The following is a 114,916-nucleotide window of genomic DNA, read 5'->3' on the forward strand; positions in this document are numbered from 1 at the left end:
AAAGTATAATCTCGTTGACTACGCTTTTCCCTTGTGTTTTCTGTCTCTTTCATAAATAAGTCTATTTTGTGTAAACCTATTTTAGGACGGGACACCATCATAAAAAAAGTCTTTGTTTCTAAAAACAATAGGCGGAAGCTTAGCTTTTTTGATTGTTAAATTAGAAGCTTCATAGTTTATAGAATTGTTAATTGCTGCATATCCAGGTCCAGATGCATGCATTCCAACTGAATATTCACCTACTTCACTTTGTGAGTTTTTTATAAAATCTACTTGGACAGTCTCTGGTAAGTTATCAATCAGTGGAAGAGAGTATGGTGTACTTTTTTTAGTTATACTATCAAATTTATATTCAAAGGTTTCATTAGGAAATGTGATTTCTGGAAGTTTTATTGATTCTATTTTTAAAGTAGTTTCCTTTATATCTATAATTTCTTCTTTGTATTTAATTATAGCTAATGGATTAATACTTCCTGGATATTGAAGTTCATTATTGATATATTCTACAGTAACATCTTTAGGTAATTCTCCTGTAATTTCTATTTTTTTTATAGGCTGTGGATCATTAGGTACAAAAATAAATTCTTGTGCTTTAAATTCTAACTTACTTGTATCAGGAGTAGTTGGAATAGTAGAAGTAGGTTTACCTGTGATTTGTAAAGTTCTTTCTACTATAGTTGATATATAATTCCTACCTCCATATAAATAAGCTTTGACTTTATAAGTACCAACTTCGGTATGCGCGTTATTAATTTGAAAAATTTGAATTTCAGAGGGTAAAGTGCTTTTTAGTTCAAGTTTTTTTACTGTACCGTCATAGGGAGTTTGTAATGAATTAAAAATTATTTTTTGGCGATCAATAGGAATTTTTAGAATTTCTAAATAATTAGAAAATACTGTTGATTTATAATTTTTATTAAACATAAAAGCGTGTACGAAGTACACACCAACATTAGTATGTTTTTCGTTGAAATAGACTATCTCAGTATTTGGAGGAATGGGGCCCATCACTTCAAGAAATATTTCTTTGCCTGTATAAGCAATACGTGGCTTTCTTAGTCGAACTTGATGATCATAAGTCTTTTTCTTAATTACTTGCGTTAGTAATTGTACATCTATAATTTTATTTTTGTAATATATAGTGACTGTAATATCATAAGTTCCAGCTTCTACATTGCTATTAGGGCTATATGAAAGTGTAACACCATTTGGAACATCATAAGCACTAATTATTTTAGGTCTTCCATTGTAAGTTGTTGATAGGTTGAGATATTTGATGTTTGAAATGTTAATTTTGTGAGGAGAAGTAATAGAGTCATTGTTTAGTATTGACGCTGTATTTTCAATAGCAAAACATTTAAAGCTTGATAATAAAATAAGTATTACAAAAAAGTAATAATGTAAATAAGACTTAGGCATAGTAAATAGAATTAATTCAACATTTTTCAACTCAAATTCTTTAAAATGAGAATAGTGTGAATTTAGTTTTATTAACTAATTCTATTTCTAATTTCAGTGTTACCAAAATATTATAGTTTACATAGAAAAATCTACTTATAGTTTGATTTTGCACTTATTCTTACGCTTAATATTTGAAATTTATAGAATAGTAGAAAATAAAAAAGCGAGTACAATACTTGTACTCGCTTTTTCTTATTGTTTAGTATTTATTACATCTTCTTTTTTATATCGTTATTTGAAGATCTTTTTGTAGCTTCATTTGCTAATTTCAACGCAGCTTCATTAGTTGTAATTTCACTTGCATTTTTAGACCATTTGGTAACATCTTCTCTGATGTCCATATAATAGTCGTATAGCATTCTTGTTAAGCTAATTTCAACACGTTGGCCTATAAATTTATTCAATGTAAAGTAGCCATATTTTTTTCCATCTTTTTTAATGATTGGCGGTTTCTCAGCATGAGGATTCCAAGGGGATAAATTACTTGTATTATCACCATAAATGCCATATTTATTCCAAATAGATTTTTTGTTGTACAAATTGCCATACGCCCCCATATTATTCCATATAGATTTAGCGTCTTTTGCATCACAATTTAAGCAACCAAGATATTCTTCTTTATCGTCGTTAGTATATATTTCAAGCTTTTGAGCATAACTATAACTACCTACAAATAATGTAAAAAATAGAATGTGGATAAAATAGTTTTTCATAAGGGACATGTGTTATTTATATAGAGCACAAAGTACAAATTTTTTCATTTCAAACGCAATATGTTGAGAAAAATATATAAAAACACAGATGAAGACAAAAAAAGTCGCAATAAATTATTGCGACTTTATTGTTAATGTATGTTAAAGTTTTATTCTTCGTGAAAAGCTAATACAGGCACGTAGTTATGGTAACTTAATTTCTTAGTCATACTGCTTGTAAATAATTTTTCAAAGAAGCTTCTGTTTCTTTTTACAGATACTAATAAGTCGATATTTTCAGTATCTAAGAATTCGAATACTGATTTTTCAACATCATTACTATCTACGATGTAAAACTTAATATTTTCATCTTTATAGTTAGCTTTCCAGCTTTCGATAATACTTGCTTCAACTCTGTCTTTAGCCGTAGCTACGTGAACACATTTGACAGTAGCATCAAAACCTTTAGCTATTTTTAATATTTTTTCAAGTGTTACTTTATCTTGAGCTGTAAATAATGTAGTGAATGCAATAGAGTCAATTCCGTCAAAAATAGCATCGTGAGGAATACTCAAAACAGGCACATCTAATGTACTAATAGCATTAGCCGTATTAGAACCTAATAATTTTTTGTCCAATCCAGAGTTACCATTGGTTCCCATAACTACAAGATCAATATCTTCTTCTTTTACACGTTTTTTCAAAATAGTGTTTAAGAAACCTTCTTCTAAAATAAAGTGCATTGGAACGTGGTCAAGGTTGTGTTTTTTAGCAATATCTCTAATTTGAGGCACTTGATCTTTAAAGTTTTCAAAGTTACTCAATTCGATTGTTTTATATACATCCTGAACCATAACTGGATTAGCAGTAGCAGAAATTACAGGCATTTCATAAGCGTGAAGAACAAAAAGAGTTGCCTTTTGATTTTCAGCCATTCTCAATGCATAAATTAACGCGTTGTTTGCTGTTTCAGAGAAGTCCGTTGGAAATAATATTTTTTTCATAGTACGTGATTGTTATGTTTTGTATAAAGGTAAGAATAAACTTTATTTTATGATAGTATTTTTTGTTTAAAAACTCGTAATTGGATTAATATTTCAATAACAGGCGGAGTTTTACGTCATAAATATAGTGATCTATACTCGATACAATATTGATAGCAAATCTAATAATAATAGGTGTTTTGGTTAAAAAAAATTGTTTTGATTAAAAAATTATGTATTTTTGGTTGAAAAATAATAAAATGAAGGATTGTTTGTTTATACTGTTAACTTTTTTAAGTTTTAATTTTAATTATTCTCAAACAGGTATAGGTGTTTTGTTGCCAGAAGCATCATTAGATGTAGAAGGGAATGTTAAGTTTCGTTCAATTCCTAAAATAAATATTGAAGAAGAAAAGTTTTATAATAAGCAGCTTTTAATAAATGATAAAGGAGATGTAGGTTATTATCAAATAAATAAAAGTTCTGATTCTTATAATTTTAGAGAAACTAATTCTGTTATTATGACTAGATATATTGAGTCAAAAATAGAAACTGTTACTAATCTTGATTTAAATTTAAAAAAAGATATTAATATATATCCCAATCAAGAAACGTTAATGATAATTGATTATAATATTCCAATAATTAAAATTACTCCTGGATTAATATATTATTCAGGAATTAAATTAGTAAAACGTGAAAATAACATAGAAGAAGAATTAATAGACGGGTCTAGGAAATTTACTTATTCCGAAAAATACTCTAGTGAAGCAGCAGCAGGACAGCCTGTTACAGGGAGATCTATACTTGTAATTCAAAATAAAACTAATCAAATTAAAACAATAACAATAGAAGCTCTTGGATATATTGAATTAAATAAAGGAAATTCTATTATTCGTTTTGGAATGTATAGTAATAATAACTCTAATTATAATTGGGGAAGAGGTAATATGATTATTCAAGTTTTTGATAAAAACATATAAAGAATAAATTAGTTACACTTAGAATAAACTCTTTTGAGAGAGAAGTTTAAAAACAATAAAAGTTATACTAAAATAAAAAGAATTAGAGCGAAGTATAAGTGTTAATTCCTTTTATAGCATCCATTCTTCAAAATCATTTTTATTAGTATAGAAATTGCTATTCGTTTTTTTATTTAAAACTCTATCAATTTTAGCTCCTGTTCTGTGGTCATATTCTCAAAAAAAAGCCTTTTTTAATCATTATCATAATAGGTTATACTAAAGTCATTTTTTATCTTTCATTTGCGTCAAATTCTTCTATTTGGTTTATTACATTCATTTTGAATTAAGTCTTATAAATTGGTCTTCATCTACTTCTATCTGCCTAATGAATAGGGTGTATTCTAATACTTCGCTACTATTAGGGTCGTAAACTTGAAATATAGCTTTTTTATACTTGTTTTACAGCTCAATTAAAAAAAGAATTTTATTTATTTAATTGAAATTCAGTTAAGTCTGTTTTATTTATTTGTTTCTTTTCCTTCATAAGTTAGTTTATTACAATTAATAAATAGGTGAAATACTTTATTCCTTATAACATCAAATTGCTAAAAATATTGGTTTAGTGATTAACGCATTACCCAAAATGTTGACATTTAAAAACTTTAGTTTTGATTTAAGGTCTATTGATTATTAAGTACTTAATCCTAAGTATTTATAATGCTCGAATACAATGCAAAAGGATACACAATATGCTTGCGAATATATCTATGGTTTTATAATAAATTAAGAGGTGTCAAATACTAAATTAAATGAACTGTTATTGTGATTATTCGCAGAATAAGAATAGTTTAATTTATTGATAATAAGTGTACTAATGCTGTTTTGGATATTAAAGGAAAGCTGACGTTTTTTTGCAGTATAGCCGTGTTTTTATTAAGAAAAGGGTGTAAATACTGAGGTATTAAGTATAGACATTCAGTGATAAATAGTGCATAAAAATGGAGAGATAAAGCAAGAAAACGTCGAAATACAAACTTTTCGGTCTAAGTCAAAGCCGAATAATTCCATTTGGATGAATAAATATTATCTTTGCGCTATAATTTCGAATATATATGATATTACAAGATACGATTGTTGCTTTAGCAACGCCTTCAGGAGCTGGTGCAATCGCCATTATACGTGTATCGGGAAAAGACGCTATTACCTTGGTAAACGGCATTTTTCGCTCGATTAAAAATAAAGACTTGACCACACAAAAAACGCATACCCTTCACTTAGGACATATAGTGGATGGTGATCGTGTATTGGATCAAGTGTTGGTTTCGTTGTTTAAGGGACCAAACTCTTATACGGGTGAAAACACGGTTGAAATCTCTTGTCACGGTTCAACGTTCATTCAACAGCAGATCATTCAACTGTGTTTGCGAAAAGGTGCTAAAATGGCACAAGCAGGAGAGTTTACTATGCGTGCTTTCTTAAACGGAAAGTTAGACTTATCACAAGCAGAAGCTGTAGCAGATTTGATCGCATCAGACAACGAAGCAAGTCACCAAATCGCTATGCAACAAATGCGTGGTGGTTTTTCAAGTGAAATCGCCTTGTTGAGAGAGCAGTTGTTAAACTTCGCTTCGTTGATTGAGTTAGAACTTGACTTTTCAGAGGAAGATGTGGAGTTTGCAGATCGTACGCAGTTTAAGGAATTGATAAACCGTATTGAGTTTGTATTGAAACGCTTGATTGATTCATTTGCTGTGGGGAACGTTATTAAAAACGGTATTCCAGTAGCAATTGTAGGGGAGCCAAACGTAGGTAAATCAACGTTGTTAAACGCTTTGTTAAACGAAGAACGCGCTATTGTTTCAGACATTGCTGGAACTACACGTGATACAATTGAAGACGAATTAGTGATAGACGGAATAGGTTTCCGTTTTATTGATACAGCGGGAATCCGTGAAACGAAAGACGTTGTAGAGAGCATCGGAATTCAAAAGACATTTGAGAAGATAGAAGCTGCTCAGGTAGTGATTTATTTGATTGATGGAGCTAAGCTGAATACAGAGTCGTTAGACAGTATTAAAGTGGAATTAGAGAAGTTGAAAAACAAGTACCCTCTAAAACCGTTGTTAGTTGTGTGTAATAAGAAAGACTTATTGACAGACGAACAAATTGGGCTTTACAATGAGAATATTGAGAATTTGATGTTGATGTCAGCTAAGGCAAATGAAGGAGTAGAGGAGTTGAAGCAAGCACTTTTAGGGTTTGTGAATACAGGTGCATTGCGCAATAATGAAACGATTGTTACCAATACGCGCCACTACGATTCATTGCTTAAAGCATTGGAAGAAATCGAGAAAGTGAAATGGGGATTACAAACGAATTTATCTGCTGACTTAATGGCAATAGATATTCGCCAAGCCCTTTATTTCTTTGGAGAGATTACAGGACAAGTAACTAACGATGAACTACTTGGGAACATCTTTGCGAATTTTTGTATCGGTAAATAAAGCACTAAAAAACAAAATACCAAAGCGTTGTAATCCAAACTACAACGCTTTTTTTGTATAATGTCATGAAAGTGTGCTATACAATACTTACAGTTAAAACTTAATAGATTACACCCTATAGGGTATAGTTTAGGGCGTATGTAGAGATATTATACCCGATAAGGGTATTTTTCGATATCTAAATCTACAATCTAAATTGGTGAGCCATATTTTATAAATAGAGTTTTCAAAATAATGAAATACTGACTTTACAGTACAAGATAATTACAAGAACATTTTAAACTATTTTGAAATAGAATTGTATTACTTTTACAAACGAAATATATACCTTTTAAATAAAAAAAATGAGATCTGAAATTTGTTCTTGTCAAGGCTTAAATAGTAATTGTAAAAAATGTTTTGGAAGTGGATTTGTTTCTACCGAAACTATAACTAAGTCTGCGGACTACAAAAAAGGAAATAAACAACAATTGAAATCGTTGGTACCTAAAAATTTAGATCTATTATCAAAAAATGAAGTAGAGGCAATTGCAGTTAAAATCATTGGAGGTTTAGACCAAAAATCAAAAAAACAAATGCAAATTTTAAATTCAATTCCTTTTAATACCACAACTTTTAGAAGAGATTTTGGTGATAAATTCGAATTACTTAGTTCCTTAGAAGTTGAAAAACAACATTTAAGAAATGAACTTTTAATTATTGATCAAGAAATTATTCTGAAAAACTACAAAAGTAATTTCAAGTTTAAGCATTTTTTATCTGATAAGGATCTCGACGTTACATCAAATCGTCAGCTAAAAGAATTAATTCGTGCTTATAAAAAATTGAAAAATATCTAAAGTAATCGAGTATAGAAAGATCGTTAGATAATTTTAATCACACGTTTTAAAAAGTTATCGCGGCAATAGTATAGTTTAGAATATTAGTTTTTTTGTATAATTATACTTTTGTAATAGTAATTGTTTTTGATAAAAACGTTTAAGTACCACGACAATGTTGCTTATATAAAATACTAAAAATAAAAATACCCAAAGCGTTGTAGTACATACTATAACGCTTTTTTTATACACTAATGCGCCCCTCTCCATTTTCAATGCTCACAAGCCTTACAATGGTTTTGATTACACCATGTTCCACATATCTCCCACACAAGTCCCACATTTACTCGAAAATAGGGGGGTATTTCCGAAGGAGTGTAGAACCAATGTGGTACCAGTCTCGAATCAGTTGTAAACAAGACTAAGCACAGAGCAGTCTTTTTTATCAATCATCATCATTTCTTTCAACTTTTGGCTTCCACAAATAAGAGAGAAGTACTTTCATATAATCAGCAGATTTAACCAGCGTATCTTTCATAATCAGCAAGTATTTATTGTTTAAGTCGGAATTAGATATTCCCAATGTTAGTTTTAGTTTATAAGGCAAAATTAGACATCCCTACAAGACAGTAATTCCAAAGCGGTAATTTTGACATCATTTGCTATCATTTGCTATCATATGCTATCAAATGCACTATAAACTCTGTCCCACTTTTTTCTCATATCGCTGCTATCCCTTATAAACACTGAGGTTGAAAGGGTTTTGTATAACATTTAGTCGCAAATAGGCCGTAAATAAGTCGTAATTGCCTCACCTAAAGGCCTTTTTCGCGAACTAAATACGACTTATTTACGACTCAATTACGAGTTAATGTCGTTTAAAACTATAGGAAGTACTGTAAATACAGAGGATGATCTATAATAATCTTGTGCAGAAGCACCTTTGTTAGGTTTTCAGTTCACTCCAATAACTGTATGAGTAGAGGAAGTATTTTATGACATTAAATAACCTCTTCTAAAGCACTTAATACACTTTATCTAACTCGAACATCTCTTTCATTTGTTTGTCTTTTAAAAACGCTGGTAGTACCTTAAATGCAGTATTACGTGCGGCAACTAACACTGGATTGCTAAGTTGGGCTATTTGCCCCAATTGCCAACTGTTGCGTACAATACTATGTGCTTTTTTACGGCGGATAACTGGAAACTTTTGAAGGGCTTCATCTAAAGTGAATTGTTCTAACAATCGACTAAAAACGTACACATCTTCAATAGCCTGACAAGCACCTTGCCCTAAGTTAGGGGTTGTAGCGTGTGCGGCATCGCCAATTAAACAGACCTTGTCTTTATACCATTGTTGCATTAATTGTAAGTCGTATATCTTGTCGATATGTAGTTCAGAAGGGGGTGTTTGCGTAATCATCTGTGCTACCAGAGGTGCGCAATCGGCTAAGTGATCTTTTAATTCGGGTTGCTTTATGTATTTATCTTCATCTACTAAAAAGTACCAATACACCTGTTTACTGTCCAATTTTACAAAGCCAAAGCGCTTGCCTTTTCCCCAACCTTCAAGGGCAACGTGGTTATGCGTAGGAGGTAGGTCAAAATCGAGAACCCCACGCCAGCATACTTGTTTAGCATCGCGCAAGGGATGATCTCCAAAAACGAACTGCCTGACCTGTGAGCGTATACCGTCTGCTCCAATCACATATTCGTGAGTTGCCTTGCTGTTGTCTGTAAACGTCAGTTCATACAGTCCGTCAGCTCGCTTTTCAATGTTTTGTATGCGCTTGCCAAGTACCACGTTCTCTCTATCAATTGCGTTGAGCAATACTTGGTGTAATTCACTTCGATGTATGGCAATATTTGCCAGTTTATACTGCTGTTCATAAGGCGTTAAATCGGTACTATTTAATAAATTCAACTTAAAATCAGTGAGCTTCACTGTGGAAATACGTACACCTCTTTCGTTCAATTGATCAGCTACCCCAAGATAACGGTATACCTGCATAGCGTTGTTGGCAATGGCAATTCCCGCACCAACAGGTTTGATTTCTTTGGTGGCTTCGTAAATGACAAAGGGAATATTGGCTCTTTTTAGCGCAATAGCCATTGTTAATCCTGCAATTCCTGCTCCTATGATAGCTACTTTCATCTTGATTTGTTGAGGTTATTAAAGAGGTGAGTGTTTTACAATACAAAACGATAGCAGTAAAACTAACGCAATTATTGGCAGTAGTCAAATTGTTTGTGCTAATTGATTCTTAACAACTTTGAGGAGGCTTTCCTGTATATGCTACTTTGTTTAGTGGAATATTAAAATTCAACAAGTGTTAAGTGTATTAGCCTATGCCTTTCTTATTCAATTGAACAAAGTGATAAAATAGCCTGTGTACTCAGCTTATGCAAGTATTACACAGATGATTTGGTGAAAAAAGGATTAACAAGTGGGACTATATTTTCATGTTATTTTAGACGGAGGAAACAATTAGGTGGCATTTTGTCAATTGTAAAGGCTATTACATTAGAAGAAATGTAAGGAGATTATTTAAAAAGTAAAAAAGGGAGCCAATAGCTCCCTTTTCTTGTTTATTATGAATAATTAGTGCTTTTATAGTAATTGTGATGACCCTAATAGCTAAGATATTTGTACTACGCAACATAGAAAATAAGTGTTTTCAACATAAGTGCAACCGTCGTTAATAGTAATTAAACTACTGACAACCAGATATTGTAACATTTAAAAGCTTCATTGGTTTTACAAATGAGTTTAGTACATCCAAGAGATCATATACATATTACGCTATTGCTATCCATAGCAAATACCTAAAATAGGAATGTAGGGTTATACAACTTCAAAAGTTCCAAAACTTCTATAACCAATCTTTCGATTATAAAAAACCTTTGTGTTGTTCTTTACAAATGGTTCAACCTCAGAAGGGTTAGGGTGTGTTTTTCCATTCAATGTCATATATACAAACACCTGATTAGGCTTTAAATCAGCTAATTGCTGAGGTGTAATTACTGTTATATTTGTATCTGACATAAATGTTTGCTCTCTAATATGGTCAAACGTTATAAGCTCCATTTCCTGCAATAAAGGGTGTTTTTTTAGGAACTCCATTGCTGGATATAAGGTGCTTTTGTAAAAATAACCTACTTGAGATGGTCCTTGAATATTCTTTTCAAAAATAGTCTTGTCGTGGATAACAAGCTGTCCATCTGTTTTAAAGATAGGGGCAGCATCAGGAGTACTCTCGTGGTTTGTAATGATACAAGAGTAGTCAAGTTCCCGTCTTTTAAATTCGGCGAGTAGTTCAAGATCAGTAAATACCGAAGAATGTTTAATGTTGATAAATAGGTTGTCTGGTAAATGAGACCACTCTGTCTCTGCGAAATGATAATTGCTCATAATACAATATTTTATGTTATTAAATAAACTATTGTACTTCGATAAAAATAGAGGAAAATGTGTACGTTAATTTTGGACAGTCATCCCGTATTATTTGACCACCGTGGAGACTACTCTCGGTTGGTATCACTTAATGTGATTCGAAATACAGGACAAATGTATAATCAAAACCAATTGAAAGCAAATGTTTTGTGGGATATTTTTTATTGAAGGTAAATATGAGTATTAAAAAGCAATCGGTAAGTAAGGAGAAAGTATAAAAAAAATCCTCGTCGGGGTGGCGAGGATTTCTATTAATGAATCGGTATATTAATAAAGGGGATTATTAATCTTAGTATTGTGCGATCAGATAGTTAATCAAATCAGTAGTAGTTACAATTCCCTCTAATTTATTGTCTTTTCCTACGATAGGAAGTGAGTGGAAGTGTTGCTTAGCAAATAACTCAGCTACTTCTTTAATATTTGTATCATCGCTTACAACGATTGGATTTTTAGTCATGATATCTTCTAATTTGTAAGCATCATAAATAGCATTTAATGCATCTTTATCCATATCGGTATGGCTATATCCTATTTTCAAAATATCTTTGCTACTAATAATACCAACGATTTTTTCACCTTCTACAACAGGAATGTGTCTAATGTTGTAATCTGCGAATAATTGGTTCACTTCGCTTAGTTTTTTCGTTGTAGGAACAGCGATTAAAACTTTAGCCATAATTTGAGAAATTGGAACTCTTTGTTTCATAGTGTTTATTATTGGTTATTATGTTTTTGTATTACAAAGTTGCACGTATTATATCGTTGAAAACATGATAAATAACATCTTTTTTTAAAAAAGATTATTGTAATTTACATTTTTAAAAAATTCAATAGTAAAACTGAGTCTTGTAATTTGTTATCGTTAAATTGAAAAGCATTTCGTTGTAGAAATGCTTTTTTTTATAGTGTTAATTATCACTATTCTGTATTGTTTTTTCTTACAATAAGTGATATGTCTATGCGTTGTTTGTATAAATGTACAATTACCAAGATTGTTTATGTACATTTCCTATTTCTCTAATATATTTAAAAAAGTTTGTATGAATAAATTGAAGATATGGGTGTGTGGTATATTCCTTAGCGGACTTTCATTAACTATGCACGCGCAGAATATTAATAAACTAATTAACAAGACGACTATTGATCAAAAGGACTTTAAAATAACCTTTCCAATTGAAGTAAATGGGGCTTCGATATTTGTAAAGCCTACTATAAAAGGAAAGGAATATAAAATGTTGTTTGACACTGGAGCAGTCACCACTATTTCTTCTGAGATGAAAGAGAGTTTACGTCTTAAATCAATAAAAGAAAGTAAGGTGTACGATATAGACGATAAGAGTAATAAGATGATGTATGTCAAAATAGACACACTTTCTTTAGAAGGGATCAATTTTTATAATGTAGCAGCAATAGATATGGATCATAAAGCTGTAGTTGCGTTTAAGTGCAAGGGGTTTGATGGTATTTTAGGTGCTAATGTTTTGAGAAAAGTAGTTTGGCAAATAGATATGAAAGCAAAGACAATTACGTTTTCAAATGCACTTAATTCTTTAAAAATCTCCCCTAATATTCCACAAATTAAGCTATATATAGGTGTTGGTGGTGTGCCGAGTATCACAACGTATATCGGGAAAGAGAAAGTATATAATACAGTCTTAGATTACGGATTTGATGGTGGGATAAGTATGAATAGTAGTTTGTTTATTAAATTACTCAAGAATAAAAAGGATGTGAAATATATTGAAGGAATAGGTAGTACTTTAACTGGTCTATATGGAGATGTAATTGTTCCAAGATACTACACTGCTGTGATAGATGATTTAAAAATAGGAGATGTCATAGTGCCAAAAGATTACGTTTTCTTCAATACTAATTACTCAAGAAGTATAGGTGCTTCTTTTTTGAGAAACTATAAGGTAACGTTAAGCTGGAAAGAAAAGACGATGTGGCTTGAACCACACGAGAGAGTAAATAAGGAAGTTTATAAAGGTTTTGGATATCGCTATGCTTTAAGAGGAAATAATGTCTATATCAACTCTATTTATAAGAATAGTGAAGCTGCAAAGAAAGGATTACAGCTTGGAGATCAAATCGTAGCGATAAATGGGGTTAGTTATACTGATTTAAACAGTGAAGAACAGTGTAAAGTTTTATATTCAGAAAGAGGATTTACGCAAGATATTACAATTAAAAGAGGGGAGGTTATTATAAATAAAAAACTTGAAATGAGAGAGATGCTAACTTTGTGATAAAGGTTGAGTTATCGTTTTTAATAGAAAAAGTATTGTAAATTGCTTTTATAAGAGGAATACAATTTGTATAAATGACCGTATTATATTTACTTAAAATTGCTTGTATCCTTTGTGAAATATGAAAAAAATGTCCTATCTTAGAGTATGAAATTTACTTCATTTTTAGTAAAAAATAGAAAATAAAAAAATAATATAAACATTTATAACAAACTGTCGAAAAAAGTGTAATAATACGAATTATTTTTACTTTTTTAGGTGGGGATACAAAACAAGTTTGAGATAAAATATGAAACAAATTATTAAAAACATCTACAAAAATTTACTTACTTATTACTACTATAATAAATATGAAAATAATTTAGAAAAGTCAAGAGATAAAGCATTCGAATTAACGCGTATTATCTGTTTTTCTGCAGTGACTATTCCAATTTGTTTGTTATTAGTTTTAGGTTATGATAGTTATCATACGTATATCTTGAATAAAGGAATAATGTTTAAATTATTTCAGTATAGTTTGGGAGTATTATTGTTTTTTTTAGCCACTTTGTTTTTTCGAAAGAAAATGGAGGTTGATTTTGATAGCATAACAGTAGGAGGGTGTGATGAATCTAAATCAGTATTTAAGTGTTTGACTTTTGGAGGAATGGGATTTATTGCGTTAAATATCACTCTTGTTTTTGTTGTGCAATACTTATTATAAGATAGTATATAATCTGAACTAATTTTTAAATAAATTATCTAATTAGTATAATCTTCTTCAGAAGTAATCTGACCTTGATTTAAACTATATTTATCTATTTTAAGTGAAACATTTACTTTGTAAGAAGAAAAAAAATAAAAGATATTAAATAAAGTTGCTAAAGAGGAGTCTAAATAGTATTGTTTGATGTATTTTTGGATTGTAATTTGTTGATTTTCATTATTTTGATTATTTTTTAAAAAACCTAAAAAAAAGTCTAAAAAAAATATTTTGATATTAAAAAAGTTATATATTTGCCCCGAATTAATAATCAACTTTTATAGTTTAGTAAAATGAAAAAAATCGTATTAAGTATTGCTTTAGTAGCAATGATGGGAGTATCTTTCGTATCTTGTAAAGAAACTGCAAAAGAACCAGCTCAAGAAGAAGTAACTACAGAAACTGTTGCAGAAGAAGCTCCAGTAACTGAAGAAGTTGCTACAGAAGAAGTAACTGAAGAAGTTGCTACTGAAGAAGCTCCAGCTACAGAAGAAGTAAAAGCAGAAGAAGTTAAGTAATTAACGCTCTGTTATATAAAATAGACCTCGTTTTTTAAAACGGGGTTTTTTTATGTCTTGTTGTAATCGTGAGTAGAAACGTAAAGTCACGAGTAAGTAATTGAATACTTACAAGTATCCCTTAAAACTTCCTATACGTAAGTAAAGCTTAGTCATTCCTGATATTCTTTATACTTCAAACGTGAAAAACAAAGCGCGTCAGATCTTTGTGTATTTGTTTTTATTAATCTTATAGCTATTTATCTGTAACTCCTCCAGTTTTAGAATAGTTTAATTCGTTTATTTTACCACTTTTTTCATATAAATAAAAGAAAATATTATGCTTATATAGCGTGTAATACGCCAAATACGTACTCTATAAAACTCCTATGAAATAGAAAAAGTACGTTTCACGTTATAAATAGTATTGATACTAATGAAATGTAATAAATCTTTTTTTTGCTTTTAGTTACATTATAGGATGAAATAACATTTTTGCCTAATAGAAATGGTTGTTTCGCCCAATATTCTTTTTATAATGAATGTTGTTGTTTTAAATTTAATACGTCATCATTTGGCTGAGTGACTGGTTAAGTTTGGCAGAAAATATTAGATATGGCAAAAGGAGAATATACAAAACGACAAATACTTATTGTAGAGTTGTTGAGAAAAAAGGGGTGTACATTAAAAGAGATTCAGGAGTACTTAATTAAAGAAAGTGCCTTTTCTGATAAGAATTTAGAAATAAGTTCACGTACTTTTCAACGTGATGTACAGGATATTTTATCGCTTATGGGAATAGAAATAATATATGATAGAAAGGAGAAAGTGTATAAAATCAGTGAGGAACATAAAGAGGAGTACATTGAACGTGTAATAGAATCATACGACATAATAACAGCTTTAAAAGTAAGTGAAACTCTGGGTGAACATATTTATTTTGAAAAGCGAAAGACAAGAGGAACCGAACATTTTAGCGGTATACTATATGCTATTCAAGATAAGTTAGTTGTTACTTTTACTTTAGAAAGTTATTGGCAAGATCCCACAGAACGAAGATGTGTTCCTAAAGCAATTAAAGAGTCGCAAAATCGCTATTATATGATAGCGTATGATCTGGATAAGAAGGAATTACGCAATTACGGATTAGACAGAATCAGCAATGTAGTTGTTACAACTCAGACAGCAGTAAGTCCTGTGATTAATCTAAAAAAACATTATGAAAATGCCTTTGGTATTGAATGTTATGATGCCCCTCAAAAAGTAGTATTAGAAATAGATCAGAGTCAACGCAAGTATGTTGAGTCTTTGCCCTTTCATCATTCACAGAAAATTACCTCTACAAGTGATTACACATTTACGGTTGAATTATTTGTACATCCAACAACTGACTTTGTTATGGAAATAATGAGGCATGGCAGTAATATTGAAATTATTTCACCTCCTGTTTTAAGAGATTGGGTAATAGATACTATTAAAGAAATGTGCGAATTGTATGGATTGTCTTCAACTACGTCATAGTTTGGCTGAGTGTCAGGGTATTTTTGTCTTATCAATTAAAAGCAACACCAATGTCAAAAGTATTTAAAGTAACTCCTAAGCGAGTAAAGAGAACAAATGGAACTCTATTAACGCCAGAAATGTCAGTTGTAGTTACAACTGTTCAGCACACTTCTTCTCCATTTTATAATGGAGCAAAAGAATTGCAACAAGCCTATGTACGTTTATATGATTTTGATTATAAACAAGCTTATTGTACAATGGCGGATTTTGATGTAGAAAAATTAGATTAACGAGTTATAAAATAAAAACAAAATGGCAAAATTAGTTTTCAAACCTTGGATAGGTAAACACTATATTAAAGGCATTAATGGAAAACGTGTCTTAGTATTAGGAGAAAGTCACTATTGTGATGATCCAAAAGATGCAGTGCTTACTATGACGTCAGATATTATTACAGATCTGTTTGATGATGATAGTGAACATGAACCATATAAAAATACGTATACAAAATTTGAAAGGGCTTTGAAAGGAAGAGTTGTTCCTTTTGAAGAAAAACAAGAGTTGTGGAATTCAGTGGCATTTTATAATTATGTACAACATCCGATAGATGAAGCACGTAAAGCACCAACAGCAGAGGAGTTTAGAACTTCAGAGCTTTTATTCTTTGAAACATTAGAAGAGCTACAACCGGACTGCACTATTGTATGGGGCAAAAGGTTGTACGGACAATTACCAAACACTGGTGAGCAACAAGCAGATGTTGTTTTGGACAATGGGGATAAAATTGAAACGTGGGGATACAAACTTTCAAATGGGAAAGTAGTTAAGTTATTACCAATTTATCATCCTTCAGCTGCATTTGAATGGACTTATTGGCATCAGGCTATAGATAAGTTGATTAAAGAATAATTGAAATGTATACTGTATCATTTTAAATAGAAATAAGCCTTATAAGTCCTATTTTTTACTTAAAAACATATTAAACCACCTTACTAATGAAAAATAATCAGATTTACGATAAAATATACGAAATAGCGAAGAGCTTAAGTAGCAAATCAACAACATTTACGCGTTCTGACCTATCTTATGAATTGAAGAGTTTAGGCGTTAAGAATGATTCTTTTGATGTAAACACCTTAGTGTGGGATACTTATTTACACTTTAACAAAGATATTCGTGTTAAGAAGGCCTTTGTCAATAATGAACAAAATAATACAATTATTGATGAACATGAGTTATATATCCAATTACAAGAGGGTGATTCGCAAGCGGTTTTTGCAGTAATGCAAGATAGTATAGACAATATTCAACGCAGTGTTTACTTGTTAGAACAACAATTCGGAGTTGATATTAATGCTTTTGTAGCAGAAAAGGGTACTGCAATGATAGCGAGGATTGTAGGTACAAGTGGAACAATGAAAGTTCAACAAGAAGCCTCTGCATTGTTTAACAATTACAACATAATGATTAACAATTATGAAGAATCTAAAGACTCAATAATTGAATTAATAGAAGACTTTTTAGTTCTGAGAGAAAATGTCTTGGCTATTTATCGCGAGTATTCACAAGCATTAATAGATGTATTTGGTGACTCAATTAAGTTGATTGCTCCAGAGTTGTTTGACTTTAATCACATTAAGTGGTTAGATACAAAAGGAATGCTTGAATCGGTTTCTTTAGAATATGATAAACTAGCTACTTCATGTGGGGTTTTAGTAGGAGAAATAGGGGAAGGGTTTAAAAAATCATTAAACACAGCTGCCAAGTATTCAAAAGTTAGTAAAAATGGAAAAGTAGCTTTAGGATTAGCCGTAGTTGGTATGCTTACACATTATGTTGAAGCAGAGCAGAAAACAACAATGATGAAACAAGAATTGTTGAAATTAAAGGGCAAAATTAAAGAAGATGTTACAACTGTAAAAGCTGATATGGGCCGCTTAATGGAAATTTATAAGACTTTAAATGAGTTGTATATTCCTAAAGCACAAGTTTTTTATGGTTCAAGTAGAGAAGTGTTATCTCAAGAGTTAAAAGGTTTGATTACATCTATCTATAATACAGCAGAGTTACAAGCTTTAAAAGCTGAACGTGATCAAGTTTTAAAAGAGTATAACTTGTTAGGTAATAGGATATTAGATGAAAATAGAAGTATCGAATATTACAAGTCTAATATTCAGGAGTTAAAACAGCTTTTAGAAGATGGAAAAGATGAGTATGAGATGGTACTTCAAGTAAAGCCTCAAAAGCCAATGATGCTTGTAAATGCTTTGTCATTTGGAGCTAAAAATAAGACATATAACAGAGAATTGTACGATTGGAGTATAAAAGGAGCGCCTGTAGTAAGTGCTTATGAAGAAGCTAAGGTTAGTTTAAAATTGGATATGGAGGAGTTGTCTGGGCAACAAGAAAATTTTAAACTAGATACAGCGAATTATAATCAATTGAAAGGTAAGTTAGATCGTGTAAATCGAGTAATTGCGGATAAACTGGAAGTATCAGATGATGTAAAAATAGGAGTAGGAAGTCAGCTAGGACCTTACATTAGTTTATTGCGAATTGCCAAAGACATTGTTAATAGTAAATTAGATCAGAGATTGGTAAATACGATTAGTATTAACAAGCATGAGGAAGTAAAGTTGCCTGCTGAGATAGAACAAAATGTAAATAATTTTATTCAGGGAATGCGTCAAAACTTAGTTGTCAATGATTTTGTCTCAAAAGAAGTTACAGAAGAGTTTTTTGATGCTACGTTTATGAAAGAGGAAGACCAGAAAAAAATAGATAAAGAAAAACTCGATGAAAATTCTGTGTATGGAGCACAAGATTTAAAGCTAATGATTAATTCTCAAAATAAAGCTGTACAAGCAGGTATAGGGTATTTTGAAAGTTGGTTGCAATTACAGAATGAAGTAAAGTTGTCTGTTGAAGCAAGTAGATATTATGATCAACAAATGGAGCAAATGGAAGAGGAATTTAGAAAAAATATAGCTTCAATTGACAATAAAGCAGAGCTATTACGTGCGATTATATCGAGAATAAATAAAGCAGGAAGTCCTGAAACACTAAAAGAAGGAATGTTGATGTTAGCTGAAATTAGTGGCGATAAGTTGAGCAAAAATGATGTAATTCAATTATTAAAAGGAGATAAAATTATAAAGATTTAAGATGCAAAGTAGTAGAAGAGTTCAAGCACAAGAGTCGTTGGGAATTGCTAATGTGCAACAAGTTAGAAAGGATCAGACGGCAATAGAACAGGAAATCAAGAGGAAGGAAGCTAAGATTAATAAAAAGATAGCGATTGAACAATCTCAATCTTATAGACAGTTGAAAAGAATAGCAACTATAATGGATAAGTATTTTTTAGATCCGTTATTAGGTTTTATTCCAGGGATAGGAGATATAGCAACTCCAATTATATCGGCACCTTTTGTTTATGTAAGTTTATTTAAAGTAAAATCTATATCTCTTACATTGGCTGTTATTTATAATTCGTTAAGAGATATGCTTTTAGGGATGATACCATTCTTTATAGGCGATCTTATTGATGTATTCCATAGATGCCATTTGCAGAATTTAAGATTAATTGTTGGCTTTGTAGAAGATGATAAAGAAATTATTAAAGAAGTAAATCAAAAGGCAATTAAAAGTGCTATAGGTATTGTCATTTTGATTGGATTAATTTATTTAATGTTTAAAATGGTAGCTTCTATTGTAAGCTGGATTGGAGGATTATTTGGATAATAATGAAAAGTTTAGATATTTATTTTTTTGGTATTTTATGAGCTTATTAAAGTGGAATTCTATTTTGTGCTTATCCCTTATAAATAAAAGGCTTGAGTGTTTTTTTTGCATAAAAAAGTAGCCTATAAAATATGCTTGCTTTGATGCAGAAAAAGTAATAATTATTGTATTAATTTTATTTTTATACAAAAATAGTGTAGGTATTGTGAATTTAATTTATACATTTGTCTCACACAAGAAAACAAGAAAATGAAAAATACAGTTATTATCCCAGTTATTATTATTGCAGTTGTGATTATCACAAGTGTTTAGGGATGCTATAACTTTATTTTAAAATAATATAAAGCCTCCCGAGTTATCAGGAGGCTTTTTTTATTTCAACTATTTTCTATCAAAAACATAAAATAACAAATCATGAACACATATATCAACTCTATTATTGTCATTATTATTGTGAACTCGTATTGATGAGGTAGGTTGCTATTGTATAAACAGAAAGCCCTTCTCATTAATTGTGAAGGGCTTTTTTATTCTATATTTTCCGCTTCTAAGATAGATATAGAATATCAGACGATAGAGGTGTCTTGTAGTAAAAACCTCAATTTTAATGATTAAAAATATAAGAAGATTTAAAAATAAAACACAAATTAAGAACTATAAAACACAAATTATGAACACATTTATCAACTCTATTATTGTCATTATTATCGTGAACTCGCATTGATGAGGTAGGTTGTTATTGTCTAAACTGAAAGCCCTTCTCATCAATTGCGAAGGGCTTTTTTTATTCATTGAATTAGTATTAAAAAAAATAAATTATGTATTACAATCAAGAAACAGTAGTATTTGTAGACGGGAAATTCGTCAAAGCAACAGAATCAACAACAGATTTATATGGACAAACTCTTCACTATGGCTATGGAGTTTTTGAGGGAATTCGATCTTATAAAACAGATAAAGGGACACGTGTTTTCAAAGCAAAAGAGCACTATGATCGCCTGCGAAAATCGTGTGAGTTAGTTAATATTCCGTTTAATTATACCACAGAGGAATTAGAGGAATTGACTTATGAATTGTTAGAAAAAAATAATCTAACAGATGCGTATATCCGTCCTTTAGTGTACTGTGATCCTAATATGAGCTTGACTAAGCCTAACAATGTGTCTTTGATGATCTGTGCTTGGGAATGGGGTGCTTATTTAGGTGATCAGCAGTTGAGATTACACCTTTCTTCTTATTGTCGCCCTCATCCACGTTCAATTAAGATTGAAGCAAAAGTTTGTGGTCATTACGTGAATTCGGTGTTGGCAACAAGTGAAGCAAAAGAGAAAGGATATGATGAGGCCTTATTATTAGATAGTGATGGATATTTGGCAGAAGGACCAGGAGCCAATTTATTCTTTGAAAAAGACGGTGTATTATTTACCCCACAAACAGGTAATATTTTGCCTGGTATCACACGAGAAACAGTGTTGGAATTAGCTAAGGAACTTGGTGTTGAAGTAAAAGTTGGCTTATTCACTTTAGAAGATTTATTGCAAGCAGACAAAGCTTTTTACTGTGGTACAGCTGCTGAAGTTATTCCAATTGAGTCGCTTGATGAACACGTATTTCCTTTGAAATGGAATGATTCATTAGGTAAGAAACTACAAGAAAGATATGGACAGTTAGTTCGAGAACAAAAACTACAAAAAGCAGCTTAAGATGTTGGAATTAAATAAATACAGTAAGACTGTTACCCAAGATAGCACGCAACCAGCAGCACAGGCAATGTTACACGGAATTGGGTTAACAACAGAAGATTTGGCTAAAGCCCAAGTAGGAATTGTTAGTATGGGGTACGAGGGTAACACTTGTAATATGCATTTAAATGGATTAGCAAAAGAAGTGAAAACAGGTGTACAACAGGTTGATATGGTAGGTTTGATATTCAATACTATAGGAGTGAGTGATGGAATATCAAATGGAACAGAAGGAATGAAGTACTCCTTAGTATCCCGTGATATCATTGCAGATTCTATTGAAACTGTTGTCTGTGCACAATGGTATGATGGAGTAATTGCATTACCTGGTTGCGATAAAAATATGCCTGGTTCTATCATTGCAATGGGGAGGTTAAACCGTCCGTCTCTTATGGTTTATGGCGGAACAATTCACTCTGGAAAGTACAAAGGAGAATCGCTAAACATTGTTTCTGCATTTGAGGCATTAGGTAAAAAGTTTAGCAATGAAATATCAGACGAGGATTTCAAGGGGGTTATTAAACACGCTTGTCCAGGAGCAGGTGCTTGTGGAGGAATGTACACTGCAAATACTATGGCATCAGCCATTGAAGCATTAGGGATGAGTTTGCCGTATAGTTCTTCTAATCCAGCTTTGAGTAGAGAAAAGCAATTAGAATGTTTAGAAGCAGGCAAGGCAGTAAGAAAGTTGTTGGAGTTAGATATAAAACCTCGTGATATTATGACTTTTAAAGCATTTGAGAATGCAATGACGATGGTCAGTGTATTAGGAGGGTCAACGAATGCTATTCTACATTTAATTGCAATGGCTTATTCTGTTGATATAACTCTAACACTTGCCGATTTTCAGCGTATTAGCGATTGCGTTCCTGTGTTAGCAGATTTAAAACCAAGTGGTAAGTATCTGATGGAGGATTTACATAAAGCAGGAGGAGTGCCAGCTGTGATGAAGTATTTGTTAGACTGCGGTTTATTACATGGCGATTGTTTAACTGTTACAGGAAAAACAGTGGCCGAAAATCTGCATAATTTACCTGGATTAGCAGAAGGGCAACAAGTGATTAAAACATTAGCGGAACCAGTAAAAGCAAATGGACATCTACAAGTACTTTATGGCAATTTGGCAGAGAAGGGGAGTGTAGCTAAGATTAGTGGAAAAGAAGGTAGTTATTTCAAAGGAACAGCAAGAGTATTTGACGATGAGTATGCCGTTATGACGAGTGTCCGTCAAGGAGAAGTAAAAGAAGGAGAAGTAATTGTTATTCGCTATTGTGGACCAAAAGGAGGACCAGGAATGCCTGAAATGTTAAAACCCACATCAGCCATTATGGGAGCTGGTTTAGGAAAGAGTGTGGCCTTGATTACAGACGGTCGCTTTTCAGGAGGAACACATGGTTTTGTAGTAGGACATATTACTCCGGAGGCTTATGAAGGAGGGGCAATAGCTTTAGTTGAAAATGGAGATGTTATTACGATTGATGCAGAGAACAATACACTGACATTAGGTGTAAGTGAAGAAGTGTTAGCAAAGCGAAAAGCAAAGTGGGCTAAGCCTAAATTAAAACATACAAAAGGTGTACTATTTAAGTATGCACAACAAGTGTCAAATGCCTCCAGAGGTTGCGTAACTGATGCTATAAACGAATAAGAAATGGAACAAACAAAACTAACAGGAGCACAGGCGGTAATACAATCGCTTTTACAGGAAGAGGTAGATACCATTTTCGGTTATCCCGGGGGAGCTATTATGCCTATTTACGATGCATTGTATGATTTTACAGAAAGCTTAAAACATATATTGGTTAGGCACGAACAAGGGGCAATTCACGCAGCACAAGGATATGCGCGTACATCAGGTAAGACAGGAGTCGTTTTTGCTACTTCAGGACCAGGAGCGACTAATTTAATTACAGGATTGGCAGATGCGCATATTGACTCAACTCCTTTAGTCTGCATTACAGGGCAAGTTGCCTCTCCTTTATTAGGAACAGACGCATTTCAGGAAACAGATATTATTGGTATTTCATTGCCAGTTACAAAGTGGAATTACCAAATAACTAAAGCAGAGGAAATAACTAAGGTATTAGCTAAAGCATTTTACATTGCTCAAAGTGGTAGACCAGGTCCAGTGTTGATTGATATTACTAAAGATGCACAGTTTAGTTTAGTTGATTTCATATATGAAAAGTGTACTTCTGTCAGAAGTTATACTCCTTGTCCTAAAGTAGATGAGACAACGGTTAATGAAGCGGCTAAGTTGATTAACCAAGCACGAAAGCCTTTGTTGCTTGTAGGGCAAGGGGTGATATTATCGGAAGCAGAAGAAGCTTTATTAAGTTTTGTAGAGAAAACAGGAATACCAGTTGCCTGTACTTTACTTGGCTTAGGAGCTCTACCTACTACACATTCTAATTACGTGGGGTTGTTAGGAATGCATGGAGATTATGCTCCTAATATTAAGACAAATGAATGTGATGTGTTAATTGCGGTAGGGATGCGTTTTGACGATAGAGTAACAGGAGATGTAAGTCGATATGCTAAACAAGCAAAGGTAGTACACGTGGATATTGACGCAGCTGAACTTAATAAGATTATTAAAGCAGATGTTGGTGTTCATGGGGATGCTAAAGAAGTGTTAGGGCAGCTATTGCCATTGGTTGATAAAAATAAGCATACAAACTGGTTATCTGAATTTGCGCAAGCAAAGAAAGTAGAAGTAGCAGGGTTAGCAAAGCATGTAAAGGCAACCGAAACAAGAGAAGTGAAGATGGAAGAGGTGGTTAAACTCTTGTCAGAAATGACTGATGGAAAAGCGATTGTGGTAACTGATGTAGGTCAGCACCAAATGATAGCTGCTCGTCACTATCAATTTGCAAATACCCGAAGCAACGTAACTTCAGGTGGATTAGGAACAATGGGATTTGCACTACCAGCGGCTATTGGAGCAAAGTTAGGAGAACAGTCAAAAACAGTAATTGCAGTAATTGGCGATGGTGGTTTTCAAATGACGTTACAAGAGTTAGGTACTATTATGCAAAGCGAGGTTGATGTTAAGATAGTTATTCTAAATAATCATTATTTAGGTATGGTACGTCAATGGCAACAGTTATTTTTTGAAAAGCGCTATTCTTTTACTGAAATGGTAAGTCCTGATTTTGTTGCCTTAGCTAAAGCTTACCATATTGAAGGGGAAAGTGTGGCTACAAGAGAAGCTATTAAAGAAGCCTTGTCTAAAATGTTATCTCATCAAGGTTCTTATTTGTTAGAAATAGTAGTAGAGAAAGAAGATAATGTATTTCCAATGATTCCAACAGGAGCATCTGTGTCAGAAGTAAGATTGAGTTAACAAAAAGAGAAAATATGAAACAGGAATTTACCATGTCGATTTTTACTGAAAATAGTGTAGGTATGCTGAGTAGAATTACAAATATATTCACTCGTAGACATTTGAATATCAATAGCATTACTGCTTCAGAATCAGAAGTGAAAAATGTGTTTAGATATACCATAGTACTAAAAACTACTCGTGAACAGATTGATAAAGTAGTAGGGCAAGTAGAGAAACTAATTGACGTACTAAAAGCCTTTGTTTATGAAAACAAAGACATCGTGCATCAAGAGTTGGCACTTTATAAAATCAAGACTGATCAATTAACGCATAGTTTAGTAGAACAAGTCATCCGTGAAAATCACGCAAGAATACTGTCCGTAGATAAGGAGTTTATGGTTATCGAAAAAACAGGATATGTTGAAGAAACACAAGCTTTATTTGAGCGATTATCTCCTTTTGGTCTTTTAGAATTTACAAGATCTGGGAGGGTAGCAGTTACCAAACCGATGTGTGCAATTAGCACATTTTTAAAAGAATTAAATTAAAAAATATAGAAAGCATGGCACAAATTAATTTTGGAGGAGTAGTAGAAAATGTGGTAATGCGTGAAGAGTTTACGCTTACGCGAGCAAAAGAGGTTTTAAAAAACGAAAAGATTGCTGTAATCGGTTACGGAGTACAAGGACCTGGACAAGCGTTAAACTTGAGAGACAATGGGTTTGATGTAATTGTAGGACAACGCAAAGGAACCCCTACTTGGGATAAAGCACTGTCTGATGGATGGAAAGAAGGAGAGAGTTTATTTGACTTAGAAACAGCCTGTGAAAAAGGTACTGTACTGATGAATTTATTATCTGATGCAGGTCAAATTCACACTTGGGAGATGGTGAAAAAACACTTAACACCAGGAAAAGCATTGTATTTTTCTCATGGTTTTGGAATTGCTTTTAGTGATAAAACAGGAATTGTTCCTCCTACTGATGTAGATGTGTTTTTAGTAGCACCAAAAGGATCTGGAACATCACTGAGAAGTTTGTTTTTAGAGGGATGTGGACTTAATTCAAGTTTTGCCGTAGAACAAGATGCAACGGGCAATGCCAGAGAAAGAGCCTTAGCTATTGGTATTGCTATTGGTTCAGGTTATTTATTTGAGACTACTTTTCAAAAAGAGGCTTATAGCGATTTAACAGGTGAGAGAGGTGTATTAATGGGAGCTATTGCGGGTATTTTTGAAGCTCAATATAATGTATTAAGACAACGAGGGCATTCGCCAAGTGAGGCATTTAACGAAACAGTAGAAGAGTTAACACAAAGCTTAATGCCGTTAATAGCAGATAAAGGTATGGACTGGATGTATGCTAATTGTTCAACTACAGCACAACGTGGAGCTTTAGATTGGAAAGATAAATTCAGAGATGCTACTACTCCTGTATTAAATGATTTATATGATAGTGTAGCATCAGGTAAGGAAGCAGAGATTGTTATTGAAGCAAATAGTAAACCAGATTACAGAGTAAAATTAGAAGTAGAATTAGAAACTTTACGTCAAAGTGAGTTATGGCAAACAGGCGTAGAAGTTCGAAAATTAAGACCATCAAAAGCATGAGTTTATTAACTAAAGTTTATCAAGCCCAAAAAAATATATTAGGCGTAGCGGTACATACACCTCTTGTCAAGAATGAAAATCTAAGTGTTGCCTTTGAAGCTAATGTTTATTTAAAAAGAGAAGATTTACAACCCGTTCGTTCTTATAAGTTAAGAGGAGCATTTAATAAAATAGTATCCTTGTCTGCCGCAGAGCAGGCAAGGGGGGTAGTCTGTGCCAGTGCTGGAAACCACGCGCAAGGTGTAGCTTATGCTTGTCATCAGTTGAATATTCAAGCAACAATCTATATGCCAGTAACGACACCACAGCAAAAAGTAAAACAAGTCAAATTATTTGGTAAAGATAAAGTTGAGGTGATTTTAAGTGGAGATACATTTGACGACGCTTTTTATCAAGCAAGTGAGCATTGTACGGCCAATCAAGCTGTGTTTATTCATCCCTTTGACGATGAATATGTAATAGCAGGACAAGGTACAGTCGGCTTAGAAATGTTACAAGATACAACTCTACCGATAGACTATGTGTTTGTACCTATTGGAGGAGGAGGCTTAGCATCAGGTATTTGTACCGTATTTGAAGAGTTAAGTCCTACTACAAAAATTATAGGTGTAGAGCCAATGGGCGCAACATCAATGAAAACTTCTATTGAGAATAAGGAAAATACAACATTGCTATCAATAGATAAATTTGTAGATGGGGCAGCAGTTAAACGCGTGGGGGATTTACCTTTTGAAATCTGTAGCAACAAATTGTCTGATGTACTTGCCATTCCAGAAGGAAAAGTGTGTACTGAAATATTGCGATTATATAATGAAGATGCTCTTGTAGTAGAGCCTGCAGGTGCGTTGTCTATTGCAGCTTTGGAACAATATAAAGAAGTGATTAAAGGTAAAAATGTAGTCTGTGTAGTAAGCGGAAGTAATAACGACATCACCCGTACAGAAGAAATTAAAGAAAGATCCTTATTGTATGAGGGATTAAAACATTATTTCATCATAAATTTCCCACAACGTCCAGGGGCTTTAAAGAAATTTGTAAACTGTGTTTTAGGAGAAAACGACGATATTACTTATTTTCAATTTACGAAGAAAAATAGCAGAGAAAGTGGTCCTGCTGTGGTTGGCGTAGAGCTTAAAAATTCGGAAGATTTTTTAATGTTAGAACAGCAATTAAAAACCCATAATTTTAGCTACAGATATCTGAATGGCAATGAAGATTTGTTTACACAGTTAATAGGGTAGAAGAGTTACGTTGCTCTAAGCTTTAACTTGTTGTTAGTTAGAAAAAATAGTATGATTACTGATTAGTATTATAGAAGTTAAGAATGAATTACGGGGAGGTAGATTAATTAGAAGAGGAAATTTTTTTTATAAATAGGTTGAAATAAAAGAGTATATATTGAGGTTTTAATTACTTAAAGTGTACTATGCTATAAAATGGATGAGAATATGAAAGAATAGCATTAAAAAAGTGTAGTCTATAGAAAGTGTATTGATAAAACAAAGAAGTTTGAATGTGGAACAAAATCAAATAGGTTTTTTCTATAAAAACACTCTTCCTTCCGTTTGTATTAATTATGTTTGTGTTTGAAAATCAACAAAGAATTATGGTATCAGATAGGTTAACTTCTAAAACAAAAGAGTACTTAAGTAAAAACTTTACAAGTGATTTTATAAAAGCATCACTCCAAACAGCATATGATATTTTAAAACAATATTATAAAGTATTCTCGATTGAAGAAGTAGGTGAAGAGCAAAGTAAACCAACATCGGAATTTGTTCAAGTTAATAATGAACAAGGAAATCTAACTCCTCAAGTTAGAACATTGATTATATCTTATTTAAGTACGTTTAAGTTTACTGAAAATGATATACTGTCTTTAACGATTGCCTATGTGAATTCGATGAGCTATGATAAAGCAGCAGTCTGTTTAATTGACAATAATGATGAGGGGAACATACAAGAGTTATATGAAGTGCTAATTGAAAAGCGTGTAAGTGCAGAGTTGCCTACTTATTTGAAAGTGGTATTGGTTGAATCAATGGCGATGTTCTGTGCAGAGTTTGATATTTCAAGGGGGCTATTAGATAATGAATATTTTATAGACTTATTGCCTGTGTATTGTACATTTAATAACTGTAATTAGTGTTCATATAGAGAATACATTTGTTTTAAAAAACAAACTATATGCAAGAAGCTGGCATTGAGGTAATAAAAGAATTTAAGAAAGGCGATTTTAGGATAGAGAATTCGCCGTTATATACTTTATTGTTTCTTAAAGGAGATATTTGTTTTAGCATTGATGGAATACCTTATACTTCAAATTATTATACGATTATTTTTTTAACGCCTTTTCAGGTTTTTGAAATTGTCAAGGGACATCTACATCAACTGATTTTATTTCATGGAGATTTTTATTGTATAGAATACCATAAAAAAGAAGTTGCGTGTAATGGTTTGTTGTTTAATAATATTTATTTAACGCCTTTTATAAGAGTAGATGTTAGTTTATTTGAAGAATTAGAAATGATTAGCGAGAAGATGCAAAAATTATTAGTTAAGCCTTCAAATTATGACGAACCTATTTTAAAAAGTTATCTTCAATTGGTATTAGCATTATGTAGTAAGGAAAAACTAAATGAAATTGCGTTAATTGAAAATAATGAGCTTCTTTTGTTAGAAGACCTTACATTTCAGAATGAGTTAGAACAGTTTTTTATTGAACAACGCGAAGTTTCTTTTTATGCAGAAAGATTGGGTATATCTGTTAATTCACTTAGTAAGAAAGTGAAGAAACAATATGGAAAGAGTCCATCTTCTATGATTCGAGAACGTGTTATACTAGAAGCAAAAAAACTATTACATTTGACAACTAAGCCAATTAAAGAAATTGCGTCAATTCTCAATTTTGAAGATGAGTATTATTTTAGTCGCTACTTTAAAAAAGCTGTAGGCTCATCGCCTAAGAACTATCGGGAGAGTGTAGGAATTTCAAGAGTAGCACAATAGTCCATTTTTATTCCCTTTTCATCCATTTTATGACAATACATCATACTATATTTTTGCTTAAAAATAAGAAATATGAAAAATATAGTAGATCAACTTGTTAAACTGCAAGGTCAGTTTTTTAATGTTATGCGTATTGCAATTTTTGTTGTAATGGCTTGGATTGGTGGATTAAAAGCTTTTCAATATGAGGCAGATGGTATTGTTCCGTTTGTCACAAACAGTCCTTTTATGAGTTTTTTTTATCACAATAGCAATAAGGTTGAACAAGACCACTATGGAAAAGAAGTTGCTTCTTACACCTTGCATAAAAATCCAGAAGGTAAGACTGTACAAGCTAATATAGAATGGCATAAAGAAAATGGAACTTATGTGTTTTCTTATGTATTGGGAGTTGTAATAGTTAGTATTGGTACTCTTGTTTTACTAGGTATTTGGTTTCCAAAAATAGGATTGTTAGGAGGTTTTTTGACAGTAGGAATGTCTTTTGTGACATTATCTTTTTTAATAACTACTCCAGAAGTCTATGTTCCAAATTTAGGAGGAGATTTTCCAACGCCTCAATATGGGTTTCCATATTTATCAGGAGCAGGGCGATTAGTTTTAAAAGATATTATTATGCTAGCTGGTGGTTTGTTGCTTATGGGAGAAAGTGCCAGACAAATTAAACAATAATATATAATAAGGTATTCAAGTATAAATTAAATTACTTTTAAGCATAACAAAAAAGTCGGTTAAATTATCTATTTAACCGACTTTTTTTGTTTTTTCGTTATACTATAAACGAGTAATTAATTCTTCTTGAGGAATACGTGATTTTTTTAGAGAAACATTCCAATCGTTTGCTTCATCTCTATATCCAATATACATCATCAACGTACTTTTTAGTCCTTTTTCTCTTAGTTCTAGAACTTCATCAATCATTTTATTATTAAACCCTTCAGCAGGCGTACTATCAATTTTAAGTTCAGCTGCTTGTGCTAAGGCAATTCCTAATGCAATATAAGTTTGTTTTGCTGTATGATTAAAATTAGCTTCTTCAGAGATGTCTTTGAAAGATTGTTTTAGTTGATCTGTATAACTGTTGAAACGACCTCTAGGTAGTCCTTTCACATCAGTCATTAAGTTGTACACATTATCAATTTTCTCATCGGAGTATTTGTCCCAAGCTGCAAATACAATAATATGAGAGCAATCGCGTACACATTCAGGATTTAATGCATAAGGTACTAACTTATCTTTAATATCTTGATTTTCTATTACAAATATTCTAAATGGTTGTAAACCAGAAGAAGAAGGAGCCAATGTAATTGCTTCTAATATCTTTTGTAAATCTTCTTCTGATACTTTTTTTGTAGGGTCGTATGCTTTAGTTGCATATCTCCATTTTAAATTATCTATCAATGTCATTATAATAAAGTTTGATTACTCAAAATGAGTGATTTTTATTTGTTAGCAATTTACAAAATATGTAAGTAATGAGACTAATAATTTAGTTTACTTTAAGATTAGAACTCTGATTTATAAATAATCTATTATTGATTAAATTTTAAAAGAGGCTTTTTATCTAAAAAAAATGAAATGTCATTGTTTTGAATGATAAGTGATATTAATATTTTTGGTTTAAATAAAATATTATGTATTATGATTTGTTTTTTTAGATTTTTTATTGTTTATAATTATATTTTAAGTTAATTTGTGCTATATAATAACTATTGCTTTAGAGATGACAATATTACGAGACAGAAAATAGTATTTATAGTTTGATGTAGTAAAGTTTGTCTTTATGGATTTACTTAATATTTATAATAGGAATGAAAAAGTTAGATGTAATATGTAATAACCGAATTGTTCTAAATGGAATGTATTTTTTTAGAACAGATGCAATTACAAGTGGACAACCTGTACAGATAAATAGAGTGAAAGATTTTGTGCAGTATAATGTTTTATGTGAAAAAGGAGTAGATAATTTATCTACTGAAGAAAGACATCTGTTAAGACAAGTGCTTTCAGATAATGAAGAAGTTTTTTTAAAGGAAGGTAGTTATCTCGTAGATACGCTTACAAACTATTGGGAGTTTAATGTAGATAGCAAGAATAGAATAGTAGGTAACTCATATTTTAATGATATTGTTGATGATATGAAGTATTGGTTGATTTTTGAAGAGGGGATTGCTGTTAAGGGAAAATTAACGATTAAGAATGTAGTTGTATCAACATTTCATTATAATAATGAAATATTGTGTCTTCGTTATTTTGGTGAAAATGATTTATTACTTTCCCAAACAGAGATATTTGTGAATTTATTGAATCAAGACAATATTACATGCACATCTTATTATAAAAATGGTGAAGTTATGCGCATTGAGAACAGTATTGATCAAAGTATTATTACCTATTATGAAACTGGAAATTTAGAAAGTGAGCAAAATCTGAGTGAACAATGGTCGAAATTTTATAATGAAAATGGATTGATTTGCAGTGAGATGTATTATTTAGAGGAAGTTAAAACTATAATAACTTATTCAAAAGGTATAATAACAAAAAAAATAGAAGTTTCAGAAGAAGAAAATAAGAATTATTACTTTAAAAATGGAGTGTTAAGTTCGTTTGAAGTCTGTAATAATGCAACAAATGAAGTAACTATTTATTGAGCTGAAGGTATTTTAGTAAGAAATAATTTGGTAAAAAAAGAATTCGTTTAATTTTTTAAAATAATTTTATTAGTACTTTAAAAGTATTTGGTTTTAAACCATTGGTTTGTAGGTTATTAAATGATATAGCTGTAAGTTTATAAAAAAACACACAAAATAGTGTGGAATAATAAAATTATTCTGTAATATTGCACTGTTAACAAAATCTGTTATTTGTTAACCTACTCCCTCTGCAGGCTTCCAATTCTGCTTAGGGAGATTTTTTTTATACCATTTTTTAAAAAAGCTCTTGTTGTTTATCTCTTTTACTTTCAAAGTGTTTTTGTCTTAAAAAGATACTGTCATATTCATTTTTTTATATAGTATTATAGTTATATACAATTAGAGAAGATATAATACGATTATATTAAATTATGAATTTAAATAAATTTCTAAATACGAATTTATTAAGGGTAAATTATTAGTTTTGTTAAATGACTTACCCTGTTTTTAGAATTAGCAAACTTTTTATATACTTAAGTCTTTTAAGTGTAATATTTTTATTGGTAAATTGTTCAAATCCAAAAATCAAGACAGAAACTGATTTAGAACAATTATATGCGTATAAATATAGTAATCATCATAGAGATAGTTTAGCAGCGGTAATACAACCAGATTTTAAACGTGTTATGAATCTTTCAAATACGGAGAGTAATCGTATGGCTATGGATACTGTTTTAATGAAGTTGCGATGGACACGAGATTCGGTGTCTTTTAGAGCACTTGCCACTCGATCTAAAAAGTATGCACTTGCGCGTAGAGATGATTATGCTTTAGCTAAGGTTTATAATAATATTGGTATGTATTATCATAATATGGAAATGTTGGATAGTACATTTTATTATTATTTATTAGCAGAAAACATATACAAAAACTTAAATGATAGCGTGCGTATTGGTGAAAATCAATTTTATCAAGCAAGATTATTATTTGAAATGGGCTTGTATTTGGAAAGCGAAGTTAAAGTTTCCAATTCGTTATCACTATTAAGAAATTCTATAAATAACCCGGTTCCTTTCGAAGCAAATCAGTTAATGGCATTGTGTCTTATGGAACATAATGACTATAAAGAAGGAGAACGCTATTTTCTTCAGGCCTTAGATTTGATGGAGAAAGATTACAAGAAAAAGCAAGTACTTGATGAAGGTAATTTAAAAGTAGCTTTAGCAGCTGTTTACGGAAATTTAGCAGCTGTTTATTTAAAACAAGAAAAGTTTCAAAATTCATATGAATATGCGGAGAAAGGATTGAGCTATTTATCAGTAAATGATTATCCAATTTTAATATCTTTTCTTGAAACAACAAAGGCGATTGCATCATTTGAACTTACAGGAGATAAGAATAATTTTAAAATTATTGAAAATAACTTTAAAATAGATTCAACATTAGGACATATTCATAGAATGTTTATAACAGGTAATGATCTTGCTCACTTATATCTTGAATCAGGGGATCGTGAACGTGCGCTTGTGTGGGGAAGAAAAATATATAATTTAGTAAAAGAACAGGATTTGAAAGTGTTAGAGCGTCAAGCTCTTGAGTTCATTCTTCTTAATGAGGATCATAAGTTTAAAAATGAAGTGGATCACTTGATACACTTAAATAGAGAAATTCAAGAGCAAGATAATAATACACGTAACAGATTTGCTCGTATAGCTTATGAAACAGAGTTGATAATAGCTGAAAATGATCATTTAAAAGGTGTTATTTACCTAATAACTATTACAGGGATATCTGTAGTGATTGTGTTAATTCTATTTTTTTATGTTGCACGTTTAAGAAGTAAAAACAGGGCATTAAAGTTAATTGAAGGACAAAAGAAAGCTAATGAGAGTATTTATCAATTGATTATTGATAAAAATAATATAGCTACTGAAGTGAAAAGAGCAGAAAGAAATCGTATAGCTAAAGATCTACATGATGGTATTGTCAATGGAATTTTTACAATACGGTTTAATTTACAACAGATAGAATGTAATAATGAAGATTTAAAAAATGTATTAGTTGAAGAGTTGAAAAAGCTGGAAATTGGTACACGTGATTTATCACATTCTTTGCGAAATGTTGATTTGTTTAAAGACAATAAATTTATAGAGATAATAAAGGAGTTAGTAAACTTGCAGAAGAATGAATGGAATACATGTTTTTGTGTGTATGAAAAAAATGATGTTGATTTAGAAGTTTTCTCTTCTTCTCAAAAGGTAAATATTTATTATATTATAAAAGAAGCACTTCAAAATGTTAATAAACATTCACAGGCATCAAAATGTATTGTGAACTTTGTTAATATTGATGATGGTGTATTGTGTAGTATTAGTGATAATGGCGTCGGATTCTTAATAGGGAATAGTAATGGTATTGGGTTGAATAATATGAAAGAAAGGGCTTCTTTCTTAAAAACAAATTTAAAGGTAGAGTCTTTTGAAGGTAAAGGAACTACGATAAGCTTTTTAATAAAGACTACTGAAGAATTTAAAAAGGATATATAAGCAATTAAATTAATTAATGAATTTAAAACAAGAGTATATTAGATATTTTCCTGCTTATGAGGATGTATTTGCAAGTGATATTGAAAAATGTAGAATGCATTTTTTACCGATTTGTTCAATAAATTTAAAGTGTGTTGATCCTGATAATGATCAGTGGTTACATTTTGTCTCAGCGAAAGAAATTTACGATGGATGTGTTGGTCAAGAAACGGAACATTGGCATACTGCGTATTGTAAAATGGATATGTTAGGCTTTGATGTGGTGGATAATAAATATGTGTTTGAAGCAGATTGGAATTATTTTGCAATTGAAAAAACAAAGCAGAGTGAGGTATCCAACTTAGAGGTAGTACAGGTATATCGAAATAAACGTAAGGATTTTCAAAACATTGAAGAATTAAAAGAATGGTTGTCTTTTTATAAAGAGATTATTAGAGATAGTGTATCGTCAACTATTTTACAAAAACATCTATTCTATACTAATACTTCATCAGATCAAGGGTTAGTAGAAAGTTTGTTAGACAGATTAGAGAAGCAAGCAATTGAAGCAGATCAAGATTGTTTAATGGGAGCGTATCAAATAAATGAAGATACATATCAATTGGCAAAGAGCTTTTATAAAAAGCATAAACATATTTACCCAAGTACGATTGGGAATTATAGTTCTAAAATATATACGTTAGAACAATTGGAAAACAATTATACTAAGGATAGAGAGTATATGGAAAATCCTGAAATAGGAGGTATTTTAGATGATATACAATTCTTAAGTAAAAGTGAGCAAGATTACCTAATGAAGTATAATGTTAGTTTAAAAGAGGCAAAAAAATTTGAAGGAACAAATCTGATTGAGAAACCATTTGATAAAGATGGTAATATATTTGATTATATAGGTCGTCTTACGGGATATTTATTTCAAGGTTATGGAGCGGATTGTGTTTACTTGTTTTATGATAAAGAGCTTAAGAAAGCAGTTATTTGTTTTGAATATACATAAAAAAAGGATATAGTGTAAAAGAAGAAAATTTGTGTATTCTATTTGTTTAGAATATGAGTAAAAAATAAAAGAGGATGATCTTTTGGAACACCCTCTTTTTAAGATTTTCAATAAGTCAGATTTTTTCAAATCGTCTATTACTGGAATGGAAATTACGCTTTTCTTACGTTAACTGCGTTTAATCCTTTTTTACCTTTTTCAACTTCGAAAACAACTTCGTCATTCTCACGGATGTTGTCGTATAAACCTGTAGTATGTACGAAAATGTCTTGTCCTCCGTCTTTTGGTGTAATAAATCCGAAACCTTTAGTTTCATTGAAGAATTTTACTGTTCCTTCTTGCATAATATTAAGTATTTAATTTTGTATTATTTTATTATTTTGGCAACTTCTATAGCTCTAAGACCTTTAGGAGTTCTTTCTTTTTTAAAGGTAACGCGGTCACCTTGGTTTATTGGTTCTGTTAATTGACTGCTGTGTACAAAAATGTTCTCCTTAGTTTCGTCTTCTGTTATAAAACCGAATCCTTTACTACTGAAATAAGTAACTTGTCCAACACACTCATCATTTGGTCCTGTTGCAGACATTCTTAATTCGTGTTCTCTTAATGCAGCTTCAACATCTTGCTCTTCTGGTGGAACTTCAGTTAAATTACCATTAATATCAACATAGACAAGCATATCTTCAAGATCCTTTCCTTTGTTATTGTTGGTTTTTCTATCTTCTCTTCTCAGTGCTTTTTCTTGTTTTTTCTGTGCTTTCTTTTTGTTTTTTTCTTTTTTTGAAAAAGAATCAGCCATATTTACTTTGTTTTTTAGTTTATATAATGTTTTACTTTGATATCTGCTTTCTTACTTTCATTTTTATTCCAGTAAATCGTTGGATATCATTAAGCTCTTTCTGTTGTTCTGGTGTGCAGATAGATAGAGCAGTGCCTTTTATTCCAGCTCTACCAGTTCTACCAATACGATGTACGTAGGTTTCGGGTTTATCTGGAATATCATAATTAATGACAAATGGTAATTTGTCAATATCTATGCCTCTTGCAGCTATATCAGTAGCGATTAAAATCTTAATGCGTTTACTTTTAAAGTCTTCAAGTGCCTTAATTCTTGCGCTTTGAGATTTATTACCATGAATAGCCATAGCTTCAAGTCCTCCTTTGTCTAAATGTTTTACAAGTTTATTAGCTTCGTGTTTTGTACGCGTAAATACTAATGTTGGTGCTTGTTGTTCACTTAAAAGAGATTGTAATAAGCTTCTCTTGTCTTTTTTCTCTATATAATATACTTCTTGCGTAATAGTCTCTGCAGTGATTACTTCTGCTGCAATTTCTACTTTAACAGGATTTTTCACTATTGTGTTAGCAAACTTAGCAATACTTGCAGGCATTGTAGCAGATAAAAATAGCGATTGTCTTTTAGAAGGTATGTGTGATAATATCTTTTTTAAATCATGAATGAATCCCATATCAAGCATTTGGTCTGCTTCATCTAATACCAAAACTTGTAATTTTGATAAGTCTACATACTTTTGGTTGATTAAATCTAACAATCGACCAGGTGTAGCTACAACAATATCAGCTCTTTGTTTAAGTGCTTTAATTTGTGGCAGTAATGAAACCCCTCCAAATAATGCGATAGTTTTTAGAGGTAAATGTTTGCTGTAATCTAAAAAGCTTTTCTCAACTTGTAAAGCCAGTTCACGTGTAGGGACTAATACTAATGTTTTGATTCCTCCTTGTGAATTAGCATTTTGACTAAGTCTTTCTAAGATAGGGATTGCAAAAGCAGCAGTTTTACCTGTTCCAGTTTGTGCAGTTCCGATTAAATCTCTACCCTGTAGGATTAGTGGAATTGCTTTCTGCTGAATTTCCGTCGCTTCAGAATATCCAATCTCGTTTAACGCTTGCTTGATTTGTGGTATTAAAGGTAATTCTTTAAAATTCATCTTTTCTTTAAAAACTATTTAAAGATATAAAATATCTTTAGAATAGTTTGTTTAATTGTTTAATAACTATTTGTATTAGTGATCTCTTCGTATTTATTCTTTTACAAAAGATTGTTTTGACTACGGGATAGTTCAATACTCAGAGTATAGGTAAATCACATAGGTTATTAATATTAAACTTAAAGACAGGTAGATTACATCATTTCTCTTGGAAAGAAACTTAGTAATCACTTTGTTTGATGTTGTAATGATTAACTAAAAACTTCTGCTTTGTTGTTACAATGTAATGACAAGACAGTTTACTAAATATAAGAATCAAGAGCTAATTTGAATGTGATTATTGTTACATTCTTTCTTTTAAGAATGACCCCTACACTGGTTAGAGCATCAAACGAAAAGAAACTTATTAACTATTAATACGTTGCAAATGTATGATTATAAATTGAGATAAATAGTATATATTTTTTATTTTTTCTAAAAGCAATGTATTTTTTTTAATCTAAAGCTTTTTTGGACTAATATTTTTTAGTGTTTTTAAAGATATATCTAAATATTTTAAATTGGGATACTTGCGAATTTTTGACTTTTATATCTTATTTTCTAATTAGAATTACGTATTTAGTTTATGTATTTGATACATATAGCATCTTTTTGTGATGGATGTTAATCTACCGTTTTCATATGATAACTATTTTTTTAGTAAATTATCGTTCGTAAGTCTCTTTTTTCGTATATCAATAGAAAGGTTTACTTTTGAATATTGTTGCAAATTAAATTGTTTATACATTTTTGATTAACCCTTTCTTATATGCTTGATTCTTTAAAAAAACGCGTAAATCAGTTTATAATTAAATTTCCTATTTTTATTATACTATTTACTTTGATATGTTCTACTTCTGGTTTTGCTCAAGAGAAGGAAGGGGAGGATGAAACTGATACAGCAAGTATTATTAAGTTGTGGTTAGATGACAATGGAGATAATAAGTTGTATATAAATGTTGGTGCAACGTGTAATAATTATGATAGTAAAGGATTGTTTCCTAAGCGTGGATATCCTTCTGTAATATCTGTAGAGTTAGAGAATGATGAGCACCATATTTTTGCAGAATTTGCCGATAGACATTACGACAGGGAAATGTTGATGTTTTATGATGAGGCAATTTGGTTTTCGGAGTTAAACGAAAAGCAAGCTGTGTTTATTCCTGTTTTCTATTGTACTGTTTTTCACGGTAATACAATGCCTTTGACTTATGTTGTTTTATATGATGGAAAACGATATTTATATCATTTTGACTATCAATGTGAACCTTCTGTTTTGGGGAAATGTAAGTTGCCTTATACGAACAAAGAATTAAGCAAGCGATTGAGTAATTTACCTAAAGCATTAGAAAGCAGGTTTACAGATTATCTACGTAAAGTTTACACTACTCGTGAAGACTTATTTCCAAATCACATAACCTTTGATTTAGAAAAGTATCATCACACGAAGAAACCTTTTGACTTGGCAACTGCTTATAATTCAAGCTATCCTTATGTGTTATTAGATAAGGTAAATACTTATTTAGCCGGCCGACGTTATTCTTTGGCTTTAACGTATTTAGAGGAGTTTGAATACTTATATGTTCGCGACCCAAATATTGTTGATGTTGCTGGGTTTTATGTGCAAGACAGAAAAATTAGCGGTAAGGCCGAAGAATACAAGCCTTTGGTCTTAGATAATCCTCAAGAGTTATTGGATAAAGCAAAGGTTTTTACGGAGTATAGTTTATACCAAGAAGCTTATTTGATTTATAAAACTTTCATTGAAGAAATTGTTATGTTGATGGCAGAAGAGGCATAGTAACTAAGTGATATTTTAAAAATAACGTATAAAAAGCTTATTTGTGCTATTCTTTTTATAGTTGTATCTTGATAACAAATTGTTAAACAGTGTTTTAATTGGCATTAAGTGTCATTTTGAACAGTATAAAATTAAATAGTATGAAAAAGGTAGTTGCTTTATTAAGTTTAGCACTATTAACATTAGGAGCTTGTTCTTCTGATGACAATAAGGGAAATGATAAGGTTTCGATTGAAGTAGGGGAAAGTCATTCTACAGATATTAAAACACCAGTATGGTTACAGGGTACTTGGGCGCCAGAGAATGATTCAGAAGTAGAATTTGATGTCGTTAAATTTAGAATTACTAAAGATGATGTATGTATGCTTACTGGAATTACACAATGTTTTAAAGGTATTGTAAAAGAGTTACTTCGTGTTTCTAAGGACAATGTAAATGTTTATCAAAAATATGAAGAAGACTATTATCAGTTAGATATTGATTTTCCTGCAGGTACAGTTGTAGAAATGGAATTTTATCGTTTAGATGATAATCGAATGAGACTTGTTCAAAGTGGTGCTTCAGCTGTTTTTGTAAGAAAATAGTTTAAAGGTATTATATAGAAAAAACCTCAACTAAATAGTTTGTTTAGTTGAGGTTTTTTTATGCCATATTTGATAGCTTTTTCTATAGTTAAATATTAAATTTTTATACCTCATAAGTGCTATATCAATTTTTTTGCTATTTTTAGTTCTCTTAAATTCAAATGTTATGATACGTTCTATTGAGAAGATGTACTATCCTTTAGCGATTTTTATGATTTTAGTTGTATTGATTGCGGTGATCAATGAGCTAATGTATTTGTTGTTATTTATACCCGTATTTGCTTTTTTAGCCTTACTGAAATTGTATATCATTGACCAACGATTGCATTACTATGGTGAGGAAGCATTGGCAACTATAGTGAAGTATAAATCATACGTGAATTTTGATGCTAATGTAGCAAGTAGTAGAAGAGGAGATGTGAAAACTGAAGTGGTATTGATGGAATTTACTACGAAAGAAGGGGAAACTGTGAAAGGACAACCAAAAGAATATGATATCCATACTCCGTCTATTGATGAAAGCCAATTCGGAACGCCATATTTGGATTTACACGAAGAGCTTAAGAACTTCAATCCGGTTGGACAAAAATATGAGATTATCTATGATCGAGAGCGCCCTGATATTTTCATTTTTAAAGAGTTACTCTTAGATGAGATTGGAATTAGTGTGAGGTTAATGCAACTATTAGGTTTATTTATTGCGCTGTGTTTTGGCTATATATTTTATACTTATAGCGTCGTTGGTACTGTTATGTATCTGTTTGGTAAGTAATTATTTTTAGTATATAAGGGCTTTTAAAGCCCCTTTTTTTTGCTCTTTTTTAAGGTAAAGTGAAGAAGGAGTAAGTGAGTAATACTAATAATTACGTAGGATATGCGTGTTTTGTTTAGACTATGTACCACACATCTACCACACAAGTACCAGATTTGCTCGGAAAAAGGCTCTTTTACCGAAGGTGTGTGGGAGGTGTGTCGAACTAGTGTGGTATAAGATACGATTGAGGTTCGCACTAATTTTATAGCAAGGATAACCGATATTGTTATCTAAAAAAAGAGGTGCAATATATTGCACCTCTTTCGTATAGAATTTCTATTTTAAATAGTATTACTATCTACTATATAATATTAAATATTTGATAATAAGCTTTATGCTGTTTAGCTTGCTTATGATCCTGGTGTAAGTTTGTTATTTGTAACACCACATTTAAGCATTGCTGCTCCGTAAAGCGGGTTGAATAAATCCTCAGCATCACTTAACCAAGCACCACCTTCTCCGTTATCGTACATTGGACAGTATTGTTCAAATACAACACGGTCAGATCCTACAATGCTGATTAACTCTACCATATCTTCTGTAAGGTCTTCAAATGCTTCTCTTTGTGCTTTAATATCACCTTTTTCAATTTTAGCAGCTTCTTCAGTTAATTCTTTCACCAACTCTTTAACGTTAGCGTCAGTAGAAGCAGTACCTACTTCATTTAAACTTTTTACAAAAGCAAGAGAAGCCGTTGCTGCGTCAGCTTGCTTGTCTTCTTGAAGTGCTTTTTTCATTGAAAAATACCCGTCTAATGAAGCTTTTAATACATCAGAAGACTTAACTGTTGTTGATTTCTCTACTGTTTCATTTGTTGCATGTCCATGGTCGTGGTTGTGTTCATGCGTTTCTGTAGTAGGTACAGTCTCATTTGTCTTTTTGTCATTACAAGCTGTAAATGCAATCGCTAATACAGCAATACTTAAGATTACTTTTTTCATATAATTGTTTGTTATTTATTATTAGTGTACTATTAACGGTTCAATATTGTGGTTGCGAAATGTAATATTTAACTCTGTGTAGGGTAGAATTTTTATTCTGCCAAACTACATAGGATACTATGTGTATTCATAAAGCTGTTCTTTACATTACGCTTCACATCTCACGCAGCAAACTATAAGCTGTTTACCTCCAAAACCTATCTTGTATATTGGCAACAGCTATGTAAACCTACATAGGCGTCGTGGGATGCTTTGTGGATCTCTGTATCGTGTCCAACACCTGCAACGGCTTTACTAACTTTCGTTTTATTTGTTTTTGAACTATCAAAAGTCAAATGTAATAATTTTGTGTTTACATCCCACGATGCAATGTGAACTCCTGCTACTGATTTTGCAGCGGTTTCAATGCGTTCTTGACAAAGTGTACAATTTCCTAAGACTTTAAACATTACTTCTTCACTGTGCTTATTAGTAGTACTATGATCTATGTGACCAGCGGTTGCATTGCTGTCCTCCTTGTTCATCATGCTTCGTTTTCCCTCTAATTGCGCACTCGCATCAATGGTAAAAACGCCATTGGTTACGATTTCCTCTCCATCTTGTAAGCCAGACATAACCACGTAGTTTTCACCTAATGATGGTCCAAGCTCTATCTCACGCATCATAAATGCTGGGATAGTTGTATTGGGTTGTTTTACATAGATGATCGAACGCTTACCTGTCCATAGTACAGCTGATTTTGGAATTACCATTTCATTGTTGTACGCCTTCATCGGAGCTTTAATACGCGCACTCGCATACATCTCTGGTTTTAGGTTTTGATCGCTATTGTCTGTTTCTACACGCACTTTAGCTGTTCTTGATGTTGCATCAATTATTGGATTGATAAACGCTATTTTTCCTTTGTAAACCTTGCCAGGGATACTCTGTAAGGTATATTCTAAATCAGCTCCTTCTTTCAAGAAAGGCAAGTCATTTTCATAAGCATCAAATACGGCCCATATTTTAGATAGATTAGAAATGCTAAATAACACAGTACCTTGATTGATGTAGTCGCCTTGGTTGACATTTTTAGCTACAACAATTCCACTTGTATTAGCGTGAATGCTCACATAAGGAGAAACATTTCCTGACGTAAGGACTTTGTTGATTTGTCCTTCAGACATTTTCCACAAGCGCAGTTTTTGTTTTGCCGCATCTACTAATAAGGGTTGGAAGTCTTTCAACTTCTCAGCTTCTAATAATTCTTGTTGCGCTGTCAATAGGTCAGGGGAGTAAATAGTGGCAATCAATTGGCCTTGTTTTACAGCTTCCCCTGTAAAGTTGATATATAACTTCTCAATACGTCCGTTTACGTGAGAGGTTTGCGATTGTTGTAATCGTTCGTCAACTTGAATTGTTCCGTATAGTTCAATATCCTTTATAGGGTCTTTTCTACCTACTATGGTGGTTTGAATATTTGCTAATGCCATAGCTTGTTTTGACATTTGTATTGCATTGTCATCGACTGTTTCATCTCCACTATCACCAGATTTAAGAGGAATTAAATCCATTGCACAAAGAGGACATTTACCGGGTTTGTCCATCTTGATTTGTGGATGCATAGAACAGGTCCACAGAGTTGCTTTTTCTTCAGTAGGAGCAGGCTCTCCATTGTGTTCGTGTGTTCCGGAACCGCCAAATATCAACCATCCTAATAATAGTCCGATTAGTAAAATAGCACCGTACTTTACAGCGTTATTTTGAAATATGTTTTTCAACTTATCCATTGTTTTCTGTATCTGTAATTGCAATTAATTTATTGATAGAAGCTACCATCGTATTGTAATTGGCAATAGCCTCTGCTTTTTTCAATTGGTAATCCAATAATTGTCGCTGTACTTGAATTACGTTGGTTAGGTCATTTTTACCAGCTACAAATTCTTTAACAATCAAGTTAAACGTTGTTTCAGCTAATGTACTTTGCTTGTCATACAGTTTTACGATGCGTTCAGTATCTTCAAGCTGACTTTTATAATCGTAATAGGCTGCTTTTAGGGTGTTTAGTGTATTGTTGTAATTTTGCTCACTTGACTTCCACCACAGTTTGCTTTCTTCTTGTTGGGCATTGTATTTTTTTCGAAAAATAGGTAGCGAGACCGTTAGCATAGGCATAACCATATCTTTTCCGTTCATATCTCCCATACCCAACATAGCATCGTTTGTTTTACCAATAATCATATATTGTAAACCTACGCCAATCATAGGGTAACTCATCTTCTTGTCCATTTCTGCTTTTGCTTGATACGCTAATCCTTGTTCCGTAAGCATACCTAACATTGGGTTGTTGGTTTCAATCATAGCCATCACATCATCTTCTGTCAGCATAAATGGTGTTTTTTCAATGTGTTTAGCAACGACTACCTCAGCAGTTGCTTCTCGATTTAAGAGTACATTAAACTTTGCTTTTTCTACTTTTATTTGAGATTGTAAAGTTTCAATGGTATTTTCAACTTCAATAATTTCAAGGCGAATTCGCAATACATCAGACATTCCGGATGCTTGACTACTTCCCATTTCACTCATACCACTGTTTGACGCCATAGTTGAAGTAGAAGAAGCTGTATTTGATGCTCCCATTCCCATACTACTCATACCATTAGCTGATGAGTTGGTCGTCGTTGGTGCAGGTCTATTGACAACAGGAGTAGGTGCTTTAGCCGAACTTGTAGGAGAAGAAAACTTCTTTAAAGCCAGTTGTTCTAATTGTTCCAATAACTTTTTATTGTCTTCTGCATTGGCTAATTGCTGTTGTTGCTTTTGCAATATATACCATTGTGTGTTTACTTGTAAGGCCAGGTTCTCTTTTGCCTCTTTGTATTCTTGGTATTGCATTTGCGCCATGTGGTTCGCCTCGTTACGCGCACTTTTACGTGTGCCAAACCAAGGCAGTATCTGCATTACAGTAATATCGCCAATTTGACGACCACCAACTATATCCATTGGTTTGGTATAAAACCCCATAGACAGTTCAGGGTCGGCAAACGCACCGGCTTGGGGTACCTTTTGTAAGGTAGCCTCATAAGCTAATTGTTGTGATTTCACTAACGGATTGTGTTCAATAGCCACTTTTATGTAGTGAGCTAAGGAATCCTTAGGTTGTTCTTGTGCTACTATTGGTGCTGTTATAGAAAACATCAATAGGGTAGTTGCTATATATAAATAAGATTTACGCTTCATTGTTTACGGTATTTTCAGTTGGTTTCTGTTCTTTTTTAATCGCCCATTCTCTCCACATGCATTGGAATACAGGGACTACAAACATGGTCATAGATTGAATAAACATTCCCCCGAAAGTTGGAATAGCCATTGGCAACATAATTTCTGCTCCTTTTCCTGTTGAGGTCATCACAGGAAGTAAGGCAATTAATGCGGTAGCTGTGGTCATTACAGCTGGGCGTACACGTTTTAATCCGGCATATATTACAGCTTCTCTAATCTCTTCTTTCGTTTTCGGGTCTCTATCCACAAAGGTGTCGTGAATATACGTTCCCATTAACACCCCATCGTTGGTCGCTAAACCGAATAAGGCGATGAACCCTACCCATACGGCAATACTCAGGTTGATGCTGTGCATTTGAAATAAGTCGCGCATATTCATATCTCCGATGGAGAAGTTCATAAACCAAGGTTGACCATATAACCACAATAAGATAAATCCACCCGCAAAGGCTACAAACACTCCTGAGAAGTGAATTAACGAAGCAGTGATTGTTCTAAATTGAAAATATAGAATTAATAAAATAGCCAATAAACTAAGGGGAACAACAATCATTAAGCGTTGTGAGGCACGTTCTTGTTGCTCGTAATTACCTGCAAATTTGTAAGTAACACCTTTCGGCAAGGTTAACTCGCCTGATGCTATTTTGTCTTGCAACAGTTTATCTGCCTCACGGACAACATCAACTTCTGCTTTACCAGCTATTTTGTCAAAAATCACGTAGCCTAACAAGAAGGTGTTTTCACTCTGAATCATTTGAGCACCTTTGGCGTATTCAATGTCTGCAACCTCTTTTAGTGGAATCTGAACGCCAGTTGCAGTTGGAATAATTAGTTTTCCTAATGCTTCTGGGTTATCTCTCAACTCACGAGGATAGCGCAGTCTAACAGGAAAACGCTCACGACCTTCAACAGTTGTAGTCAAGGTCATTCCACCCACAGCTGCACCAATTACTTCTTGTAAGTCGGCAACGGTAATTCCGTATCTCGCCATATTGTTTCTATTCAGGTGAATCTCGATGTACGGAGCACCCACTGCACGGTCGTAAAATACCGTTGATGGCATAATAGAAGGAATGTCTTTTAAAGCCGTTTCCAATGCTTTACCACCCGTTTCAATAGATTCTAAATCTGGTCCTGAAATCTTTAGTCCCATTGGAGCACGCATACCTGTTGACAGCATCACTAAACGGGCTTCAATAGGTTGTAATTTTGGAGCAGATGTTAGCCCTGGCAAGTGTGATACATTCACAATTTCTTGCCAGATATCATCTGCTTTCTTGATATGAGGACGCCATTGACGGAAGTACTTACCACCTTCATCTACAAGTAAACTATCTTTTGGAATCAACCTAAATCCGTTATCAGGTGTATAAGTGTCGCCATTGATAAGTTCGAACTCTCCTTTTCTATTGACTTTAAAACGTTCTCTATGCCCTTGTTCATTGAGCATATATTCTGGTCTATAGTTAATTGTATTCTCAAACATCTGAGCAGGAGCTGGGTCAAGGGCAGAGTTTACACGTCCCCATTTACCTACTGCTATTTCTACTTCAGGAATATTAGTAATACGTTTATCTAATGTTTCGATGAATTGCAAGTTTTGCTCAATTCCCGTGTGAGGCATACTCGTTGGCATAAGTAAATATGACCCCTCGTTTAAGCTTGGCATAAACTCCTCACCAATACCAGGAAATCGCTCACTTGGTTTTTGCCACATTGCTGTTTGGCGGATACTTTTCCAACCTATGGCTTCAAAACCGTTAGCAATTACTCCAAACGTCTTGTCAAACCCCAGCCATACTAAAACTCCGAATAGTACAGTGATAATTGGAATACACATAAACTTCCAACGATTGTCTAATGCCCATCTTAAGATGTTTTCATAGTAGATAACTAATAACCACAAAGCCCCTAAAATAAGTCCAATTGCAAAAAATACAAAGGCGAAGTTAAGACCAGTGCTTTGTTGTGTACCTAAAGGCAACCATTCCACCGTTAAGTAGTATAGAGCTACGATTAAGGCAATAGCTACATTGGCGTAATTAGCGATTTGTTCTCCTTTCCACTTCGGAGTAAATAGGTTGTTTAGTCCTACTAAAGACAAGGCAATTGCAGGTAATTCACCTGTGAATATAACTAAAGTAAGCCCCAATACAACTAAGGCGTAATTGGCATATTTGCGCAGCTTTTTACTGTCTAAACGAATAGAATAGATATAGTATGCAAGGGTAGGTAGTACCACAATTCCCAATAAGAAAGCTGAGGTTAAAGCAAAGGTTTTAGTATAGGCCAATGGTTTAAACAGTTTACCTTCTTGTGCCTCCATAGCAAAAACAGGAAGGAAACTGATGATTGTTGTAAGCATAGCAGTTGATAAAGCTCCTGATACCTCAGACACCGCATTTGTAATCAGGTTTACAAATGCTTGTCCTTTGCTTTCAATGCCTTGTTTTCGTTCTTCTTCTATATGTCGAATAATACTTTCTACAAAGACGACTCCCACATCAACCATAACTCCAATAGCAATAGCAATACCCGATAAGGCAACAATATTTGCATCAATCCCCATATATTTCATAATGATGAAGGTTGCTAATACACCAATAGGAAGAATGCTTGATATAATAATAGAAGCACGTAGGTTGATAACCAATACAATAACAACAATAATACAGATTAATATTTCGTGTGCTAATGCACTTTCTAACGTACCTATTGTTTCTTTGATTAAGCCAGAACGGTCGTAAAAAGGAACAACAGTTACTTTGGATACTGTACCATCAGCTAATGTTTTCTGAGGTAATCCAGCCTCCATCTCTTTGATTTTTGCCTTTACATTGGTGATTACCTCCATTGGGTTAGCACCATATCGAGCAACTACAACCCCTCCAACAGCCTCAATACCCTCTTTGTCCAATCCACCACGACGGGTAGCAGGACCAAGGTTTACAAAGGCTACATCTTTAACTTTTACAGGAACGTTATTTCTCACCGTTACTACGGCATTTTCAAGATCGCTTACGTTCTTGATATACCCTAATCCACGTACAAGATACTCCGCTTTGTTAATCTCAACAGTTTCTGCACCTATGTCTAAGTTGCTTTTTTGAATAGCAGTCATAACATCCATAACAGATACGTTATAAGCACGCATTGCATCTGGATTAACTTCAACTTGATATTCTTTGATATACCCTCCAATAGAGGCAACTTCAGACACACCAGATGCCGCTGCTAAACTATATTTAGCGTAAAAGTCTTGTACAGTGCGCAACTCATCAGGGTCCCAACCACCCGTAGGTTCACTTGTTTGTGGATTGCGCCCCTCTAATGTGTACCAAAATACTTGTCCCAATGCAGTAGCATCAGGTCCTAAGGTAGGAATAACACCTTCAGGTAATGTTCCTGCTGGTAGAGAGTTTAGTTTTTCTAAAATGCGTGAACGGCTCCAGTAGAATTCAACATCTTCATCAAAAATGATGTAGATAAATGACATTCCAAACATAGAGCTACTGCGCACAGTTTTTACCCCTGGTATTCCTAAAAGTGATGTGGTAAGAGGATATGTAATTTGCTCTTGTATATCTTTAGGAGAACGCCCCATCCATTCTGTAGCAACGATCTGTTGGTTTTCACCAAGGTCAGGAATAGCATCTACGGGTACAGGATTACTTGGCAATATATTTTGATGCCAATTAAAGGGTGCGGTTACTAATCCCCAAATAATAACTACACAAAGGAGTAATAAGGTGATTAATCTATTGTTTACAAAGTACTTAATGATTTTATTAAGCATAGTATTTGATTTTTTATAAAAAGACGATTGTTTTTTTAGTGAACAGTTAGTACGTAATCGAAATACGTCGTTAACGGTTGTCGGGTAACAGTTTACAGCTCGTAATACACCACTGTGGGTATACTATACAATGTAGATTACCCTTGTCGTTCATTGATTGTGAAAGACATTAATATTGGCGCAAAACGAAATACGTTGTTGTGGATAGACTGTGTAAATGAATAGTAATTCGCCTCTAAATCAAGTAGAATGCGCTATTCAGTAACCACAATAAGTGTAGTGGTAAACGGTTATTTGTTTACTGTAAACTAAATCAAATACGATAGGTACAGATGTAATCGAGGCGATTGTCATCTTTAAATTTGAAGCCATCAGAGGCTATAGAGGTAGGAGTAACAGAAGTAAGGTCAACAGTTCTCCAATCTGACAAGTAGTTTGAGTTAAACCACTTAGCTTTGATATTTGCCTTTTTCTCTTTCGCAATATCAACAGTTTGTGTTACTTCAATAGTAAGGTCAATGGTTGGTGAAACAACGCGCATTGGAGCGGGACAACACATCATGTTTGTCATGTCGTTGCTTGCTTTTTCCATATCCATAGCACAGCAAGACATATCGCTATCTCCACTCATATCCATTCCACAAGTCATCACCTTCTCAGTACAGCTCCAGTCAATAACCGGATTAGCCATAACAAGTACGGATAGGAATAAGAATAATATGGAAGCGTATTTCTTCATTGAACTTAATAGACTGATAAATAAAACGTCAGTGTTGCAAATGTACATTGTTTTGAATTGCAATGAAATATTTTTTTGAAAATATTAGGGATTAACATAAGGAGAGTACAGTTGAAAGACGGATAAGTAGCTTTACTAAACTTTTGGTTAAGCAAGGGAAATTAAGTTGAGGTTTTTGCTCTAAAATAAGTAGTGTAGTTGATTTGGGAAAGTAAAATAAAGTGTACTTGAGTGTTATTAATTACTTGTTCGTTTTGCGATGTTTTTATTACCTTAAGTTAAGGCAAAAAGACGGAGGAAAGCTAAGTTGTTGATTGATAGAAAGTCAGTGTTTATAAAGGGTTTTGTTATGATAAAGCATTAAATTTTTTTAGAAAACTTTATGCTTTATGTTCCTTTTCTTTTGTGACAGAACATGATTTTTTTCGGTAACTTATTTTATAAATTTGCATACTTTATTTGCAAATCTGATTGGTTTCCCCAAGTGATCAATCATTTACTACAAGTGCAGTATCCGTTTTATGTAGTCAAAGAGCAACGTCTTTATCACTATTATAGTTAGGTTTTACTTTTTTGCCTTTATAGCAATAGTAAAAGGTAGTTTTCCGCCCCCAGGAATACGGTCTTTTGTTTTTGTTAGGCGAAGTGGGTCCTATATTTGAATAGTAAGGTGGTAAATAAAAGCTACTCCCCAGTAGTATCTCTTGTGTAGTACTATGTCTAATAGGTCTGTATGCGTGTTTTGTATTTAAAGTAAAACTCCTTTAGTTGAGAAACAGCTAATAGGATGTGAAACATAGGAAACATAAACTAACAATGAAGAAAAAGTACTTATTAGGTGCAATGTTAATTAGCACTATGATGCTGCATGCACAAGAAACTCCTAAAAGTGGAGAAGCGCAAAAAAGCGTTGAAACATTAAAAGTGGAAGAAGCTCCAAAAGCAGATGCAACACTTTTTGATGTGATTTTACCAACTCAAAAGGTAGAAAAAGAAGAGAAACCAAACGATATCAATGTATTTTTGGACTCTAAATTTGAAAACAAAACAATTATCAACAGTAAAGAACCGAATGAGAGTGGTTTCCAAATTGCTCAAGCAAGGGTTTACTTAGAAGGTAATTACAAAAACAAACTAAGATATTATTTGCGTTATAGATTAAACGAATCTGTAGCTAAGAATGCGTTGGAATTGGCGTATTTTGATTATGATATCAATGACAAATGGACAGTTACTGTAGGTAAGCAATTCACAGCATGGGGGTCTTGGGATTTGTTATACAATGCGTCTGAATATTATATGTTTAGTAATGAGTTTAGCTCTTTAGAGTTATTTAGCTTAGGGGCAGCAGCAACATATAAAACAGCAGGACAAGCATTCAAATTACAAGTTATTTCTCAAGGGGAGCAGTTTACTGCTGAGAACTATAGAAACAAAGCTTATGCAGGACTATTCTTATGGGAAGGTGCTTTGTTTAATGACCACTTCAAAACGAGATATGGTTATGAGATTTTTCAACACGATTCTAAAAGATACTACAGCTGGGTAACTTTAGGTAACCAAGTTAATTTTGACAAAGTTGTTTTAGAATTAGACTGGATGTACGGTTTCCATAATTTAGCTGATAAGGAATTAACACCGTTTAGTGCTGATACAAAGGTTGCTTACGTAAAAGACAATGCAACTGTATTCTCTGCTAAATATCACTTCAAAAAGTTTACTCCTTATGTGAAAGCAATGTATAACTACCGCGAGGACTTAGATAACAATGTAGCTTACTCTTTAACGGGTATTTCTACTGCTTTGGAATACTACCCATTTGAGAAAGCTCCGTTTAAAACAATCCGTTTATACGCGGCTTATAACTACTTAAACTACAATTACCAAAAACACGAAGTTCGTCCATCTGACAAACATGAACACCAAATTGCAGTTGGTATGCGTTGGAATGTTCCGTTCTTTTAGATCATAACTCGCAGTAATACTAAATGTTATATAAATGCTAAATATCAATCACCTCGTTTTTTTAATGTGTACTTTAGATGTATTAAATTTTAAACATAGATGATATGGCAACGTTTAGTGAATTAGTTTTTGATGAAAAACTAAAAACGATGGAATTGCTTACTGATTTATCCAAAGAAGCAGATCAAGTGTTGACAGCCAACATCGGTAAAATGATTGAGGCAGGCATGGATGTTCGATGCCAAGTAATGGCTCCAACAACTACTGCAGAGGATTTGTACGTAGAAGGGTACAAAAAACAAGCTGGAGTGTATAAAGGATTATTGCAATCTTACACTGAGCTAACAGCTACTCAATCTAATCACAATTAGGTAAATAATTATTATCGTAATTCTATAATTCTTTAGGAGATGACTCGTTTGAGCATCTCCTTTTTTTGTATACTTTTCTGAATCTTTTAATCTAAAAATAATAAATAGAAAGAGAAGTCATATGCTCTTTTTTTGTTTATTGTATGGGCATTTTATGCTGAACTCGACGTTTTTTATTTTTTTCTGCTTGTTTTTCTTTGAATTTACGAGCTGAAAACAGCGTTTTTTGGTGTGTTTTTGATTGTTTTTGTTTTCTTTTTTATCATTTTTGACTTCTTGTGTTCTATGACTGTAAATATGAGTATTTACAAGTGTTAGCAGTGATTTTAGTAGAGTAATTTTTTGTTTTTTTAGTGTCTGTTTTTAAGTCGTTATTTAGAAAAGGTTTAAATAATGTTTGGAATAGTTCTAAATAGATTTAAATTTGAAGAAATAAAAATAATGTAATGACACTTAGAAAAACGTTTTTAATCTGTTTTATTTTTTCCTTTTTAACATCAATGGCACAGAATGGTAAGGTTAGGGGATTTATAATTGGAGAAAGTGGTAATAAAGTTAATGGTGTTAATCTATCTTTAATTAGTCTTAACAATCAATTAGAAGATAGAGCTGTCTCTAAAGAAAATGGAAGCTTTAGTTTTGGAGAAGTACCTTATGGTTTTTATACTTTACTTTTTGGTAATGGAGATATTGAAGATTTTATGACGATTGAAGTCAATAAAGCAAGTGTAGACTTAAATGTTTATTTAAAAGAACATAAAGTAGTGCTTGATAATATAGAGATTTTCTCTCAAAGTAAAAAAGAACAGATAGAGACGAGTGGTTTCGCAGTTAGTGTTGTGAATCTTGATAAAATGGCTGTACAGTCTATTCAAACAAATGATTTATTAGATAGAACAGCAGGTGTTAAAATTAGGCAGGATGGAGGTCTGGGGTCTCGTATTAACTATAATATTAATGGACTTTCAGGGCGTTCTATTAAGATATTTATAGATGGTATTCCTGCCAATAACTTTGGAGGTTCTTTTTCTTTAAATAGTATACCTCCTTCATCTATAGAACGTATTGAGGTGTATAAGGGTGTCGTTCCTGCTGGTTTATCTCAAGATGCTTTAGGGGGTGCAATTAATATAATCTTAAAACAAAAGAGAACTAACACATTAAATGTTTCTGGTTCTTATGGATCTTTTAATACTTCACAATTTAATACTAACGGAAGTTATCGAGCGGACAATGGTTTTACAGTGAATGGTACTGCTTTTTATAACAATAGTGATAATAATTACCGCGTTTATGGTCCTCATATCAAGTTTAAAGATAAGGATGGAAAGATTTCTTATCCAGAGAATGGAGCAAAGCGTTTTCACGATGGTTACTGGTCTTATGGAGCAAAGGTTGATGTAGGCTTTACAGATGTGAAGTGGGCTGATAAATTCTTTATTGGAGGAATTCTTTCTAAGAATGAAAAAGAGATTCAACATGGTAGTACTATGGAGAATGTGTATGGTGATCGTTTTACAAAACAGAAATCTAATGTTTTGACTATGAACTATGCTAAGAAAGATTTGTTAATTGAGGGATTAGAGTTTAAACTGGACCTTAGTTATAGTGATTTAAGTAGACAAGTGATCGATACTGTTGGAAATCAATATGATTGGAGTGGTAAACCTATTCGCGATGCTAAAGGTAATATCATAAAATATACTAAAGGTGCTGAGGTTGCAAGTCAAAAGACTTTGGAAATTAATGAAGACCAAACTTATGGTGTACGTGCTAATATTGCTTATGAGTTTATAGATAATAACACTTTCATAATGAATTATTTCTATAATAAGTTCGTTCGTGATGTTAGTGATGAATTACAACCTAAAGGGATAGAGTTGTTAAGGAATAATAGAGATTTAGAGAAGAATATTTTAGCTCTTGCGTATGAAAACCTTTCGTTTGATGGTCGCTTGCGAACTAATGTGTTTTTTAAGAGATATGATCAAAAGGCAGTTTCAAGAGAACCTTATCGCGATCAAAACCTTCCATTACAGGGCAGTTTATATAAAGAGCGAAAGTTTACACAGAATATAAATCACAATGGATATGGTATGGCTCTTTCATATAGAGTAGTTCCTAAGGTATTTGTCTTAGCTTCTGGAGAAAAGGCAATCAGAATGCCTTCAGAGTATGAACTATTTGGTAATAATTCTGAAAATCTACAAGCTGCTTTTTCTCTTGAGCCAGAAAAGAGCACCAATTTTAACATTGGTTTTAATGTTGGTCCTTATGTGTTTAATGACCATTCTATAAGTTTGAATGCTACTTTCTTTTATAGAGATACAAAAGGAATGATTAGAGAATCAATTGATTCAAGAGGTATTTATACTCAATATGAGAACTTAGATGATGTATTAAGTAAAGGAGTTGATGCTGAATTGACTTATAGTTTTAGAAATAAACTAATGTTTAATTTTTCAGTTTCAAAGTTTGATGTGTTGTTTAATACAAAGTATGATAAGAAGGGTGCACCATACTTATACTATAAAATGCAAATCAGAAATGAACCTTCATTTAAGTTCAATGCTAATTTGAGTTATGCTTTTACCGATTTATTTGTAAAAGGGTCTTCTCTTAATGTGTATTATAATATTTATTACGTGAAAAAGTTTTTGCGCAATTGGTCTAATATAGGCGGAACGAATTTAGATGAAATACCAACACAATATCCTAATGATCTTGGTTTTGCTTATCAACTACCTAATAAAAAGACAACAATTAGTTTTGATGCAAAGAATATTTTTAATCAACGACTTTATGACAATTTTGGTTTACAAAAACCAGGTAAAGCGTTCTATGCTAAAGTAACACATTCATTTTTTTAATATAAACTAATACTATGAAATCTAATTTTTTAAATTTAAAGGGACTGTTTTTAGCAGTATCAGGGGTTTTATTAACAGTAGGTTGTTCGTCTGATGATAATTCTACTAAAGTTGATCCAGTTAATCCACCAGTAGAACAAACAAAAGACTATCAATTAGCTTTCGCTAATGGAACGGGATCTCAATCAGGTACTGTTCTTCAAGGGGTAAAAGGACTTTCTGAAGGAGTAATTTCATTTGATAAATTTGGTTATCAATTGTCTTCTTCACGTACTGCCCGTATTTTTACATCAAGTGATGGAAAGTTTATCTATAGCTTGAATTATACTGTAGGAGATATTCAAAAATTGGAATATTTAGGAGGACAATCTTATAAGAAAGTGGGAGAGATAGATACTTCTGTTCCTTTAGGAACAAAGTATGTTCGCTTTACAAAAATTGACGATAAGATTGCTTCTGTACACTATATAAATGCGGAAGCAGTGTATGCTGGAAAAGACAAGACTGATTATCAGGGACATAAAATGGTAGCAAGTATTGGTTTGTTGGATTTAGAAACAATGACGTTTAAACCAGGCTTTAATAATGCAATTGATATTAAGTTAGACGCAGAGTTAACTAAAAAAGGGTATTATATCTCTCGCATTGATGCACCAGTTGTATCTAATGGGAAGCTATATTATGGTGCGGCTGTTTCTATTTTTAATGCAAGTACTGGAAAAGGAACACCAACTGATAAAACATTTACTCTTGTTGTAGATTATAATGACTTAGCTAAAACAGCTGTTATTACTACAGAGCATGTGATTGGTTCTACAAACGGTTATAGAACACCTACAATCCACAAAAATGAAAAAGGAGAAGTGTTGCAACTAGTTGTTGGAAACGACAAAACATATATTGCTAAAATTGTTAATGGTAAATATGATACGTCATTTAAGTTTGATTTAGGTGAAGCTTTAGGAGGTAAAAAAACATCAAGTAATGGATGGTTTTATGCAGGAGACGGAATAGCATATTTTCCTTATGAAAAAAGAGATTTAAATAAGATACAAATTGGAGTAAATCCACAGGGAGAGCCAACTTATTCGGCTGCTTGGGGAGTTGCAAGAGTTGATTTGAATACTAAAACAGCTGTTGATTTAGAGGTTCCTGAAGGATTATGGTTAACTCAATACCAAACTTCTGTTGTTAGAAATGGCGTGTTTTATATTGCGTTGGCACCAGTATCAGGAAAAGGAAATATCTATATGTTTGATGTGAAGTCAACTTCAGCTACAGGTAAAAAAGGTGCTGAGATTACTTCAGGTGCTGACCAGTACTATATCGGAATTTATTAATAATTGTTCACAAGTAAGAAATTAATGTTTCTTAGATATCTTTAATCTGTTTACTTATTAAAAGTCAGCCTATATTTAGGCTGACTTTTTTATTGATAGTATAAATTGATAATAGCGACATATAAAAGTGTATCTTGCTAAGGAATTAGTTGCGTATAAACACTTGAAAAAGTACGCTTTTAGGTAGGTGTCAAAATCAGAAGGTTGAAATAAAATATATTATTAATAATGTGGAGTATAATTAGTATGAGAAATAAAATTATAGCAGGGGGAATTATGCTTCTATTTACTTCTTGTTTTTTGGATAAAGAATACTGTGAGAAGGTAAATAAGTTTACGGATGAAGATGACTACCAAATTATACTAAGTGAGAAACCTTATAATACTTCTACAAATTTGGTGTTTCACTATGTTTTAAAAGGAAAAGAAGTAAGCACACAGAGAGATACAATATTGAAGTTATACCATTATCGTTGGCATGATTCTTTTGTCTTTTATTGGGATAAAGGCGACTCAATTGTAAAGCGTAAAAATACAAGGGTAACGGAAATACATAAAAAAGATACGGTGTATTTTATGGAATGGGATTGTGATACACCTTTGATTAATGGAATGACGACAGACCAAGTTTCTCAAACAGGCAATTTTCGGATGCTGAAAGAAAAGTATTACCAAGAATATAGATAACAAAAGCCACTCAATCGAGTGGCTTTTGTGCTTTATGCTTTTACTGGATGTTCCTTTTTTAAGTAACACAATAAGTATAAAAGGTGACAACCTAATAAGGCATAACCAGTTAATACCATAATGTCAATTGGAATTAAATTGGTAATTGCTGATATAATAAATGTAAGTAATAATTGTAACGAACCTAAAAGAGCAGAGGCAGAACCACTATTCGTAGTGAAAGGTGCTAAAGCTAATTTAGTTGTGGTAGGGAATAACACTCCTAATGTTAATACAATGAAGAACAATGGAATTAATAACTCTACAATTGGCATTTGCATAATACATAAGACTAAGAATATAGCACTTACTACAATCCCAAAGAAAATAGTGTATTTCACAATTTGCTCAACAGTCCACCATCTTGCTAATACAGAGTTTGCTAACCACGCACCAGCTACTAAACCAATGGCGTTAAATGCGAAAATTGTACTGAACATACTTGATGATAATCCACCGTAATCCATAATAATAGAAGGAGCATTAGCTAAGTAAATCATCAAAATACTGTAAGTTAAACTACCGATTAATGTGTATTTAACGAATACGTTATTTTGCATAATCTCTTTAAAGTCAGCCATGATATTTGTAGCTTTTTTTTCTGTTTTAACCATCGTTTCTGGCATAAAGAAAATAACAGCAAGTAAACATATCATTCCAATGATAAATAAGGTAACAAAAGCTGATTGCCATTCAAAATGACGAATAAGGAAGTTACCAAACACAGGTCCTATTATAGGTGCAATACCAGCAATAATTGCTAACAATGAGAAGATTTGCATACTTCTATCCGTGTCAAAGTACTCATTAACAACTGCTCTTGCAATGACAACACCTGCACATCCAGCGAATGCTTGAAAGAAACGGGCAACAAGGAATTGCTCTATCGTTTGTGAATAAATACAAGCAACTGTGGCAAGGATAAAAATTACAAGGGAAATAATAGTCGGCATCTTACGACCATATTTATCAGAGATAATTCCCCAAAATAGCTGTCCAGCAGCAAAACCTCCTAAGAAGGTAGAAATAGACATTTGTACTGACTTCATATCAGTCTTAAATGTTTCTGCAATTTTTAGAAAACCAGGCAAGTATAAGTCGATACTGAATGGCTCTAACGCAGAAAGAAGTGATAGTATAATAACCACCACAAGTTGAGTTCTTGTTAAATTCTTCATGTTGATGTTTAAAGTCGGCAAATGTACTCTCTTACATCAACCTACTCCTTATGATAAATGGAGTTCAACTTGGACTTTTTTCACATTTGTACGAAATTCGATAGGCGTGAAGCCCGTATTTTTTTTGAAAAAACGATTGAAATAATTGACTTCACTGAAACCTAAGTCTGCTGAAATTTCGGAGATGTTTAAGTCAGAATACCCTATTAAACGCTTAGCTTCAAGGAGTAAGCGGTATTGTAAGTGCTGACTCAACGTGGCATTAGTGGTATTTACTAATATCTCATTCATTCGTTTGACAGATAATGCGATTTTTTGCGCATAAAAGTCGTTGCTACGTTCTTTGGTGTAGTTGTCCTCAATCATTTCAAGCAACTGAAAAACACGTGTATCTTTTGGAGAATATGCATCAGATAGTCGTTCTAAATCCTGAATATGAATAAGTGAAAGCTCAAGGTACTTTTCTAACACTTCAGTACGCTTTTGTCCGTTCCACTCTAAAGCCACTAAGTTTAAAAGGGATGTAAAAAGGGATACTTTGTCTTCCGAGACGTGAAAGTGTAACGGAGGAGGGAGCTTGAAAGTGTTTTCTTTAAGTTGATGGTGAATAATGCGATTAAAGTAATCTTTATCAATCGCCAAGTAATACCCCTTAATCCCAGTTGGATTAAAGAATTGTACTTGTCCAGGGTAGATAATCCATATCTCCTGTGGTTTGATTGGGTACGATTGAAAGTCTATTTGTTGCTGACTATTCTCTACTTCAGTAAACCAAAAAATCTGATAAAAGTTGTATTGATAGTGGTAATCAAAGTCAAATAACTCAGTAGCATCCTCAATAGAATAAAGCTCAATGGGAATGTTTTTGTCAAACATTTGAACTTTGATAACCTTGTTTTGTGGCATTATTCTGTGTTTTTAGTGTTGTAAAAATACAAATTTTAAAACTTTTTTTGCCTTTGAAATTTCCCTTGCTTTTTGGATGTTCTAAAAAACTGCTAACTACTTGTTAAAATAAGGGTTAAGGTGTAGTTCTATACTGTCTTTTTTTATTGAATATTTATTGGTTTTTGAAGTGTAATTCGTGCTATTCGTTAAATAAAAGTGAAAAATTATTGGTGTATTGTAAAAAATGTTTTCTACATTTGTTTCAGATGTTAAAGCAAGGCAATACATATAATTCAATTTCTACACCAACAATCTTCGTTGGCGGCATTGCTATTGTATCTACATCATTAACGACATCTACATCGTCGTCATCGTCAACTTCTACCCCGTAAAGGGGTATCAATTAACATATCGCCCATTTGGTGGTTGTTTGCATATTTGTAAGCAGCCGGCATATCTTTTATCCTAATTCAACACAACACAAATTAATATTTATTATGAAAATAGTAAAATTCGGTGGGTCTTCTGTGGCCAATGCCGCCAATATATTGAGATGTATCAACATCGTTAAGAATAAAAAATCGCCTGTAATTGTTGTCGTTTCTGCCTTGGGGGGAGTAACGGATTTACTGCAATTAGCTGCTAATCAGGCGTCAAAAAAAGAAGAGGCTTATCACGAAAACTATGAGGTTATCGCTCATCGTCACTTGGATATTGTCCGTGAGTTGATTCCTGTAAACCAACAAGCGGGTATTTTAAGTAACGTTTTACGCAAATTAAATGAGCTTGAAACACTGCTACAAGGAGTGTTTTACTTAGGAGAATTATCATTGCAAACGAAGGATGTTATCTTGTCTTTTGGAGAGCGTTTATCGTCTTTCTTAATCGGAGAAGTGTTAATTGCACAAGGAGAAAATTGTTGTTCTGTCAACTGTCGTGAGTTGATCAAAACTAACAACCGCTTTGGTAAGGCAGCTGTTAATTTTGATGTAACAAACACAATAATCAGACAGTATTTCGCAAAAAATAATTGTGATTATTACATCGTTCCTGGTTTTGTGGCAGAGTCAGAAGATAAGTTTATTACAACTTTAGGACGTGGTGGTTCTGACTATACAGCGGCTATTATCGCGGCTGCGTTAGACTTGGAAGAAGTGGAGATTTGGACGGATGTAAGTGGAATTTACACAGCTAATCCAAAGATGGTGAAGCAGGCGCAAGTAATTGAGAACATCAACTTCCAAGAGGCAATGGAACTTTCTCATTTTGGAGCTAAAGTATTGTATCCATCGGCATTAGAACCTATTTTGCCAAAGAATATTACTATGCTAATCAAAAATACTTTTGACCCTGAAGCCAAAGGAAGTGTAGTAAGCAACAAAGCACACAATGAGGGGTGTAATCCTATTCGCGGAATTAGTAATATTGATAAGATAGCCCTGCTAACATTAGAAGGACTAGGAATGGTTGGGGTTGTTGGTATTGCAAGAAGGTTGTTTGAAGTATTATCTCACAATGAAATAAATGTAATCTTTATTACACAAGCCTCGTCAGAACACTCTATTTGTTTTGCAATTTCGGAGGGAGAAGCAGTAAAGGCAGAACGCTTAATTAATGAGGTGTTTCAGTTTGAAATACAACAAGGAAAAGTTAAGCCAATCGCAGTAGAGTTTGATTTATCAATTGTTGCTATTGTTGGTGATAAAATAAAAGGTCATCAAGGATTAAGTGGTAAGATGTTAAGTGTATTAGGACGTAATAATGTCAATATCTGTGCAATTGCACAAGGGGCTTCTGAGCGTAATATTTCAGTTGTTATTTCTCATAAAGATGTGAAGAAAGCCTTGAATACACTACACGAAGCGTTCTTTGAAGAGGCGGTAGTTCAGTTGAACTTATTCGTAATGGGTGTTGGAAACGTAGGAGGTAAGTTCTTAGAGCAAATTGAACATCAGTACGCATATCTGAAAAATAACCTGAAGATTAATGTTCGCGTGGTTGGGATGGCAAATTCTAAGAAGATGTTTTTCAATGAAGAGGGAATTGATTTGACAGACTATAAAGATGATTTAGCAAGTGGAGTACCTGTAAGCCAAGAGGCATTCTTAGAACAAATCAAAGTGTTGAATATGCGAAATAGTGTTTTTGTTGACAATACAGCAAATACTGAGGTAGCAATGACTTATGCATCTTATTTGAGAAATAGTATTGCAGTGGTTACTTGTAATAAAGTGGCGTGTTCTTCTGACTATGCGTACTACAAATTACTGAGAGACTTATCTCGTAAATACAACGCTCCTTTCTTATATGAAACAAACGTTGGTGCGGGATTACCAATTATAGATACACTGAAAAACTTAGTGGCATCAGGAGATAGAGTGAAGGAAATTCAAGCTGTACTAAGTGGTAGTTTGAATTTTATCTTTAACAATTTCGATGGGAAGTTGCCTTTTGACCAAATTGTTCATCAAGCACAAGTGGAAGGATACACTGAGCCTAATCCAAAGATTGATTTAAGTGGAATTGACGTATTGCGCAAGTTGCTTATTTTGATGAGAGAGAGTGGTTATGTCGTAGAGGAAAAAGACATTGCTGTTGATTCGTTCTTGCCAGAAGCGTGTTTGAAAGCAGAAACAGTAGAGGAGTTTTACCAGTCTATGAAAGACAACGCAGCTCACTTTGAGGCATTGTACAACAAGGCACAAGAACAAGAAGCGCGTTTGAAGTTTGTGGCTACGTATAAAGACGGAAGTGCTAAAGTAGGTCTACAATTTATCGGTAAAGAACACCCTTTCTACAATTTGGAAGGAAAAGACAATATTGTGTTGTTCTTTACAGACCGCTATCAAGAGCAACCACTGTTAATCAAAGGTGCCGGAGCAGGAGCAGCAGTTACTGCTTCAGGAATTTTTGCGGATGTAATACGAATTGGAAATAAATTGAATTAGTTATGGAAGTTATAAAAATATTTTGTCCAGCTACAATCGCCAACTTATCTTGTGGATTTGATGTGTTAGGAGTATGCTTGGACAGCGTTGGAGATGAAATGATTATTGAAAAACGCGCAGAAAAAGGAATTAGAATTAAAGAAATAATCGGAGCTGATTTACCCTTGGCGGTTGAGGAAAACGTAGCTGGTGTAGCAGGATTAGCTTTGTTGGAAAAGTTGCAACCTGACTTTGGTTTTGATATCACAATCTATAAAAATATAAAGGCAGGAAGTGGTATCGGAAGTAGTGCTGCAAGTGCTGCTGGTGCGGTTTACGGAATAAACGCTTTGTGTGGTTATCCGTTGACTAATCTTGAATTGATTGAATATGCAATGCAAGGAGAAGCATTGGCAAGTGGTGCCGCACACGCAGATAATGTTGCCCCTGCTTTGTTAGGTGGTTTCGCATTCATCCGCAGTTACGAACCATTAGATATCATAGCAATTGAAGCTCCTGAGGAGTTGTATGCTACTGTGATTCACCCGCAAATTGAGTTAAAGACAAAAGATTCTCGATCTGTGTTAAAGCAAACTGTGCCTTTGAGAAAAGCAGTGGCGCAATGTGGAAACCTTGGGGGACTTGTCAGTGGGTTGTTTTTAAAGGATTATGAGCTTATTGGTCGTTCTTTACACGATGAGTTTGTAGAACCAATGCGTTCATTGCTTATTCCAAATTTTGACAAGTTGAAACAAGCAGCTTATGACAATGGTGCTTTAGGAGGTGGTATTTCAGGTGCCGGACCATCAATGTTTGCCTTGTCAAGAGGTAGAGAAGTTGCAGAGCGAGTGGCAGCGGCGATGAAAGAAGTAGTTGCTAATGCTGATTATGAGAATGAAATACATATTTCGGCTATTAATCCAATGGGCATAAAAGAATTGAAATGAGATATTACAGCATAACAAATCCAGAATTGCAAGCGTCTTTTAAAGAAGCTGCAATCAGTGGAATAGCTCCTGATAGAGGATTGTATTTTCCAATGGAAATTCCAAAGTTAGACAAGGAGTTTATCGACAATATAGAAAATTATAGTAATCACGAAATAGCTTACAAAGTTATCAAGCCTTTTGTAGGAGATGAGATGAGTGATGAAGTGCTGAAGCAAGTGGTAGCAGAAACGTTGTGTTTCGACTTTCCAATTGTTGAAGTAGAAGAAGATGTTGCAAGTTTGGAGTTATACCACGGTCCAACTTTAGCATTTAAAGATGTTGGAGCACGTTTTATGTCGCGTTGTTTACAAGCCTTTACGAAAGAAGAAAACAAGAATATTACAGTATTAGTGGCAACTTCTGGTGACACAGGAGGGGCTGTAGCTAATGGTTTTTACGGAGTGAATGGGGTTGAGGTTGTTATCCTTTATCCTTCTGGAAAGGTGAGTAGTATTCAAGAAAAGCAGTTGACTACATTAGGAGGGAATATCCGCGCTGTGGAGGTTAATGGTAGTTTTGACGATTGTCAGGAGATGGTTAAAACAGCTTTCTTAGACCAAGAGTTGAAAGATTGTAATTTAACTTCTGCCAATTCGATTAACGTGGCGCGTTGGTTGCCACAGATGTTTTACTATTTCTTTGCTTATAAAGCATTGAAAGGCAAAGGAAAACCGATAGTGGTTACTGTGCCAAGTGGTAATTTTGGTAATATCTGTGCGGGAATGTTAGCACAGCGAATGGGCTTGCCAATAGCACATTTTGTGGCGGCTACAAATAGTAATGATACAGTGCCTCGTTTTATGAAAACGCAGGATTACAAGCCAAATAAAACACAAGAGACAATTTCAAATGCAATGGATGTAAGTAATCCGAGCAACTTTATTAGAATATTTGAGATGTTTGAAAGGCAATATGGAAGCTTATCTAACGTTTTCTCTTCATATTCTTTTGATGATATGCAGACAAAAGCTACGTTGAAAAAGGTATATGAAGAGCGAGAGTACTTATTAGATCCTCACGGAGCTGTAGGGTATTTAGGACTAACACAGTTTATGGTGCAACACAAAGGATATACAGGGGTGTTTTTAGAAACTGCTCATCCTGTAAAATTCCCTGAAAGCATTGAGCAAACATTGGGTATTGAAATTCCTGTTCCAGAGGCTCTAAAACCGTTAATGACAAAAGAAAAACAATCAGTTGTCATCAACACATACAATGATTTAAAGCAATACTTGTTAGAGTAGATTTCAGAATAAACATTTTTTAGCAGTAAAAAAGGGCGAAGTAATTCGCCCTTTTTTTGTTTTAAGGAATTCTACAACGTTGTAGTGTATCGTATTTCTTATCAAGGCTCTCTTTTTTCAAGCTTATATGGCGTTGCATTGCATCTTACGTAGGGGTAGACCTATGTGTCTACCCCATATTAATTATATATAATTAATCATAGCTATGTTTGTAAACAACAGGGGGCGAACACATGGGTTCGCCCGTACGGCGAGTAATTACGTCGCAATGCAAGTGTTAAATCATTCTTTTTTAGACTTCTCTATTTTTTTAAGCTTATATGGCGTTGCATTGCATCTTACGTAGGGGTAGACCTATGTGTCTACCCCATATTAATTATATATAATTAATCATAGCTATGTTTGTAAACAACAGGGGGCGAACACATTGGTTCGCCCGTACGGCGTGTAAGTACGTCGCAAAGCAAGTGTTAAAGTATTTCTTTTCAGACTTCTCTTTTTTCAAGCTTATATGACGTTGCATTGCATCTTACGTAGGGGTAGACCTATGTGTCTACCCCATATTAATTATATTTAATTAATCGTAAATAGTTTATTTAAAAACGATACGATGTGTTGGTATATGGCATCAATTGTACAGTAAATAAATATGTTGTAATCTAAGTATAAACGGTAAGATATTTGTGCACAGAAACATACTAAATAATAATATAATATGCACCGACCATCAAGACGTTCTATACGCTTAAAAGGATATGACTATTCTCAAGAAGGCTTGTATTTTATTACAATATGTTGCAAAGACAATAAATCAAGGTTTGGTTATATTTTTAATGATGAAATGATTTTAAATGAAGCAGGGAAAATGGTTGAAGAAAGGTACAAAGCATTGGAAAGTAAGTTTCCAAATATTAGATGTGATGAAATGGTTGTAATGCCAAATCATTTTCACTGTATTATAGAGATTATTAATTCAGATAAGGAAGAGTGGAGAGTGAATGTATCAATCTGTAAGATTGTTCAATGGTTTAAAACAATGACAACAAATGAATATATAAAAGGGGTAAGGAACTTGGGATGGAAACGTTTTGATAAACAATTATGGCAAAGAAATTATTATGAACATGTAATACGTACCTATCAATCTTACTGTATTATTTCGAATTATATACTATGTAATCCTGAAAGATGGTTGAAAGATAAATATAATAATGAATACTATGATTATTAATTGATTATGTTTTATTTAGAGAAGACTTATATTTCAAATTAGAATTAGTTGCTTATAATAAAGATAGTGTATGGTTGTTTGTAAACAACAGGGGGCGAACACATAGGTTCGCCCGTACGGCGTGTAAGTGCGTCGCAAAGCAAATTTAAAAACATCTCCAAAACATTTTAATAATACATTTCTATTCAAAACCTTCCTTTTTCCTATATTCGCGAAAACGATATATATGATTACAGCAGACTTCTCAGATTTAGGGTTTACCTTTTGTGGTAAAGAATTATCTTTTCCTTTTCACATTGACGAATTACACGCATTATTAGGTAACTCCGAATTAATTAAAGGGGAGTACAACGATGTATATATATGGAATTTTTTAGGTATTCGAGCCTTTTCAAAAATTGACCAATTGGTGGATGCATTAGAATTAACTTGTCAAATAGATGACTACGAAGGCGCTATTCAATCTACATTTGCAGGACAATTGAGTATGAAAGGTGAGGCAGACCCCGTAAAATACTATAACGAACACACAGCAGAACGCGTTAAATTGTGGGACACTGACACTTCAGGTGCTTTCGTATTTAATGATACTTCAGTTTGGTACAGCTTGCGCGATGGATATTTGTATGCACTAAGTATTCAACAATACGTGAAAGAAGAAGTAGCAGTAGTTGACGTATTGCCAATGGCTGAGGGATATGAGTATTTACAAGCAGTTTGGAGCGATTGGTTGACGGGGATCAGCAAGGTGGTGAAGAGTGATAATAAATACTATAACCTAACACATGGCATCACAAAAGAGCAGTTTGACCAAGTAAGCGAAGAACTGGAAGGAGTTGTGTTACCTGCGGTTTTAGTAAACTTTTACAAAGCGAATAATGTAAAGTGGAATGCAGTTACTTCAGCGTTTAGCCTACATGCAAATGGATGGGATTACGACTTACTGCCATTTGACCGTATTGGTGATGCATGGGAAAATGTGAACGGACTATTTGACGATGAGGATGTAGACGCAGACCTATTAACTAAATACTCTGATAAAGTTAAAGCCACAGGATATGCTAATCCGAAGTGGATTCCGTTTGCAGAAGGTCGCAATGGTGATTTCCTTTTAATAGACACCGATCCGTCTGACAAAGGCGATTACGGACAAATAGTTGAACTACAAAACGAAGCGTGGGAACGTACGGTAGTTGCTGGTTCTTTAGAAGAATTGATTTACAGAGAAATAGGCTCACTCGAACAAGGAGGAACAGAAAAGTATATGTTTATCGTAGAACACGGTGCTTTTTAGAGATTAGAAGTCGTTTCTTAATATTCTTACCATTTATCGACTGCTATTGAAATAAATTGGGTAATTTTAGAATTACACCAATAGATTACTTATGCCTACTACTATTCACAAAGGGCGATATACTAACAATAGTGATATCATCTGCACATTTGACGGAAAAAATATCTATAAAGGCCGTTATAACAATATGAGCGATCAGCTTTTTTTGTTTGATGGGAAACATATTTACAAAGGGCGTTATACCAATATGAGTGATGTACTCTATACGTATGACGGAAAGCATCTTTATAAAGGAAGATATACCAATATGAGTGATATTTTGTACACTTTTGATGGGAAGCATATTTACAAAGGACGCTATACGAATATGAGTGATATTCTCTATACTTTTGATGGGAAACACCTCTATAAAGGAAGATATACCAATAGTAGTGATATTTTATATACAGTAGATGGCAGTTTTCCAATGCCACTTTGGATAGTAGTGATTTAGCATAACAACCTTACAAAATATAAATAAATGACAACAGACCAATTTCAGGCAATTATTCTGCTTTTGGACAATCTATTCTTAAGCCCTAAGAAGTATTCACGCACTTCATTTGCTGACGCTTTAGAGGATAAAGGATTACCTTTTAAACCAAGTTTTATCACTAAAGTACTGAGTAAAACCCGCGATTTAGGAATCAATATCGTACACAGTCATCTTGAAGGATGTTATCAGTTAGACACAGATGACAACCAAGAAGAAATGCTGTTGAACTACCAAAATATAAAGAATATCATTAGTTTGGAACAATTTAGCCAAAAGGTATTAGACGATCCTATTTTATTTCGCTATGTACAGTTTGGACATCGCGTTAGAGGGAAAGGCTATGCCTATTTGCCCCTTTGTTTGGAGGCAATTTTGACCAAGCGAAAATTGCAAATTGTCTATGAATCGTTTAAAGATGACAAACCGACTACTTATATAATAGAACCATTATTTGTCAAGGAATATCTCAATCGTTGGTACATAATTACAAGAACGTTAGTCAATCGTGATCACAATATTTTTGCTTTAGACCGCATTCACGATTTAGAGATAACTCAAAAGGAGTTTACACTGACAGAAGTAGATAGTTTTGCGATGTTTGACAATACGATTGGTATTGACCAACGCGGAGAAATTAGCTATGTGCGCTTGAAGTGTGACCAAAGTGCAATTAACTACATACGCACCTTGCCTTGGCACGACTCGTTCAAAGAGGAAGAAATAACCGCTGACTATATGATATTCTCTATCACAGTTAGGTTAAATCACGAATTAGAAAGTTTACTCATTTCGTACGGAAGCGCAATTGAAGTGTTAGAACCTGTAGAGTTGCGCACCAACATCAAAAATAAACTGCAAAAAGCCTTAAATAAGTACGTTTAGTTATAGATGTTTCGCTTTGCAACATTGACTGTATTATTTTAGAAATGTGAGAGAAACGGAGTTGTTTTCTCTATGGAAATTATAAACAATTGAAGCAGTTAATTATGAGTAATACAGCATTAAACCAGAAGCGTACAAAAACAATAGTAGAGAGTAAATACTTTGCAACAAAGCAAGCGTTTGAAAGTTGTTGTTATGTTGTGCAAAAGCGTGTAGAGAACGGAACTATAAGCGTTGGGGGTATTGATCTTGCGGCATTTTTGAAAAAAATAAAAGCCTTGCATTCTACACTTGAGTTTAGCGACAGTAAATCACCAAAAGCTATTTTAGTAGATAGAATGACGTTTTACACTGCTTTAGACGCGCCACACAATCCAGATGTACAAGCAATTGTATTTTTATACGAAAATGAAGACAAAACTTACTATATAGCGTTTGAATAAACATAGAATAACACAATAAAAGAAAAGAATTGCACATACAAAAAACCTTAATTTATTTTCACGGGTATGGTTCAGACAGACAATCGCGTAAATTTCTAAACCTTCAATCAGCAATGAAAGAGGTTGAAATGATTGCCTTTGAGAGGACTCCCGATACCAATTTTAAAGACTATATGAACATAGCTTTTACAGCCGTTGCCAACACACAAGAGGTAATCGTTGTAGGAGATTCAGCAGGAGCAAACTTTGCTTATCAGTTGAGAGAAATGCGTCAAACACACGGTTTAAAGACGATATTAGTCTTAACGAGTCCCCTTTTGAACTATACAAACCAACTTCGCGTCCCCGTTCCAATTACCGATAATTTACAAAATGCATTGGTTGTTATATCACAAATTAGCGATGCCTTGCTATTGTTAGCTAAAAACGATGAGGTTCTTGACTTCTCCCAATATGATATTTATAATCAACCAAATACCGTTGTGGTTTATGTTGACGATAACCACCAATTAGAGCGTTTTGAAGCCTATATAGGGTATATAAAAGCCTATATAGGAGAACATAACCCCCATTAATTGCATATAGAAATTCAGTAGTTGCTGTAAATAAACTCCCTTTAAAAGCTTAAAACCCTTAATATCTGTTGTAACTTTGCCTATTAATAGAAAAGTAAAATTAATTCACTTAGATATGATTAATTATCAAGATATAAAGGAAAGAGTAAAAGCTGTTGGCGACAAAGTTTTTTATATTCCAATGACAGAAGCAGAGGTTGCGAATTTAGAACAAGAAGTAGGAATTGCATTTCCAGCATATTACCGTGACTTTTTGTTGACTTTCGGAATGCAGCAAGATTTCGTTCAAGGGCTATTTACAGACGTTAGCGATTTCTTAGAACAAAATTCGTATTTACAAGAAGCTGTGCCAAATTATTTAATGATTGGTGATAATGGAGGAGAGGATTATTGGATTTTACGTACAGAGAAAGTGAATAGTCAGCGTATATTCAATTGGGTTGACGATGAGATTGAGAAAACAGACTTTACCTTTGAAGAGTTAGTTACTCACGCTTTAGAACAATTAGAAGATGAAGACGTCTTGTTATTAGACAATTCAGAAAAAAGTTGGTGTGTACAATTTGCTATTACAACAAAAGACGAAGAAGCGTTATACCAAGCATTGCCGTTAAAGTTGACCAGTAAATGGACATTGTCAGAACAATCAGAAGCAGGAGTAGACGAATACATTGCACAAGCCGTTTTAAATGGAGAAGCAATTGAGATGAGTCGCTTAACTTACGGTTCAGGAAGTACGCCTACGTATTTTATTGACTACAAAGAAAGTTTAGACAGCGTTAAAAAACAAGGTCAAATCAAGCAATGGACTACCGTATTAGAAGCTAAATTTCCAGAGTTTAACTTAGTTGACTATGGCGTATTGCCAACAAGTTTTGAGATGTAATCAATCTTAATGATAAAAGATATATAGAAGCACTGTTTATAGCAGTGCTTTTTTTGTGCCTAATTATTTCGTTGTAGAATGATTTTGTGCTTTTAAGTATATAGAAAGATGTAGTATGTGAGTTTGTTTAAATAAATGAATTACAGTGATTTAATAAAAATAACAATCGCATATTATACTATTTACGAAAATAAGAAATAGCGCTATAAAAAAAACAATACGATGAACCATAGTTTGTGAAAAACACCGTAAAAAGATAAAAAGTACCACTTTTTTAGTGTTTCAAAGCAAGGTAATGTAGCTCAAACCCTTACAGGATAAGGGATTAAGGATATTGGAAAAGCATTTGTTCGGGTGTTGTTCGGGAATTGTTCGAGAGAGCTTCGGAAAAAGAGGGTGTTTTCCGAACAATACTGCAACAAATCACGACTAATACTCGGATTGAACACGATTTTGATGTTTTGAAAACCAGTAAAAATTTTGAAAAAAAATAGAAATACGACCCTTTTTTCAGTCGCAAATAGTGAATTAATTCTTAGAGTTGAATTTAAGCACTTATAGTAGTTTTTTATAATTATCACACTGTGTGTGAGTGTGATATAGTGTAAAGATAAGAAAAAAGGATGGAAATAATAAATAATAAAAATATCTTCTTCCTTTTCTTCGTGTTGCACTTAGCAACATTGTCTAAATTATCTTTGTTTTATAACCCAAAAGATAGTTGTTATGGATATTCAACGATTAGTTAACCATGTGTGGCAGAATAGCGAAATATTAGGTATTCCGGAAGTTGTGAAGCAGCGCAAGTACTGTTTTTGTGCTAACGACAAACAAAAAGATATATTGGTGTTGGGACTAAATCCAACTTACAATGACTCTTCAATTCCCGGACCTGTTAAGTTTACTTATCGCAAGAATCCAACCACAGAATATAAATACAACCCTTACTTCACAAGGGTTACTGATATGTTGCAGTCAGTAGATTCTCAGTTTGATTTTGCACCTCACATCGCTTATACCGACCTGTTTTATCATCGTGAAAACAATAGCTTAGACTTGTTGCAAGTATTGTTAGATGATTTAGATGGTCGTATCTTTTTGATAGATCAATTAAATGTTACCCAAAAGTTAATCGAGGAGGTTATTAAACCTAAGGTTATAATTGCCAGTAATTGGACTGTAGCTCTTTTTATGGGGTTCTATGGGATGAATGCTGACTCTCCTTGGTATGGTTACGATTTTGAGTTTGTAGAATACACGCAGAGTGGGCACAAGGTTTATCAGATCAAAGGGATTGTTACTGACGATGCATTAATGGATGATTTTGTAAAAACAACCAATTTAGTGGGAACCTATTTTATCTGTAATCCCTATTTGAGTAGTGGCGAGTTTTCTGTTAATCCCCTAACAGCGGAGGATATTGCGGTTTATTGTAAGGATTTGAATAAACAGATTGAGCATGAGGAGACTTTCAATGAAATCCAGAGTGTACTTTTTGATGATTTGTACGATCCGATAGTCTGTGCAAGTTTTCCGGATTTATACATTGGTTATTTTGATACAGGTGAAGCTGAACAAGAGGAGCATCGCCAGGTGGACATTGCTCTTTTAAAGAAATTATTGTTGTTTAGAGATTTGCCCGTGCCTGAGGTTGCGAAGTATATTTTTGCTGATTTAGCAAACGAAAAGGTGCTAACAGAACAAGATATTTCTGAGTTGAGTAGTGCTACATTTTGTGCTGATGTTTTGTGGAATGATACTTTAGCGATTAAGGAAGTAACAGGTTTACAGGAAGCGGATATTATTGCTTTGTCGGCTGACTTCTTTGCAGAGCCAATCGAGTTATTAGTGGATAGATGGTTTGTGATTAGTAAGCAATGGGATGAGTTTATGCTTAATCCGTTGGAGGAGTGGTTTGTTGGTAAGGTTTATGTAGAGAGGGGGTAGTTTACTCAGAGAATGTGGTGTTTGGAGTAGAAATATGCTATTTTTTTATAAAAAAGACTGAGGGTAAGAGTAGATGTTATTTTTTGTATTAGTTTCTATTTCCTATTTTTGTCAATTAAGATAAGTAAGTAAAAATGATGGTGGAAAAGCGTATTACATTAGAGGAGATTAGAAAAAACAAAAAGATTATTATTCCTGATATAGAAATTAAGGATGCCGTATTAAGTCATTATTATAATGATCTCGAAGAGGATAGTCCGTTTAAAAAGGATGCTTTGAAATTTGAAGAAGAGGTTATTAATTATTATTTGGAATTTAAATGTAATAAGAAGGAAATAGAAGAACCTTTTCATCAATATTCATTATTTACTGAAAATAATGTGCCTTTTAAAAGTATAGAGAATGAAAAATTTAAGTTTATTGACTTATTTGCAGGTATAGGAGGGATTCGTATGGCCTTTCAAAATTTGGGAGGGAAATGTGTGTTTAGTAGTGAATTAGATAGTAATGCACAATTAACATATCGAACTAATTATGGAGAAACACCTTTTGGAGATATAACTAAAGAAGAGGTTAAACAATATATTCCAGATAATTTTGATGTTTTATGTGCAGGGTTTCCTTGTCAAGCATTTTCTATTGCAGGAAAAAGAGGTGGATTTGAAGACACAAGAGGTACTTTGTTTTTTGATGTAGCGGAGATTATTAAAAGAAAGCAACCTAAAGCTTTTTTTCTTGAGAATGTAAAGGGATTAAAAAGTCATGATAAAGGTAAAACTTTAGCTACAATTTTGAATACACTTAGAGTAGATTTGGGGTATTTTGTTCCAGAACCACAAGTGTTAAATGCAAAAGATTTTGGTGTCCCTCAGAATCGTGAAAGAATATTTATAGTTGGCTTTAGAAAGGATTTGAATATTAAGACTTTTCAATATCCAAAGCCTTTTAATATTCCAGTAAGTATTGCTGATATTCTTGAGAAAAATGTTGTTCCTACGAAGTATTATTTATCAACACAATATTTATTAACTCTCGAAAATCATAAAGCTCGCCATGCGAGTAAAGGAAATGGTTTTGGTTATCAAATTATAAAAGATTCCGAGATTGCAAATGCTATTGTTGTTGGAGGAATGGGAAGAGAGCGTAATTTGATAAGAGATTATAGAATTACTGATTTTACCCCAACGACCCATATTAAAGGAGAAGTTAATAGAGAAGGTGTACGTAAAATGACACCAAGGGAATGGGCAAGACTTCAAGGTTTTCCAGATGAATTTATCATTCCTGTAGCAGATGCTTCTGCGTACAAGCAATTTGGAAATTCAGTTGCTATTCCTGCTGTACAGGCTACTGCAGAAGAATTAATTAAGTTAATTATAGCTGAGTTATGATAAAAGGTAATAAAGGTGAATGGAGTGAGGTTTATGCATTGTTTAAGATGCTGAGTGATAAGAAACTCACAGTTGGAGATAGTCAATTAAATCAAATATCGGATTTAATATATCCTATTATTGAAGTATTGAGAGTAGAAGGGGATAATAATATAAGATTTAGTTATAATGATGATATTGTATTAATTAATAGCAAGGAACAAAAATTTAGAATAGCTATAAGTGAGTTTGAAAAATACGCTAATCTTTTATTGGATATTTTAAAAAGTGATATTAGTGGAGCTTTTTCAGTTATAGATATAGAAACATTTTTACAAAGATTTTCTAGTTTTTCTATTAAAGCTAAATCAACAGTGAAAAGTGATATTCAAGTAGTTATTCATGACTTTAAGACAGGTTTAAAGCCTAAATTAGGCTTTAGTATTAAATCAAGATTAGGAGGAGCTTCTACATTATTGAATGCTGGAAAAACTACAAATTTCATATTTGAAGTTAAAAACTTAAATTTAAGTGATGAGACGATCGAATTTGTAAATGCAATTACTACAAAGAATAAAATACAAGACCGTATAGCATATTTAAAAAAGCAAGGAGGGATATTGTCTTTTTCAAAAATGGAAAATACTACTTTCTATAGTAATTTAATGCTAATAGATAGTGGTTTACCTATTATAATGGCTGAGTCATTATTAATTTATTTTAGTAGTAAAGCAAATCGATTAATTGATGTTATTCCTGATGTTGAAGCATTAAATCCTTTATGTTTTGATACTGAGCAAGGACATCCTTTTTATACTTATAAAGTAAAGAAAATGCTAACTGACATCGCTTTAGGAATGGTTCCTGCAAAAGTATGGTTAGGTCAATGGGACGCTACAGGAGGCTACATAGTCGTAAAGGAAGATGGGGAATTATTGTGTTATCATGTATATAATAAAAATGAATTTGAAGAATATTTATTTTCTAATACAAGGTTTGAAACAGCAAGTAGTTCGAGGCATAATTTTGGTTCTCTATATAAAGAAGGGGAGAAGCTTTTTTTTAAGCTTAATTTACAAATTAGGTTTTTGTAATGCTTTTTAAATAACATTAATTAGAAAAATATATTTTTATCAATGTCAAATTTGAAACCAATAAGCCACCAAGATATAATTGATGCTATTCAAAGAATAGACAATAACTCACAGCTAAAGAAACAAAGAGGGTCATCAACATATGATTTAGTATATAATGGAAGAAGTTATCCTCCAATTTTAGTTTTATCTGAAGCTAATAAAGTTTGTGGAGGTGGAGAGCTGTTATTAAGTGATTTTGGTAATAGTACAGAAAAAGCATTTAAGATATTACGAGAATTAGGATTTATAGTTATAATGAAAAGAAAATTGGCTTTTAAAGAGTATTTACTAACAACGACTCCAGAAGGTTCAGGTACATCTTCTTCTTATTTACAAGCAATGGATAATCTTGACGAACTATTTAATGAGTCAGGTAGAATTAATGGTTCAATTTATAATATTGAAGATATTAATTTTTTCGAGCAGGTGGTTGAAGATGTGAAACTTTATCAGAAAGATAATGAATCAATACTTTATAAGAAACCAAAGTCTTATGCAGAAAGAGGTTTTTATAGTGCCAGTGTTCGTAAATATATTGAATTTTTATTAGAAAGTGGGTTAAATAGTAGTTTGCAAAAAGATACATCAAAGAAAGTAACGAAGTTAATTAGACATAAAGATCAAGGATATTTTACAATTAAAGCATTCAGTGAAAGTTTAAATAATGCTAATTTATCCTTCTCTGAAATACTTATAACGCGTTTTGTAACATCATTGATAACAAAGCCATTTGTACTATTAAATGGTTTGTCAGGATCAGGAAAGACTAAGTTAGCTCAGTCTTTTGTACAATGGATTTGTCAAGATAATAGCCAATATAAGATCATACCCGTAGGTGCCGATTGGACAAATAGAGAACCTTTGTTAGGGTATCCTAATGGTCTTGATCCAGAGAATTATATAACACCGGATAATGGGGCTTTGCAGTTAATGCTGGATGCACAGAGCAATCCTGAACTGCCTTATTTTATGATTTTAGATGAAATGAACTTAAGTCATGTAGAGCGTTATTTTGCCGATTTTTTAAGCGTAATGGAAAGTAATGATAGTATTAAGTTATATACAGGTAATAAAAGAAAAGATTCAAGAGGATATTTTATTCCTGAAAGAATTTCATGGCCAGAGAACCTTTTTATTATTGGAACAGTTAATATAGATGAAACAACATATATGTTTAGTCCTAAAGTATTAGATCGTGCTAATGTAATAGAGTTTAGAATTGAAGAGAAAGAGTTGAGAAGTTACTTTGAAAATATAAAATCAATTGATTTAACCCAATTAGAATATAAAGGAATAAGTACATCTAAAGGCTTTTTATCAATGTGTAAGTTAGTTACAAAAAGTACAGATAAAGTTGTTCAAGAAGAGTTAGTAAAATTTTTTATAGAGTTATCTAAAGTTGGCTCTGAATTTGGTTATCGTACGGCTAATGAGGCGTTAACTTTAATACAGCAATTAGGAAAGTTAGATTCAACTATGGAATTGAATCAACGAATAGATATTGCTATTATGCAAAAGCTATTACCTAAATTACATGGATCACGTTCTAAAATAGTGAAAGTATTAGATGCACTAATCTTGTTATGTGTAAAGGATGCTAATTCATTTGATATAAATAAAGTATTGACTGACGATAAATTACGAGTGGATTTAAAATATCCAATCTCTTATGCTAAGTTATTACGTATGTATAATAATGTAATTGCAAACGGATTTACAAGCTATGCAGAAGCTTAATTTATATAAGACAAGTTGTATTTCAATTCCTTTTACAAAGGATATAAGAATTGAGGTTTTTGCTGATGGTAATGATCATTTATATCAATTAGATACAGAGTTTGCTATTGAGATAGGGGAAAGCCCTTATCAAATAGCAGAAGGTGCTTTTTACGAATATGAAATTATAGGTAGTGAGGAGTATGGGCTGCGTACATCTTCAAGTAGAGTGGTAAAGGAATCTAAACGAACTGCTACAAGAGGACGTATTGAACCAAATATTTTTGTAGGAAAGCTAAAAGTCGAAGTATATAAGTTGTCGGATAAACAAAGTGTAGGCTTTTTTGATTTAGAAGTTTTAGCAACTAAATTTGACAAAGAATTAGATAAGAGTTATCGTTCAAATTATCGCCAAATGTTGGAAGATATAGCTGAACAATCAACAGAGTTATTAATGCAAATTGATACACCTGTTTTTCAATCTTATGATATAGATTATACAGCTAATGTACAAACAGTTTACCAGCGTTTTTGCTTTGTACAATCATTCGTAGGCTCACAGGATTTTGAAGAAGCCTTGTTACAGATTTATAACAATCCTTCAACGATGTGGATTGAAGAGGAAGAGCTCGTTCCTATTGCTAAAGTTAGAAGAATTGGAAGAAAAGAGATACGTCAGTTTACTTCATCTGCTGATCGAGTTCATCTGCAGACAAGTAATCCACTACAACGTATAGGACTAAGTTCATTACCTAAGAAAATATATTCAAGTCATAAAGTAGAATCTTATGATACACCTGAAAATAGGTTTATTAAGTTCGCTCTTCGCTCGTTTAGTATTTTTGTCGAACAATGTCAATTGCTCTTTTTAAAATATAAAAAGGAATATGCAGAACAAGAAGCTCGCTTATTAAGTAAGCAATTAAATCAATTGTTGTCGCATCCTTTTTTTAACAATGTTCAAGAACCTCAATCATTAAAGTTAAATAGTCCTACTTTACAAAAGCGTGCTGGATATAGAGAGGTTTTAAATCGTTGGTTGCAGTTTGAATTAGCGTCGAAACTTTCATGGAGTGGAGGTGAAGATGTTTATGATGCAGGTAAAAAGAATATTGCGCAACTTTATGAGTATTGGTTGTATTTTCAATTACTTGCTCTTGTTCAAAAAAAGTTTGGTTTTACTGATATAAGTAAAGATTTGCTTACTATAAAAGATGAGGGATTAGAGTTGAACTTGAAATCAGGCAAGCAATTGGTTCAGAAAGGACTATGTACGATGTATAGCAGACCTTTGTATGTGAAATTTAGTTATAATCGCTCATTTAGTGGAGGTACAGAAGATGTGTCAAAAGCTGGGAGTTGGACAACTACCTTACGTCCAGATTATACTTTGAGTATTTGGCCAGCAGCATTTAAAAAAGAGAGTAAAGCAGAAGAGGAAGATGCAATAGTTCATATTCACTTTGATGCAAAGTATAAAATTCAAGATTTTAAGGAAGAGGTAGTTGCTATTGACGATTGTGCTTTAGATAAGCAAAAAGAGGAGGAGAGAAAAGGTAATTATAAAAATGCAGATTTATTGAAAATGCATGCTTATAAAGATGCGATTAGACGTACGGGAGGAGCTTATGTTTTGTATCCAGGTAAAAATGAGAAGCAATTTGAAGGGTTTCACGAAGTATTACCGGGATTAGGAGCTTTTTCTGTCACCCCTTCTACAATTGATACTGGAATTGGTAAGTTAGATAGCTTTATTGATAAGGTTATTTCACATTTACTTGATCGTACTTCTCAACGTGAGCGTATAGTGATTAAAAGGCATTTTGTTCTTAAAGAAGGAAAAGTTAATCAAGCTAAACAATTATATCTTCCTGCTTATTTTGATTTGAACAAAGTTGACTTGAAGGATACTTATGTATTAGTAGGTTTCTGTAAGAAGGATAAGGGGGATAATCCAACTGCATATTGGGATTGGTATTCAGAACATAAGATTTATAACTTTAGAATTAATAATAGAAAAGGCGCGTTACCTTTAGAAAAGGCAATTAAAGCGGATTATTTATTGTTGCGTGATGAGAATAATCCCATAGCTTCTAAATTGCTTAAGATTAATAAAGAAGATAGCTACCAGTTTTTTACAAGTGATAAAATGCGTGAGTTGGATTATCCGAATAAGAATGCAAAAGATTATTTAATGGTGGCTTTTAAAACTGTGGATGATTTTAAGGGATTAGGCTTTGATTATCAAGAGTTAGAAGAATACGAGAAAATAATGAAAACGGATAAAGATGAAGGTTTACCTTTTGTAGTAAGTTTATATGAATTATTCGAAACACTTCAATCTGAAGAACAACTTAGCTAATATTTATAGCATTTAAGATAAACAAATGGAGTGTATTTTGTGAGTGTATTATTATAATGAAATAATATGAAAGCAATTAGAAAAAAACATCCTTTTGATGATATAAGGCAGTTGTCTGCAAAAGAGTTAGAGCAAGAGTTAAATACTTGGTCAAGAAATGAATTGATAGAGTGGTTATGTTGGAATGATCCCAATGGTGTTTATACAGATAAAGACTCTTTAGCAGAGATAGGACACGTTCTCAGTAAGGAAGAGGGAATAGAGATAATCATACGCCAAATAAAGGAAGGTTCTCCATTGCGTGGTATATAATTTAGAAATTAATAAAGAAAATACACTTCTTATTCACAAAACAAAAACAGCCACTCAATCGAGTGGCTGTTTTGTTATTTTTTAGCAACGTTATTTAAAAACATTTGCTTTACTTTTTGTAAGTCATAGCTCTTTTCTGATTCTAACTCACCAGAACCGATAATTTTTGTTACTTTACCCTCTCCATTGATAACAAAAAAGAACGGATAGCCTAACTTCTTACCATTTGGTGCATATTTTTCAAATACCTCTGTGTTCTTGTTCTTTGTAGAGTAATTTAAGTGGTAGTATAAGTAATTAGCATCTACAATAGCCTTTAATTCTTCCGTTTTTTGAACGAAGTCGTTAAATCGCAAACACCAAATACACCAGTTTCCTCCAGCCTGTACAAATACATTCTTACCTTCAACCTTTGCTTTAGCTACTAATTCATTGATTTTTGCTTGTGCATCTTCTTCTTCGTTATAAGGTTTTGCAAGTTGTTCTTTCTCCTCATTTACCTGTTGCTGCTTAGCTTCAGTACTATCAACTGCTGTTGTAGTTGTTTCCGTTTCTGTTATTTCTACTTCTGCTTCTTTCTTACAACTTGTAAGTGATAAAAATGCAGTCAGTAATATAGATGATATGATAAGTTTTTTCATAAGTACAATTGAATTATATATTGTTTGATGTTGTGAATGTAATAAAATATTTTAAAAATGTCAGCTATCAAAGATTATTTTGTAAGTTATGTTGTTGCTTTGTCATTGATGTCAAGTGTTTCTATAAGTTGAATAGTTCTATTTAGTTTTGAAATTGGGTAAGTAAGATTGTTTTTAGTGAGCTTTTACTTTGCTTTATTATACCTATTTTGTTTCAAGTGTTTTTGATAAAATAAGGAGAATATATACGTTATTTCCATTATGCAGATTACCTTTGTAAACTTTGAAAGTAAAAGTAAATAGTGTTATGAGAATTATTCCCTGTAAAGAAGGAGACTTCTATGAAGATGAGATAAAGGACTTTTTATTGATTAATGGCAAGCAACTAACGACGGAAATTCAGTTAGCAGTGCAACCCTTTTTGGTAATGACAGAGGAGTATAACATCTTGTTAGATGTTGGTCTTGGATATAATGAGAACGGAGAGTATATCATAGATACTATTTTAGCAAAAGAAGGAATAACTCCTCTAACTATAGATCGCATTTATTTATCACATTTGCACAAAGATCATATTAATGGTTTGTTAGTAGAAACTGATGCGGGATATGAATGTCGCTATCTTAATGCGGATATTTATATTCAACGTCGCGAAGCAGAGTTTGCTATAAGACAACAAGATGATATTTCTTTTGATTACGATATTTTAGAGGAGGTGTTAGATTTACCTAATATAGTGTGGATGGATGATGATCAAGGCCGTTTAGACGATAATATCACCTATGAGGTTGTTGGAGGACATTCTCCTTATATGCAGGTGTTTTGGATGAAGGATGGTAAGCATACGTACTTTTACGGTGCAGATAATTTGCCAAAGCGAAATTACTTAGACTTTGATATTGCGTTTAAGAGTGATTACGATGGTAAACGAGCTATGCAGTTACGCCAAGATTGGAAAGTACGTGCAAAGGAAGAACAATGGATCGTATTGTTTTATCACGATATGGATATGACGAGTTATTCGTTTGAAATAGATAAGTAAAAAGAAAGCGCTAACTATACAAGTTGGCGCTTTTTTTTAATCCTAAAAAAGGGACATGATTAATGTGATCATATACCTGATTACAGCAGTTAATAAAGTAATCATAATAGTAGTTTTAGGTTAGTTTATATTTATGAATAGTATCTTCTATGTTTTTCCGTATTAATGGTCTGATTGTAAAGGTAGTAATAAAGGTACATAGTGCGAAAACCAATATTAAAAAACTGTATAAAATAGTTTGAAAAAGCAATGAACTATTTTCTGTAGTGCGATATAATTCAGTCAAAAAAGGTGTAAACATTCCTCCTATAATAGGGAGACCGAATCCTTGTATCGCAATAGAAGAAATAAGGAACTTCTTGTTTGTGATTTTACACAATTTACGGATAGCGTAATGCCACTGTATCCCAAGGAGTACATATATTAGAAAGGTTATTAGCAGTAAACTGCTATATATTTCAGCAGCATTGTCGGGAAATACTTTACCTATTAAGCATAACAGTAAAAATAAGGCAGTGGTCAATACAATTCTCGGAAAGGTAAAAAAGCCAAGTAATGTTTTAAATAGCAGCTTTATATAACTCCCCGTTAGTCGTTTTGTCTTTTCTTCTACAATATCAGAGAACCCATACACGCCAAACTTCTTGAACTCAATTTGTAGAGCATTGTCAAAAGTGATATTGTTGTCAATAGTCCACTGTTGCTCAATACCATTTGCCAAGTGATCTACTAATTCCAATTCTACGTCATAGTGTTCAACATAGTGCTTTTTCACAAAAAGGTGAATCTGCTGTATTTGCTGTTCTGTTAGTTGTGTCATAAGCTGAGGTGTTATGTGATTTTTAATATATTTTCTTTTTCTTTTTTGTATCGAGGATAAAGTACAAACCAGCATATATAGTTAGTTAGTGCTAGTAACGTAAAACAAAAAGCAAATACGATGTTATAAGCTAATGTATCAATTAAGTAAGTAAATTGCTGATAACGAGGAATTATACTAATAATTAAATATATAAATCCGCTTGTAGCATTTATAGAGGAAACTACACGTCTAAATGTTTCGTCGATTAAAAAACGTTGCTTAATATTTAATCTTTCATTGATTACTGGATTCTTATTGTTATTAGTTTGTAGTGTTATGTTTAAGAAATAAGGTGAACCTAATGCTAATACTAAGAATAGTAACGTAAAAAAAAGATTGTTTATTTTAGTAAGAAAAGCAAAGGCAGTTAATAAGAAAGCGATGGTTATTGTAATTTGTGGTAATCTAAAGAAAGATTGTATTTCCTTTAAAAACATTGATTTATAAATACTGAAGTGCATTTTCTCATTTTCTTTCTTTATTTTTAAGAAGTTGTCCTTACCAAAATTATTGAACTGAATTTGAAATACTTGCTCAAATGATAAAAGAGGTTCTTCATTCCAAAGTTCTTCAATACTACTAATTAGGTGATCAGTTAATTCCTCTGTTACCTCATAATAGTAAGCACCATTACTTTGAACTACTTTACGTATATAGTCTATTTGTCTATTTGTTAGTTGTGTCATAATTAATAGCAATGTTGGTTTTCAATAATATTATGTCAATTTTAGGTTGACGATATTCTGCATATTTCGGATAAAACTTTCCAGTTCCTCCATTTTATTATCTGTTTCCTTTACCCCAGACTCCGTAAGCTTATAATACTTGCGCACACGGCCATCTACGCGTTCCATTTCAACATCCAAGAAACCATCTGCTTCCAATTTGTGTAGCGCAGGGTATAGTGCCCCTTCCGTTAAACTCATTTCACCTGTTGTAACTTCTTTTACTTTTTGCGTAATCTCATAACCGTACATTCGCCCGTTTTGCTCCAATAACTTCATTATAATTGCGCTAAGGCTTCCTTTGTATAATTGTTGTTGCTTTTTCATACTTAAGATTCTTATGTATGACAAATATAGAAATAAAACTGATACATCAAATACTTAGGTATTGATTTTAATCACTTATTATCGATGTAGGACATTGAGGTCTGTTAGCTATATCAAACAGGTTGAGTTGCTTAATTATTCTTGTTGTGAACTAAAAACAAGGAGTAGGACTATACATAAGGATACTATATGTAGCAAGTACTCGTAGTGGAGAATAGAAATAAACGAATAAAAAAAGAGTAGAACAAACATTTCGATATACCTTTGTGTTTTGATAAAAAAATGGAAATAGACATATTATTCTACTTGTGTATTGTAGCTTTCTGTGCTGGTTTTATAGATGCCATTGCAGGAGGAGGTGGGTTAATACAAACCCCGTTAGGATTGGCATTACTACCCACTTATCCAGTATCGACTGTAATCGGGTCATTGAAGATTCCGGCTTTCTCAGGAACAGCAATGGCGGTAAGGCAGTATCTGAAAAAGGCTAAGATAAACTGGAAGTACTTCGGAATATTAGCAACTATTTCCTTTGGGAGTGCGTTTCTTGGTTCTTATACCTTGACTATTGTCAATAATGACTTTATGAAACCGCTCTTGTTTGGAATACTTTTGTTACTATGGGTGTTTACGTATGTGCGAAAAGACTTTGCAAGAAAAAGTATAAGTGCTGTAACAGATAAGAACAAGTATAAATACGGAATAATAATTGCTTTATTTGTGGGCTTTTACGATGGTTTCATTGGTCCAGCTACAGGAACATTCTTTATTATGGGGTTCATCTTTTTAGTCGGTTTTGATTTCTTTAAAGCCTCTGCTTATGCTAAGATGATTAACCTTGCTACCAATTTTGGTAGTATTTGTTTGTTTATGTTGAAAGGACAGATTATATGGGAAATAGCAATTCCAATGGCGATATGTAATGGAGTAGGAGGATACTGTGGTGCGAAGTTGGCTATTTTGAAAGGACAACAATGGGTACGTTATATCTTCTTGTTTATTATGTTCGTTGCCATCTGTAGATTTGGTTATGAAGTATTTGAGTTTTAACTCCCACGAGTTAGTCATATAATATAAAGCGAAAAGCCCTGACACCGTAGTGATCAGGGCTTTTCTAAAGTACAAAAAAGTTATTTTTAGTCTTCCATCGGAAGTTGGTTTTCTATTAATTCTTGGTCTTTTTTACTCATAAATAGTCGGCCCATTTTATCTAAACCAAAGCGTATTTTTATATCTCTTGTACGCCCAAAGTGGTGAAATAAAATATAGAGTAAAATACCCACTCCCGCGATGTTTATATAACCAAATAAGGTTTTGTTTGCAGCTAAAACAGCGTTTATTTGCACTGCTTTTAAACTGATGCCATTATTAGGTCTAAACAGTAAGGCGTCGTCAAAATACACCGCTAAGTTGGTTAAACTTTGTAATTGTAGCTGGTATTGTACCCAATTGAATAAAGAAGAACAAATACCTAAAGAGATGAAGGTTCTCCATAAAAGGATGAAACCAATCAAGCTCAACAAGCTTGGAATGTCTAACTTATCTAATGCGTAATACCAGATTACGATAAACAATACTCCCATACCATAGCCTTTTAAGAACATTGGCAATAGCCAGTTTTCATAGTTGAACTCAGGGACCATTGAGAAGTACATTATTACTGTATACATCATAAACGAGGCAAATCCCGAGAACGCAAGCATACGGATAGGTATTTGACGGCTAAACCATTTATAGCATACTATTGCACCAACAAGTAAACCAGGGACCATCATTACGTTTAGTGAGGCGTTTGTCAAGGGGTTGTATCCCAAAACTCCCACTGCAAAGATGTTTTGTATATTGGTTGTAGCTAAGTACATTCCTAAAAAGAACAACATCAAGATAGCGTGTCTTACGTTGTTTTTCTTAAATGCTTTAAGTGATAAGAATGGTCTTTTTAATAGTTGTTGTCTCAAAAAGAAGAGGAATGCCAAAATGATAAAGGTAGCTGTGGCATACTTTATTTTATCAGAATTGAACCACGCTTGTTGTTTTCCAAAGGATAGGATATACCCTAAGATGATGAACGAACTATTGTACAACAATACACTTAACCAGTCGATATAATAAAGGGGTACCTTTTTCATAAAGCGTTGGTTATGTTGAAAGATTACGCAGATTAAGGCAGTAATTAAACACATAGCAGCGTATTGTAAGTATCCAAACTGCCAGTTGAGGTAGTATGAAACTTTAGCGATATGGTAACCTGATAGTTGGGTAACTATTAGTATTCCAGAGTAAAATATGCTGTAAAACAATCCTCTATTTCCTCCTTTACTCAAGAGGAACATTAAAGGAAGTAATACCTCCATCATTCCCAGCATTTTAAACATACCCACTAAGAACGAAGCTCCAATAATAACCTGTGGTTGGTGGGTTGTACCCATTATGGTAAACAGAAAAGCGATGCTCACCAAAGAAGTGATAAGTATCTCTTTAGTTCTGAATCTTGCTTTTATACGAATTACCAAGGGCATTACAGTTCCCATTCCTACTACGTTAGCATAGTTTGCCCACATATAGTATTCGGACATTGCCCCCGTACTACCCACTAAGTAGGTTATATTAGTAGTGTAAATTCCGCTTAAAGAAAAGAACACTAAGGCAATCAGGATAATCAGTAAGAGCATAACAGGTTTAGGAACCCAATTGTGAAATAATCCTTGATTATACATTTACTTTATATTTTTAATTAAAAACCAAAAGGCGAGGGGATTATCCTTTTACTTGGATATTCATATTCATCCCTGCTCTTAGTCTTTCTACATCTTCTTTTTTATTAGTATCTGTAAACTCAATACGCACAGGAATACGCTGTTGAACTTTAACGAAATTCCCCGTTGAGTTATCTGTAGGCATACTTGAATATCTTGCTCCAGTTGCTGCTGAAATAGCTGTTACAACTCCTTCAAAACTTTGTCCTCTAAGCGCATCAGCACTCATATTGATTTTAGTTCCAATTTGAATATCTGGCATTTGCGACTCTAAGAAGTTAGCAGTAACCCATTTGTTGTTGTTTAAAACGATTGTTCCGATTTGCTGACTTGGGTTAAGCAATTGGCCTTCGTTGATTAATCTTCTCCCCATTGTACCATCATAAGGAGCAGTAATAACAGTGTAAGAAAGATTTAACTTTGCCATATCAAGCATTGCTTTAGTACGTTGAATATCAGCGTCATTTAAAGCTAAGCGCGTTTGCACTTCAGAAACCGAAAGTTGCGTTGTACTTTTTTGTTTTGTCAAGGCCTCGTATCCTGCTTTAGCTGCCTGATATTCTGTTTTTACTTGGTCATACTGTTGTTGTGTTACAGCTTCAGCTTCCAGTAAATTTTTAAATCGTTTACTATTTTGCTCCGCATTCCACAATCTCGCTTTAGCTCCTTCTATATTAGAGTCAAAAACAGCAATATTGTTAGAAACTGTTTGAATAGCAGATGAGGTAACTTGCTTTGCCGCTAATGCACTTGCGTATGCAGCTTCTGCTTGTCCTACTTGCGTTAATATTTCGCGATTGTCAAGAATAACCAATGTATCGCCTTTCTTTACATTTTGGTGTTCAATGAATCTAATCTCTTTAATATAAGCAGATACCCTTGTGTTAATTGGGTTTATAAATTCTTCAACCTGTGCAGATTCAGTATAATCTTTATCACCAATATGGAAGTACTTGGTCAATAACCAATAAAAAGCCAAAGCGATAATTAAAAAAGTAATTACATTAATGATAATAATCTTTGATTTCTTACCGATTTCTTGTTTGTGGTTAATCCCTGTATTGGAAGCAGCAGCAGCTGGTTTTTGAGTTTCCTGTACTTCTGGAGTTTCTATGTTGTCTTTATTTTCCATTTGTAATTGCAAACATTAATTAAAGTGTTCCTGTTGATTTGATTAAATTGTAGTATTGAAACAATACGTTTATCTGTGCATTAGCATACTGTAATTCCGCTTCTAACTTAGCATTTGTAGCATCAGTCATCTCGGCTTGAATTGCCAACTGGTTTAAGTATTTAGCTTCAATAATTCGGTAGTTTTCTTGAGCTAAGTGTTGGCTCTTTTTCAATAGATTAGCGTTTTGAACAGCCTCTTGATATTTGGTATAAGCAGCATTTACACCCATTTCTATGTTTTGTAACAATAAGATAAGTGATTCGTCTGCTTGAGATTTGTGTATTTCTTCCAGTTTCACTTTTCCTTTAGTCTTGTATAGGTTGTCTAAGCTATAACTAAGAGAGACACCTACCTGCCAAGCGTTAGAATACATATCCATTACGGGGTTTACCGTTGTTATAGGTCTTGTCATATTATAACCACCAACTGCGGCAAGTGCTGGGTATTTATCTGTTTTAGCTACTTCGATTTTCTTTTGTGCCAACTCTACGCTTTTCTGTGCCATAGCCAGCATAGGATGGTTTTCATAAGCCAATTGCAGATAGTAAGAAAAGTCTCCTTCTAATGCCTTATTGTTTACTTCACTCACCGGAATAAGGGTTGTATTAGGTTGTAATCCTAAAGCAAACGCTAAGTTGTAGTTTAAAATAGAGGTATTGTTATTGACCACTAACAATGCTTGGTCAATGTTTTGCAAAGCCAATTCACCACGGATAACCTCGTTTCTGGTCATCATACCTTCATTGTAAAAGCGAGTAACATTTTCTAAGCGAATATTAGCCAGTCTTTTATTGTTTTGGTAAACCTGTTCTTGATTGACCAATTTATAAATATCCAAATAGTTAGATATTACAAGAAACTTAATAGCTTGCTGGTCCTTTTCGAAGTCGAGATTCGTCAGTTGTTCACGCATTTCAGACATTTCGATTGATTTATTAATCAAACCACCTTTGTATAGTAGCTCAGATGCTTGAATTGCATAGGAATTTCCAAAGTGAGGCATATCTTTTGTCATAACCTTACTGAAGTCCTTGTCTAATATCTGTACATCACCAATATAGGTGGCAGTAGCTGATGCTGTAAGGCTTGGGAGGCGTTGTTGTTTAATAACCTTCGTTTGCTGAGCAGCAAATTCTTTATTCTTTTCGTTAACTTTTAGTTGTTGGTGATTTTCAAGAGCAAGTTGTATAACTTCCTCAATAGTAAGTTCTTTTACTCCGTTTTGGGCATAAGAGATACCAGACGATAATAAAAGAGCACTTATTCCATAGAAGCATTTACGCAGGGAATATTTCATTTTCTCTAATCATTTTAAACGTGCAAAGTTAAGTCGTGGCAATACATTGTAAAATGATTAAAAAACGGATAAAGATGTCTGAAAGTATTATTTTGTTTATTTGAACTGCGCTCGATATTGAGTTGGACTAATGTTAAGATGTCTTTTAAAGAAGTGAGCAAAAGCATATTGATCGCTAAATTTGAGTAATTCAGCAATTTCTCTAATAGGATTTGTTGTGCTTGATAATTGTGCTTTAGCCTCGTTTAGAATAAACTCGCCTATAATCTCGTTTGGAGTTTTACTTGTAATTTCTTTAACCACAGTGCTTAAATGGCGTATAGAAATACGGAGTTGATCTGCGTAGAACTGCACTGATTTGTCGTGTAAATAGTTTTCAGACACCAAAATAAGAAAGTTGTAAGCAATAGCTTGTTGTGTAGTCATTTGGCTTAAACTATCGTGATGTTTAGGAGAAGTAATACTTACAAGGTGATATAGAATAATATTGAAGTAGTTTTCTACAATCTCTCTTGCATACTCAATATTATGAAAGTTTTTGATGTAATAGTTAAGCATACGAATGTTTTGCCAGAACAATTCTAATTCTTCAGGAGTTGTAGTAAAGCTTCTTTTTAGCTGTCTTTTTAAATTATCATATACTTTAAGTTTGTTGAGTTTAAGTGCTATTTTTTGGATAAACTCCAAGTTGTAGCTTACTAATCTTAACTCTATATCCTCACTCATTTCTATGGTTTCATACACATATTTTTTATCAAAAAGAATAATTGTATTTGAGGTTGCTTCAATTTCTGTAATCTGTTCTTTGAATAGTAGACGTCCCTTTTTTACAAATAAAATTGACGATCGAATAGGGCGGTAAGGATGACCAACGGGAACGATCTCAAAGATCGTTTTTTCGTCATTTACGACTACTTCTTGGAAAGGATTATTTGTATTTGAATCTGTGTTTTTCAAAGCAAGATTAATTGAATATTAGAGTTGCAATTTACCAAAAAAACGAAAGGATTGAGTCAATAAAAAAGAATCAATACTTTCCTTTATTTCTCTGTTAAAGGTAGTTTCTCAACTTCTGTTACAAGATATTTTTTGTGATTTATTTGTATGAGTAGAAGGCGAGTTAGGGAGTGTTTAGCAATAAATGAGTTTTTTTTAACATAAAATAGTAAGTGGTGTGAAAAGTGTAAACCCTTTTTTAGTGAAGAAGGAGTGTTTTAATTGATTTATATATCTTTTTTATTGTAAAAATTATATTGCTATATCGTTGTAAAGTATTGTATTTAGTATATTTGCAGACTTTTTAGTGTGTGTTATTACTTAAGATAAAATACCGCTAATAAAATATTTTTCAAAGATTTTATTTTTTATAGAATTATGTTATTCTTAGTTAAAATGGTTGTTAGTTGGTAATATTTAAACGTAAAATGCTTTTTGTATAAGGTTGAGATGTTCAGTTGTTATATAAGTGATATTGTTAATTATTCATAAAATGTGATTTTGTGTAATTTCAATTGTGACCTAATGAGAATTGTGTGTCTTAAGGATGAAAAAATCAGAAATAATAGTTTTTTACGAAGTGTTTATTGATATGTAAAAAACAAGTACTCTATTAAATACTGATGCTGTTTTATGTAAAAGCAAGGGTATTGAAATAGCAAAAGGGAGAATTAAGAATAACGGTTTATTTCTCTTCTTTTAAAAATTAAAAAGAGTACTATTTGTAGGATTAGAAATTTTAAATGGTGTTTTTACATTGTATGTAAAAATATTTAGAAGTTTCATTACTAAAAATAGTATTTTTTTGTAAACCGTTATAAATCAAAGGATGCACTGCGTTGCATTTTATTGGGAAGTACATCTTTTTTATAAAATGAAACACATTTAAAAGTGAATAGTGCAATCTTTGCATAAATATTTATTGCGCGCGTTATGGAGTAATGTTTCAAAATCGCGAAGTATATATGAATTGTAAAACTACACAATATAAGACCTTATGAACAAAAGATTAATTTCTGCTGGCTTGCTAATGTCATCTCTTGCGATTAATGCGCAAGTAGGGGTTGGTACATCAACACCAAACAAATCTGCTGAGCTTACTGTAGCTTCAACAAATAGAGGTTTATTGATACCACAAGTACCATTAAAAAGCACCACAGATAAGAGTACAATCACAAATGGTAATGTTGAAAGTTTACTTGTTTACGCAACTGTAAAGCAAGAGGATATTATTCCAGGATACCACTATTGGGATGCTAAACGCCAAGTTTGGAAACGCCTAACAGCGGACTCTGAAATTCCTGCGCTTGTTGTAAATCAATTTGAAAACATCTTGAATCTGGAAGGAGACAAGGTGAAAAATCTGATTAAGAATATCGTGAATAATACTACTGGAAATGTAGTGTATGAAGGAGATAAATTATACCACATAACTGAGGGTGGTAAAAAGGTTGAAATCAAGCTTGGCGATATTGTTAAAGCAAATGAAACATTGACTGTTTTAGCTTACGATAAAGTTACTGGTGCTTTGACGTATTCTGATGAGAAAAAAGTTATTGTTACTATTGATATTAAAGGGGCTGTTAAGTCATTTGAAACAGTTAGTACTATAATTACAGACGAGGATAAAGGAACGATTGTTTTTAAAGATGAAGCGGGTAATGTAAACGGTACTGTTAAGATTAAAGATCTTGTAAAAAAATACGAGACTGTTACTACTCTTGTGGATAACAAGAATGGTACTTACGAATATATATCAGAGAATAATACAAAGACTACGATTAATGTACCTGCTGATGTAATTAATCAATTCAACAAAATCGTAAATAACGGTGATGTTTTAAAAGAGTTGGTTAGTGTTTTAGGAGATACATATGTAGGAGGGAACGTTTACTATGACGGAGATAAGTTTCAATACGTTGATAATAGCGGAAAGAAACACATTGTTAGCCTTGAACAATTAGTAAAAGGGAAAGAAACTATTACAACTTTAGTACGTGAGAAAGCTGGTAAGTATGTTTATACTAATGAAGCTGGAGCTACATCTAATATTACTGTTGTAGGTGATGTTACTGAAGTGATAAAAACTAAAACAGACCAAGACTTGTACAATGTGTTAAAGACATTTGTAGATGTGGAGGAAACATTGACACAATTAGTGTATAATGCATCAACTAAGAAATTGGTGTTTAGTGATGAAGATGATAAAGAACACGAGATTGATGTAGATGCATTGGTTAAAAACAATCAGTTTGTTTCTGAAGTTCGCGGGGGCTCTAATATCAATGTAGCTAAAGTTATCGATGGAAATACGATTACTTATACATTAGATGTTCCAACTGCAACTAAAGATGTGGCTGGAGTTGTAAAAGCTGGTAGCGGATTAGACGTTGATGCTAATGGAAACCTTAGTGTGAATTTAGAAACTGCATTAAATGGTAAGAATTTGAGTGGCGACAATATTATTGTTGTTACTGATGGTAAAGGAGCTGTTTTAAAAGATACAAAGTTAGCAGTAAATGAAAAGGCAATTAGCCTTGAGAATTTAGGTGGTTTGCTTAATCTGTCACAATTGTATAAAGGTAATGCAGGTGATGTGTTAGTTGTAGATGCAAAAGGTAATGTAGTATGGTCTGCAAAAGATGCAATTACTACAAATACATTAGTATTAACTGGTTCTGATTTAGTTTCTACTGTTAACGGTATAGGGGTAACACAAAGCTTAAAAGATAAATTGTCAACTGAGATGCTTCAAAAAGGAGCTGTTACAGCTGATAAATTAGGAGCTACTGCTGCTGAAAAAGGAAAGGTTCCTGTGGTACAAGCAGACGGAACTGTGAAATATGAAAACATTGCTGCTTCTAATGTAGATGGAAAAACATTAGATTCTGCTAATGATTTATTAACTGTATCTGATGGAGCTGGAGTTGTATTGAAAGATGTAACATTAACAGTGAACCAAGAGAAGTTTGATTTAGCTAAAATAGGAGGAGAGTTACAATTAACTCAAATCAAAAAAGGAAATAAAGGAGATGTTTTAGTAACAGATAAAGAAGGAAACGTTAGTTGGGCAAAACCAGAAAGCGATTTAATCAAAGAGATGGTTCAAAAGAACCAAACGGTTACTAAGATTGTTGATCATAATAATGGATCATTCACTTATTATAATGAAGCTGATTTTGATTTGAATGGCGAATTAAAAGCAAATGCGAAAGGATTGACTTTTGATGCCAATACATTGACAATTTCAGTGAAAGATGGTGTATATACATTCACAGATAAGTCGACTAAAAATCCATTAGCTGTTATTGATACAAATGCGAGTTCAATTATTTTCAATGATAGTAAAACGCAATTGGGAAGTACTAATGTACAAGGAGCAATTGAGAAGTTGTTAGAGAAAATAGGTGCGGTTGAAAGTACGAAAGGAGAATTGAGCGGTACAGGTATCTTAATTAATGGCAAAGCAAGTTTAGTTGATTCTGTGTTAAAGAATATGGCGTTGTCTATAGAGGATGGTGCTATTACAACAGATAAGTTAGCAGCTGATGCTGTTACAACGGCTAAGATTGCTAAAGGAGCTGTAACAACAGATAAAGTTCAAGCTGGAGATAAGGGTACTGTTTTAGTTACAGACAAGAATGGAAACGTTACTTGGGGTAATGAGAAAAATGAGGTATTGAAAGAGATTGTTTCAGCTAACGAGACAGTGACTGTTTTGTCTTATGATAATGCAAGCAATACATTAACCTATACAAACGAAGCTAATATCACAGAAACAGTTGCTTTAAGTGTTGGTTCTTTATCATATGACGATAAAACTAACTCGTTGAAGTTTACTGATGCTGCAGGAAAGGCAACAACATTGAAGTTGAATGAGGTTACTGCTTCACAAAAGGATGGTGTTTACACTTTTGTTGATGGAAAAGGAGATAAAATCACATCAATAGATACCAATGCATCAGCAACTGGATTTGATGATACGAACTCTAAGTTAGGAGCGAATAACGTGCAAGACGCTATAGATAAATTAGCTAATACAGTTAATACAACTAAAGGAGATTTAGAACTATCAAAAGAGTTAGAGTTTGTAGGTGGTACAAATGGAACTAACAAATTATTGGCTAATGTATCAGTTGGAATTAAAGAAGGAAGTATTGGTACTGGTAAATTTGAAAAAGGAGGTAACGGTACTGTTTTAGTTACAGATAAGAACGGAAACGTTAGTTGGGCTGAAAAAACAAATGAAACTTTAACCGATGCTGTGAAAGCTAACGAAACAGTTACAGTATTAGTTAAAAATACAAATGGTTCTTATACTTACTATAATGAAAAAGAAGTAGGAGCAGATGGTAAACCAGTTAATGGTGCTACTGGAGTTAATATTGATCCAAAAGAAGTTTCAGTTGAATTGAATAAGACAACACATCAATATGAGTTTAAAAATGCTGAAGGAGTTGTAATTGGTTCAATAGATATGAATGCTTCTAATGTAGCAATTGATAATAAAGGAGGCTTTACATCAACAGATGTTCAAGGTGCTTTAGAAGAGTTGTTAAAAAACATTAAGGCAGTTGAAAGTACAAAAGGAGATTTAACTGTAGCTGGTGGTCTTGAGTTTACTGATAAAAGTAATGGAACAGGAAAGTTACTGGCTAATGCTGGAATTCAAATTGCAGACCAAGGTATTTTAACAGACAAACTTGCTGATAATGCAGTTACCACAGCTAAGATAGCAGACGGTAATGTTACAACAGGCAAACTTGCTGATAATGCAGTTACCACAGCTAAGATAACTGATGGTAATGTTACAACAGACAAACTTGCTGATAATGCAGTTACCACAGCTAAGATAGCAGACGGTAATGTTACAACAGGCAAACTTGCTGATAATGCAGTTACCACAGCTAAGATAACTGATGGTAATGTTACAACAGACAAACTTGCTGATAATGCAGTTACCACAGCTAAGATAGCAGACGGTAATGTTACAACAGCTAAGCTTGCTGATAAAAATGTAACAGCAGATAAGCTAACAGCAGGAACTGGAGAAGCAGGAAGAGTTGGTATTGCAGATAAAGATGGAAACGTTACTTATCAAAATTTTGAAACAGTAGTACAAGGAAATCAAAAAACAGTTGTTTTAGTAGATGGTACAAATACTACAGTTGAAAGTAAAGTTGATCCAAAAGATGCTAACAACACAATTTGGAATGTAAATGTTGCCACAGCAAAAGGAGCTGCTAATAATGCCGAGTCTGTTTTAGGTTTAGTAAAAGAAGCAAAAACAAATCCAACTGTTATTATTTCTCAAGAAGGAGAGTTGTCTGTTAATCTAATGACAACAAACTCGATCAAAGAAGTAAATGGTAAATATGATGTGTTGACTGATGATGTAATCATCTTAGGGAATGCAGTAAATGGAGATGTAACGATTACTTTACCAACAGCTAACACAGCGAATAAAGGAAAAAAATACACAATTAAAAAACAAGATAAGAACGAAGATAACTATGTAACTGTTTTCGGAGCGATAGAAGGATTACAAGAGGTTTATACAGCCTTGCCATATTCTGGATGGGACTTCGTTTCTAACGGATCACAGTGGATAATCGTTAATAAATTATAATCACCTTACTTAACATAACAAAACACATGAAAAAATTAATATTATCTGCTTCAGTAGCATTTTCAGTTCTTGCAACTACAAACGTATCAGCTCAACAAGGTTTTGGAACAAATGCTCCAGATAAATCATCAGCTGTAGATATCGTTTCTTCAAAACGTGGTTTATTGATTCCACGTATTGAATTAAAAAATACAGGAGAAGCAAGTCCAGTTACAAAACCAGCTGAGTCATTGTTAGTGTATAATACTACAAAGACAGGTGATGTAACGCCAGGTTTCTATTACTGGGAAAATAATAGATGGGTGCGTTTCGTAGCTTCTAATACTGAAAAAACTGTTACTGTAACAGCAGGTACAAATGTAGATGTTGTTGTAGATAGCTCAGTGCTTAATACAACTGATTATAAAGTTAGTGTAAAAGGAGGTGATAAAGACGGAAAGGTTTTGGTAACTAAGATAGATGGTAGTAATAGTACAACGGTTTGGGTTGATCCAAAAGAGTTTGTATCTAATGCTGTTAGTGCTACAAATGGTTTAACTGTAGTTAATGATAAAGACGGAAATAGCCAATTTGAATTAGGTGGAGCTTTAACTAAAGACTTAACGACTATTGGTACTGGAAATGGAAAGAATTTAGCAATTACTGGATTAACAGATGTTTCTGATAAATTTGATGGGAAAGAGCAAAAGATCGTAGTGATGGGGGCAGATGGAATTTTAAAAATTACATCTCCTAAATCATTAATTGAAGAGTCTATCAAGAATGGAGATATTACAGGAAGAGGGTTAACTTCAAGTTCTATTGTTGTTAGTGAAAAAGGAAAAAATGCTCTTTTACAAGATGTAGTTATTGATATTAAAGGAGGTAGTAAAGCAGGTCAAGTTCTTGTTACAAAAGGTGATGGAGATAATACCACGACTGAATGGGTTGATGCTTCTAAATTAGGGAATACTGTTACGGCAAATAATGGTTTAACTATGGATAAAGATAATAACATCACATTAGGAGGAATACTGATAAGTCCAACTAAAATTACTTCAGATAAGACAAATACATTAGCAATTGCAGGTTTAGAAAATGCTGGTAAAACGACAGAAACTAATAATATTGTAGTTGCAGATAAAGATGGTGTTTTAAAACAAGCTTCGGCAAAGGATTTTGTAGAAGATGCTATTTCTAAAGGAAATTTAGAAGCTAAAACATTAAAAGGAGCAGGTATTACAGTTACAGCAGGAGATAAAGAAGGAACAGATTTATCAGTTGCAAGTTCTTTATTAAAAGATGTGACTTTAGGAATTGCTAAAGATGCAATAACATCAGAAAAAATTGCAGATGGAGAAGTAAAAACATCTGATTTAGCTGGTGGAGCAGTTACAGCTGATAAAATGACAGCAGGTACTGTTAATGGAGAAGGTAAAGTTGATTATGCAGCAGAAGGAACTGTTCCAGTAGCAGGAAAAGATGGTAAAGTTACTTATCAAAATGTTTCTGCTACATTAGGAAAGACATTAACAACTGATGGTAAAATTGTTGTTGGTGATGATAAAAAATCAGAATGGCCTAATTCAGTTTTAGTTGAAACTAAATTGAGTATTAAAGAAGGAAGTATTACAACTACTGAAATTGCTGATAATGCAATTACATCAGAAAAAATTAAAGATGGAGAAGTAAAAACATCTGATTTATCTGGTGGAGCAGTTACAGCTGATAAAATGACAGCAGGTACTACAAATGCTGATGGTACAGTAACGAAAGCAGATAAAGGAACTGTTCCAGTAGCGGGTGAAGATGGTAAAGTTACCTATCAAAATGTTTCTACTACATTAGGAAAGACATTAACAACTGATGGAGTTATTGTAATTGGAGAGAACGGTGAAGCAAAAGAAACAACAGCGACTAATTCATTATTAGCTGATGTTAAGTTAAACATAGGTAAAGATAAGATTACAGCAGACCATATTGCTACAGGTGCAGTTACATCAGATGAGATTGCAGATGGTACTATTCAAGCTGTGGATATGAAATCAGAGGGTAGTTCAAAAGTTTTAGTTACAAATGAAAAAGGAGAAGTTATTTGGACTGAGCAATCTGCTTTAAATAATAAAGATACGTTTAAAGGAGAGGGGCCAATTGCTATTAATGCTGGAACTGATAATACAACAGGTGGTAAAGATTATACTATCTCTATTGCTAATGCAAATGGAAAGGATATAGCTGGTGTTGTGAAAGAAGCGGATACAGCCCCAACAATTAATTTTGTAAATGGAGTAGCTACTGTAAATGTTGAAAATATATCTGCAACACAAGGTAAAGGATTAACATCAACAAGTATTACAGTTAAAGATGGAGATAAAGCATTGTTACACGCTGCAAGTATTGAGATTACTCCAGGTGCAACAGATGGAATGGTGTTAGTTACTACTGGTACTGATATAAAGACAACGAAATGGGTTCCTGCCGGAGAACTGGGAAATACTGTTACAGCAAATAATGGTTTAACTAAGGATAATAAAAATAACATCACATTAGGAGGAACACTAACAAGTCCAACTGAAATTACTTCAGATAAGACAAATACTTTAGCAATTAAAGGATTACAACCTGCAACAGGAGCTAATAAAGTTGTAGTGGTAAATGGTGAAGGAGTTTTAGCAACTGTAAATCAATCAATGAGTCCAACAGTAATTAGTTCAACTACTAATATTTCTAAAATAGATGGATATAGTCCTCTAACACCAGAGGTGGTAATAGAAGTACAAATAGGTTCTACTGACATTGATTTAGAATTACCAGCACCATCAGGAGCAGAAGGACAAACAATTAGTGTGAAAATTGTGAATACAGTAGAGCCATCTGCTTATTTGAATATCAAAGCAAATGGGACAGAATTAACTTACGGAGCAATGCCATTCCAAGGTTGGATTATTAAATCTAACGGTACTAAATGGATCATTGTAGGGCGTAACTAATTAAAAAAACACAACAAAATGAAAAAATCTTATATAGGATATGCAGGACTTGCTTTAGTACTTTCTTTAAGTGCTGAGCAAGCTCATGCACAACAAGGATTCGGAACGGATAAGCCACATAAATCTGCAGCAGTAGATATTACATCTCCTAAAAGAGGTTTGTTAATTCCACGTGTAGGTTTAGTTAAAACTACTAATGGGGAAAGCCCTATTAATGGACCAGCCCAGTCATTGATGGTATATAATGAAAATACTCACGAAGACGTAACTCCAGGTTATTACTATTGGGATAATGATCGTTGGGTACGTTTTGCAAAACAATCTGATGTTACTGAAATTACTTTAGTAGGTGATGCTGTAGGAAAAACAGGAAAAACAAAGGTTGTTGCTATTCAGGGTGTATCTGTAATAGGAGCTCCAACTATCGCTAATCAGGTTTTAATGTATGATGGTACTTCTTGGACACCAACTACTATTACGGCTTCACAATTAAGTGATGCTAAGAATTTGTCTGCAGCAGATGGGGATAATGCTACTATTGAAGTGGTTACAGGTGGTTTGAATGCTACGCTTGTAGAAACTTCTTTAAGAGTTAAAAACGAATCTATTACTTCTGCGCAAATTAAAAATGGAGAAGTAAAAACGGAAGATTTAGCTGATAAAAATGTAACTGCTGGTAAATTAGTAGCAGATCCGAAAGATGAAGGTAAGGTTGCTGTTGTTCAGAAGGATGGATCGGTTAAGTATGAAAACTTAGCATCTTCTAATGTAATAGGACAAGATGTAACTGCTGCAAGCGATAAGGTTGTGTTAAGTGAAGGAGCAAAAGGAGCTGCATTGAAAGTATTCACAATCGATGTTGATGAAAAGAAGTTAAGTTTACAGAATATAGGAGGGAAAGTAACTAATGATCAAATTACAGCAGGAAGTACAGGACAAGTATTGATTACTGATGGTACTACAACTAAATGGGTTGATCAATCTGTTATTTCTCCAACAACAAACACTCTTACTAAAAAGGAAAGTACAAATGGTAATACAATCGTATCAAATGTAAATGGTAAGTCTTCTGAATTATCGTTGATTGAAAGCGTAATAAATAATGTTGATGGTACAAATATCACTACATCTGTTAACGGTGTTACTTCTTCATCTGTAGATTTAGGACCAGCTATTCAGGCTGGTCAAAAAACGGTGGAGGTTGTAAATGGAACAAATACAACTGTTACTAAAACACCTGCTGAAGGAGGAAAACACACTACATACGCTGTAAATGTTTCTCAGGAAGCTATACAAGGAGCACAAAAAACAACAACTGTTGTTGGCACAGAGAAGCTTGTTACTGTTACACCTACTGTTAATAATAATAATACGGAGTACAAAGTAAGTATTAATAAGGAAGAGATTTTAAAAGATCAAGTTAATACAGTTGTTAGAGCTGGTAATGGAGTTATTGTTTCAGACGGGAAAGCGACTCCAGAAAAAGATGGTAAGGAAGTTTTCTATGATGTAGCTATTGATACAAATGGAGCTACAAAAGGACAAGTATTAACTGTTGAAGGAGAAGGTGATAACAAAACAGTAAAATGGACAACACCTGCTGCTGATAAGGACACTAATATCTATAATGTTGATGGTACTTTGGCAGGTAATCGTACGGTTAATATGGATCGAAAGTCATTGAGTTTTAAAGATGGCGATGCAAGTATTAGGTTTTATAATAATAAGTGGGGACAGAATGAAACCTCTTCAGAAAATAGTATTCAAATAACAAGTACTCAAAGAAGTACTTTACAGCTTACTTCGTTAGGACGCAATTTTTATGTTTTTCAAGATCCTAATTCGGTAGGACAAATTTCTTCTTCAGGAGGTAGCGCTGGTCTTGAATTCTCATCTAATGTTTCAGGTAATGCTACTAATAGCGGAATCAGATTTAGTTTAGATAGAAGAGTAAGAATGTCATTAGATAAAGATGATACTTTTAAAGTAGGACTATTAAATTATGGAGCTGGAGAATTACAAGAAGCAAAGAGAGAGACTTCTGCTTATAATGCATTGAATGTAGTTCATGGACACGTGAAAATTGATGAAATCAATGAAATAAAAGGTACAGCTACGGATAATATTGTTGTTGCTGATAGTAAAGGTGTTTTAAAAACAATTAAAGCCTTGAAAGCAGCAATGCCGAAGTTTTTCTATATGCCATCTGTAGTTATGCCAACTGCAGCTGATCAAATATCGGCTGAAGTTACGCCTAATGTTACGTATGCTAATGGTATATATACTGTAGATTTATATGCTAATTATACGGCGCAATTTGGTAGCCCAAGAGTTTCGAGTGAAGCTAACTTTAAATTGCCAGTGTTACCTAAAGAGGAGCTTATTTATAATGTAACGTGGTATGATTCTACTGTTTTTACAAATGTAAATATAACAAAGGAAGGAAAGTTAACATATAAAATTTCTCCAAATGCAGATGTTACAATAGGTTCTTTTATGAATATTGTATTCGCTGTTAAAGAATAAAAATATGAGAAAATATTTGTATATAGGATTATTAGCATTACTTCTGATAGGGAGTAATGCTTATAGTCAAGATATTATTCCTAAAGGAGCTTTTATAACAGCGGCTTACGCCACGGGAGGTTCGAGTCAACATAAGGATAAAGTGCTTTGGTTAACTTGGGGAGCTCAATCTGTGTATGATACATATGGAAAGCACAATGTACAAATTGTTAATGGTTCGGCTTCTTATGCTAAAATTGATTTAGGAGGAGGTAGGTTTTTAAAAATAGCCGCAGTTATTAGTAATTTGGAATATGCAAGTGGCAAAGGTTGGAGTTCTGTTCCTGAATGGGGAGGTTATTTAAATAGTTATGCTCCTGGTAATTACTCTGGGGATTCTATGGATGATATGTATAATATTGGAGGAACTGGTACTCGAAATAAGTTAATTAGTGGTCTTAGAAATACACAAATTGCAGGTCAAGTGCGTTTTACAATCACTGCTAAAGCTACTATTGAAGATAAACCTGTTCGCTTGAGTGGGATGGTAATTGGTGATGCTGAATCTCTAGCCGAAAAAGAACAATTTTATGCAATTGGAAGTGGAGATTGGACTATTGTTGATTTACAAAAAAATCTAAGTAAAGGAGCTTATGAAGTACTAAAGACAAAGGATGCAAAGGGATTGACAAAGTTACATTTTTTAAATGGGAATGATAAAGATACTGGAGCAGTTGCCTTTATGACTTTTAATAATGATGCTTATAAAGGGAATGGATATGAAGTTCAGTTTGATGTTTATTTAAAAGGAGGAGGATTAACAGCAATTGCTTTAGGGTTAATTCCGCCAAGTTTAGATATGGGGGATGCTCCTGAAAGTTATGGTGATGCTATACATATGTTAGAGTCTTATGTTCCCACAAATGATAATGTTTCTGTGAATGAAGTAAGTGATAGAGAGCCAGTTAAGGTGAATTTAAATAGTGATGCTTATAAAGTTGGAAATCTTCAATCAGGAATTAATAATTACTTGGGTACAACTGCTGCGGATGGGGATACTCAGAAAATGTATTCTAAAGATGCTTTAGGTGACGATAATTCTGGAACTGCAGTTCCAAATGAAGAGGATGCTTGGCCAGAGAAATTACGTCGTTTTTCTCATAAACTTTTTTATAAAAAAGGAGATAAAATTGAAGCAGAAATTGGATATACAGCGTTTAAAGAAGGATGGATTTCAGGATGGATAGATTTCAATCAAAACGGGGTGTTTGATGATGATGAAAGGGTTACTGTTTTTGCGCCAAAAGCAGACAAAGGTAGTGTAAAAATGGTGTGGACTGTACCTGTAAATCGAGTTATTCGCAGTACCTTTGTACGTCTTCGATTTGGGTATAATGAATCTGAGGTAAAGAGTCCAATTGGGATAGCAACTGGTGGTGAAGTAGAGGATCATAAGATCTATATTTTAGGTCCGGCGCGTTCTAACCCAATGTTACCAAATAAAAGTAGATAAGTTATTAAGTTTATAAATAGAATTATGCAATCAAAAAAATTATTTAAGGTTGCGCTTGTTGGCTTAATGGCTCCAAGTGCAATTGTTGCACAAAAGGATAAGAAAGATCAGGTGTTGCTAAATGAAGGGATAATCTCTATTGCTGAAGGTGGAGTTTTGTCTACTGTTTATGACTTTGATAATACTGCGGATGGTAAAGTAAAAAACGATGGTACAGCTTATTACTATAGCAACTTTAACAATGATAATTTATATTATTATAGTGATGGAGCGAAAGAGTCTAAAGCAATCTTTACTCGCTACGAAAATGAAAAAGGGAAACAAGTAATTTCTGGATCTAAACCAACAGAGTTTTTTGATGTGGTTTTGGATAATGCAGAAAACTATGTTGCCTTTGATCTTAAAAACGAAATGAACGTAAATGGTTCTATGGATTTTAAAGATGGGATTATTAAAGTGGACTCTCTAAAAGGGGCACTTACATTTCATCAAGGTTCTAAAGCGTTACATCCAAAGGATAGAAGTCACGCTGAGGGGTTCGTAGAGAAAAAGGGAAATGAAGAATTTCAATATCCAAAAGGAGATAAAGGTATTTACCGTTATGCACGTATAAGTGCGCCTGAGAATATAAAGGATGCGTTTGAAGGAAAATACTCTCTTGACGACAAGAATTTCTTTAGAGCTCGTTCAGGAAAATCGGGTGTAATTAATTTACTAAATGAACGCGAGTATTGGACTGTTGAAAAAGGGAATGACAATAGTGAGCGTGGTATTATGCTAACGTTAAGTTGGGATGAACGTACGACACCTGCTGAGTTGTTAAAAGATCCAGAAAAGGAATTACACATTGTTCGTTGGGATGCAAGACAGCAAGTTTGGGTTGATGAAGGAGGAGTAGTTGATATGGATAAAAAAGAAATTACTACTGCGGCATCCGTAAAAGGATATGGATTCTTTACCCTGGCTACTATAAAAAGAGAATTGCTATTGGATGGTGATATAGTTATTTATAACTTAGTAACACCTAACGGAGATGATAAGAACGATTATTTCTTAATAGACAACATCAATAAGTTTCCAAATAATACAGTGGAAGTGTACAACCGTTGGGGGGTGAAGGTTTATGAAACTAAGGCTTATGATAGTAACGGGAATGTTTTCCGTGGGTATTCAGAAGGTCGTGTTACTGTAAACAAAAATGAAAAGTTACCATCAGGTACGTATTTTTACATTGTTAGCTACGAGCATAAAGATGCTGGTGGTTCTAAAATGATTAAAAAATCTGGATATTTACATTTAGATAACAACTAAGAAAAGAGTTTATGAGTATTCATAATAAAATAAAGAAGATTGGAATTAGCCTACTTGCAGTAGGCTGTTTCAGTCAAATGCATGCGCAACAAGATCCTCAGTTTACGCAGTATATGTACAATACGAACAATATTAACCCTGCTTATGCTGGGTCAAGAGGTGTTCTTAGTGTATTTGGTATGTATAGAACACAATGGGTAGGATTAGAAGGCGCACCTAAAACAGCTAATGTTTCTGTTGCAACTCCTTTGGGAGAAAGCGGATTGGGATTAGGTGTTAATTTCACTAACGACCGATTAGGGGCAATGGATGAAAATAATATTTCTGTTGATTTATCATATGCAATTGATTTAAACAGAGATTATAAGTTAGCTTTCGGTATTAAAGGAACAGCTAATTTGTTGGATGTAGATTATACAAAATTGAATATTCACAATCCTTCTGATCCTGTTTCTCAAACGAATATAAACAATAAGTTTACGCCAAATTTAGGGGCTGGTCTTTATTTGTATTCAGACAAAGCTTATCTTGGATTGTCAGTTCCGAATTTTTTAACTTCGGATAGATATGATGATAACGATGTAGAAACAATGCGTCAAAAAGCAAACTTCTACTTTATGGGAGGTTATGTTTTTGATTTAAACCCAAGTTTGAAGTTTAAACCTGCTTTCTTAATGAAGGCGGTAGAGGGAGCTCCTTTGCAGGTTGACTTAACAGCGAACTTCTTAATCGTTGATAAGTTTACTGTAGGTGCCGCTTATCGTTGGGATGCTTCTGTAAGTGCTTTAGCAGGTTTCCAAGTGAATGATAATCTGTTTGTAGGTTATGCTTATGATGCAGATACAACTTCTTTGAGAAATTATAATTCTGGTTCGCATGAGATCTTCTTGCGTTTCGATATTTTCAGTCGTACAGGAAGAATTAACACGCCGCGTTTCTTCTAAAAAAGATAAATTAAAGCAGGCTTTGTTAATTTCCTTATTAGAAAAGAATAAATAATAACATTACACGTTAATAAATAGAGCTTCTTTCGGGGAGCTCTTTGTAATAGTAGTAGAATCAAATAAAACAAGTAGACTACTTAGTCGGTTTCACTTGTTGCAGAGCATCCCCAACTATATGTTCTGCTAAGTTTAAAATTAATCCCCACATCAAATTTATGCAGTTAAAGCCCGAGAGATCTATCTCTCAATTTAGATTATTAATAGTCTTCTCAATAGTTATTTTTCTTTACAGCATTGTAACTAAATTTATAGGTGCACCTTTGTACTTTATTTATTTGGAAGGCTTTTTATTATTGTTCTTTTTAAAACATAGAATGAGAAAGCACCATAGCGTGCGCTTTGGTATTTTGTTATTAGTCTTTTTCAGCTCCTTATTTTATCTGTTGTATTACAATCAGATGTATTTGCTTATAACAGTTGTATGCTGTAATGTTACTAATTTATTTTGCCTTTTCAAGGAGATAAAAGAGGTGCAAGAACGCAAGGATGTAGTAACGTCAATGGAATTAAACTATATATTGGTTGTTTCTTTTGTTTTAATAGCAGCGACGACGGTTAACTTTTCAAAATTGACCTACATTTATCACGAGTTAGAATACAACACTGTTTTTGAGTCTTTCTTTTTTACAACTGTTGGAGTTGGGTTAATTTATTCCATTGTTACTTTGGTTAGGTTGTCATACTGTGACTGTCACGAGGTAATTGGAATTAATCAATCAAACTTGGTATTGGAAAAAGTAAAGCCAATGTTGCAATATGATACCTTGCCAATTTGTACAGAAGACAGTCGTAAGGTAGTTGAGTTTTTTGAAAAGAGTACGTTGTATTTAGATCGTGATTTCACAGTTGAAATGTTGGCAAAGGAGCTAAATTTTACAAAGGCTCAGTTGTCTGAAACACTGAATAGAACAATGGGGGTTAATTTTTACAATTTAGTAGCGAGTTATCGCATTAAGTATGCAAAGAAAATTATGCAAGAACGCCAAGATTTATTGATTGATGGTGTTATTGTAAATTCTGGTTTTAATTCGAAAACAACGTTTAATAAGTACTTTAAGCATTTTGTGGGAATTACACCAACGGAGTTTAAAAATAAGGTAATGAATGGAGAAATATAATTTTTCGGTTAGAAATACAAAAGGATTTTACATTAAGTAAGGTCCTTTTTTTGTGTAAAAAACTTGGGTTTTTTACCTTAAATGGGATCAAAAAGGCCTTTTTAGGCCTATTTTTTATTAAAAATGTAGGAAATACTACTATTTTGTAAAAGGATAAAAGTAGTTGTATTTATGTGTGTAAAACACTGGTAATAAGGCCTTTATGGTTGTTATTGTTGGTTTTTTAGTTGTAATTATTTAGCTTTTAAATGTGTCTTAAAAGGGAATTTTCCGACAATAGTCCGACAATCCTCGGAGAATACTGGGCTGAGAGGTATTTAGTCGGAGAATACGCAGAGGGCTCTCAGACAATACTCATAGAAGTGTTTGAAGAGGAGGCAATAATTGTTTTTTAGTGCATTTGATATTAAAATAATCACTTTGGCATTTTTGAGGTGTGAGAGAGTTTATTTTGCATTTTCGTGCTATGCTTAAAGAGGAGGGAATAAGTTATATGAAAGAATATAAAATACTTTATTATTAAAACTTCTACTGTTCGATTTTCTGTTTTGCGAATGCGTAAATGTGTGGGGTTGATTTTCAAGGTGTTGTGTTTTTGAAGAGAAATGTTGTTTGTGAGTAATCATTTTAAGAAGGTTTGGTATTGTAATCTTAATAGATTGTAGCACTATTGGTTAAGTGTATAAAAAATTGTTAATGCTATATAAATTAGCGAAAAGGTGTCTCTACAAAATATGATATTTTAAATACTTACCCTATATTTGGGAAGCATAAAAAAGAAAATATGAAAATTTTAATATCGCCAGCAAAGAGTTTAGATTATACAAGTGCGGTGCCTGTACTTACAAGTACAAAGCCCATTTTTATAAAAGAATCGAAAGAGATTAATGAAGTGTTGAAGTCAAAAACTCCAATGGACTTAGAGGCATTGATGAAGATTTCATCGAATTTGGCTGAATTGAATTGGAAGCGTAATCAAGAGCGTGTTTTTGTTAAGAAGGAAGGTAATGAGGAAGATTTTAGACAAGCGGTTTTTGCGTTTAATGGAGATGTTTATGGCGGACTTGATGCTTATTCGTTGAAAGTTGAACAAATAGAAGAATTACAAAATAAGCTTAGGATTTTATCTGGTTTATATGGTATTTTGAAACCGTTAGATGAGATTGAACCTTATAGATTAGAAATGGGAACTAAGATGCCTGTAGGTACTAATGCGAACTTGTATGAGTTTTGGAAACCAGTGATTGCAGAATCGCTAAATAAGGAGATGAAACAAGGAGAGCTATTGGTTAATCTGGCAAGTAATGAGTACTTCAGTGCTGTTGATAAAACAGCGTTAAAGGCTACATTGATAACTCCGGAGTTTAAAGAACTTAGAGATGGAAAGCTAAAAGTGATTAGTTTCTACGCTAAGAAAGCAAGAGGAATGATGGTTAGATATATCATTGATAATGGTATTGAGGACTTAGATGGCTTGAAAAAGTTTAATGTAGATGGATATGCTTGGAGCGAAGGAGATTCGAAAGGAAATAAATTAGTGTTTACAAGATAAATTTATATTATACCACCAACAAAAACTTATGGAAGCAGTACATTATATTAGCTCAGATGTATTTACAATTGAGAAATTAAATGAAATATTAACACAGGGTCAAAAGATCCAATTGTCAGAAGAAGCACGTGCAAATATTGAAAATTGTCGTACTTATTTAGACAATAAAATGGCGGAGCACAAGGATCCTATTTATGGAATTAATACTGGGTTTGGTTCTTTGTGTAACGTGAAAATTGACAATGAAAATTTGTCTAAATTACAAGAGAACTTAATGAAATCTCACGCTTGTGGAACTGGTGAGTTAGTTCCAGAAGAGATTATTAAAATTATGTTGTTGCTAAAGGTTAAGTCTTTGAGTTATGGTAATTCAGGGGTTCAATTAGCTACAGTGGAGCGATTGATTGATTTTTATAACAATGATATTTTACCTGTTGTTTATACACAAGGTTCTTTAGGGGCATCTGGAGATTTAGCTCCGTTAGCTCACTTGTCATTGCCTTTAATTGGTGAAGGGGAAGTGTATGCGGATGGATTTCGTCAGCCTGCAGCTAAAGTGCTTGAGAAAAACGGATGGGAACCAATAAAAATGAAGTCTAAAGAAGGATTAGCTTTGTTGAACGGAACACAGTTTATGAGTGCTTACGGATGTTATGTAATGATTAAAGCTAAGCGATTGTCTTATTTAGCTGATGTAATTGGAGCAGTTTCTTTAGAAGGGTTTGACGGTAGAATAGAGCCTTTTAACGAGTTAATACACTTTGTAAGACCTCATAAAGGACAGATTGAAACAGCGCAGTTTTTCAATGAAATGTTAGATGGGTCAGAGTTGATTAAACGACCAAAAGAACACGTACAAGATCCGTATTCTTTTAGATGTATTCCTCAAGTTCACGGTGCGTCAAAAGATGCAATTGACTATGTGGATCGCGTGTTTAAAACAGAAATAAACTCGGTAACAGACAATCCGAATGTGTTCTATAAAGAAGATATTATTGTGTCAGGAGGAAATTTCCACGGACAGCCATTAGCTTTAGCATTAGACTTTTTAGGAATTGCATTAGCTGAATTAGGTAGTATTTCTGAAAGAAGAACATATCAGTTGATTTCTGGTTTAAGAGGATTACCTGCGTTTTTAGTATCTGATCCAGGATTGAACTCCGGATTTATGATTCCGCAGTACACAGCTGCAAGTATTGTTAGTCAAAACAAACAATTAGCTACTCCTTCAAGCGTTGATAGTATTGTTTCAAGTAATGGACAAGAAGATCACGTGAGTATGGGAGCAAACGGTGCTACAAAGGCATTGCGTATTGTTGAGAATTTAGAGCGTATTTTAGCTATTGAGCTTATGAATGCTTCACAAGCTTTAGAGTTTAGAAGACCTGCAAAATCAAGTGATTTTATTGAATCATTTGTTAAAATATACAGAGAAGAAGTGCCATTTGTAGATGCAGACCGTATTTTACATTATGATATTGAGCGTTCAATTGCGTTCTTAAACTCTTTTCAAATCGATTTAGACGCCTAAAACGTTAAATAAATCGTGAAATAATTTATAAAAGCCGTATCTTTTCGTAGGAAATAGGTACGGCTTTTATTATATTGCTATATTTGTAAGTGTTTATCAAAAAAACAATAATCATTGAGTAAATTAAATAAACTTAAGATATTGAATGACCCTATTTATGGGTTCATTACGATTCCGAATTCTTTGGTGTACGATTTAATCGAACACCCTTATTTTCAGCGCTTGAGAAGAATATCTCAGATGGGGGTATCTTATCTTGTTTATCCAGGAGCTCATCACACGCGTTTTCACCATGCTTTAGGTTGTATGCACTTGATGCAAAAGGCAGTGCAAGTACTTCGATTTAAAAATGTTTCTATTTCTGAAGAGGAAGAGAATGCGTTATATGTGGCTATTTTGTTACACGATATTGGGCACGGACCATTTTCTCACGCAATGGAGGAGAGTATTGTTGAGGGAGTACACCACGAGGAGATTTCTATTTTCTTTATGAATCGATTGAATCAAGAGTTTAATGGACAATTGAGTTTAGCGATTGAAATATTTCAAGGTAGGTATCACCGTAAGTTTATGTTGCAATTGATTTCCGGCCAATTGGATATGGATAGGATGGACTATTTAAAAAGAGATAGTTTTTATAGTGGTGTGGCAGAAGGAAATATCAACTCAGAGCGATTAATTCAAATGTTGAATGTAGTCAATGATGAATTAGTTGTAGAGAAAAAAGGAATTTACTCTGTAGAAATGTTTTTGATAGCACGTCGTATGATGTATTGGCAAGCTTATTTACATAAAACAAGTGTATGTGCTGAGCTTATTTTGGTGCGCATTTTGAAGAGAGCTAAAGAGTTAACACATAAAGGAGTGGAACTTTGGTGTAGTGAATCGCTTTTGTTCTTTTTGAAAAATCACATTGATCACGATGATTTTGACACTATGGCCTTAGAGAAGTTCGCTTTGTTAGATGATTCTGATATATTGGGAGCTTTGAAGTCGTGGCAATTTCACAAAGACTTTATTTTATCTGAATTGAGTAAAATGATTGTCAATCGTGAATTGTTGAGAATAGAAATAGTTTCAGATAAAGAAGAAACAAAAGCTAAGATGAATGTGATGTTGGATAAAATTACAGAGAGATATGGAATTTCTAATGAAGCTGCAAAGTATTTTGTCTTTAAAGGTAAGGTTGAAAATCAAGCGTATAGCAAGAGTAAAGAACCAATTATGATTTTAAAGAAAGATGGTTCTGTAAAGGATGTTTTATCGATTTCAGATGAGTTAAACTTAAAGTCGCTAACTAAATTAGTAACAAAGTACTTTGTTTGTTATCCAAAAAACGTTTTTGAAAGTTAAGTTTCAATTATATTTTATATTTTTGCCACAATGAAAATAGCAGCAGAACAAATAGCGTCAGTATTAGGAGGAGATATTGTAGGAAATCCTGCAGTTGAAGTAAGTACTTTAGCTAAAATTGAAGAAGGAACTGAAGGGTCTATTTCTTTTTTAGCCAATCCTAAATACATACATCATATCTATACTACCAAAGCTTCGGTAGTTATTGTTAATAAAACATTTGAACCAGAACACCCAATTGAGGCTACTTTAATTAAGGTGGATGATGCATACAAAGCATTTTCTAAACTGTTGGAGTATTATAATCAAGTTAAATTAATGAAGTCTGGTATTGAACAACCGTCAGTTATTTCTGAAGGTGTTGAATATGGAGAAGAGTTATATTTAGGTAGTTTTTGCTATTTAGGTAAGAATGTTAAGATCGGTAAAAACGTAAAAATATATCCAAATACATTTGTAGGTGATAACGTAAGAATAGGGGACAACACTGTACTTTTTGCAGGAGTTCGTATCTATTCTGAAACTGTTATTGGTAATAATTGTACAATTCACGCAGGTGTAATTGTTGGGTCAGATGGATTTGGATTTGCACCAAATGCTGATGGAACTTATAGTAAAGTGCCGCAGATTGGTAATGTAATCATTGAAGATAATGTGGAAATAGGAGCAGCCACGACAATTGATCGTGCTACTTTAGGTTCTACTATTATCCGCAAAGGAGTTAAATTAGATAACCAAATTCAGATTGCTCACAATGTAGAAGTTGGAGAAAATACAGTAATTGCATCACAAACTGGTGTTGCGGGATCAACTAAAATTGGTAAACATTGTCTTATTGGAGGACAAGTTGGTATCGTAGGGCATATTGTGATTGGAGATAATGTGAAAATTCAAGCGCAAGCAGGTGTGAGTAAAAGTGTTGAAAGTAATACTGCAATTCAAGGAACTCCTGCATTTGCACACGGTGATTTCTTACGTTCATATAGTCATTTCAAAAATTTGACTAAAATTGTAAGTGATGTAGAAGATTTAAAGAAGAAGATATAATTATAGTCTATCAAAATATTTAAAGAGATTTAATTATGGTTAAACAGAAAACCATCCAGAATGAAGTAACATTAAAGGGTGTTGGATTACATACAGGTCAAGAGGTTACGATGACTATTAAGCCAGCTCCAGTGAACAATGGTTTTACGTTCGTTCGTATGGATTTGGAAGGGCATCCTGTGATTGAAGCAGATGCAAATTATGTTGTGACAACACAACGTGGTACAAACCTTGAAAAAAAAGGTGTTAAAATTCAAACAACAGAGCACGTATTAGCTGCTTTTGTTGGATGTGATTTAGATAATGTTATTATCGAATTAAATGCATCTGAGCCACCAATTATGGATGGGTCTTCTAAATACTTTGTTGAAGCTGTAGAAAAAGCTGGTGTTGTAGAACAAGATGCAGAACGTGAAGAGTATATCGTAAAAGAGGTAATTTCTTTTGTTGATGAAACTACTGGAAGTGAGATTATCGTTATGCCTTGTGATAGCTACCAAGTTACCGCAATGGTAGACTTTGGAACGAAAGTGTTGGGTACTCAAAATGCTACTCTTAAATCTATTCACGATTTTAAAGAGGAGATTTCTGAGGCAAGAACATTTAGTTTCTTACATGAATTAGAAGCTTTGTTGGCTCATGGGTTAATCAAAGGAGGGGATTTAAATAACGCTATTGTTTATGTGGATAAAGAGATTTCTCCAGAAACAATGGAACATTTGAAAAAAGCGTTTGGTAAAGACGAAATTAGCGTTAAACCAAATGGTGTTTTAGATAACCTTACTTTACATTATCCTAATGAGGCGGCTCGTCATAAATTATTAGACGTAATTGGTGATTTAGCATTAATTGGAACTCGAATTAGAGGAAAGGTAATTGCTAATAAACCAGGACACTCAGTAAACACAAGTTTTGCTAAGAAAATGTCTAAGATTATTCGCAATGAAAAGCGTAATCAAGTACCTACTTATGATTTACATAAAGAACCTTTAATGGATGTAAATCAAATTATGGCTTTATTACCACATAGACCTCCTTTCTTACTTGTTGATAAGATTTTAGAAATGTCTGAAACACATGTAGTAGGATTGAAAAATGTGACAATGAATGAACAGTTTTTTGTTGGTCACTTCCCAGGGGCGCCAGTTATGCCAGGGGTTTTAATCTGTGAGGCTATGGCACAATCAGGAGGAATCTTGATTTTAAGTACAGTACCAGATCCAGAAAACTATTTAACTTATTTCATGAAAATGGATAATGTTAAGTTTAAAAACAAGGTTTTCCCTGGAGATACTTTAGTGTTCAAGTTAGAATTAATAACGCCTATTCGCCGTGGAATTTGTCATATGCAAGGTTATGCGTACGCGAATGGAAAACTTGTAGCTGAAGCAGAGCTAATGGCTCAAATTTCAAAAATTAAAAATTAAATAAAGAGATAATATGAATCAGCCTTTAGCATACGTTCACCCAGGAGCAAAAATAGCACGTAACGTAGTGATTGAGCCTTTTTCTACAATTCACAATAATGTAGAAATTGGTGAAGGAACTTGGATTGGGTCAAATGTGACTATTATGGAAGGGGCGCGCATTGGTAAAAATTGTAAGATATTTCCAGGAGCGGTAATTTCAGCAGAACCACAAGATTTAAAATTTGAGGGAGAAGTTACTACAGTAGAGATTGGTGACAATACAACAATTCGTGAATGCGTAACTATAAATAGAGGTACGAAAGATAGATACAAAACTGTAGTTGGAAAGAATTGTCTTATCCAAGCATATAGTCATATTGCTCACGATTGTATCGTAGGTGATAACTGTATCTTTTCAAATTCAAGTACTTTAGCTGGACACGTAACAGTAGGGGACTTTGTTGTTTTAGCAGGTCTTGTTGCTGTACACCAGTTTTGTACAATTGGTTCTCATTCATTCATTACAGGTGGTACATTGGTGCGTAAAGACGTTCCTCCGTATATTAAAGCAGCTCGTGAGCCAATTTCATATGCAGGTATTAACTCAGTTGGATTGAGAAGAAGAGGGTTTACTCCAGATAAAATTAGAGAAGTTCAAGAGATTTATCGTTTATTATATCAGAAAAACTATAATACAAGTCAAGCCTTGGAAATTATAGAAACTGAGATGGAGGCTACTCCAGAGAGAGACGAGATTATTATGTTTATCCGTAGTTCTTCAAGAGGGATTATGAGAGGATATTCGGGAATTTATTAGAATTAAGTATTAAACTAAATATATTTAGAAAATGGCAACTACAGCTGATATTAGAAACGGTTTATGTATTAAGTATAACAATGATATTTATAAAATTGTTGAGTTCTTACACGTTAAACCTGGAAAAGGACCTGCTTTCGTTAGAACAAAAATGAGAAGTTTGACTAATGGTAGAGTATTAGAAAACACTTTTTCTGCTGGACACAAAATTGATACTGTGAGAGTAGAAACACATAAATTCCAATATTTATACCCAGAAGGGGATCAGTTCCATTTTATGAATGTTGAGAACTATGAACAGATTACTTTATTAAGAGATATCTTAGATGCTCCAGGTTTATTAAAAGAAGGAGAAATGGTAATGGTTCAAATTAATACAGATACTGATTTACCACTTTCAGTTGATATGCCTGCTTCTGTTGTTTTAGAAGTTACATATACTGAGCCAGGAGTAAAAGGTAATACTGCTACAAATGCAACAAAACCTGCTACTGTAGAAACTGGGGCTTCAATCAACGTTCCTTTATTCATTAATGAAGGAGATAAAATTAAGATTGATACAGCTACTGGTGCTTACATGGAACGTATCAAAGAATAATTTTTTAGAAGAGATATCATGCGTTTTGCAAAAGTTCAAGATTTACAGACAATAGCGGAAATTATTGGCTGTAAATTTGTTGGAGATCCAAACTTTCCTGTTTATGGTATAAACGAAATTCACGTTGTACAAGAAGGAGAAGTAGTATTTGTGGATCATCCAAAATATTATGATAAGGCATTAAATTCTAATGCGACTATCGTTTTGATTAATAAAGATGTACCGTGTCCGGAAGGAAAGGCTTTGTTGATTTCTGACGATCCGTTTAGAGACTTTAATAAATTGTCTAAATTCTTTAACCCTTTTAAACCAGCTACAGAAGTTCGCGCAAAAGATGCTGTAATTGGTGAGGGTAGTGTTATCCAACCAGGTGTTTTTATTGGGCACAATGTTGTTATCGGAAAGAACTGTGTTATTCATCCAAATGTTGTTATCTATGATGGTACGGTAATTGGGGATAATGTAGTTATTCACGCAGGAACTATTTTAGGAGCTGATGCTTTTTATTACAAAAAACGCCCAGAGGGATTTGATCCTTTGGTTTCTTGTGGAAGAGTAGTGATAGAAGATAATGTTGGTATTGGAGCCGCTTGTACAATTGATAGAGGGGTAACAGGAGACACTACTATTAAAGAGGGTGCAAAAATAGATAACCAAGTTCATATTGGGCATGATACAGTTGTAGGTAGTCGTAGTTTGATTGCTGCACAATGTGGTATTGCTGGTTGCGTGGTTATCGAGAATGAGGTAACCTTATGGGGACAAGTAGGAACTACAAGTGGTATTACTATTGGTAGTAAGGCAGTTGTGTTAGCTCAATCAGGAGTTTCTAAGTCATTAGCTGGAGGAAAAGTTTACTTTGGGTATCCTGCAGAGGAGTCAAGAGATAAATTGAAACAAATAGCTAATATTAAAAGAATTCCAGAGTTACTTGCAAAAACTAAAAATATATAGGTTATTTTCTCTAATAGTTGTTTGATTTTTTAGTCAAAATGACAAAATTGAGGTAATGTAATTAATTAATCAGTTAAACTCACTTATAAAGGGATAAAAAGTTTTATAGCTTAATAGAATTGTTTATTTTTGTGTAAGTAAGTTAAATAAATAAAAACAAGATCATGAGTGTTTTAGTAAATAAAGATTCAAAAATAATCGTTCAGGGATTTACTGGAAGTGAAGGTACATTCCACGCTTCTCAAATGATTGAGTACGGAACAAACGTTGTTGGTGGTGTTACTCCAGGAAAAGGTGGTAGTACTCACTTAGATCGTCCAGTATTTAATACAGTTTCAGAAGCAGTTGAAAAAGCAGGTGCTGATACATCTATTATCTTCGTTCCACCAGCATTTGCTGCAGATGCTATTATGGAAGCTGCTGATGCAGGAATTAAAGTTATTATTTGTATCACAGAAGGAATTCCTGTTGCTGATATGATCAAAGCTTACAACTATATCAAAGGTAGAGATTGTAGATTAGTAGGACCTAACTGTCCAGGTGTTATTACTCCAGGTGAAGCTAAAGTTGGTATTATGCCAGGTTTCGTATTCAAAAAAGGTACTGTAGGAATTGTATCTAAATCAGGTACTTTAACTTATGAAGCTGCTGACCAAGTTGTAAAACAAGGATTAGGAGTAACTACAGCTATTGGTATTGGTGGTGACCCAATCATCGGAACTACAACTAAAGAAGCTGTACAGTTATTAATGGCTGACCCAGAAACTGAAGCAATCATTATGATTGGTGAAATTGGAGGTCAATTAGAAGCTGATGCTGCTCGTTGGGTAAAAGAAAATGGTAACAAGAAACCTGTTATTGGATTTATCGCTGGGGAAACTGCTCCAAAAGGTAGAACAATGGGACACGCTGGTGCTATCGTAGGTGGTGCAGATGATACTGCTGCTGCTAAGAAACGTATTATGGCTGAGTGTGGAATTCACGTTGTTGATTCTCCTGCTGAAATCGGTAAAAAAGTAAAAGAAGTTTTAGGATAGTTTGTGACTAACTAAAGTATACTATATAAAAAGCCAATACATTTATTTGTATTGGCTTTTTTTGTTGCGTTGTCCCGTCCTAAAATAGGTTTACACAAAATAGACTTATTTATGAAAGAGACAGAAAACACAAGGGAAAAGCGTAGTCAACGAGATTATACTTTA

At 33.3% G+C, this 114,916-nt stretch carries 91 protein-coding genes and 1 riboswitch; of the genes, 65 read left to right on the plus strand and 26 right to left on the minus strand.

Annotation, left to right across the window (positions count from 1 at the left end; all coding sequences use genetic code 11):
- Positions 1 to 81: 81 nt before the first annotated feature.
- The 3 genes from BLT46_RS06555 to BLT46_RS06565 all read right to left on the minus strand — a co-directional run bounded on the left by BLT46_RS06555 (position 82) and on the right by BLT46_RS06565 (position 3,157).
- Positions 82 to 1,449 carry an MBG domain-containing protein gene (locus BLT46_RS06555; RefSeq protein ID WP_176770736.1) on the minus strand — a complete coding sequence of 456 codons (1,368 nt, stop codon included), beginning with the start codon at positions 1,447 to 1,449 and terminating at the stop codon, positions 82 to 84.
- Positions 1,450 to 1,670: 221 nt separating this feature from the next.
- The gene (locus BLT46_RS06560; protein ID WP_245722958.1) at positions 1,671 to 2,174 is read right to left on the minus strand and encodes a hypothetical protein; all 504 of its coding nucleotides are present in this window, start codon (positions 2,172 to 2,174) and stop codon (positions 1,671 to 1,673) included.
- A gap of 149 nt (positions 2,175 to 2,323) precedes the next feature.
- Positions 2,324 to 3,157 (minus strand): universal stress protein, encoded by an 834-nt coding sequence (locus BLT46_RS06565; RefSeq protein WP_090408040.1) that lies wholly within the window; start codon positions 3,155 to 3,157, stop codon positions 2,324 to 2,326.
- Between the two features lie 224 nt (positions 3,158 to 3,381).
- Between BLT46_RS06565 and BLT46_RS06570 the strand changes: the two genes are divergently transcribed.
- The 3 genes from BLT46_RS06570 to BLT46_RS06580 all read left to right on the plus strand — a co-directional run bounded on the left by BLT46_RS06570 (position 3,382) and on the right by BLT46_RS06580 (position 7,444).
- Positions 3,382 to 4,119 carry a hypothetical protein gene (locus tag BLT46_RS06570; RefSeq protein ID WP_143021870.1) on the plus strand — a complete coding sequence of 246 codons (738 nt, stop codon included), beginning with the start codon at positions 3,382 to 3,384 and terminating at the stop codon, positions 4,117 to 4,119.
- A gap of 1,094 nt (positions 4,120 to 5,213) precedes the next feature.
- On the plus strand, positions 5,214 to 6,605 hold the full coding sequence (mnmE, locus tag BLT46_RS06575) for a tRNA uridine-5-carboxymethylaminomethyl(34) synthesis GTPase MnmE (protein ID WP_090408046.1): 1,392 nt from the start codon (positions 5,214 to 5,216) through the stop codon (positions 6,603 to 6,605).
- 344 nt (positions 6,606 to 6,949) lie between these two features.
- Complete coding sequence (locus BLT46_RS06580; RefSeq protein ID WP_090408048.1) at positions 6,950 to 7,444, plus strand: hypothetical protein; 495 nt, start codon at positions 6,950 to 6,952, stop codon at positions 7,442 to 7,444.
- Positions 7,445 to 8,447: 1,003 nt separating this feature from the next.
- Here BLT46_RS06580 and BLT46_RS06585 read toward each other — a convergent pair.
- From BLT46_RS06585 to BLT46_RS06595, 3 genes are all read right to left on the minus strand, one after another.
- Complete coding sequence (locus BLT46_RS06585; RefSeq protein ID WP_090408051.1) at positions 8,448 to 9,578, minus strand: FAD-dependent monooxygenase; 1,131 nt, start codon at positions 9,576 to 9,578, stop codon at positions 8,448 to 8,450.
- A gap of 690 nt (positions 9,579 to 10,268) precedes the next feature.
- On the minus strand, positions 10,269 to 10,835 hold the full coding sequence (locus BLT46_RS06590; protein ID WP_090408054.1) for a hypothetical protein: 567 nt from the start codon (positions 10,833 to 10,835) through the stop codon (positions 10,269 to 10,271).
- Positions 10,836 to 10,893: 58 nt separating this feature from the next.
- Positions 10,894 to 10,989, minus strand: a riboswitch (SAM-I-IV-variant riboswitch).
- A gap of 177 nt (positions 10,990 to 11,166) precedes the next feature.
- Positions 11,167 to 11,583, minus strand: coding sequence for a CBS domain-containing protein (locus BLT46_RS06595; RefSeq protein ID WP_090408057.1), 417 nt, complete (start codon positions 11,581 to 11,583; stop codon positions 11,167 to 11,169).
- Between the two features lie 334 nt (positions 11,584 to 11,917).
- Between BLT46_RS06595 and BLT46_RS06600 the strand changes: the two genes are divergently transcribed.
- From BLT46_RS06600 to BLT46_RS06685, 17 genes are all read left to right on the plus strand, one after another.
- Positions 11,918 to 13,126: an aspartyl protease family protein gene (locus BLT46_RS06600; RefSeq protein ID WP_176770737.1), complete on the plus strand. Its 1,209-nt coding sequence runs from the start codon at positions 11,918 to 11,920 to the stop codon at positions 13,124 to 13,126.
- A gap of 289 nt (positions 13,127 to 13,415) precedes the next feature.
- Positions 13,416 to 13,829 carry a hypothetical protein gene (locus tag BLT46_RS06605; RefSeq protein ID WP_090408063.1) on the plus strand — a complete coding sequence of 138 codons (414 nt, stop codon included), beginning with the start codon at positions 13,416 to 13,418 and terminating at the stop codon, positions 13,827 to 13,829.
- A gap of 332 nt (positions 13,830 to 14,161) precedes the next feature.
- Positions 14,162 to 14,386: a hypothetical protein gene (locus BLT46_RS06615; RefSeq protein WP_090408070.1), complete on the plus strand. Its 225-nt coding sequence runs from the start codon at positions 14,162 to 14,164 to the stop codon at positions 14,384 to 14,386.
- A 594-nt stretch (positions 14,387 to 14,980) separates the two neighbouring features.
- Entirely contained in the window at positions 14,981 to 15,886 is a 906-nt protein-coding gene (locus tag BLT46_RS06620) for a helix-turn-helix transcriptional regulator (RefSeq protein WP_090408073.1), read from the plus strand.
- 50 nt (positions 15,887 to 15,936) lie between these two features.
- On the plus strand, positions 15,937 to 16,158 hold the full coding sequence (locus BLT46_RS06625; RefSeq protein WP_090408076.1) for a DUF6140 family protein: 222 nt from the start codon (positions 15,937 to 15,939) through the stop codon (positions 16,156 to 16,158).
- A 22-nt stretch (positions 16,159 to 16,180) separates the two neighbouring features.
- Positions 16,181 to 16,777, plus strand: a complete 597-nt coding sequence (locus BLT46_RS06630; protein ID WP_090408078.1) for a hypothetical protein — start codon at positions 16,181 to 16,183, stop codon at positions 16,775 to 16,777.
- Positions 16,778 to 16,863: 86 nt separating this feature from the next.
- Positions 16,864 to 19,032 (plus strand): hypothetical protein, encoded by a 2,169-nt coding sequence (locus BLT46_RS06635; protein ID WP_090408081.1) that lies wholly within the window; start codon positions 16,864 to 16,866, stop codon positions 19,030 to 19,032.
- A 1-nt stretch (position 19,033) separates the two neighbouring features.
- On the plus strand, positions 19,034 to 19,609 hold the full coding sequence (locus BLT46_RS06640) for a DUF4112 domain-containing protein (RefSeq protein WP_090408084.1): 576 nt from the start codon (positions 19,034 to 19,036) through the stop codon (positions 19,607 to 19,609).
- Positions 19,610 to 20,427: 818 nt separating this feature from the next.
- A complete protein-coding gene (locus tag BLT46_RS06645) occupies positions 20,428 to 21,312 on the plus strand; it encodes a branched-chain amino acid transaminase (RefSeq protein WP_090408087.1) in 885 nt (294 codons plus the stop codon).
- Between the two features lies 1 nt (position 21,313).
- Complete coding sequence (gene ilvD, locus BLT46_RS06650) at positions 21,314 to 22,999, plus strand: dihydroxy-acid dehydratase (protein WP_090408090.1); 1,686 nt, start codon at positions 21,314 to 21,316, stop codon at positions 22,997 to 22,999.
- Between the two features lie 3 nt (positions 23,000 to 23,002).
- The gene (ilvB, locus tag BLT46_RS06655) at positions 23,003 to 24,697 is read left to right on the plus strand and encodes a biosynthetic-type acetolactate synthase large subunit (protein WP_090408093.1); all 1,695 of its coding nucleotides are present in this window, start codon (positions 23,003 to 23,005) and stop codon (positions 24,695 to 24,697) included.
- Positions 24,698 to 24,711: 14 nt separating this feature from the next.
- Positions 24,712 to 25,227 (plus strand): acetolactate synthase small subunit, encoded by a 516-nt coding sequence (gene ilvN / locus BLT46_RS06660; protein WP_090408096.1) that lies wholly within the window; start codon positions 24,712 to 24,714, stop codon positions 25,225 to 25,227.
- A 14-nt stretch (positions 25,228 to 25,241) separates the two neighbouring features.
- The gene (ilvC, locus tag BLT46_RS06665; RefSeq protein ID WP_090408099.1) at positions 25,242 to 26,288 is read left to right on the plus strand and encodes a ketol-acid reductoisomerase; all 1,047 of its coding nucleotides are present in this window, start codon (positions 25,242 to 25,244) and stop codon (positions 26,286 to 26,288) included.
- Complete coding sequence (gene ilvA / locus BLT46_RS06670; protein WP_090408102.1) at positions 26,285 to 27,529, plus strand: threonine ammonia-lyase IlvA; 1,245 nt, start codon at positions 26,285 to 26,287, stop codon at positions 27,527 to 27,529. The genes ilvC and ilvA overlap by 4 nt, the downstream gene beginning before the upstream one ends.
- A 365-nt stretch (positions 27,530 to 27,894) precedes the next feature.
- Positions 27,895 to 28,434 carry a hypothetical protein gene (locus tag BLT46_RS06675; protein ID WP_143021871.1) on the plus strand — a complete coding sequence of 180 codons (540 nt, stop codon included), beginning with the start codon at positions 27,895 to 27,897 and terminating at the stop codon, positions 28,432 to 28,434.
- A gap of 41 nt (positions 28,435 to 28,475) precedes the next feature.
- A complete protein-coding gene (locus tag BLT46_RS06680) occupies positions 28,476 to 29,297 on the plus strand; it encodes a helix-turn-helix domain-containing protein (RefSeq protein ID WP_090408107.1) in 822 nt (273 codons plus the stop codon).
- 72 nt (positions 29,298 to 29,369) lie between these two features.
- Positions 29,370 to 29,969 carry a DUF417 family protein gene (locus BLT46_RS06685; protein ID WP_090408110.1) on the plus strand — a complete coding sequence of 200 codons (600 nt, stop codon included), beginning with the start codon at positions 29,370 to 29,372 and terminating at the stop codon, positions 29,967 to 29,969.
- A 102-nt stretch (positions 29,970 to 30,071) separates the two neighbouring features.
- Here the strand turns inward: BLT46_RS06685 and BLT46_RS06690 are convergent, their stop codons facing one another.
- The gene (locus tag BLT46_RS06690; protein WP_090408113.1) at positions 30,072 to 30,704 is read right to left on the minus strand and encodes an NAD(P)H-dependent oxidoreductase; all 633 of its coding nucleotides are present in this window, start codon (positions 30,702 to 30,704) and stop codon (positions 30,072 to 30,074) included.
- Between the two features lie 452 nt (positions 30,705 to 31,156).
- On the opposite strand from BLT46_RS06690, the gene BLT46_RS06695 reads away from it, so the two are divergent.
- The 3 genes from BLT46_RS06695 to BLT46_RS06705 all read left to right on the plus strand — a co-directional run bounded on the left by BLT46_RS06695 (position 31,157) and on the right by BLT46_RS06705 (position 35,473).
- Positions 31,157 to 31,948: a hypothetical protein gene (locus BLT46_RS06695; RefSeq protein WP_143021872.1), complete on the plus strand. Its 792-nt coding sequence runs from the start codon at positions 31,157 to 31,159 to the stop codon at positions 31,946 to 31,948.
- 473 nt (positions 31,949 to 32,421) lie between these two features.
- Positions 32,422 to 34,476, plus strand: coding sequence for a tetratricopeptide repeat-containing sensor histidine kinase (locus tag BLT46_RS06700; protein ID WP_090408119.1), 2,055 nt, complete (start codon positions 32,422 to 32,424; stop codon positions 34,474 to 34,476).
- Positions 34,477 to 34,492: 16 nt separating this feature from the next.
- Positions 34,493 to 35,473: a hypothetical protein gene (locus tag BLT46_RS06705; protein WP_090408122.1), complete on the plus strand. Its 981-nt coding sequence runs from the start codon at positions 34,493 to 34,495 to the stop codon at positions 35,471 to 35,473.
- A 152-nt stretch (positions 35,474 to 35,625) separates the two neighbouring features.
- Here BLT46_RS06705 and BLT46_RS06710 read toward each other — a convergent pair whose 3' ends face one another.
- Genes BLT46_RS06710 through BLT46_RS06720 form a run of 3 tightly spaced genes read right to left on the minus strand, consistent with a single transcriptional unit; the run spans position 35,626 to position 37,422 of the window.
- On the minus strand, positions 35,626 to 35,817 hold the full coding sequence (locus BLT46_RS06710) for a cold-shock protein (RefSeq protein ID WP_090408125.1): 192 nt from the start codon (positions 35,815 to 35,817) through the stop codon (positions 35,626 to 35,628).
- Between the two features lie 23 nt (positions 35,818 to 35,840).
- On the minus strand, positions 35,841 to 36,272 hold the full coding sequence (locus BLT46_RS06715; protein WP_090408127.1) for a cold-shock protein: 432 nt from the start codon (positions 36,270 to 36,272) through the stop codon (positions 35,841 to 35,843).
- A 31-nt stretch (positions 36,273 to 36,303) separates the two neighbouring features.
- Entirely contained in the window at positions 36,304 to 37,422 is a 1,119-nt protein-coding gene (locus BLT46_RS06720; protein ID WP_090408130.1) for a DEAD/DEAH box helicase, read from the minus strand.
- A gap of 808 nt (positions 37,423 to 38,230) precedes the next feature.
- Between BLT46_RS06720 and BLT46_RS06725 the strand changes: the two genes are divergently transcribed.
- The 3 genes from BLT46_RS06725 (at position 38,231) to BLT46_RS06735 (ending at position 40,618) form a co-directional block, all read left to right on the plus strand.
- The gene (locus tag BLT46_RS06725) at positions 38,231 to 39,262 is read left to right on the plus strand and encodes a hypothetical protein (protein WP_090408133.1); all 1,032 of its coding nucleotides are present in this window, start codon (positions 38,231 to 38,233) and stop codon (positions 39,260 to 39,262) included.
- 140 nt (positions 39,263 to 39,402) lie between these two features.
- Complete coding sequence (locus BLT46_RS06730; protein ID WP_090408135.1) at positions 39,403 to 39,846, plus strand: hypothetical protein; 444 nt, start codon at positions 39,403 to 39,405, stop codon at positions 39,844 to 39,846.
- 166 nt (positions 39,847 to 40,012) lie between these two features.
- Complete coding sequence (locus tag BLT46_RS06735; RefSeq protein WP_090408138.1) at positions 40,013 to 40,618, plus strand: hypothetical protein; 606 nt, start codon at positions 40,013 to 40,015, stop codon at positions 40,616 to 40,618.
- Between the two features lie 392 nt (positions 40,619 to 41,010).
- Here the strand turns inward: BLT46_RS06735 and BLT46_RS06740 are convergent, their stop codons facing one another.
- The 5 genes from BLT46_RS06740 to BLT46_RS06760 all read right to left on the minus strand — a co-directional run bounded on the left by BLT46_RS06740 (position 41,011) and on the right by BLT46_RS06760 (position 49,460).
- The gene (locus BLT46_RS06740; RefSeq protein WP_090408141.1) at positions 41,011 to 41,601 is read right to left on the minus strand and encodes a DUF3347 domain-containing protein; all 591 of its coding nucleotides are present in this window, start codon (positions 41,599 to 41,601) and stop codon (positions 41,011 to 41,013) included.
- 197 nt (positions 41,602 to 41,798) lie between these two features.
- Positions 41,799 to 43,370 (minus strand): efflux RND transporter periplasmic adaptor subunit, encoded by a 1,572-nt coding sequence (locus BLT46_RS06745; protein WP_090408143.1) that lies wholly within the window; start codon positions 43,368 to 43,370, stop codon positions 41,799 to 41,801.
- Entirely contained in the window at positions 43,363 to 44,820 is a 1,458-nt protein-coding gene (locus BLT46_RS06750) for a TolC family protein (protein WP_090408145.1), read from the minus strand. Before BLT46_RS06750 ends, BLT46_RS06745 begins: the two co-directional genes overlap by 8 nt.
- Entirely contained in the window at positions 44,810 to 48,658 is a 3,849-nt protein-coding gene (locus tag BLT46_RS06755) for an efflux RND transporter permease subunit (RefSeq protein ID WP_090408148.1), read from the minus strand. The genes BLT46_RS06750 and BLT46_RS06755 overlap by 11 nt, the downstream gene beginning before the upstream one ends.
- Before the next feature lie 313 nt (positions 48,659 to 48,971).
- The gene (locus tag BLT46_RS06760) at positions 48,972 to 49,460 is read right to left on the minus strand and encodes a hypothetical protein (protein ID WP_245722959.1); all 489 of its coding nucleotides are present in this window, start codon (positions 49,458 to 49,460) and stop codon (positions 48,972 to 48,974) included.
- Positions 49,461 to 50,213: 753 nt separating this feature from the next.
- Here BLT46_RS06760 and BLT46_RS06765 point away from each other — a divergent pair.
- From BLT46_RS06765 to BLT46_RS06785, 5 genes are all read left to right on the plus strand, one after another.
- Positions 50,214 to 51,362 (plus strand): porin, encoded by a 1,149-nt coding sequence (locus BLT46_RS06765; protein ID WP_090408154.1) that lies wholly within the window; start codon positions 50,214 to 50,216, stop codon positions 51,360 to 51,362.
- Between the two features lie 104 nt (positions 51,363 to 51,466).
- On the plus strand, positions 51,467 to 51,733 hold the full coding sequence (locus BLT46_RS06770; protein WP_090408157.1) for a hypothetical protein: 267 nt from the start codon (positions 51,467 to 51,469) through the stop codon (positions 51,731 to 51,733).
- A gap of 446 nt (positions 51,734 to 52,179) precedes the next feature.
- Positions 52,180 to 54,603, plus strand: coding sequence for a TonB-dependent receptor (locus BLT46_RS06775; RefSeq protein WP_090408164.1), 2,424 nt, complete (start codon positions 52,180 to 52,182; stop codon positions 54,601 to 54,603).
- 14 nt (positions 54,604 to 54,617) lie between these two features.
- The gene (locus BLT46_RS06780; protein ID WP_090408168.1) at positions 54,618 to 55,943 is read left to right on the plus strand and encodes a hypothetical protein; all 1,326 of its coding nucleotides are present in this window, start codon (positions 54,618 to 54,620) and stop codon (positions 55,941 to 55,943) included.
- Positions 55,944 to 56,189: 246 nt separating this feature from the next.
- On the plus strand, positions 56,190 to 56,630 hold the full coding sequence (locus BLT46_RS06785) for a hypothetical protein (protein WP_090408171.1): 441 nt from the start codon (positions 56,190 to 56,192) through the stop codon (positions 56,628 to 56,630).
- A 32-nt stretch (positions 56,631 to 56,662) separates the two neighbouring features.
- On the opposite strand, the gene BLT46_RS06790 is transcribed toward BLT46_RS06785, so the two are convergent.
- The 3 genes from BLT46_RS06790 to BLT46_RS13180 all read right to left on the minus strand — a co-directional run bounded on the left by BLT46_RS06790 (position 56,663) and on the right by BLT46_RS13180 (position 59,138).
- Positions 56,663 to 57,847, minus strand: a complete 1,185-nt coding sequence (locus BLT46_RS06790; RefSeq protein WP_090408174.1) for a multidrug effflux MFS transporter — start codon at positions 57,845 to 57,847, stop codon at positions 56,663 to 56,665.
- A gap of 48 nt (positions 57,848 to 57,895) precedes the next feature.
- Complete coding sequence (locus BLT46_RS06795) at positions 57,896 to 58,753, minus strand: helix-turn-helix domain-containing protein (protein WP_090408177.1); 858 nt, start codon at positions 58,751 to 58,753, stop codon at positions 57,896 to 57,898.
- A 244-nt stretch (positions 58,754 to 58,997) separates the two neighbouring features.
- On the minus strand, positions 58,998 to 59,138 hold the full coding sequence (locus tag BLT46_RS13180) for a hypothetical protein (RefSeq protein WP_158211088.1): 141 nt from the start codon (positions 59,136 to 59,138) through the stop codon (positions 58,998 to 59,000).
- A 94-nt stretch (positions 59,139 to 59,232) separates the two neighbouring features.
- Between BLT46_RS13180 and thrA the strand changes: the two genes are divergently transcribed.
- The 16 genes from thrA to BLT46_RS06875 all read left to right on the plus strand — a co-directional run bounded on the left by thrA (position 59,233) and on the right by BLT46_RS06875 (position 78,584).
- Complete coding sequence (gene thrA, locus BLT46_RS06800; RefSeq protein WP_090408180.1) at positions 59,233 to 61,683, plus strand: bifunctional aspartate kinase/homoserine dehydrogenase I; 2,451 nt, start codon at positions 59,233 to 59,235, stop codon at positions 61,681 to 61,683.
- A gap of 2 nt (positions 61,684 to 61,685) precedes the next feature.
- Positions 61,686 to 62,609: a homoserine kinase gene (locus BLT46_RS06805; protein WP_090408184.1), complete on the plus strand. Its 924-nt coding sequence runs from the start codon at positions 61,686 to 61,688 to the stop codon at positions 62,607 to 62,609.
- Positions 62,606 to 63,895: a threonine synthase gene (gene thrC / locus BLT46_RS06810; protein ID WP_090408187.1), complete on the plus strand. Its 1,290-nt coding sequence runs from the start codon at positions 62,606 to 62,608 to the stop codon at positions 63,893 to 63,895. The genes BLT46_RS06805 and thrC overlap by 4 nt, the downstream gene beginning before the upstream one ends.
- Before the next feature lie 715 nt (positions 63,896 to 64,610).
- The gene (locus tag BLT46_RS06815) at positions 64,611 to 65,126 is read left to right on the plus strand and encodes a transposase (RefSeq protein WP_090408190.1); all 516 of its coding nucleotides are present in this window, start codon (positions 64,611 to 64,613) and stop codon (positions 65,124 to 65,126) included.
- A 226-nt stretch (positions 65,127 to 65,352) separates the two neighbouring features.
- Positions 65,353 to 66,420 carry an SMI1/KNR4 family protein gene (locus tag BLT46_RS06820; protein ID WP_090408195.1) on the plus strand — a complete coding sequence of 356 codons (1,068 nt, stop codon included), beginning with the start codon at positions 65,353 to 65,355 and terminating at the stop codon, positions 66,418 to 66,420.
- 91 nt (positions 66,421 to 66,511) lie between these two features.
- Positions 66,512 to 66,913: a hypothetical protein gene (locus BLT46_RS06825; protein WP_090408198.1), complete on the plus strand. Its 402-nt coding sequence runs from the start codon at positions 66,512 to 66,514 to the stop codon at positions 66,911 to 66,913.
- Between the two features lie 27 nt (positions 66,914 to 66,940).
- Positions 66,941 to 67,837, plus strand: a complete 897-nt coding sequence (locus BLT46_RS06830; RefSeq protein ID WP_090408201.1) for a WYL domain-containing protein — start codon at positions 66,941 to 66,943, stop codon at positions 67,835 to 67,837.
- A gap of 104 nt (positions 67,838 to 67,941) precedes the next feature.
- Positions 67,942 to 68,280 carry a hypothetical protein gene (locus tag BLT46_RS06835; RefSeq protein ID WP_090408204.1) on the plus strand — a complete coding sequence of 113 codons (339 nt, stop codon included), beginning with the start codon at positions 67,942 to 67,944 and terminating at the stop codon, positions 68,278 to 68,280.
- Between the two features lie 29 nt (positions 68,281 to 68,309).
- Complete coding sequence (locus BLT46_RS06840) at positions 68,310 to 68,855, plus strand: YqiA/YcfP family alpha/beta fold hydrolase (RefSeq protein WP_090408207.1); 546 nt, start codon at positions 68,310 to 68,312, stop codon at positions 68,853 to 68,855.
- 115 nt (positions 68,856 to 68,970) lie between these two features.
- Entirely contained in the window at positions 68,971 to 69,741 is a 771-nt protein-coding gene (locus tag BLT46_RS06845; RefSeq protein ID WP_143021873.1) for an SMI1/KNR4 family protein, read from the plus strand.
- 726 nt (positions 69,742 to 70,467) lie between these two features.
- The gene (locus BLT46_RS06850) at positions 70,468 to 71,688 is read left to right on the plus strand and encodes a hypothetical protein (RefSeq protein WP_090408213.1); all 1,221 of its coding nucleotides are present in this window, start codon (positions 70,468 to 70,470) and stop codon (positions 71,686 to 71,688) included.
- A 134-nt stretch (positions 71,689 to 71,822) separates the two neighbouring features.
- Positions 71,823 to 73,079, plus strand: a complete 1,257-nt coding sequence (locus BLT46_RS06855) for a DNA cytosine methyltransferase (protein WP_090408216.1) — start codon at positions 71,823 to 71,825, stop codon at positions 73,077 to 73,079.
- Positions 73,076 to 74,152, plus strand: a complete 1,077-nt coding sequence (locus BLT46_RS06860; RefSeq protein WP_090408219.1) for an HpaII family restriction endonuclease — start codon at positions 73,076 to 73,078, stop codon at positions 74,150 to 74,152. The genes BLT46_RS06855 and BLT46_RS06860 overlap by 4 nt, the downstream gene beginning before the upstream one ends.
- A gap of 42 nt (positions 74,153 to 74,194) precedes the next feature.
- Complete coding sequence (locus BLT46_RS06865) at positions 74,195 to 75,931, plus strand: McrB family protein (RefSeq protein WP_090408222.1); 1,737 nt, start codon at positions 74,195 to 74,197, stop codon at positions 75,929 to 75,931.
- Positions 75,918 to 78,272, plus strand: a complete 2,355-nt coding sequence (locus tag BLT46_RS06870) for a DUF2357 domain-containing protein (protein WP_090408225.1) — start codon at positions 75,918 to 75,920, stop codon at positions 78,270 to 78,272. The genes BLT46_RS06865 and BLT46_RS06870 overlap by 14 nt, the downstream gene beginning before the upstream one ends.
- A gap of 66 nt (positions 78,273 to 78,338) precedes the next feature.
- Positions 78,339 to 78,584, plus strand: a complete 246-nt coding sequence (locus tag BLT46_RS06875; protein WP_090408228.1) for a hypothetical protein — start codon at positions 78,339 to 78,341, stop codon at positions 78,582 to 78,584.
- A 74-nt stretch (positions 78,585 to 78,658) separates the two neighbouring features.
- Here the strand turns inward: BLT46_RS06875 and BLT46_RS06880 are convergent, their stop codons facing one another.
- Complete coding sequence (locus BLT46_RS06880) at positions 78,659 to 79,225, minus strand: thioredoxin family protein (RefSeq protein ID WP_090408230.1); 567 nt, start codon at positions 79,223 to 79,225, stop codon at positions 78,659 to 78,661.
- A gap of 307 nt (positions 79,226 to 79,532) precedes the next feature.
- Here BLT46_RS06880 and BLT46_RS06885 point away from each other — a divergent pair, with 307 nt between their 5' ends.
- On the plus strand, positions 79,533 to 80,267 hold the full coding sequence (locus BLT46_RS06885; protein ID WP_090408233.1) for an MBL fold metallo-hydrolase: 735 nt from the start codon (positions 79,533 to 79,535) through the stop codon (positions 80,265 to 80,267).
- A gap of 115 nt (positions 80,268 to 80,382) precedes the next feature.
- Here the strand turns inward: BLT46_RS06885 and BLT46_RS06890 are convergent, their stop codons facing one another.
- From BLT46_RS06890 to BLT46_RS06900, 3 genes are read right to left on the minus strand one after another with little or no spacing between them, the layout of a single operon-like run.
- Positions 80,383 to 81,087 carry a hypothetical protein gene (locus tag BLT46_RS06890; RefSeq protein ID WP_143021874.1) on the minus strand — a complete coding sequence of 235 codons (705 nt, stop codon included), beginning with the start codon at positions 81,085 to 81,087 and terminating at the stop codon, positions 80,383 to 80,385.
- A gap of 11 nt (positions 81,088 to 81,098) precedes the next feature.
- Positions 81,099 to 81,815 (minus strand): hypothetical protein, encoded by a 717-nt coding sequence (locus tag BLT46_RS06895; RefSeq protein WP_090408238.1) that lies wholly within the window; start codon positions 81,813 to 81,815, stop codon positions 81,099 to 81,101.
- Positions 81,816 to 81,845: 30 nt separating this feature from the next.
- A complete protein-coding gene (locus tag BLT46_RS06900) occupies positions 81,846 to 82,181 on the minus strand; it encodes a PadR family transcriptional regulator (RefSeq protein WP_090408244.1) in 336 nt (111 codons plus the stop codon).
- 282 nt (positions 82,182 to 82,463) lie between these two features.
- On the opposite strand from BLT46_RS06900, the gene BLT46_RS06905 reads away from it, so the two are divergent.
- Positions 82,464 to 83,231: a sulfite exporter TauE/SafE family protein gene (locus tag BLT46_RS06905; protein ID WP_090408246.1), complete on the plus strand. Its 768-nt coding sequence runs from the start codon at positions 82,464 to 82,466 to the stop codon at positions 83,229 to 83,231.
- A gap of 86 nt (positions 83,232 to 83,317) precedes the next feature.
- Here BLT46_RS06905 and BLT46_RS06910 read toward each other — a convergent pair whose 3' ends face one another.
- From BLT46_RS06910 to BLT46_RS06925, 4 genes are all read right to left on the minus strand, one after another.
- The gene (locus tag BLT46_RS06910; RefSeq protein WP_090408248.1) at positions 83,318 to 84,898 is read right to left on the minus strand and encodes an MFS transporter; all 1,581 of its coding nucleotides are present in this window, start codon (positions 84,896 to 84,898) and stop codon (positions 83,318 to 83,320) included.
- 40 nt (positions 84,899 to 84,938) lie between these two features.
- Positions 84,939 to 86,069, minus strand: coding sequence for an HlyD family secretion protein (locus BLT46_RS06915; RefSeq protein ID WP_090408251.1), 1,131 nt, complete (start codon positions 86,067 to 86,069; stop codon positions 84,939 to 84,941).
- 19 nt (positions 86,070 to 86,088) lie between these two features.
- A complete protein-coding gene (locus BLT46_RS06920; protein WP_090408254.1) occupies positions 86,089 to 87,408 on the minus strand; it encodes a TolC family protein in 1,320 nt (439 codons plus the stop codon).
- A 96-nt stretch (positions 87,409 to 87,504) separates the two neighbouring features.
- Positions 87,505 to 88,365 (minus strand): helix-turn-helix domain-containing protein, encoded by an 861-nt coding sequence (locus tag BLT46_RS06925; protein WP_090408256.1) that lies wholly within the window; start codon positions 88,363 to 88,365, stop codon positions 87,505 to 87,507.
- A gap of 1,036 nt (positions 88,366 to 89,401) precedes the next feature.
- Here BLT46_RS06925 and BLT46_RS06930 point away from each other — a divergent pair.
- The 16 genes from BLT46_RS06930 to sucD all read left to right on the plus strand — a co-directional run bounded on the left by BLT46_RS06930 (position 89,402) and on the right by sucD (position 114,751).
- Positions 89,402 to 94,033: a hypothetical protein gene (locus tag BLT46_RS06930; protein ID WP_090408259.1), complete on the plus strand. Its 4,632-nt coding sequence runs from the start codon at positions 89,402 to 89,404 to the stop codon at positions 94,031 to 94,033.
- A gap of 26 nt (positions 94,034 to 94,059) precedes the next feature.
- The gene (locus BLT46_RS06935) at positions 94,060 to 97,002 is read left to right on the plus strand and encodes a hypothetical protein (RefSeq protein ID WP_090408262.1); all 2,943 of its coding nucleotides are present in this window, start codon (positions 94,060 to 94,062) and stop codon (positions 97,000 to 97,002) included.
- 18 nt (positions 97,003 to 97,020) lie between these two features.
- Entirely contained in the window at positions 97,021 to 99,528 is a 2,508-nt protein-coding gene (locus BLT46_RS06940; protein WP_090408265.1) for a hypothetical protein, read from the plus strand.
- Positions 99,529 to 99,532: 4 nt separating this feature from the next.
- Positions 99,533 to 101,020 carry a CshA/CshB family fibrillar adhesin-related protein gene (locus tag BLT46_RS06945; RefSeq protein WP_090408268.1) on the plus strand — a complete coding sequence of 496 codons (1,488 nt, stop codon included), beginning with the start codon at positions 99,533 to 99,535 and terminating at the stop codon, positions 101,018 to 101,020.
- A gap of 24 nt (positions 101,021 to 101,044) precedes the next feature.
- Positions 101,045 to 102,331: a T9SS type B sorting domain-containing protein gene (locus tag BLT46_RS06950; RefSeq protein ID WP_090408271.1), complete on the plus strand. Its 1,287-nt coding sequence runs from the start codon at positions 101,045 to 101,047 to the stop codon at positions 102,329 to 102,331.
- Positions 102,332 to 102,342: 11 nt separating this feature from the next.
- A complete protein-coding gene (locus BLT46_RS06955; protein ID WP_090408274.1) occupies positions 102,343 to 103,275 on the plus strand; it encodes a PorP/SprF family type IX secretion system membrane protein in 933 nt (310 codons plus the stop codon).
- Between the two features lie 530 nt (positions 103,276 to 103,805).
- A complete protein-coding gene (locus tag BLT46_RS06960) occupies positions 103,806 to 104,453 on the plus strand; it encodes a helix-turn-helix domain-containing protein (protein ID WP_176770738.1) in 648 nt (215 codons plus the stop codon).
- Positions 104,454 to 105,237: 784 nt separating this feature from the next.
- A complete protein-coding gene (gene yaaA / locus BLT46_RS06965) occupies positions 105,238 to 106,005 on the plus strand; it encodes a peroxide stress protein YaaA (protein ID WP_090408280.1) in 768 nt (255 codons plus the stop codon).
- A gap of 28 nt (positions 106,006 to 106,033) precedes the next feature.
- The gene (gene hutH / locus BLT46_RS06970; protein ID WP_090408283.1) at positions 106,034 to 107,536 is read left to right on the plus strand and encodes a histidine ammonia-lyase; all 1,503 of its coding nucleotides are present in this window, start codon (positions 106,034 to 106,036) and stop codon (positions 107,534 to 107,536) included.
- Positions 107,537 to 107,650: 114 nt separating this feature from the next.
- On the plus strand, positions 107,651 to 108,889 hold the full coding sequence (locus BLT46_RS06975) for an HD domain-containing protein (RefSeq protein ID WP_090408286.1): 1,239 nt from the start codon (positions 107,651 to 107,653) through the stop codon (positions 108,887 to 108,889).
- A gap of 30 nt (positions 108,890 to 108,919) precedes the next feature.
- Positions 108,920 to 109,936, plus strand: coding sequence for a UDP-3-O-(3-hydroxymyristoyl)glucosamine N-acyltransferase (gene lpxD, locus BLT46_RS06980; RefSeq protein WP_090408289.1), 1,017 nt, complete (start codon positions 108,920 to 108,922; stop codon positions 109,934 to 109,936).
- A gap of 35 nt (positions 109,937 to 109,971) precedes the next feature.
- Positions 109,972 to 111,363, plus strand: a complete 1,392-nt coding sequence (locus BLT46_RS06985; protein WP_090408292.1) for a bifunctional UDP-3-O-[3-hydroxymyristoyl] N-acetylglucosamine deacetylase/3-hydroxyacyl-ACP dehydratase — start codon at positions 109,972 to 109,974, stop codon at positions 111,361 to 111,363.
- A gap of 13 nt (positions 111,364 to 111,376) precedes the next feature.
- Positions 111,377 to 112,162 (plus strand): acyl-ACP--UDP-N-acetylglucosamine O-acyltransferase, encoded by a 786-nt coding sequence (lpxA, locus tag BLT46_RS06990; RefSeq protein WP_090408296.1) that lies wholly within the window; start codon positions 111,377 to 111,379, stop codon positions 112,160 to 112,162.
- Positions 112,163 to 112,193: 31 nt separating this feature from the next.
- Positions 112,194 to 112,760, plus strand: a complete 567-nt coding sequence (gene efp / locus BLT46_RS06995; protein WP_090408299.1) for an elongation factor P — start codon at positions 112,194 to 112,196, stop codon at positions 112,758 to 112,760.
- An 18-nt stretch (positions 112,761 to 112,778) separates the two neighbouring features.
- Complete coding sequence (locus BLT46_RS07000; protein ID WP_090408302.1) at positions 112,779 to 113,714, plus strand: UDP-3-O-(3-hydroxymyristoyl)glucosamine N-acyltransferase; 936 nt, start codon at positions 112,779 to 112,781, stop codon at positions 113,712 to 113,714.
- 164 nt (positions 113,715 to 113,878) lie between these two features.
- A complete protein-coding gene (gene sucD / locus BLT46_RS07005; protein ID WP_090408306.1) occupies positions 113,879 to 114,751 on the plus strand; it encodes a succinate--CoA ligase subunit alpha in 873 nt (290 codons plus the stop codon).
- The last annotated feature ends 165 nt before the right edge of the window (positions 114,752 to 114,916 follow it).

Origin of the sequence: Myroides phaeus (assembly GCF_900099675.1) — a bacterium.
GTDB lineage: Bacteria > Bacteroidota > Bacteroidia > Flavobacteriales > Flavobacteriaceae > Flavobacterium > Flavobacterium phaeum.

Bases quoted from the DNA above. Each gene is read 5' to 3' on its own strand.
- BLT46_RS06850 (WP_090408213.1), top strand. From the start codon at position 70,468: ATGGATATTCAACGATTAGTTAACCATGTGTGGCAGAATAGCGAAATA.
- BLT46_RS06765 (WP_090408154.1), top strand. From the start codon at position 50,214: ATGAAGAAAAAGTACTTATTAGGTGCAATGTTAATTAGCACTATGATG.
- ilvC (WP_090408099.1), top strand. From the start codon at position 25,242: ATGGCACAAATTAATTTTGGAGGAGTAGTAGAAAATGTGGTAATGCGT.
- BLT46_RS06710 (WP_090408125.1), bottom strand. From the start codon at position 35,817: ATGCAAGAAGGAACAGTAAAATTCTTCAATGAAACTAAAGGTTTCGGA.
- ilvD (WP_090408090.1), top strand. From the start codon at position 21,314: ATGTTGGAATTAAATAAATACAGTAAGACTGTTACCCAAGATAGCACG.
- BLT46_RS06870 (WP_090408225.1), top strand. From the start codon at position 75,918: ATGCAGAAGCTTAATTTATATAAGACAAGTTGTATTTCAATTCCTTTT.
- BLT46_RS06940 (WP_090408265.1), top strand. From the start codon at position 97,021: ATGAAAAAATCTTATATAGGATATGCAGGACTTGCTTTAGTACTTTCT.
- BLT46_RS06845 (WP_143021873.1), top strand. From the start codon at position 68,971: ATGATTAATTATCAAGATATAAAGGAAAGAGTAAAAGCTGTTGGCGAC.
- BLT46_RS06780 (WP_090408168.1), top strand. From the start codon at position 54,618: ATGAAATCTAATTTTTTAAATTTAAAGGGACTGTTTTTAGCAGTATCA.
- ilvA (WP_090408102.1), top strand. From the start codon at position 26,285: ATGAGTTTATTAACTAAAGTTTATCAAGCCCAAAAAAATATATTAGGC.
- BLT46_RS06635 (WP_090408081.1), top strand. From the start codon at position 16,864: ATGAAAAATAATCAGATTTACGATAAAATATACGAAATAGCGAAGAGC.
- BLT46_RS06585 (WP_090408051.1), bottom strand. From the start codon at position 9,578: ATGAAAGTAGCTATCATAGGAGCAGGAATTGCAGGATTAACAATGGCT.
- BLT46_RS06595 (WP_090408057.1), bottom strand. From the start codon at position 11,583: ATGAAACAAAGAGTTCCAATTTCTCAAATTATGGCTAAAGTTTTAATC.
- BLT46_RS06785 (WP_090408171.1), top strand. From the start codon at position 56,190: ATGAGAAATAAAATTATAGCAGGGGGAATTATGCTTCTATTTACTTCT.
- BLT46_RS06630 (WP_090408078.1), top strand. From the start codon at position 16,181: ATGGCAAAATTAGTTTTCAAACCTTGGATAGGTAAACACTATATTAAA.
- BLT46_RS06950 (WP_090408271.1), top strand. From the start codon at position 101,045: ATGCAATCAAAAAAATTATTTAAGGTTGCGCTTGTTGGCTTAATGGCT.
- BLT46_RS06755 (WP_090408148.1), bottom strand. From the start codon at position 48,658: ATGCTTAATAAAATCATTAAGTACTTTGTAAACAATAGATTAATCACC.
- hutH (WP_090408283.1), top strand. From the start codon at position 106,034: ATGGAAGCAGTACATTATATTAGCTCAGATGTATTTACAATTGAGAAA.
- BLT46_RS06565 (WP_090408040.1), bottom strand. From the start codon at position 3,157: ATGAAAAAAATATTATTTCCAACGGACTTCTCTGAAACAGCAAACAAC.
- BLT46_RS06920 (WP_090408254.1), bottom strand. From the start codon at position 87,408: ATGAAATATTCCCTGCGTAAATGCTTCTATGGAATAAGTGCTCTTTTA.
- BLT46_RS06725 (WP_090408133.1), top strand. From the start codon at position 38,231: ATGCTTGATTCTTTAAAAAAACGCGTAAATCAGTTTATAATTAAATTT.
- lpxD (WP_090408289.1), top strand. From the start codon at position 108,920: ATGAAAATAGCAGCAGAACAAATAGCGTCAGTATTAGGAGGAGATATT.
- BLT46_RS06910 (WP_090408248.1), bottom strand. From the start codon at position 84,898: ATGTATAATCAAGGATTATTTCACAATTGGGTTCCTAAACCTGTTATG.
- BLT46_RS06640 (WP_090408084.1), top strand. From the start codon at position 19,034: ATGCAAAGTAGTAGAAGAGTTCAAGCACAAGAGTCGTTGGGAATTGCT.
- BLT46_RS06615 (WP_090408070.1), top strand. From the start codon at position 14,162: ATGAAAAAAATCGTATTAAGTATTGCTTTAGTAGCAATGATGGGAGTA.
- BLT46_RS06790 (WP_090408174.1), bottom strand. From the start codon at position 57,847: ATGAAGAATTTAACAAGAACTCAACTTGTGGTGGTTATTATACTATCA.
- BLT46_RS06715 (WP_090408127.1), bottom strand. From the start codon at position 36,272: ATGGCTGATTCTTTTTCAAAAAAAGAAAAAAACAAAAAGAAAGCACAG.
- yaaA (WP_090408280.1), top strand. From the start codon at position 105,238: ATGAAAATTTTAATATCGCCAGCAAAGAGTTTAGATTATACAAGTGCG.
- BLT46_RS06720 (WP_090408130.1), bottom strand. From the start codon at position 37,422: ATGAATTTTAAAGAATTACCTTTAATACCACAAATCAAGCAAGCGTTA.
- BLT46_RS06605 (WP_090408063.1), top strand. From the start codon at position 13,416: ATGAAACAAATTATTAAAAACATCTACAAAAATTTACTTACTTATTAC.
- ilvN (WP_090408096.1), top strand. From the start codon at position 24,712: ATGAAACAGGAATTTACCATGTCGATTTTTACTGAAAATAGTGTAGGT.
- BLT46_RS06705 (WP_090408122.1), top strand. From the start codon at position 34,493: ATGAATTTAAAACAAGAGTATATTAGATATTTTCCTGCTTATGAGGAT.
- thrC (WP_090408187.1), top strand. From the start codon at position 62,606: ATGAGATATTACAGCATAACAAATCCAGAATTGCAAGCGTCTTTTAAA.
- BLT46_RS06825 (WP_090408198.1), top strand. From the start codon at position 66,512: ATGCCTACTACTATTCACAAAGGGCGATATACTAACAATAGTGATATC.
- BLT46_RS06600 (WP_176770737.1), top strand. From the start codon at position 11,918: ATGAATAAATTGAAGATATGGGTGTGTGGTATATTCCTTAGCGGACTT.
- BLT46_RS06775 (WP_090408164.1), top strand. From the start codon at position 52,180: ATGACACTTAGAAAAACGTTTTTAATCTGTTTTATTTTTTCCTTTTTA.
- BLT46_RS06915 (WP_090408251.1), bottom strand. From the start codon at position 86,069: ATGGAAAATAAAGACAACATAGAAACTCCAGAAGTACAGGAAACTCAA.
- BLT46_RS06895 (WP_090408238.1), bottom strand. From the start codon at position 81,815: ATGACACAACTAACAAATAGACAAATAGACTATATACGTAAAGTAGTT.
- BLT46_RS06905 (WP_090408246.1), top strand. From the start codon at position 82,464: ATGGAAATAGACATATTATTCTACTTGTGTATTGTAGCTTTCTGTGCT.
- sucD (WP_090408306.1), top strand. From the start codon at position 113,879: ATGAGTGTTTTAGTAAATAAAGATTCAAAAATAATCGTTCAGGGATTT.
- BLT46_RS06835 (WP_090408204.1), top strand. From the start codon at position 67,942: ATGAGTAATACAGCATTAAACCAGAAGCGTACAAAAACAATAGTAGAG.
- BLT46_RS06795 (WP_090408177.1), bottom strand. From the start codon at position 58,753: ATGCCACAAAACAAGGTTATCAAAGTTCAAATGTTTGACAAAAACATT.
- BLT46_RS06875 (WP_090408228.1), top strand. From the start codon at position 78,339: ATGAAAGCAATTAGAAAAAAACATCCTTTTGATGATATAAGGCAGTTG.
- BLT46_RS06745 (WP_090408143.1), bottom strand. From the start codon at position 43,370: ATGGATAAGTTGAAAAACATATTTCAAAATAACGCTGTAAAGTACGGT.
- BLT46_RS06805 (WP_090408184.1), top strand. From the start codon at position 61,686: ATGGAAGTTATAAAAATATTTTGTCCAGCTACAATCGCCAACTTATCT.
- lpxA (WP_090408296.1), top strand. From the start codon at position 111,377: ATGAATCAGCCTTTAGCATACGTTCACCCAGGAGCAAAAATAGCACGT.
- BLT46_RS06685 (WP_090408110.1), top strand. From the start codon at position 29,370: ATGAAAAATATAGTAGATCAACTTGTTAAACTGCAAGGTCAGTTTTTT.
- BLT46_RS06930 (WP_090408259.1), top strand. From the start codon at position 89,402: ATGAACAAAAGATTAATTTCTGCTGGCTTGCTAATGTCATCTCTTGCG.
- BLT46_RS06815 (WP_090408190.1), top strand. From the start codon at position 64,611: ATGCACCGACCATCAAGACGTTCTATACGCTTAAAAGGATATGACTAT.
- BLT46_RS06625 (WP_090408076.1), top strand. From the start codon at position 15,937: ATGTCAAAAGTATTTAAAGTAACTCCTAAGCGAGTAAAGAGAACAAAT.
- BLT46_RS06945 (WP_090408268.1), top strand. From the start codon at position 99,533: ATGAGAAAATATTTGTATATAGGATTATTAGCATTACTTCTGATAGGG.
- BLT46_RS06885 (WP_090408233.1), top strand. From the start codon at position 79,533: ATGAGAATTATTCCCTGTAAAGAAGGAGACTTCTATGAAGATGAGATA.
- BLT46_RS06560 (WP_245722958.1), bottom strand. From the start codon at position 2,174: ATGAAAAACTATTTTATCCACATTCTATTTTTTACATTATTTGTAGGT.
- BLT46_RS06955 (WP_090408274.1), top strand. From the start codon at position 102,343: ATGAGTATTCATAATAAAATAAAGAAGATTGGAATTAGCCTACTTGCA.
- BLT46_RS06985 (WP_090408292.1), top strand. From the start codon at position 109,972: ATGGTTAAACAGAAAACCATCCAGAATGAAGTAACATTAAAGGGTGTT.
- BLT46_RS06645 (WP_090408087.1), top strand. From the start codon at position 20,428: ATGTATTACAATCAAGAAACAGTAGTATTTGTAGACGGGAAATTCGTC.
- BLT46_RS06860 (WP_090408219.1), top strand. From the start codon at position 73,076: ATGATAAAAGGTAATAAAGGTGAATGGAGTGAGGTTTATGCATTGTTT.
- BLT46_RS06580 (WP_090408048.1), top strand. From the start codon at position 6,950: ATGAGATCTGAAATTTGTTCTTGTCAAGGCTTAAATAGTAATTGTAAA.
- BLT46_RS06750 (WP_090408145.1), bottom strand. From the start codon at position 44,820: ATGAAGCGTAAATCTTATTTATATATAGCAACTACCCTATTGATGTTT.
- BLT46_RS06830 (WP_090408201.1), top strand. From the start codon at position 66,941: ATGACAACAGACCAATTTCAGGCAATTATTCTGCTTTTGGACAATCTA.
- BLT46_RS06620 (WP_090408073.1), top strand. From the start codon at position 14,981: ATGGCAAAAGGAGAATATACAAAACGACAAATACTTATTGTAGAGTTG.
- BLT46_RS06730 (WP_090408135.1), top strand. From the start codon at position 39,403: ATGAAAAAGGTAGTTGCTTTATTAAGTTTAGCACTATTAACATTAGGA.
- BLT46_RS06900 (WP_090408244.1), bottom strand. From the start codon at position 82,181: ATGAAAAAGCAACAACAATTATACAAAGGAAGCCTTAGCGCAATTATA.
- BLT46_RS06675 (WP_143021871.1), top strand. From the start codon at position 27,895: ATGGTATCAGATAGGTTAACTTCTAAAACAAAAGAGTACTTAAGTAAA.
- BLT46_RS06735 (WP_090408138.1), top strand. From the start codon at position 40,013: ATGATACGTTCTATTGAGAAGATGTACTATCCTTTAGCGATTTTTATG.
- efp (WP_090408299.1), top strand. From the start codon at position 112,194: ATGGCAACTACAGCTGATATTAGAAACGGTTTATGTATTAAGTATAAC.
- BLT46_RS06865 (WP_090408222.1), top strand. From the start codon at position 74,195: ATGTCAAATTTGAAACCAATAAGCCACCAAGATATAATTGATGCTATT.
- BLT46_RS06680 (WP_090408107.1), top strand. From the start codon at position 28,476: ATGCAAGAAGCTGGCATTGAGGTAATAAAAGAATTTAAGAAAGGCGAT.
- BLT46_RS06695 (WP_143021872.1), top strand. From the start codon at position 31,157: ATGTATTTTTTTAGAACAGATGCAATTACAAGTGGACAACCTGTACAG.
- BLT46_RS06590 (WP_090408054.1), bottom strand. From the start codon at position 10,835: ATGAGCAATTATCATTTCGCAGAGACAGAGTGGTCTCATTTACCAGAC.
- BLT46_RS06700 (WP_090408119.1), top strand. From the start codon at position 32,422: ATGACTTACCCTGTTTTTAGAATTAGCAAACTTTTTATATACTTAAGT.
- BLT46_RS06770 (WP_090408157.1), top strand. From the start codon at position 51,467: ATGGCAACGTTTAGTGAATTAGTTTTTGATGAAAAACTAAAAACGATG.
- ilvB (WP_090408093.1), top strand. From the start codon at position 23,003: ATGGAACAAACAAAACTAACAGGAGCACAGGCGGTAATACAATCGCTT.
- BLT46_RS07000 (WP_090408302.1), top strand. From the start codon at position 112,779: ATGCGTTTTGCAAAAGTTCAAGATTTACAGACAATAGCGGAAATTATT.
- BLT46_RS06855 (WP_090408216.1), top strand. From the start codon at position 71,823: ATGATGGTGGAAAAGCGTATTACATTAGAGGAGATTAGAAAAAACAAA.
- thrA (WP_090408180.1), top strand. From the start codon at position 59,233: ATGAAAATAGTAAAATTCGGTGGGTCTTCTGTGGCCAATGCCGCCAAT.
- BLT46_RS06880 (WP_090408230.1), bottom strand. From the start codon at position 79,225: ATGAAAAAACTTATCATATCATCTATATTACTGACTGCATTTTTATCA.
- BLT46_RS06820 (WP_090408195.1), top strand. From the start codon at position 65,353: ATGATTACAGCAGACTTCTCAGATTTAGGGTTTACCTTTTGTGGTAAA.
- BLT46_RS06890 (WP_143021874.1), bottom strand. From the start codon at position 81,087: ATGACACAACTAACAGAACAGCAAATACAGCAGATTCACCTTTTTGTG.
- BLT46_RS06935 (WP_090408262.1), top strand. From the start codon at position 94,060: ATGAAAAAATTAATATTATCTGCTTCAGTAGCATTTTCAGTTCTTGCA.
- BLT46_RS06690 (WP_090408113.1), bottom strand. From the start codon at position 30,704: ATGACATTGATAGATAATTTAAAATGGAGATATGCAACTAAAGCATAC.
- mnmE (WP_090408046.1), top strand. From the start codon at position 5,214: ATGATATTACAAGATACGATTGTTGCTTTAGCAACGCCTTCAGGAGCT.
- BLT46_RS06740 (WP_090408141.1), bottom strand. From the start codon at position 41,601: ATGAAAAAAGTAATCTTAAGTATTGCTGTATTAGCGATTGCATTTACA.